87 protein-coding genes and 1 riboswitch are annotated in these 115,343 nt (G+C 54.4%); of the genes, 29 read left to right on the top strand and 58 right to left on the bottom strand.

The genetic code is table 11. From position 1 onward, the window contains the following. Positions 1-445: 445 nt before the first annotated feature. Positions 446-661 carry a hypothetical protein gene (locus HYD27_RS16845; protein WP_219217049.1) on the bottom strand — a complete coding sequence of 72 codons (216 nt, stop codon included), beginning with the start codon at positions 659-661 and terminating at the stop codon, positions 446-448. Positions 662-818: 157 nt separating this feature from the next. Between HYD27_RS16845 and HYD27_RS16840 the strand changes: the two genes are divergently transcribed. Together HYD27_RS16840 and HYD27_RS16835 are read left to right on the top strand one after the other, a co-directional pair. Beyond that, a complete protein-coding gene (locus HYD27_RS16840) occupies positions 819-2,156 on the top strand; it encodes an MFS transporter (RefSeq protein ID WP_219217048.1) in 1,338 nt (445 codons plus the stop codon). Positions 2,157-2,211: 55 nt separating this feature from the next. Further along, the gene (locus HYD27_RS16835; RefSeq protein WP_219217046.1) at positions 2,212-2,967 is read left to right on the top strand and encodes a PIG-L deacetylase family protein; all 756 of its coding nucleotides are present in this window, start codon (positions 2,212-2,214) and stop codon (positions 2,965-2,967) included. 489 nt (positions 2,968-3,456) lie between these two features. On the opposite strand, the gene HYD27_RS16830 is transcribed toward HYD27_RS16835, so the two are convergent. From HYD27_RS16830 to HYD27_RS16805, 6 genes are all read right to left on the bottom strand, one after another. Further along, complete coding sequence (locus HYD27_RS16830) at positions 3,457-4,329, bottom strand: tetratricopeptide repeat protein (protein ID WP_219217044.1); 873 nt, start codon at positions 4,327-4,329, stop codon at positions 3,457-3,459. Between the two features lie 26 nt (positions 4,330-4,355). Continuing rightward, the gene (locus tag HYD27_RS16825) at positions 4,356-5,315 is read right to left on the bottom strand and encodes an ATP-binding protein (RefSeq protein WP_219217042.1); all 960 of its coding nucleotides are present in this window, start codon (positions 5,313-5,315) and stop codon (positions 4,356-4,358) included. 417 nt (positions 5,316-5,732) lie between these two features. Beyond that, positions 5,733-6,470, bottom strand: a complete 738-nt coding sequence (locus HYD27_RS16820) for an alpha/beta hydrolase (RefSeq protein ID WP_228745180.1) — start codon at positions 6,468-6,470, stop codon at positions 5,733-5,735. A gap of 71 nt (positions 6,471-6,541) precedes the next feature. After that, positions 6,542-7,558 (bottom strand): ABC transporter substrate-binding protein, encoded by a 1,017-nt coding sequence (locus HYD27_RS16815; RefSeq protein ID WP_219217040.1) that lies wholly within the window; start codon positions 7,556-7,558, stop codon positions 6,542-6,544. A 44-nt stretch (positions 7,559-7,602) separates the two neighbouring features. Continuing rightward, positions 7,603-8,223, bottom strand: coding sequence for an ABC transporter substrate-binding protein (locus HYD27_RS16810; protein WP_309242080.1), 621 nt, complete (start codon positions 8,221-8,223; stop codon positions 7,603-7,605). 62 nt (positions 8,224-8,285) lie between these two features. Continuing rightward, entirely contained in the window at positions 8,286-9,233 is a 948-nt protein-coding gene (locus HYD27_RS16805) for an NAD(P)-dependent oxidoreductase (RefSeq protein WP_219217038.1), read from the bottom strand. Positions 9,234-10,073: 840 nt separating this feature from the next. On the opposite strand from HYD27_RS16805, the gene HYD27_RS16800 reads away from it, so the two are divergent. Continuing rightward, positions 10,074-11,111, top strand: a complete 1,038-nt coding sequence (locus HYD27_RS16800) for an asparaginase (protein ID WP_219217037.1) — start codon at positions 10,074-10,076, stop codon at positions 11,109-11,111. Positions 11,112-11,377: 266 nt separating this feature from the next. Here HYD27_RS16800 and HYD27_RS16795 read toward each other — a convergent pair whose 3' ends face one another. Next, entirely contained in the window at positions 11,378-12,487 is a 1,110-nt protein-coding gene (locus HYD27_RS16795; RefSeq protein ID WP_219217036.1) for an NADH:flavin oxidoreductase, read from the bottom strand. A 219-nt stretch (positions 12,488-12,706) separates the two neighbouring features. On the opposite strand from HYD27_RS16795, the gene HYD27_RS16790 reads away from it, so the two are divergent. Beyond that, the gene (locus HYD27_RS16790; RefSeq protein ID WP_219217035.1) at positions 12,707-13,309 is read left to right on the top strand and encodes a TetR/AcrR family transcriptional regulator; all 603 of its coding nucleotides are present in this window, start codon (positions 12,707-12,709) and stop codon (positions 13,307-13,309) included. A gap of 193 nt (positions 13,310-13,502) precedes the next feature. Here HYD27_RS16790 and HYD27_RS16785 read toward each other — a convergent pair whose 3' ends face one another. From HYD27_RS16785 to HYD27_RS16755, 7 genes are all read right to left on the bottom strand, one after another. Further along, positions 13,503-13,880, bottom strand: a complete 378-nt coding sequence (locus tag HYD27_RS16785) for a hypothetical protein (RefSeq protein WP_219217034.1) — start codon at positions 13,878-13,880, stop codon at positions 13,503-13,505. Positions 13,881-14,351: 471 nt separating this feature from the next. Next, positions 14,352-15,782 (bottom strand): amino acid permease, encoded by a 1,431-nt coding sequence (locus HYD27_RS16780; RefSeq protein ID WP_219217032.1) that lies wholly within the window; start codon positions 15,780-15,782, stop codon positions 14,352-14,354. A gap of 144 nt (positions 15,783-15,926) precedes the next feature. Further along, the gene (locus tag HYD27_RS16775; protein WP_219217030.1) at positions 15,927-16,547 is read right to left on the bottom strand and encodes a TetR/AcrR family transcriptional regulator; all 621 of its coding nucleotides are present in this window, start codon (positions 16,545-16,547) and stop codon (positions 15,927-15,929) included. 48 nt (positions 16,548-16,595) lie between these two features. Beyond that, positions 16,596-17,768 carry a pectin acetylesterase-family hydrolase gene (locus HYD27_RS16770; RefSeq protein ID WP_219217029.1) on the bottom strand — a complete coding sequence of 391 codons (1,173 nt, stop codon included), beginning with the start codon at positions 17,766-17,768 and terminating at the stop codon, positions 16,596-16,598. A 237-nt stretch (positions 17,769-18,005) separates the two neighbouring features. Next, positions 18,006-18,674 carry a cupin domain-containing protein gene (locus HYD27_RS16765; RefSeq protein ID WP_219217026.1) on the bottom strand — a complete coding sequence of 223 codons (669 nt, stop codon included), beginning with the start codon at positions 18,672-18,674 and terminating at the stop codon, positions 18,006-18,008. A gap of 123 nt (positions 18,675-18,797) precedes the next feature. Next, the gene (locus tag HYD27_RS16760) at positions 18,798-24,221 is read right to left on the bottom strand and encodes a diguanylate cyclase (RefSeq protein ID WP_219217024.1); all 5,424 of its coding nucleotides are present in this window, start codon (positions 24,219-24,221) and stop codon (positions 18,798-18,800) included. Positions 24,222-24,234: 13 nt separating this feature from the next. Then, the gene (locus tag HYD27_RS16755; protein WP_219217023.1) at positions 24,235-25,398 is read right to left on the bottom strand and encodes a small-conductance mechanosensitive channel; all 1,164 of its coding nucleotides are present in this window, start codon (positions 25,396-25,398) and stop codon (positions 24,235-24,237) included. 444 nt (positions 25,399-25,842) lie between these two features. Here HYD27_RS16755 and HYD27_RS16750 point away from each other — a divergent pair, with 444 nt between their 5' ends. Then, a complete protein-coding gene (locus HYD27_RS16750) occupies positions 25,843-28,968 on the top strand; it encodes a hybrid sensor histidine kinase/response regulator (RefSeq protein WP_219217021.1) in 3,126 nt (1,041 codons plus the stop codon). A gap of 75 nt (positions 28,969-29,043) precedes the next feature. After that, on the top strand, positions 29,044-29,448 hold the full coding sequence (locus HYD27_RS16745) for a CBS domain-containing protein (RefSeq protein ID WP_219217018.1): 405 nt from the start codon (positions 29,044-29,046) through the stop codon (positions 29,446-29,448). Positions 29,449-29,632: 184 nt separating this feature from the next. On the opposite strand, the gene map is transcribed toward HYD27_RS16745, so the two are convergent. The 4 genes from map to lspA all read right to left on the bottom strand — a co-directional run bounded on the left by map (position 29,633) and on the right by lspA (position 35,209). Next, on the bottom strand, positions 29,633-30,379 hold the full coding sequence (gene map / locus HYD27_RS16740) for a type I methionyl aminopeptidase (protein ID WP_219217016.1): 747 nt from the start codon (positions 30,377-30,379) through the stop codon (positions 29,633-29,635). Positions 30,380-30,561: 182 nt separating this feature from the next. Further along, positions 30,562-32,286 (bottom strand): assimilatory sulfite reductase (NADPH) hemoprotein subunit, encoded by a 1,725-nt coding sequence (gene cysI, locus HYD27_RS16735; protein ID WP_219217014.1) that lies wholly within the window; start codon positions 32,284-32,286, stop codon positions 30,562-30,564. 32 nt (positions 32,287-32,318) lie between these two features. Next, positions 32,319-34,181 carry an assimilatory sulfite reductase (NADPH) flavoprotein subunit gene (locus HYD27_RS16730; RefSeq protein WP_219217074.1) on the bottom strand — a complete coding sequence of 621 codons (1,863 nt, stop codon included), beginning with the start codon at positions 34,179-34,181 and terminating at the stop codon, positions 32,319-32,321. A 569-nt stretch (positions 34,182-34,750) separates the two neighbouring features. Continuing rightward, positions 34,751-35,209 carry a signal peptidase II gene (gene lspA / locus HYD27_RS16725; protein ID WP_219217013.1) on the bottom strand — a complete coding sequence of 153 codons (459 nt, stop codon included), beginning with the start codon at positions 35,207-35,209 and terminating at the stop codon, positions 34,751-34,753. A gap of 192 nt (positions 35,210-35,401) precedes the next feature. Between lspA and HYD27_RS16720 the strand changes: the two genes are divergently transcribed. Next, positions 35,402-36,106, top strand: coding sequence for a DUF421 domain-containing protein (locus HYD27_RS16720; RefSeq protein WP_219217011.1), 705 nt, complete (start codon positions 35,402-35,404; stop codon positions 36,104-36,106). Positions 36,107-37,421: 1,315 nt separating this feature from the next. On the opposite strand, the gene HYD27_RS16715 is transcribed toward HYD27_RS16720, so the two are convergent. The 5 genes from HYD27_RS16715 to HYD27_RS16695 all read right to left on the bottom strand — a co-directional run bounded on the left by HYD27_RS16715 (position 37,422) and on the right by HYD27_RS16695 (position 43,794). Continuing rightward, the gene (locus HYD27_RS16715; RefSeq protein WP_219217009.1) at positions 37,422-38,396 is read right to left on the bottom strand and encodes an aldo/keto reductase; all 975 of its coding nucleotides are present in this window, start codon (positions 38,394-38,396) and stop codon (positions 37,422-37,424) included. 100 nt (positions 38,397-38,496) lie between these two features. After that, positions 38,497-40,056, bottom strand: coding sequence for an ATP-binding response regulator (locus tag HYD27_RS16710; protein ID WP_219217007.1), 1,560 nt, complete (start codon positions 40,054-40,056; stop codon positions 38,497-38,499). An 89-nt stretch (positions 40,057-40,145) separates the two neighbouring features. Next, positions 40,146-41,750 (bottom strand): PAS domain-containing protein, encoded by a 1,605-nt coding sequence (locus HYD27_RS32710; RefSeq protein ID WP_219217005.1) that lies wholly within the window; start codon positions 41,748-41,750, stop codon positions 40,146-40,148. Beyond that, positions 41,728-42,108, bottom strand: a complete 381-nt coding sequence (locus tag HYD27_RS16700; RefSeq protein ID WP_219217072.1) for a response regulator transcription factor — start codon at positions 42,106-42,108, stop codon at positions 41,728-41,730. The genes HYD27_RS32710 and HYD27_RS16700 overlap by 23 nt, the downstream gene beginning before the upstream one ends. A gap of 48 nt (positions 42,109-42,156) precedes the next feature. Beyond that, positions 42,157-43,794 carry a GGDEF domain-containing response regulator gene (locus HYD27_RS16695; protein ID WP_219217003.1) on the bottom strand — a complete coding sequence of 546 codons (1,638 nt, stop codon included), beginning with the start codon at positions 43,792-43,794 and terminating at the stop codon, positions 42,157-42,159. 294 nt (positions 43,795-44,088) lie between these two features. On the opposite strand from HYD27_RS16695, the gene HYD27_RS16690 reads away from it, so the two are divergent. The 5 genes from HYD27_RS16690 to HYD27_RS16670 all read left to right on the top strand — a co-directional run bounded on the left by HYD27_RS16690 (position 44,089) and on the right by HYD27_RS16670 (position 47,626). Then, positions 44,089-44,358 carry an ACT domain-containing protein gene (locus tag HYD27_RS16690; RefSeq protein ID WP_219217001.1) on the top strand — a complete coding sequence of 90 codons (270 nt, stop codon included), beginning with the start codon at positions 44,089-44,091 and terminating at the stop codon, positions 44,356-44,358. Positions 44,359-44,404: 46 nt separating this feature from the next. After that, positions 44,405-45,763, top strand: coding sequence for a PFL family protein (locus HYD27_RS16685; RefSeq protein ID WP_219216999.1), 1,359 nt, complete (start codon positions 44,405-44,407; stop codon positions 45,761-45,763). Positions 45,764-45,929: 166 nt separating this feature from the next. Next, entirely contained in the window at positions 45,930-46,295 is a 366-nt protein-coding gene (locus tag HYD27_RS16680; RefSeq protein WP_219216997.1) for a hypothetical protein, read from the top strand. A 270-nt stretch (positions 46,296-46,565) separates the two neighbouring features. Then, on the top strand, positions 46,566-47,102 hold the full coding sequence (locus HYD27_RS16675) for a helix-turn-helix domain-containing protein (RefSeq protein WP_219216996.1): 537 nt from the start codon (positions 46,566-46,568) through the stop codon (positions 47,100-47,102). A 194-nt stretch (positions 47,103-47,296) separates the two neighbouring features. Further along, complete coding sequence (locus HYD27_RS16670; RefSeq protein ID WP_219216994.1) at positions 47,297-47,626, top strand: transposase; 330 nt, start codon at positions 47,297-47,299, stop codon at positions 47,624-47,626. A gap of 857 nt (positions 47,627-48,483) precedes the next feature. Here HYD27_RS16670 and HYD27_RS16665 read toward each other — a convergent pair. The 9 genes from HYD27_RS16665 to HYD27_RS16625 form a co-directional block, all read right to left on the bottom strand. Continuing rightward, positions 48,484-49,941 (bottom strand): DHA2 family efflux MFS transporter permease subunit, encoded by a 1,458-nt coding sequence (locus HYD27_RS16665; RefSeq protein WP_219217070.1) that lies wholly within the window; start codon positions 49,939-49,941, stop codon positions 48,484-48,486. Continuing rightward, a complete protein-coding gene (locus tag HYD27_RS16660) occupies positions 49,938-50,165 on the bottom strand; it encodes an MbtH family protein (protein WP_219216992.1) in 228 nt (75 codons plus the stop codon). The genes HYD27_RS16665 and HYD27_RS16660 overlap by 4 nt, the downstream gene beginning before the upstream one ends. Next, positions 50,162-57,355: an amino acid adenylation domain-containing protein gene (locus tag HYD27_RS16655; RefSeq protein WP_219216991.1), complete on the bottom strand. Its 7,194-nt coding sequence runs from the start codon at positions 57,353-57,355 to the stop codon at positions 50,162-50,164. Before HYD27_RS16655 ends, HYD27_RS16660 begins: the two co-directional genes overlap by 4 nt. 16 nt (positions 57,356-57,371) lie before the next feature. Then, positions 57,372-58,319 (bottom strand): isochorismatase family protein, encoded by a 948-nt coding sequence (locus tag HYD27_RS16650; RefSeq protein WP_219216990.1) that lies wholly within the window; start codon positions 58,317-58,319, stop codon positions 57,372-57,374. A 79-nt stretch (positions 58,320-58,398) separates the two neighbouring features. Beyond that, the gene (locus HYD27_RS16645; protein WP_219216989.1) at positions 58,399-60,030 is read right to left on the bottom strand and encodes a (2,3-dihydroxybenzoyl)adenylate synthase; all 1,632 of its coding nucleotides are present in this window, start codon (positions 60,028-60,030) and stop codon (positions 58,399-58,401) included. Continuing rightward, positions 60,027-61,280, bottom strand: coding sequence for an isochorismate synthase DhbC (gene dhbC / locus HYD27_RS16640; RefSeq protein ID WP_219217068.1), 1,254 nt, complete (start codon positions 61,278-61,280; stop codon positions 60,027-60,029). Before dhbC ends, HYD27_RS16645 begins: the two co-directional genes overlap by 4 nt. A gap of 23 nt (positions 61,281-61,303) precedes the next feature. Next, complete coding sequence (locus HYD27_RS16635; RefSeq protein ID WP_219216988.1) at positions 61,304-62,089, bottom strand: 2,3-dihydro-2,3-dihydroxybenzoate dehydrogenase; 786 nt, start codon at positions 62,087-62,089, stop codon at positions 61,304-61,306. A gap of 255 nt (positions 62,090-62,344) precedes the next feature. After that, complete coding sequence (locus tag HYD27_RS16630) at positions 62,345-63,946, bottom strand: AraC family transcriptional regulator (RefSeq protein WP_219216987.1); 1,602 nt, start codon at positions 63,944-63,946, stop codon at positions 62,345-62,347. A gap of 1,332 nt (positions 63,947-65,278) precedes the next feature. Then, positions 65,279-66,742 carry an MFS transporter gene (locus HYD27_RS16625; protein ID WP_220101649.1) on the bottom strand — a complete coding sequence of 488 codons (1,464 nt, stop codon included), beginning with the start codon at positions 66,740-66,742 and terminating at the stop codon, positions 65,279-65,281. A gap of 152 nt (positions 66,743-66,894) precedes the next feature. Between HYD27_RS16625 and HYD27_RS16620 the strand changes: the two genes are divergently transcribed. The 3 genes from HYD27_RS16620 (at position 66,895) to HYD27_RS16610 (ending at position 68,386) form a co-directional block, all read left to right on the top strand. After that, entirely contained in the window at positions 66,895-67,329 is a 435-nt protein-coding gene (locus HYD27_RS16620) for a MarR family winged helix-turn-helix transcriptional regulator (protein WP_219216985.1), read from the top strand. Positions 67,330-67,541: 212 nt separating this feature from the next. Continuing rightward, the gene (locus HYD27_RS16615) at positions 67,542-68,048 is read left to right on the top strand and encodes a YbaK/EbsC family protein (protein WP_219216983.1); all 507 of its coding nucleotides are present in this window, start codon (positions 67,542-67,544) and stop codon (positions 68,046-68,048) included. Further along, a complete protein-coding gene (locus HYD27_RS16610; protein ID WP_219216981.1) occupies positions 68,045-68,386 on the top strand; it encodes a hypothetical protein in 342 nt (113 codons plus the stop codon). Before HYD27_RS16615 ends, HYD27_RS16610 begins: the two co-directional genes overlap by 4 nt. Before the next feature lie 84 nt (positions 68,387-68,470). On the opposite strand, the gene HYD27_RS16605 is transcribed toward HYD27_RS16610, so the two are convergent. Next, a complete protein-coding gene (locus HYD27_RS16605; RefSeq protein ID WP_219216978.1) occupies positions 68,471-69,388 on the bottom strand; it encodes a fumarylacetoacetate hydrolase family protein in 918 nt (305 codons plus the stop codon). A gap of 397 nt (positions 69,389-69,785) precedes the next feature. Here HYD27_RS16605 and HYD27_RS16600 point away from each other — a divergent pair, with 397 nt between their 5' ends. The 7 genes from HYD27_RS16600 to HYD27_RS16570 all read left to right on the top strand — a co-directional run bounded on the left by HYD27_RS16600 (position 69,786) and on the right by HYD27_RS16570 (position 77,510). Then, on the top strand, positions 69,786-70,868 hold the full coding sequence (locus HYD27_RS16600; RefSeq protein ID WP_219216975.1) for an ABC transporter permease: 1,083 nt from the start codon (positions 69,786-69,788) through the stop codon (positions 70,866-70,868). An 18-nt stretch (positions 70,869-70,886) separates the two neighbouring features. Continuing rightward, positions 70,887-71,636: an ABC transporter permease gene (locus HYD27_RS16595; RefSeq protein ID WP_219216973.1), complete on the top strand. Its 750-nt coding sequence runs from the start codon at positions 70,887-70,889 to the stop codon at positions 71,634-71,636. Positions 71,637-71,920: 284 nt separating this feature from the next. Beyond that, positions 71,921-73,006: an ABC transporter substrate-binding protein gene (locus HYD27_RS16590; protein ID WP_219216971.1), complete on the top strand. Its 1,086-nt coding sequence runs from the start codon at positions 71,921-71,923 to the stop codon at positions 73,004-73,006. 88 nt (positions 73,007-73,094) lie between these two features. Beyond that, the gene (locus tag HYD27_RS16585; RefSeq protein ID WP_219216969.1) at positions 73,095-73,886 is read left to right on the top strand and encodes an ABC transporter permease; all 792 of its coding nucleotides are present in this window, start codon (positions 73,095-73,097) and stop codon (positions 73,884-73,886) included. Positions 73,887-73,923: 37 nt separating this feature from the next. Beyond that, on the top strand, positions 73,924-74,700 hold the full coding sequence (locus HYD27_RS16580) for an ABC transporter permease (RefSeq protein ID WP_219216968.1): 777 nt from the start codon (positions 73,924-73,926) through the stop codon (positions 74,698-74,700). A 19-nt stretch (positions 74,701-74,719) separates the two neighbouring features. Beyond that, the gene (locus HYD27_RS16575; RefSeq protein ID WP_219216966.1) at positions 74,720-76,210 is read left to right on the top strand and encodes a nitrogenase component 1; all 1,491 of its coding nucleotides are present in this window, start codon (positions 74,720-74,722) and stop codon (positions 76,208-76,210) included. Next, complete coding sequence (locus tag HYD27_RS16570; RefSeq protein WP_219216964.1) at positions 76,194-77,510, top strand: nitrogenase component 1; 1,317 nt, start codon at positions 76,194-76,196, stop codon at positions 77,508-77,510. The genes HYD27_RS16575 and HYD27_RS16570 overlap by 17 nt, the downstream gene beginning before the upstream one ends. 255 nt (positions 77,511-77,765) lie before the next feature. Here the strand turns inward: HYD27_RS16570 and HYD27_RS16565 are convergent, their stop codons facing one another. The 10 genes from HYD27_RS16565 to HYD27_RS16520 form a co-directional block, all read right to left on the bottom strand. Beyond that, the gene (locus tag HYD27_RS16565; protein ID WP_219216962.1) at positions 77,766-78,650 is read right to left on the bottom strand and encodes an SMP-30/gluconolactonase/LRE family protein; all 885 of its coding nucleotides are present in this window, start codon (positions 78,648-78,650) and stop codon (positions 77,766-77,768) included. 302 nt (positions 78,651-78,952) lie between these two features. Next, the gene (locus tag HYD27_RS32555) at positions 78,953-80,791 is read right to left on the bottom strand and encodes a fibronectin type III domain-containing protein (RefSeq protein WP_219216960.1); all 1,839 of its coding nucleotides are present in this window, start codon (positions 80,789-80,791) and stop codon (positions 78,953-78,955) included. Positions 80,792-81,685: 894 nt separating this feature from the next. Continuing rightward, positions 81,686-83,047: a vWA domain-containing protein gene (locus HYD27_RS16555; RefSeq protein ID WP_219216958.1), complete on the bottom strand. Its 1,362-nt coding sequence runs from the start codon at positions 83,045-83,047 to the stop codon at positions 81,686-81,688. Positions 83,048-83,323: 276 nt separating this feature from the next. After that, positions 83,324-83,938: a 50S ribosomal protein L25 gene (locus HYD27_RS16550; protein WP_219216955.1), complete on the bottom strand. Its 615-nt coding sequence runs from the start codon at positions 83,936-83,938 to the stop codon at positions 83,324-83,326. Positions 83,939-84,112: 174 nt separating this feature from the next. Next, positions 84,113-85,078, bottom strand: coding sequence for an ABC transporter ATP-binding protein (locus HYD27_RS16545; protein ID WP_219216952.1), 966 nt, complete (start codon positions 85,076-85,078; stop codon positions 84,113-84,115). Then, entirely contained in the window at positions 85,071-86,054 is a 984-nt protein-coding gene (locus HYD27_RS16540) for an ABC transporter ATP-binding protein (RefSeq protein WP_219216950.1), read from the bottom strand. Before HYD27_RS16540 ends, HYD27_RS16545 begins: the two co-directional genes overlap by 8 nt. A 14-nt stretch (positions 86,055-86,068) precedes the next feature. Further along, positions 86,069-86,995 (bottom strand): oligopeptide ABC transporter permease, encoded by a 927-nt coding sequence (gene opp4C / locus HYD27_RS16535; RefSeq protein ID WP_219216949.1) that lies wholly within the window; start codon positions 86,993-86,995, stop codon positions 86,069-86,071. A 13-nt stretch (positions 86,996-87,008) separates the two neighbouring features. Then, the gene (locus HYD27_RS16530) at positions 87,009-87,962 is read right to left on the bottom strand and encodes an ABC transporter permease (protein ID WP_219216947.1); all 954 of its coding nucleotides are present in this window, start codon (positions 87,960-87,962) and stop codon (positions 87,009-87,011) included. 69 nt (positions 87,963-88,031) lie between these two features. Next, positions 88,032-89,792: an ABC transporter substrate-binding protein gene (locus HYD27_RS16525; RefSeq protein WP_219216945.1), complete on the bottom strand. Its 1,761-nt coding sequence runs from the start codon at positions 89,790-89,792 to the stop codon at positions 88,032-88,034. 238 nt (positions 89,793-90,030) lie between these two features. After that, positions 90,031-90,939, bottom strand: coding sequence for an ArsR/SmtB family transcription factor (locus HYD27_RS16520; protein ID WP_220101647.1), 909 nt, complete (start codon positions 90,937-90,939; stop codon positions 90,031-90,033). Positions 90,940-91,148: 209 nt separating this feature from the next. Here HYD27_RS16520 and HYD27_RS16515 point away from each other — a divergent pair, with 209 nt between their 5' ends. The 3 genes from HYD27_RS16515 (at position 91,149) to HYD27_RS16505 (ending at position 93,656) form a co-directional block, all read left to right on the top strand. Further along, entirely contained in the window at positions 91,149-91,430 is a 282-nt protein-coding gene (locus HYD27_RS16515) for a GNAT family N-acetyltransferase (protein ID WP_219216941.1), read from the top strand. Positions 91,431-91,536: 106 nt separating this feature from the next. Continuing rightward, positions 91,537-92,388 (top strand): GNAT family N-acetyltransferase, encoded by an 852-nt coding sequence (locus HYD27_RS16510; RefSeq protein ID WP_219216940.1) that lies wholly within the window; start codon positions 91,537-91,539, stop codon positions 92,386-92,388. Positions 92,389-92,579: 191 nt separating this feature from the next. After that, positions 92,580-93,656, top strand: coding sequence for an SDR family oxidoreductase (locus tag HYD27_RS16505; RefSeq protein WP_219216938.1), 1,077 nt, complete (start codon positions 92,580-92,582; stop codon positions 93,654-93,656). Positions 93,657-93,772: 116 nt separating this feature from the next. On the opposite strand, the gene HYD27_RS16500 is transcribed toward HYD27_RS16505, so the two are convergent. The 6 genes from HYD27_RS16500 to HYD27_RS16475 form a co-directional block, all read right to left on the bottom strand. Then, a complete protein-coding gene (locus HYD27_RS16500) occupies positions 93,773-94,141 on the bottom strand; it encodes a winged helix-turn-helix transcriptional regulator (protein ID WP_219216936.1) in 369 nt (122 codons plus the stop codon). Between the two features lie 79 nt (positions 94,142-94,220). After that, positions 94,221-95,000, bottom strand: coding sequence for a hypothetical protein (locus HYD27_RS16495; protein WP_219216933.1), 780 nt, complete (start codon positions 94,998-95,000; stop codon positions 94,221-94,223). Positions 95,001-95,002: 2 nt separating this feature from the next. Beyond that, positions 95,003-95,455: a flavodoxin gene (locus HYD27_RS16490; RefSeq protein WP_219216931.1), complete on the bottom strand. Its 453-nt coding sequence runs from the start codon at positions 95,453-95,455 to the stop codon at positions 95,003-95,005. Positions 95,456-95,652: 197 nt separating this feature from the next. After that, positions 95,653-96,018: a VOC family protein gene (locus HYD27_RS16485; RefSeq protein ID WP_219216929.1), complete on the bottom strand. Its 366-nt coding sequence runs from the start codon at positions 96,016-96,018 to the stop codon at positions 95,653-95,655. Positions 96,019-96,117: 99 nt separating this feature from the next. After that, the gene (locus HYD27_RS16480; protein WP_219216927.1) at positions 96,118-97,059 is read right to left on the bottom strand and encodes a helix-turn-helix domain-containing protein; all 942 of its coding nucleotides are present in this window, start codon (positions 97,057-97,059) and stop codon (positions 96,118-96,120) included. Then, a complete protein-coding gene (locus HYD27_RS16475; RefSeq protein WP_219216924.1) occupies positions 97,040-97,252 on the bottom strand; it encodes a hypothetical protein in 213 nt (70 codons plus the stop codon). The genes HYD27_RS16480 and HYD27_RS16475 overlap by 20 nt, the downstream gene beginning before the upstream one ends. 157 nt (positions 97,253-97,409) lie before the next feature. Between HYD27_RS16475 and HYD27_RS16470 the strand changes: the two genes are divergently transcribed. Together HYD27_RS16470 and HYD27_RS16465 are read left to right on the top strand one after the other, a co-directional pair. Then, positions 97,410-98,273, top strand: coding sequence for a class I SAM-dependent methyltransferase (locus HYD27_RS16470; RefSeq protein WP_219216922.1), 864 nt, complete (start codon positions 97,410-97,412; stop codon positions 98,271-98,273). 3 nt (positions 98,274-98,276) lie between these two features. Continuing rightward, on the top strand, positions 98,277-99,023 hold the full coding sequence (locus HYD27_RS16465; protein ID WP_219216920.1) for an RluA family pseudouridine synthase: 747 nt from the start codon (positions 98,277-98,279) through the stop codon (positions 99,021-99,023). Between the two features lie 631 nt (positions 99,024-99,654). Here HYD27_RS16465 and HYD27_RS16460 read toward each other — a convergent pair. The 6 genes from HYD27_RS16460 to HYD27_RS16435 form a co-directional block, all read right to left on the bottom strand. Then, on the bottom strand, positions 99,655-100,092 hold the full coding sequence (locus HYD27_RS16460; protein ID WP_219216918.1) for a MarR family winged helix-turn-helix transcriptional regulator: 438 nt from the start codon (positions 100,090-100,092) through the stop codon (positions 99,655-99,657). A 247-nt stretch (positions 100,093-100,339) separates the two neighbouring features. Beyond that, a complete protein-coding gene (gene gyrA, locus HYD27_RS16455; protein WP_219216916.1) occupies positions 100,340-102,781 on the bottom strand; it encodes a DNA gyrase subunit A in 2,442 nt (813 codons plus the stop codon). 435 nt (positions 102,782-103,216) lie between these two features. Beyond that, entirely contained in the window at positions 103,217-105,199 is a 1,983-nt protein-coding gene (parE, locus tag HYD27_RS16450; protein ID WP_219216914.1) for a DNA topoisomerase IV subunit B, read from the bottom strand. Positions 105,200-105,265: 66 nt separating this feature from the next. Further along, entirely contained in the window at positions 105,266-106,243 is a 978-nt protein-coding gene (locus tag HYD27_RS16445) for an ABC transporter permease (protein ID WP_375373923.1), read from the bottom strand. Positions 106,244-106,247: 4 nt separating this feature from the next. Next, positions 106,248-107,228, bottom strand: a complete 981-nt coding sequence (locus HYD27_RS16440) for an ABC transporter ATP-binding protein (protein WP_219216912.1) — start codon at positions 107,226-107,228, stop codon at positions 106,248-106,250. A 59-nt stretch (positions 107,229-107,287) separates the two neighbouring features. Further along, positions 107,288-108,196 (bottom strand): GDSL-type esterase/lipase family protein, encoded by a 909-nt coding sequence (locus HYD27_RS16435; protein ID WP_228745179.1) that lies wholly within the window; start codon positions 108,194-108,196, stop codon positions 107,288-107,290. A gap of 1,023 nt (positions 108,197-109,219) precedes the next feature. Between HYD27_RS16435 and HYD27_RS16430 the strand changes: the two genes are divergently transcribed. Then, complete coding sequence (locus HYD27_RS16430; protein WP_219216910.1) at positions 109,220-109,558, top strand: hypothetical protein; 339 nt, start codon at positions 109,220-109,222, stop codon at positions 109,556-109,558. Positions 109,559-109,715: 157 nt separating this feature from the next. Here the strand turns inward: HYD27_RS16430 and HYD27_RS16425 are convergent, their stop codons facing one another. Together HYD27_RS16425 and HYD27_RS16420 are read right to left on the bottom strand one after the other, a co-directional pair. Beyond that, positions 109,716-110,453, bottom strand: coding sequence for a CAP domain-containing protein (locus tag HYD27_RS16425; RefSeq protein ID WP_219216909.1), 738 nt, complete (start codon positions 110,451-110,453; stop codon positions 109,716-109,718). Between the two features lie 413 nt (positions 110,454-110,866). After that, the gene (locus HYD27_RS16420) at positions 110,867-112,828 is read right to left on the bottom strand and encodes a WG repeat-containing protein (RefSeq protein WP_219216908.1); all 1,962 of its coding nucleotides are present in this window, start codon (positions 112,826-112,828) and stop codon (positions 110,867-110,869) included. Between the two features lie 124 nt (positions 112,829-112,952). Continuing rightward, a riboswitch (purine riboswitch) is annotated at positions 112,953-113,052 on the top strand. A gap of 55 nt (positions 113,053-113,107) precedes the next feature. Here HYD27_RS16420 and ade point away from each other — a divergent pair. Then, positions 113,108-114,859 (top strand): adenine deaminase, encoded by a 1,752-nt coding sequence (gene ade / locus HYD27_RS16415; RefSeq protein WP_219216907.1) that lies wholly within the window; start codon positions 113,108-113,110, stop codon positions 114,857-114,859. Positions 114,860-115,343 lie beyond the last annotated feature (484 nt).

Genomic DNA, 115,343 nt, shown 5'->3' with positions numbered 1-115,343 from the left:
CTCGTCTTAGTACGCTTCGCTAACCTTTTTTTGGTGGAATCACGCTCTTTCTTCCGCAGGATCACTCCTGCTTCAATGAACAGCTTTTTCCTTCAATAAAGATTTGCTTTGGTTTCCCGCATCCCCACGGTCTGCCGAAAGATGTTGTCACATCCATCCTTCTACCCGCAGCCGATTCCGGCATGCTTCGCTAACTCAGTACATTGGATTCTCTCCTTTCCCGAATTCATTGCTAAATTTAGGAATGAGACAGTCACCTGGGATAACCACTTCCGAGTGTTGCTGTGGTTCCTGTGGTGATGTCTACATTCTAATACATTATAGATAAAATTTAAAACTTCAAAGAATTGTATATTTCCGCCTATTTCCCGATATTCCTTGATTTTCACATTCTATCATGCCGAGTCTAAGAAATGCTGCGCTTTATGCGATTTTGTTTGCGTTTTCACTTCCAGCTTCTGTCCCGTTGCAGCAGCGAATGTGACATTGTCACAGTTCCCGGCGCCTGGATGTGATAGAATGCATCTGCCGCACTATCCTTCGCTGCAAGGAGCTGAATACTGGGCCGGAATACCTGCAATATCTGCTGATAAGGATTGCTATTCTGCCGCACATAGCTGCGGAACCATTTCTTGCGCATGGGCTTCGTGTTTTCCGGCATAATGATTCCCCCTTCTGCCCTCATTAATCTATTTTATATGAATAATCAAATTTTGGAAGTAAAAAGGGATAATCCGCTTGCAATAAAGTGATAAATAAACATAATTAAGAAGAATCGGATTCTATGAATCTGCTCACAGAAAAGAGGGCGGGGCCGTTTGACAATTAAAGTATCTTTGGCAGAAAAAGTGGTGTTCTCCGGCGGATTGCTGGGCCAAAATATGCTTTACAGCTTCATGTCGATGTACATACTCTTCTTCTACACGGATTTGCTGGGCATTCCCGCAACAACAGCCAGCGTCATATTGGTAGCCGCAAGTATTATTGATGCCTGCCTGGACCCGGTAATGGGGATGATTGCTGACAGAACCCGCTCCAGATGGGGGAAATTCAGACCTTACCTGCTGTTTGCCCCTTTTCTCATCGCAGCTGCCACCGTTCTCTGCTTCATGGACTTTGGCACTTCCTCCACGCTGACCGTGGTTATTGCAACGATGTCTTATCTGCTGTGGGGGATGCTGTACACAGTCTGTGACACTCCCCTCTGGGCGCTATCCTCCGTAATTTCCAAGAATCCGGCAGAACGGACCCTTGTCGTCACTTTGGGCAAAATCGGCGGAACCATCGGTGCGGTAATTGTCACCATCGGGGGGATTCAGCTCCTGCTCGCGTTCGGGGGCGAAAGAAGCACCGCCGCTTATCTGTATTCTGCGGTGACCGTAGCGGTCATTGCCGCGCTGTCCATTTTTCTGACCGGAATCGTCTCCAAAGAAAGAGTGGCTCCATCCACGGAGCGGATTTCTTTCCGCAACAATCTGCAAACTGTCTACAAAAACAAGCCGCTGCTCACCCTGCTCGCCTCCCTCCTGATTATCAACTTGGTTACCGGCATCAGACAGAGCGTTCAGCTTTACTATGTGATTTATGTCTGGGGAGATGCCGGCTATGGCACACAGGTCGGAATCAGCCTGGTTGCCGGCATGCTGCTCGGCATGATTGCAACGCCCAAGCTGCTTGCCCTTTTTTCCAAAAAAAGTGTGTTTGTCTCCTCCTGCATTCTCGGCAGCATTTCCTGCCTCGTACCCTATCTCTTCGGGGATCAGAATGTTTTGTTTACGCTGGTGTTCTTTGGAATCAGCTTCTTTTTCTCGGGGATGACAACCATTGTCAGCACATCGATGCTCCTGGATACGATTGATTATTCGGAGTGGAAGCTGGGTTTCCGGGGGGAAGGGATTGTATTCTCCACGAATACCTTTATTACTAAATTCAGCGGAGCGTTGTCCCGGTTGATAATCGGGGCCACTCTGGGGTACCTGAACTATGCGGAGAACCAGCCGGCTACCCCAAGGCTTCAGCAGGGTCTGAGCTTTGTAATGTTTTTGCTGCCCTCCATCTGTTTCCTTGCCGCCATTATCCCGATTCTGTTCTATACGATAAGCGGCAGGCAACGCTCACAAATATTGATAGACTTGGAGAACAGCCGGTCTATGTAGTTCATAATTTTAATAATTCCAAACCGATTACATTTAGCCAAAGGAGCGATTCAATATGGATTCATCCACACTGTACAGCCTGATGGCCCCTCCCGATCTCAAGGAATGCCGCAAAATATTGTGCGTGCAGCCGCACCCCGACGACAATGAGGTGGGGATGGGCGGAACGATTGCCGCTTTTGCGGAGATGGGCTGCGAGATTCATTATTTAACGGTGACGAATGGAGATTTGGGCAGTCTTGACGACCGGCTGCCGCCTGCGGAGATCGCGGCAATCCGTTCGCAGGAGCTGGAGGCGGCGGGACGCTCGCTCGGGGCCTCGGTGTTCCACCAACTGCCGCATGGAGACGGCACTTTGGAGCAGGTTCCGGCTCTGGCGGCGGAGATTGCCGGGATTATCCGCACCGTGCAGCCGGATGCGGTATTCTGCCCCGACCCCTGGCTCGCTTATGAAGCGCATTATGATCATATCGTTACCGGCCGCGCAGCTGCGCAGGCCTTCCTGTCCTCCGGACTGCCGTTGTATCCCCGCGGGACATGCACACAGGCCTGGCAGCCCAAGGCAATCGGGTTTTATTTCACCTCTGAACCGAATACCGTGATCGATATCACCGACTTCTTTGAAGGGAAATTCGCCGCCATGGCACTGCACAGCAGCCAGTTCAGCGAAGAAACGCTTGCGCTGTACCGCTTGTACTTCAAGGAGAAAGGGCGCCAGCTGGCTGAGGGGAAGGAGTTTGAAATCGGGGAGGGGCTCAAGGTGCTGTCATCCCTGCATCTGCACTGCTTCGTGGATGCAAGGCTAGTATAGCCTTGTCTTCTGCAAATGCTCAAAAGGCATATTAATCTGCCGATGCAGGCCGTCATTTAAAAGAACTGATCAGGAATTCTCCGCTTATTAATCCTTGCTCTATTCCCTGCATGCGTTTTTCCAAACCATATGAGCTAAATGTGCTAAGCTGAATGTTCATGAAACACAATGAGGGGATAGGGAAGGAAGCGAAGTGGAAAAAGTAAACCTAAACTCGCTGAAACCGGGGCTGCAAAGGAGGTTAGTGGGATTTTGTACACCTAATTTCAGCCCAATTGCCCATTACGGGTGTTTTCAGCAGAAATAGTGCTACTTTTTACCACTAACAGTCTCTTCTTCGCCAGATGAGTTTAATTAGTGCTACTTTTTACCACTAACGGTCTCTTCTTCGCCAAATGAGTCCAATTAGTGCTGCTTTTTCCCGCTAAAAGGATGGCTGCCCTTTGCACCAATTTTTCATATAGAAAGATTTATAGTTTTCATACACATTCAGGAGCCTCTTCGCCGCCAGCCGAACACCTGCACATGCACGATGCCTTTCGTTACCCAGTTTGCCAGCACGTACAGCACAATGAACAGCAGAACCAGCGGCCTGAACAATATCCAGGCGAACATCCAGGCCAGGATGATCTGCCAGCGCTTCATGCGGCGCACCAGCCGCGTCGGCCACAGAAAAATCCGGAACAGCTTCTGCCGCTGCTGCAGCGCCTCCAGAAATTCATCCTGAAGCTGCCTGTTATCCGGGCTGAGCCTGACGGCATTCTTCATGTAGACTTCCTTCAGCTTATAATCCCCGCGCTGCCCTGCCGCCCAGGCCAGATACAGCAGCACATAGGCATTCTCGGCATCGTACCCTGCGGCCACGGCATCCACTCTCGCAGATTCGGCCATATTGCCCAGCAGCGCCTCCGTATAGCTCAGCGCAGCCAGATATAGCGGATTCTCCGGCCTCAGCTCCAGCGCCTGCAGCAGAAGCCCGCGGGACTCCTTGTATTTCGCTTTTTTATTGAGCCGGTTCGCCTGCAGAAAATAATAATGGGCTTCGTAAGGATCGACGCGCATGGCCTCCCGCAGCGTCTCTTCCAGCGCCTTCTCATTGTCCGTTTCGTAGTAGACGCAGACACGCACGTACCAGGCCAGCTCATGCTGCGGCTCGCGGAGAAGGGCTTCCTTGGCCCAGTGCAGCGCCTTCTCATATTCATTCATCAAAGAGCAGATATGCGCCATAAGCGCAAAGGCATCCGGGTCCTCCGGCTCCTGCCGGAGCAGCTGCTCCGCTTCCGCCAGCGCTTCCTTATACCGTTTCCAGCCTATCAGCTGATGCACCGCCGCAAAAGCGGTCTGCCGCGAATCCTTCTCCACTGTCTGCACCTCCCTTTTCCGGGCCGCTATTTGATTCCGTGTTTCTTGGCATAATCCAGCACTATCTGATAGTCGCGGTTCACATCGCTGAAGGTGGCGTAATTCTTCGCCGTCGAGAACCACTCCAGCGTTGTCGCCTTGCGGGATTTCGCGGCCTTCTTCATATCGCCGTAGGTGATCGGCTGGATCTCCCCCGTTTCGAATGTGCGCTCCATCGCGGATTCTACCGCATCGCTGACAATCTGCTCCAGATCCGCCCCGGAAAAGAACCTCGTCTCTGCGGCAATCCTGGACAGATTTAAGGCTTCCGCGGGCTTCCCGGCCATTTTTAGGCCAAGGATGGTTTCGCGCTCCGCTTCCTCCGGCGGCGGTACAAATACGAGATGGTTGAAGCGGCCGGGTCTGCGCAGCGCTGAATCCAGATACCAGGGGGTATTGGTCGCGCCGATCACAAAAACGTTGTCGTTCTCCGCCTGCAGGCCGTCCAGCTCCAGCAGCAGCTGGTTGACCAGCATGCGGTCATGATGCTGGCGCATCTGATGGCGGCTGCCGCCCATGGCATCCAGCTCATCTATGAAGATAACGCACGGCTTGTTCTTACGGGCCTGCTCGAAGATATTATGCAGATTATTCTCGCTTTGTCCCACGTACATAGCCAGAATCGCCTGCAGCTCAATATGCATGAAATTGGCCTCTATTTCACCTGCCACAGCACGCGCGAGGAAGGTCTTGCCGCAGCCCGGGGGACCGAACAGCAGCAGACTGCCTCCCGCCTCCTTGCCATAGGCCTTGAACAGCTCCGGCTGTTTCAGGGGCAGGATGAAGTTCATCCGGATCTTCTTCTTCACATCCTCAAGTCCGCCCACATCGGCAAAGGTTTCCTTGGGCTTCTCCGACTCGATCAGCGACTGATCGTCTTTGCTGAATTGGATAAGCTTTAGATTTTTGCGTCTCTGTTCCGCTAGTTCATCATGATCATCGGCCATTGTCTCTCACCCCTACAGTTAATGTGTTAAGTCTAGCCTATTTTCATAGGCTTGTTAGCCGCTGATTGCTCCTGCCGTCCGGTGCTGCTCCAGACGGAGCTTCCACGCCTCCCTGGTATCTTGCAGGCGCTGTGCCTACCCGTTTCTCACCCGGGAATAATCTGAGAATGGTTTAAGAGATTATTAACCAGCATTGTCAGCCATTCAATCTTGAAGTCCCGCTCTGCAGGGACGGCATAATCACAGGCTCTGCCTCTTCTAAATGTAACACATCTTACTGCCGCAGGCCCATTTTGGATAAAAGAGCGCCAGGCAGTGCCTGTCTATAAGCCTATACAGCAACTCCCCCTGCCAGGTGACCGGCAGGGGGAGTTGCTGTCCGCTTGCATGTATATGGCATCAACCTACCGATCTCAGTCAGCCTCTTTCCAGCGTGAACCTCAGCAGACGGCTGAGTGTCGCAGGCAGCACAGTGAGATGGCTCTCCTCCGCGAATTTCACCAGCCGTGCCTGCAAGCCATGCTCCGCCAGCGGCTCCAGCCGGGGCAGCAGCTGCTCGGAATCCCTTACCATATGCTCCAGTTCGTCTGCACCTACCGTAATCATGAGTTGCCGCGGCAGCTGCATGTTCGGGTAAGCGGTCAGGAAGGCCTCCAGCTCTGTAAGCAGGGTGTAATCCCCCCACCAGATTGAAGGGCTTCCGGCGGCATAGTGGCTGAATAAAGACGGTCTGGTGAACAGGGCATGCAGGACGAACAGCCCTCCGAGTGAATGGCCAAACAAAGCCTGACGCCGGCGGTCTACAGGGAAAAGCCCGGATATCAGCGGCATAATATCATCCGCCAATACGGCAAGGAAGCTGTCAGCTCCGCCATATTCCGGCCATTCCCGCCCATCCGGCCGCTTCGGCAGCGTGCTCTGCCGGGCGGGCATTGTGAAATCGTTGCAGCGGCGGCTCATATCAAAGGCCTCTCCGGACGGATAGCCGATGCCCACAATAACCACAGGGTCAAAGCCATGCGGCCCGCGGGTCTGCACCCGTGCCGACTCTGCCAGGGTATGAAACACTGCGTGTCCATCCAGAGCGTAGATGACCGGATATCCTTCCGGGGGCGGCTCTCCGGTTGGATGGGACACAAGAATTCGATACTCCAATTGGCTCCCGCCGGCGTAAATTATATATTCCTCACAGCCCGGATGCGGAAAACTTATTTCCAGCGCCCTGCTCATGGCACGAGAATTTCCAGACAATCGTCGATAACCTTGCTGTAAGCAACCAGTCCGCCGCCCAGCCAATACCGGTCATCCACATCGTATACATGTCCGGCCTGCACAGCCGGAATGCTCTTCCAGATGGAACTTTCTGTAAGTTCCTTATAGAACGTCTCACCGGTGTTCGCTCTGTCATTGGCAAGGAAAATATAATCGGCATCGATCTGCGGCAAGAGCTCCAGCGACAATTCCACACTGTTTTCGGTGGCTACAAAATTGCTCTTGGCAATGCCCAGCTCTTCTGCAAGCACGAATCCTCCATACACGCCGCCCATCAGGAACATGCCTCTGGAATTAAAGCGGATAATGAGTGCCTTCTTCCCCTCCATATGGGGTGCGAGTGCAATTTTTGCCTCATCTGCCTTTTGGCGGTATTCTTCAAGACCCTTGGCTGCCGCCTGCGGCTTGCCGAGCAGCCCAGCGAGCGCAGGCACCGAGCTCTCCAGATTGCCGGCCGCGTTCTTGAACACATAGGTAGGCGCGATTTTGGAATACTTCTCATAGACACCGTTCTCCGCATAAAAAGCATTGTGCAGCACGATCAGATCAGGCTGCATTGCCATGACTACCTCCGGTGAAGGCAGGTTTCCTCCGGTAAAATCAACCAGCGGAACCCCGCTCAGCTGATCCTGCAGGTATTCCTGCGGCACGCCCTTGTTGGACCACTGGCCTACCGGCTTGACTCCCAGCACGACAAGGGAATCCTCCATATAAGGAGCAAATACTTTCGTCGGCGCTTCGTTTAGAATAACCCCATGCCCCATTTCATCCGTAAAAGTCTGCGGATATACCGCTTCTGGCGCTGGTTCTGCTTCCGTCTCCTTTACAGGCCCGGCTGGCTGAGCCGGTGGCGCTGCAGCGGCAATAGCAGCCTCGCTCTCTGCCCCCTGATCAGCCGAATCGGAGGCGCAGCCCGCAAGTACTGCGGCCAGCACCAAGGTAATCACTAACCCTAATTTCATTACTTTCATACACTTAATCTCCCCTTAATGATAACCATTCTCATTACTGGAGATTATAAAGGATATGCCGTGTGGCAACCATGGACTTTATCCTGCTCCGGGCTTGGACAAATTCCCGTAAACATCAGAACCGCCTCATCCATCATACGGTCCAGAGCAACTGCTGAATACTCGAACCAGGGATCTGAAAGCAGCAGGAAGATATGGCCTGTATGTACCGCCTTCAGCGAACGCCAGCCTTCGCTATGCTGCAGTGACAGCCAGTGCAGCCTGGTGGCCGCATCGGGGCAGATGACCAGCAGCAGCCGCTGCGGATTAAGCCTTTGAACCTCCTCCAGGGCAATTGGCTCGTTATATATCACTCCCGGATATGGATAGGCAGGTCTGAGCCCAAGTTCACCATACAGCAGCTCCCCAATTCCTCTGTTGCAGTATGCATGAAACTCCTTGCCGCTGAGCCGGAGCACCATGCAGGTGTCTTCCCCGACAACCGGCGCCACCAGCTCCTTCGCTTGGGCGGCTTTACGCTCAAAGCGCTCTATCCATTGTTCACATAGATCTTCCCTGCCGAGAAAAGCGGCCAACTCCCGAAGCTGGCTGTCCCAGCCCTGCGCTTGTGAGTGGCCCGCTGCAACTGCTGGCCTGGCGGCAGCATCACCCGTCCCCGTGCGGATTTATCGGGAAGCAACCAGTTGCACGGAACTGCGTCCGATAGCTCATTTTTATTGCACCAAAACTATAATAACTGATTGAGCTTGCTTTCAGGCTCTTCACCATTTTCTACACGTTTTATATTATTTATAAAAAAATCATATCTTTTTTTATGAAATTTTCGACCATTAGGCATTCCTGCTGTATGGGGAGTAAGTATCACATTACCCAGATTCCGGAGCTCACTGTCAATAGGAAGCGGTTCGGATTCAAACACATCCAGGCATGCACCTAAAATATCCCCGTTTTTTAATGCATCAATCAAGTCTCTTTCGTTGACAATCCCGCCGCGGGCTGTATTGATAAAAAGAGTGGTATTCTTCATTTTCTTGAATGCCGCTTGGTTGATCAGCTGTTTGGTTTGCTGATTCAAGGGTATATGTACACTGATTATGTCCGATGTGCTCACAAGAGTATCGAAATCCGCCATTTTAACAAAACCATCAGATTGTACAACAGCATTTCTCACATAAGCAAGCACATTCATATCAAAAGCCCTGCAAAACGCAGCTACTTTTTTTCCGGTAGCGCCCAACCCGATAATCCCAATTGTTTTTCCCTCTAATTCACTCCCTGTATAATCCAATTGATTTTCATCCATCCTGTTTTTCATGAAAGTATCAAGAAATGGTATGTTTTTATAATAAGACAATATCAGTGCCATTACGTGCTCAGCCACTGCCTGTGCATTCACTCCTGCAGCATTGGCCACCCAAATGCCGAGCTGTGTACAGGCAGGAACATCTACATTATCAAATCCTGCCCCCGTCTGTACCAATTTTAATTTTTTTGCGTTAGAAAGTAAGCTGTGATCCACTTTAATATGTTCAGGGATTATTACCTGGCAATCTTCAATATGATGCAGCATTTCTTGTCCGGGCGGGACAACTACAACGTACCAGTCTTGCGGAAAATACCTTGCAATAATTGATTTTGAGGTCTCGCTAAAATAGCCAACGATGAGAATCTTCATTGCTAAACCACCTTTCATAACCTACACTATTCTTTTTATTAATGATAATTTTAGACATAAAGAATAATGTTGTAAAACTCAAATATTTTGTGAACTATATTAATTATTTCTATATATTGAGGAGGTATTAGACTGAAGCTTGCACGTACATTATGACTCTGGTTTCATTATGACAAACGCCACTTGTGGTATTAGAATAGGCTTTTTAAGTTTCAGTCTCAAAACATTACTAACGAAAAGTAATTTTCAGACTTCTCAATCGGGCCGTCGTCGCCGGCGCGCCGAACGCAAAGTCGGCTTCATCCGGAAGCACCAGGAACGTGAGCTGCGGCTGCTCAGGTCCGTGGAGCTGCAGCAGTTTGTCATGCCGCCGACGCCTCTCGTTCAATTCCATACCGACTTGCTAGTCTATATCTTTATTCTCTCAGTCTAATACTTTAATTTCCGAGTCTAACACTTTATTTTCTTCTGACAATAAAAGAAGAAGCGCCCGAAAGCCCCCCTTCGCATCCATTCTCCCCGTGCTTCCTCATCCATGCGCGATACGGATTTTCCTGCTGTCCGCAAAGATCTTTCCGGGAATGGCCGCTCCAAGACAGCCCGTGCAAAGAGTGTGTTTATTTTCACCTGCTCCAGCGCGGCTAAAGCTCTGTAATACTCCTGGACCTCCAATTCAAGCATCCCCAGCTTCCTTCCATTCATTTAATTTTTTCCCTCATTATACTATATTGCAGTTCTCATGACGGGTCTAAAAAACACACTTTGCTCCGGAAAACGTATGTTATAATACATTCATCCAATTTTTATTCATTTATGATCTGATCTGAAAGGAATTAAACAATGATTATTCCAGCACCAGAAGTGAATTTTACAGCTTCCCCCTTTTATAACCCGGGCTTGAAAAATGTGGTCATTCTTGCCACCGGAGGCACAATCGCCGGAAGCGGGGAAGCACATAAAACCTTGAATTATGAGCCGGGCGCCCTGCCGGTCCAGGAGCTGCTGGACAGTGTCCCCCATCTTGAACGGGTAGCAAATTGCACGGGTGTGCAGGTCAGCAATCTGTGCAGCGCCGATATTACCAGCGAGCACTGGCTGACTCTGGCGACGCTGATCAACACCCTGGCAATCCGCGAGGATGTGCACGGGTTTGTCATTACGCACGGCACCGATACGCTGGATGAAACCTCGTACTTCCTGAACCTGGTGGTCAAAACCGACAAGCCGGTCGTGATAACCGGCTCCATGCGCCCGGCTACGGCGATCAGTGCGGATGGACCGCTTAATCTGTATCAATCGGTGGCTCTGGCGGCCAACCCGGAGGCTGCCGGCCAAGGGGTTATGGTTGTTTTTGCCGAAGGGATCTACAGCGGCCGGGATGTGCAGAAGGTCAACACCTTTAAGGCCAATGCCTTCGATGAGCGGGATTTCGGTTGTCTGGGCTATATGCGGGACAGCCAGGCCTTTTTCTATACAAGATCACTTAAAAAGCATACCACCGCCGCCGGATTCGATGTGTCTGCTCTGACCAATCTGCCTGACGTGTCCGTGGCCTACTTCCATGTGGATGCCAATCCCGGAATTCTGGATTATCTGGCAACGGTCTCCAAAGGCATTGTCATTGCCGGAGCAGGCGGGGGCATCTACAGCAAGCCCTGGATCGACAAAGTCGGCGAGCTTAAGAACAACAATATTCCGGTCGTCCGCTGCTCGCGGATTTCCAGCGGCATTACGCTGAAGGATTCCTATATCGACCTGTCGGCCAATTCGATTCCCTGCAACAGCCTGGTGCCGCAGAAAGCACGGATATTGCTGTCGCTGGCGCTGACCCAAACCACTGGCTATGATGAGATTGCCTCCATGTTCAACGAATACTAAACTTCCAATGACAAACCGCCCATGGATGTCCATGGGCGGTTTGTTGCAGGCTCAGGCAGAAGCTGCAGCCGGAAATTCCAGAGAGATTATGGCTCCTCCCCCCGTTACAGCTATCCGCTTCAATTCTTCCGGCTTGAAGTTCAACGGATTTGCCGGCATAGCGAAATTTCTCCGGTCAAGCAAGGGGTTGATGCCATGCCGCTGTCTTATAAGGAGGATGGCTTGGAGTAAGCCCTCAAATACCGCACGGCCTGCCCAGCCAGCAATCAATACAGTCTGGCTGCCGCCTCAGGCGTAAAAGCCACAATCTCATCCATCCGGCCCTCCCGGATTTTCCTCGCCCAGGCAGGATCACCCAGAAGCGCGCGGCCCACGGCTACCAGATCAAACTCATGGTTTTCCAACCGCTTCAGCAATTCCTCCAGTCCCGGGTGGCCGGCATCCCCGTCTTCTGCGGGATCACTGTCCATCCCTACCGAGCCTACGGCAAACGTTGTTTTTCCGCTGAGCTTCTTCACCCAGCCGGCAAGGCCAAGCTCCGAGCCTTCAAATTCCGGTTCCCAGAAGCGTCGCGTAGAGATATGGAAAATGTCCACGCCGGCCTCCACCAGCACATTCAGGAATTGCTCCAGCTGCTCGGGAGTATCCACCAGCTTCGCTGTGTAATCCCCCATTTTCCACTGGGACAGCCGCATGGAGACCGGATAATCCGGGCCGACCGCAGCCCGGACAGCCTGGACAACTTCCACGGCAAATCGGGTGCGCTTCAGGAAATCGCCGCCATAGCGGTCCGTCCGCTGATTGGTTTTTTCCCAGAAGAATTGGTCGATCAGCAAGCCGTGGCCGCCGGAAAGCTCAATTCCGTCGAAGCCAATCTGCTGTGCATTCACTGCCGCATCGGCATAGGCCTGAATGACCTTGGCAATTTCTTCTTCAGTCATCGCCCCGCTTACCTTGTTCCCCTGCAAATCAAGTCCCGACGGCCCAACCGACGCAGCGTCCGGGTAAGGCTGGGAACCCATGGGACGAATCATTCCCATATGGGACAACTGCGGAAAAATAATCCCGCCGGCCTCATGAACCTGTCTGACCACTTCGCTCCAGCCGTCCAGAGCGGCTTCGCCAAAGAGATTAGGGAGTGCCGGCTCACTTGTTGCAGCCGGGTGGTCAATCATAGCTACGGCGATGACAAGCCCCACCCCGTTCTCGGCACGGCGCCGGAAATAGGCGGCTGTATCCTCACCCGGAACGCCCTCCGGTGCAAACGCACGAGCCATCGGTGACAGCAGTATCCGGCTGGGAATAGTTAATTGGCGAACGGTATACGGCTCAAACAGTGCTTCCGGTGAATGAACCTGCTGCTGTTGTTTAGTCAAGAACAACGCCTCCTACTTGTTTCAAAAATAATTTTCCCGCGGGGTATGAGTGCAATAGTAACAAGCTCCTGTCCGTCCTTCAACCAACAATCCGCCGGATTTGTTGCTTAAGCAAAAGGCGAAAAAAACTGTCGGATTGGGAGATAATAATTGTTGTTTATTTAAGCACATGTTTATAATAAGAAGATCATTAGCATTGCGAAAAGGAGTGTTCAAAGGATGGCTGGTGTACTTCCTCCCAACCCAAACGACCCGCGCGTCATCCGGACACGTCAATTAATTCTGGACGCCTTCGTCCGGCAATTGAATATTATGGACTTCAATTCGATAACTGTCGGTGACATTACCAAAGCAGCCACGATCAACCGGACGACCTTCTACGCACATTTCCCGGATAAATATGCGCTGTTCGAAGCCTTTTTGCTTGACGCATTTACCAAGATGGTACTCCAAAAAATCGATATGGAAGCACCTTTGGCCGAGAAGACGCTTCAGGAGCTCATTGTGGCATTATGCAATTATCATAAAACAAGCCAGTATTGTTTCAAAAAATACGATTCCGTGGCCCTCTTGCTTGAAGAGAATATGAAGCTGCATCTTGAAAAGCTCATCCTTCAGCTGATTTCCGCAGCCGCCTCCGCCGCAGATTCGAAGTCGCTGGCAACCGCAGCAACCCTGTTAAGCTGGTCCCTGTATGGAGTAACCTACCGCTGGAACCTGGAGGGAAGAACCGAGCCCCCTTCCGAGCTGGCTGAGCGAATAATGCCGCTGATCACCAGCGGGTTCCCCATGTTCAATCCGCAGCTTTCCTGCTCCGAATGATGCTTCCGGCTGTCTTTGCAGTCAAATCCCCCAAGTGGAAACGGCTTCGCCGTCCTGATAAGGACGGTATCCGTTTCAGCGGGAAAGATAAGGCTAATGTATAGCGTGAAACATATAAGTTCTTATCTTTTAAGAAAGACGCCTATCGGCGTCCTATATAAGAATGCTGCCATTTCAGTGGGGAGAGGAAAAATCATTTCGCGCTGATTCCACCGTCCAGCCGGCTTCGGGCGAATTCAAAGGCACTTCTGCCTCTGATTCCACCGTCCAGCCGGCTTTCGGGCGAATTCAAAGGTACTTCTGCCTCTGATTCCACCGTCCAGCCGGCTTCGGGCGGATTCAAAGGTACTTCTGCCTCTGATTCCCTCGTCCAGCCGGCTTCGGGCGGATTCAAAGGTACTTCTGCCTCTGATTCCACCGTCCAGCCGGCTTCGGGCGGATTCAAAGGCACTTCTGCCTCTGATTCCCTCGTCCAGCCGGCTTCGGGCGGATTCAAAGGCACTTCTGCCTCTGATTCCCTCGTCCAGCCGGCTTCGGGCGGATTCAAAGGCACTTCTGCCTCTGATTCCACCGTCCAGCCGGCTTTCGGGCGGATTCAGAGGCACTTCTGCCTCTGATTCCCTCTACCTCCCCGCTGCGGCCAGCGCAATCGCGCAGTTTGCTTGGCCAACGTCCCGATCCATCTTTCATTTACAGCGCAGCCGTGAAATAACGGATAAGCTTCGCTTCCCCAAAACATATAAACCTGAATTTCGAAAGTAAGTATCGACAAATCATCTAAAAAGCTCTACACGGAGGGATTTTTTTGCTAAAAACAGCTTGCACCCAGTGGGTGAAGGAAAAAGAGGGTTTATCCCTTGTCCGATCTGGATTTGTTCAATTCTCTTTCGAAATTCAGGATAAATTCTTATCTTTCAAAAAAAACGAGTACCCAACGGAGATTATCCTGTTGGATACTCATTTTATTCCGGACAGGCAGTATGGCCGGATTGCTGTTTACGGACTGCCCTATTAGCAGCCTCGAATGGAAACCCCAGTATCTCTACTCCTGCTCCCGCTTCCCTTCCAGCTCCTCTGCCGCTTCTATTTGCGCCCTTGCCGCAGGCACCTGCAAAGGCCGCTTCCGCAGGCCGCCGGCTTCTCTGCCCTTCCGCAATGTCCCCGCGGCATATATTCCCGAAAACAGCACAACGAACATCGCCCCGGCAGCGAGCCCTCCGCCCTGTCCGGGAATCAGCGGCATGCTGAATATAATCGCCGTCAGGCCGCCGATGGCAATCCAGGACGTATACGGATAGCCGCGCAGCCCGTGCTGCCCGATAAGCGGGCCGCCATGACGCTTGCGCAGCCGGTAGTGGCTGGCCATGATTATGACATAGGAGAACAACAGCGCGAAGCCGCCTGAGCTGACCAGGAACAAATACACGCCTTGCGGCAGCAGCATGCCCAGCCAGAGACCGGCCAGCATCGCGCCACCGGAGATTAGAATTCCGCGATACGGAATATCTGTGCGGTCCCTCATCCATCCCGGCGTATGCCCTTCTTCAGCCAGGGAACGGAGCATCCGGCCCAGCCCGAATACCGAAGCCAGCATGGTGGAGAGAATTGCGGATACCAGCACAATGTTCATTACCGTCCCGGTCCACCCCAGGCCGTATAGGCTCAGCGCGGACACAAACGGACTAATCTGTTCGGATACCCGGGCCGGGGGCAGGAGGAGGAACAGCGCAACCATGGCCGCCAGATACAATCCGACCAGCAGCAGAATGGTAAACCGGATTGCCTTCGGAATCGTCACGCCGGGATTTCCCGTCTCCGATGCCGCCAGTCCAAGCACCTCGAAGCCTGCGTAAGTGAACATGACCATCAGCATGCTTCCGGCGATTCCGGCAACCCCTCCCGGCATAAAGCTCTGCCCGCGGACAACCCCAAAGCCTACCGGGCCGGCGCCTCTTGCGCCAATGCCCACGATCAAAGCCACAGCGATCAGCACAAATGCAGCAATAGCAAGCAGCTTAAAGGCAGCGAGACCGCTCTCCAGCTTGCTCAGCCGTTCGGCGCCCAGCAGGTTCAGCAGCGTCACGCCTGCGATAATCCCCGAACCTAGCAGAGCGAGCGGCAGGGCGGGGAACCATCCCCGCAGCAGAATGGACACCGCCGCAGCCTCGCTGGACATCGCCAGCACAAGGCCGGTCCAGTAGACCCAGCCCACCGTGAACCCTGCCCCCCGGCCAAAGGCCTGCTCGGTATACGTCCGGAAGGACCCCGCCACGGGATTCGCCACAGTCATTTCCGACAGGGCGGATAATATGAAATATACGAGTATCCCGCCGATTACATAGGATACCAGCACTGACGGGCCTGCCGCCCGGATCGCCACGGACGAGCCGAGAAAAAACGAGCCGCCCACTACCGTTCCCAACGCGAGCATCGTCAGCCCCCACACTGATAATCCTTTCTTTTCCCGCTCCATACTGCTGCCTCCCCGGTCTTTTTAAGGAGAGTATCTGCAATAAGCGGGGAAATTACCCATGGAAATCTTAACGAAGGATAATTGATATCGTGAAACATATAAAGGCTTATATTTTAAAAAAAACGGGCGTGAATTCAGCAACCGCTATTCCTGATTCCTCAAACCATTCATAATAAACTCCTTGAACCTCCGGTCCTCCTCCAGCTCCGCATCGGTGGCCGGGCCGCCCCTTTGGTGAGTGATGATGACAGCCTTCTGCAGATAACAGAACAGCAAATGTGTGGACCGGAACAGCTTATCCAGCCAGCTTGCCTTCACTTCCCCAGTCACCGGTACCGCCGGCTGCCGCAGCCCCCGGTTATAGCCCTCCTCCACAATCCGCTGGAACTCCGGCAAATCGGCCGGATTCTTGGAAAGATTGCTGTAGTACAGATTAAAGATCGCATCATAATAGAGCAGCGCCTCCGAGTGCTGCCGAAGCTCCAGGTACTGGTCCAGAATCCTCTCCAGGGATGCCAGCGGCTCGCCCAGATCGAAATCCGGCAGCAGTTGTCCGAACATCGCCTCCAGGTTTTCGATATAGATCTCCACGGACAATGCTTCCTTGTCCTTATAATGATGATACAGCGTTCTCCGGGCAATTCCCGCCTCTCCTGCGATCAGGGCCATGTCTGTCCCCGCTATGCCTTTGGCACAAAAAAGATCGAGGGCTGCCTGTTTAATGAGCCGCCGTGTCATTTCGGCCTGCTTTTCGCGCAATGTCATTGCCGGGTTCTCCCGCCTTCCCTGATTCATCTCCGGTTACCCGTTGTTCTACGATTCATCGAGAAATCTGCTGCCTACAGAATACCGGTTATTCTTGTTAATGGCATCATTCAGCCAATCCAGCAGTCTGATACCGTCCTCCTCCGCCTTATAGAACACATCCCGGGTAGCAAACGTATGCCCTGTCATTCCTGTCTTCTTATTCAGTCCGTAATCCGTCAGGTAGTAATAGTAGTTGGGCAATGTATCCGCGAGGCTCTTAACGGACCCCCTCATCTGCCGCGACCAGTCCGCTATAAGCTCTGCATTCAGCGGACCTTCCTGATCATTGATCCGGTTCTGGAAACTGATCAGCACTTCATCATACAGCGAATAGGATTGCAGCAGCACCGCATTGTCCGGCAGCCGGGAACCGTTCCCTTTATAAGCCGAACCAATCAAATCCGCTTCAGGAGCAAAGCCGAAGACTTGCGCGAAATCCGCCTGCCACTCCTTGCCGATAATCTCCGGCCACTTCCCGCTGTACAGAAAGGAGCTGTCGGAATATTGATAAATCTCCGCATCCTTATAGTGTTCGGCAATCTTCCCCGCCCAAAAGGCAGAGCCAAAGCCACCCGCGCTTTCCCCGGCAATCAGCAGCTTCTCCGGCTTGTCCGCCTGGGCATAAATCCAGTTCAGGCTGTCCTGCACATTGCTCTGCCCATTGTAATGCATAGTAAAAGTACTGCCGTCGTCCTTCGTATATTCAGCTGTACGCTTTCCCACATGGAAATCGCCGGTGGAGTACGGGATATAGGCCACATTCCAATCCTTAAAGGGATTCTCCGGGTTATCCGTTGCCGTCAGTCCGTCCAGCAGGTTCAGCAAATAAAACGGGATGTCGGCAAAATAATTCCCCGCCTCCCGGCCGGTCAAAAAATTCAAGATCTTAATCGGATGTGCCGCACTGCTCTCATCCCAGCTCGCCCCGCCGCCGGAGAAAAAGATAATCCAGTTGCGGCTTGTCCCTTTTTTGCTCAGCAAATGATATTCTGAACCGTCACTGGAAACGGCCTCTGGCCCAAGGCTGATTTTGTTCCATTTATAGGGCTTGGCATCCGCCATTTCTTGAACCGCAGCGGGTCTTTTAATAACAAAAGCATAGACAGCAATAAGGCTTAGGATCAGGAAACTTAACACCGTAATGACCGCAAATTTAATGAATTTACTTAACCTCTTCATTCGTATCACCCCAAACAAAAATATACTCCATGAGTATTGATTGCACAAGGTGTAACCATACTCCCGGGCCTCATTGGAACAAGCTTTGAACCGGCATAAGCAGCCGGACAGGCCCTTCTTGGGAATCCAAATTTGACTGCGGTCTTCAAGGAGGTCTGGCACAAACAGCAGCCGTCCCGGGAACGGACCCGGGACGGCTGCTGTTTCCTTAGGCAAAACCCTTTCCCGCCATCCTCCTTATCTCAGCCCCGCCGGATAAGGGGGGTACGCCCCGGGTTGCTGCCGGGCGGCAGCGCCGCTCCGGGGAGCAACCCGGGAATTCGGGGCCGCCGATTCGGCAAATGCTCCTTTATTGCCCGGTCCGGCATTGCTGCCGGCCAGATTGCAGCCCGGCGGCGGTCCGATAATGACGGATTCCTTCAGCGGCGCCACCGCTTTGGCGTAATCCTCTTCGCTGATGCAATAAGCGCGCTGGATCACTTCCTTCGGAACCGTACGCAGGAAGTCCGATCCATACACAATATCCGGTGTCGGCTGATCGAAGATTGTGAGGAAATGGACCTGGTCGCTCACGGCCACGATCCAGTGAAACCAGCCCTTCGGAAAGATGGAAACCTGACCGGGCTTCAGCTGATAGGTAACCAGCTTCTGCGTAAACGGGTCGAACACAGAGGTAATCAGTTCCCCGCTGATTACAAAAACCATCTCGGTCACATTCGTATGCCAGTGCGGCTGGATAATGAACCCCTTGCTCAAATGCGCATTAAAAAATCCGTTCCGGATGGCCGGAAGCTGGGCTCCGAACAACTGAGTAATATAGTTGTAGGAATTAGCCTGATAGTTAAGTACCTGATTCGAATCGGCAGCCAGCTTCACATCCGGCGACTGCAGAACAACATCCGTCATATGTGCTTTCCTCCTAGTAGGTACGCCTTCTGAATTGAACGCGCACTGGGTATTCGTCTAGTTACTCTATGCCAGGAAGCGAATTATTGACACATATCGCTCATTCTGCAGCCCCCGCGCGGGCTACTGAAACAGCGTAACGCAGTTTCTGCCTTCTGCTTTGGACTGATACAGCGCATCATCGCCGAGCTTGTAAATATCCTCTTCGCGGAGAAGGTCCACGCGCACCGCGGCAACGCCAATGGAAACGGTAATAATCCCATATTCCGGACTAAGCGCATGCTCTATCCGCAGCTCGGCAATGCTTCTCCGGATGGTTTCGGCATATTCGGATGACTGCCGGGGAGTGAACCCTCTGACGACGATACCGAACTCTTCTCCGCCAAGCCGGAATGCGAAGCCGTTGGCACGCGCCGCCAGCTCCCGCAGCAGGGTGCCCGCTCTGCGCAATACCGTATCGCCCTCATAATGCCCATAGGTATCATTGTATTTCTTGAAATAGTCAATATCGAGCATCAGATAGGTAAGGTACTGCTTATCCACTGCCGCCTTTTCCACTTCCTCCAGGAACAGCTTGTTGAAATATCTGCGGTTATACAGGCCTGTCAGCTCATCCGTGATGGAAATCTGTTCAATCAGCTGAATGTATTTATTCAGCTCCTCATTGTTCAGCTCCAGCTCCTTGGTGCGCTCCGCAACCAGCTCCTCCAGATGCTCCTTATGCCGCAGCAGCTCCTGCTCCGCCTTCTTCCGCTCCGTGATGTCCTTGACGGTTCCCTGGATGGCCGGCTGGTTCATGTAGTTGATCCGGGTAACTTTGTGGATCACGATTACTTCCCGGACCTGGTCCTTATGGAGCAGCCTCGTCTCATATTCAAAGGGAGCCTGCTTTCCTTCGACCCTTCTGTCATAATAATGCATTACCTTCTCCCGCTCCGGGCAGCTGATGAACTTCTCAAAAGGCTGCCCCAGCATCTCTTCGGTTTCATACCCAAGCATTTGCGCCAAAGCCTCATTGACATATTTGCATCTTTTGTCCTGGGTAATAAAAATGCCGTCCTGCAAATTGTTGACCAGCTCCCGGTACTTTTCCTCCGAGCGCTCCAGCTCGGAATACAGCGTCGCATTTTCCAGCGAAAAAACCATTTCCCGCGACAAGAGGTTGATAATTTTCATCCGTTCTTTGGTAAATACGCCTGCCGCCAGATTATTTTCCAGATAAATGACCGCAATGGTCTTGCTCTGGTTGATCAGCGGCATGCAAACCATCGATTTGGGCCGGTGTTTGACAATATAAGGGTCATTGACGAACGGGGTTTCTGAAAATGCATCATTGTAGATTACACTCTCCCGGCTCTCTTCCGCCTGCTCCAGAATGGAATAGGGCAAATGGTCGTACCTTGTCCGGTCATGCACGGCCACTGTAATCTTGTCCTCCACAGGCCGGTATTCGCCTTCCACAAGGAGGCTCGTCTTGGAGGTCATCAGAATGCAGCCTCTTTGCGCTCCGGCATTCTTGATGACGATTTCCATGAGCGCTTCCAGCAGGTTGTTCAGCTCAATTTCCTTGGAGATAGCCTGTGAAGCCAGAATCATGGAACCCAGGTCCAGACTTTCTGAATAATCCGTGACTGTACGGCCATGCAGGAACTCCTTGGTATTGATTCTCATGATGATGTCCGGGTACCGCTCATGAATAAAAGCTATTTTCCCTTTGGCACCCCAGACGGAATAATAATATGCTGACTGTCTCAGCAGATACGCGGCAAATTCCTTGAAATCCTTCCGGTAATAAAAGCGGGCAGCCAGCTCATTGGCCAGCGCCTTGTACCGCACGAAGCTGCCCTGCCCGCTGGTCTCGATCGCCAGATCGTAGAACTTCCCCGCTTCATCATCCCGTCCGGAGATTCTGGCCCATTCGGCTTTCATCAGCAGCTCATGCTGGCGGAAGGTTCCCGGAGCGTGTTTGGCCCATTTGCGCATCCGGCAGTATTCCTTGCGCATTCTGGCCTTGGCCTGTATTTTGCGCCCCGGACTTAAACCGTTATACGCATATGCCAAATTCAGGAACGTGTACAGGGCGAACTCTTCCATAAACGCGGAGCCGGCAAGCGTGCCGATAATCGGGTAGGCTTTGTCGATATAGGCCAGAGACTCGCTGTAGTTCTCATAGGTGAACAGCAGCTTCATTTTATAAATATAGTAAATGGCGATGCCCGAATAATATTTGGCGGCTTCCAGCTCACGGAGATAGGCCGCTTCACTGAACGCTTCGCTGTCAAAGGATATACGGTTCTCCAGCTCCCCCGCCAGATTCAGTAAATATTGCCGGGACAGCAGGGCAGTGCTCAGCGACTCTTTGTATCCGGTATTCTCGATCATGGCGATCATCCGGGTGCTCTCCTGCAGATTCGCAGCAATATCCATCACCGGATTCCAGAGATTCACATAAAAGCAGGAATGAGCCAGATAGAGCAAATCTCCCGTCCGGAGGCTGGCATCTATAGAGGCGGCGAACCACTCCTGCAGCGTGTCCCACGGTTCGGTCCATGTATGGCAAAACAATGTATATAATACATGCGCGGCCCCTTTCCATTGCAGGTCGTTAAATTGGTCATTGATGCGGATGCCAAGGCGTCCATAGTCAAAAGCCCCCTTGGAATCGCCAAAACCCGAGAGCAGCATCGCATAGCCGATGAATGCGAGAGCAGACTCGGGAGCATTTCCATGCTTCAGTGTAAGCCCCACCTTCTTCAGAACGGCCAGCCCAAACAATGGGGTTTCTCCGGAAATAAAAGCCGGAGGGATAAAGTTGATCAGCAGACGCATCACCAGCTTCATCTCCGGGTCTTTCATTTCAGGAGCTGCAAAAATGCTCTCGGCCGTTCTTCTCCGCAGCGCGGTTTTAATCTTCACAAGCTCCTTAAGGACTGCCCCCATCCCCACTTTGGCAGGAATTTGCACACCCAGTACGGATAACCCCAGCCTGCCCGAAGCTATAGACTCCTTCATCATTCCAAGATACATATAATGGTTGGCCTGCATTTCATAAATTCCGGCGAGGTCAAGCCTGTGCTTCGTATGCCTGACCAGAACCGCACAAGCTGAATCCGCCGCTTCCACCTCATGGGTCAAATACCCGCATTCCGCATACAGCTTGTAAATTTCCGCTGTTCGCGGTACGTTCTCATCCCAGGCTTCCTCTTGAAGCAGGCGGATATTCACTTCCAGCAGCTTGAAGGCCGAGTCATAGCCAAAGGCAGCCTTCGCTTTGCGGGCGGCTCTCAGATTGATCCCGACCACTTCATCGGTTTCCGTCTTGCCGGCAAGCCCGTCCAGCCCTTTGTTCAAATGCGCGGCAATGTCGACGATAATCTCTTCGGCTTCCTCCGGTGCCAGCCGCTCCAGCAGCAACCGGCCGATGGCCATATGCAGAGCACCGCTTTTCCCGCCGTCAAGCATCTGGTAAAAAGCCTGCTGAATCCGGTCATGCGCAAATTTGAACCGGATGTCCAGCCTCCGCAGCGCGTCCTCTTCCGGCTCTGCCAGGAAGCTGGAAACCAGTGCATACCGGTGGTCCTCGGGTACAATAAACTCCTCCTCGACTGCCGTGGCAATTGCCTGCGCAATCAGCTCAAGCGGTTCCCCCGCGATCAAGGCCAATATCCCCAGATCGAAGACATTGCCCACGGCGGCACTCATCATCAGAATTCTGCGCACGTTCTCCGGCAATTCCAATTGCTTCAGCATCAGAAAATCGACCACACTGTCACTGGCCGGCAAGCCGAGGATTTCCTGGAGCCTCCAGCTCCACATGTCCTGGGCCTCGTCAAAGTACACATAACCGTTCTTGTACAAATTCTTCAGTAATTCATTCACAAAAAAAGCATTGCCTTTCGTCCGCTTATAGATTACTTCCGTAAGCTCATCCACCTTGCCGGAGGCAGTGTAGAACGTATCGGCAATCAGGCTGCCTACCTTGTCGGCAGATAAGGAATTCAGAAAAATTCTTCCGACCTCCCCGCTTTTCTCCAAGGCTGCAATGGAACCGAAAAGCGGATGCCCCTCATGGATTTCATTCTGCCGGTAGGAGCAGACGATGAGCATCCGTTGCAGCTGAGATCTGCGCAACAGCTGCTCAACAAGCTGCAGGCTGGAATAATCCGCCCACTGCACATCATCCAGAAACAGGACCAGCGGCCGTTCATTATGGGTGATCCCTTCGATAAACCTGGCAAAGGTGAGATAGAAACGGTTGGTTTCTTCTGCCGGATTCAAATGCTCCATCTCCGGCTGAACGCCAATCCAGCCTTCAAGCTCCGGGATCAGACCCGCAATCAAACTGCCATTTCCGTCAAGCGCCTTGGCCAATGACCGCCGGATATACGATTTATGATCCTCATCAGGACTATCCGTCAGCTGGCTGAGCAACCGCCGAAAAGCCTGGATAAGGGCACTATAAGGAATGTTTTTGTTGTACTGGTCGAACTTGCCTTCCGCAAACAGCCCTTTCTCCTGGCTTATGTATTTGTGCAGCTCATGCACCAGTGCGGTTTTGCCGACACCGGCTTCTCCGGTAACCAGCAACAGCTGCGAGCTGCCCCTGACACTTCTGCGAAAAGCATCCGCGAGGCGCCCAAGCTCCTGCTCGCGGCCGTATAATTTCTGCGGAATCCGGAAGATATTCATCCGGTCTTCTGCGCCAACCGCAAAATCCTCCAGGCCGGCGAGGCATTTCTTCAGGTCTGCCTTTATGCCGTATGCGCTGCGGTACCGGTTCTCCGGGGACTTCTCCATCAGCTTCATAATCACTGCCGAAAGGCTGCTTGGGACCTTGCCCCCGGTTGCTTTATAGGGCGGTACCGCTTCTTTGGCAATAATGGAATAGATCTGTTCAAGCATCTCCTCCGCATCGTAAGGCTTCGTGCCGGTCATCATCTCATAGAGGACTACTCCCAGCGAGTAATAATCACTGCGGTAGTCGATGCTGCGGTTCATTCTGCCGGTCTGCTCAGGTGAAATGTACAGGAGGCTCCCCTCCAGCACACCGCTGTTCTGGAAATCCCGCTTCTCTCTGGACAGCTTCACGGCAAGATCGAAATCAATGATCTGCACTATATCCTGCTCTCTGTTCCAGATAATATTGGAGGGCTTGATATCCTTGTGAATGACGTTCCGTTCATGAATTGCTCCCAGTATATCAACAATCCTGACCGCCAGCTGCAGCAGCGTCTTACGGTCCGGCAGGTCCTCCGCCAGAATTTTCTTGAGCGATTGTCCCTGGATATCCTCCAGCACCATAATGCAGCAGCCATTCTGCTCGTCCAGCCTGAAGGGCCTAATAACGCCGCTTGTACTGCCGCTCAGCTCCCGGAGCAGCTTATATTCCTGCTTAAAGCGCATCACTGCTTCCGTTCCGGCAGCCCCCGGCTTGAGTATTTTCAGGATTACCTTTTCGCCGGTTACGGGATCGATGCATCTGTAAACAGCTTTTAAATATTGATCGGAAATGGTTTCCAGCCTCTCGTATTGATCAAACGCAATCATACCCACTCCACCTTTAGCTGTGATCTCCCGCCACTTCAATATCGGCATCAAATTTAAATATATAGGCGGCAATCAGCCATATAATCCAGCAGTTCAGCCCAAAGAAGAGATAGCCGAAATACCCCAGGACGGGCATCTCGGAGAAAATATGGAATTTGTCCAGATAAGGGACGGAGTATTTCCAGTAGTTGGGGTTGGTGGGCAGGGAATCATGGAACCACCCGCTGCCGAAATTCCAGAACTCCCAGAAGAATCCATTAAACAGCGTCGCGAGCCCGATCAGGATGACATTGGACCAATCCCCGTTCTTGACCGGAGTAAACGGCGTCCAGTAGCCCGCAAGCGCCATAGCGGCGGACAGCATCGGAACAAGCGCCACCCACAGCACCCAGAACAGCAGGTAAGGATAAAAGCCCATGCCAAATGCCAAAATCAGTCCGAGCACATAGTAAATGATCAGAAAAGTCCGGGACACGTTGAATTTCGGCCCGTTTTTATAGCGGTTCCTGAACGCACGGGAGGTCTTGAGCAGCAGGTACCACTCGAAGATTGCCGGGAGCACCGTCGTATACGACAGAGAGAACCAGAACACATTGCCAAAGTTCGAGAACACCTCATTGTTCGGATAATACCAGTTCTCAACCACAAAGAAATTGAGATATTCAAAAGCAAACCAGCTGAAGCAGGACACTACAGCCAGCAGCTGCATCACATGCGGCTTGCGCGAAATGATCGATGCGCCTTTGTTTCTTTTGTACACCAGACCGTCCAGAATTAAGATAAACGACCACCACAAAGGGACAAAGGTATATGATTCGAGCGAAAAGACCAGCTTGATCCGTGCCCACATCAGAAACCAGCTGATGGCAAGCACAGGCAGGCTCCACCAGAACCAGACCGGGAACGGGACAGCCCCCTCTTTCGGGGAGGACGCCGCTTTAGTCTTTTTGAAGCCGAACCACCCGGGGAAAACCAGAATCAGCGTAATCAGCAATGCAACAATGCATGCCAGGGAAAAATACAGCAGGCTGAAGCCCGGATCGGCCTCCGCCTTTTGTGCGGGAAAGTCACCATACCCCGGCGGCAGCCCCTTCCACTTGGCCAGACTGCCGATCAAGGGGAGAAGAAAGATCAAGCCAAACGTCACAATCAGGAACAATATCTTGTTTTTTTTCATTATGGCGGTTCCCCCTGTTATGTAGGAAAATGAAAAGTCGAATTTTGTTGATAACCGGAACTATTCGATATCTGCCCAGAATATTCCTGCTTGGTTTGCCCTTCATCCCCCCATTTTCAGGCCCCCCGGCAGATACAGCACTGTATATTTCTAAAAAGACAGGCACATGGTACAATGTGAAAATCAAGCGACTGCCATGAATCAACAACTTCAATTCGGGATTATTTGGCAGCTCAGCCAGGATAACGGACAGAACGGCGACAATGCTTAACTTCAAACCTTCATCCAAGTACAGCCAGGATATAGAGCCCTGAGCGATTCAGGAGATGCTGTATCCTTTTTTTATGCTGACAAGTCCCGTTTTCGCGGAACAGAAGCCTGCCGATGGCTTGTGATGCTTACACTGAAAGAGGAGAACACGAAATTCGTGCCCAATAAAAATTCATGATGAAGAAACCGGCATTTTTCCTGAAAAATATATCCCTTGTAATTTTGTATCTGGCCGTCCTGCTGGGAATCCGGTGGTTTTGGGTAAATGCCTATGCCACTCCCGAGCATCCGCAGGCCGTTCAAGGGGTGCTGGATTTGCGCAGCTTTGATATCGAAGGCTCCCGCTCGATTCCTCTGGACGGGGAGTGGGAATTCTACCCGGGCAAATTCCTGACACATCAAGACTTTGCACAGTCCGGCGCAGAGCGGCGCATTGCCATCGTTCCGGGCGACTGGAGCAGCGGGTTTCCGGACGAAGAGCGTTCCTCCTTCGGCTTCGGAACCTATAAGCTGCGGATACTCACCGGCCAGCCGCTCAGTGAACCTTACGGATTCTGGATGCAGCGTATCCAGGCAGCCTCGGAGGTTGAGATTAACGGGCAGAAGGAGCCTGCCTTCGGACGCCTGGCTGAAAGCAAGGAAAGATACATTCCTGACGCTGTGTCCTACACGGCAACTTATATTGCCGGTGACAGGCAGGAGATTGAGCTGCTCGTCCGCGTCGCCAACTTCGACCATCCTGTAAACGGAGGCATTGTCCGTTCCATCCGCTTCGGAGCACAAGCGGCGATAGACACAGAGCGTTGGTACTCGATTGGCTTTCAGCTGGCCGCATTCATCATCCTTCTGCTTCATGCTTTGTACGCAGGGATTCTGTATTGCTTCAATCCCCGGCAAAAAATTTTTTTAATCTTCTTTCTGCTCCTGGCTGCAGCCGGCATTTCCATCGCCTCTGACAATGATGCCCTGCTGCTGCTGTGGCTGCCGATTAATTATACCTGGGCGCTGAAGATCAAGCTTTTATCCTATATGTGGCTGTCCTTTCTTATGCTGCTGCTGGCCCAAAGCTTCACCGGAAGCTTGAAATTGGGCAAGCTCTTCAAGGGCTATGCAGCTGCACTGGGCCTTTATTCCGCTTTCCTGCTGATCATGCCTTCTGAATACGTTTTTTACTCTACTCCAATCTTTACTTTACTGTATTTGCTCCCGATAGCAGGCGTAATTTACAAAATTGTCCGAATGGTGCTGCAGGAACAAGAGGATGCCGTCTTTCTGCTCTTTGCCGCAGTCGCCATAGTTTCCAGTGTGCTGTGGGGTGTTTTTGAATCCAACGGAAGAACAAGCAGCTACTACTATCCGGTTGATATCATTGCGGCGATTGTCGGCTTCTCCGCTTATTGGTTCAAGCGGTATTTCCGCAATTCGGCGGAGAATGCCAGGCTCAACCGCCAGCTGCAGGAAAATGACCGGCTGAAGGACCAGTTTCTGGCTAATACCTCACATGAGCTCAGAACGCCTCTCCATGGCATAATCAGCATCGCCCAGACTATTGCGGCCAAGGAGCAACCGGTTATGGACCAGAAAAGTGTACAGGACATGAAGCTGCTCCTTACCATCAGCCGCCGGATGTCGCATTTGCTGAACGATTTGCTTGACATGACGCGGCTTCAGGATAAGCGGATTCTGCTGAAACAGGAGCCGCTGCAGCTTCAAGCCCTGGTCTCCGGCGTCATGGATATGCTTGAATTTATGACAGAAGGCCGTACGCTGGCAATGAAGAACAACATTGCGGACTCGCTGCCCCCCGTATGGGCAGATGAGCAGCGCCTGGTGCAGATTCTGTTCAACCTGCTGCACAATGCAGTCAAATATACGGCCGGAGGCCGCATTGCCGTCTCCGCCGAAATTACGGGCAAGCAAATGCTTATCCGTGTTGCCGATACGGGTGCAGGGATGGATACGGAGACGTTAGCCCGCATATTCAAACCCTATGAACAAGGACAACAGGGTATAAACGGCGGCGGCGGAATCGGTTTGGGGCTGAGTATCTGCAAACAGCTGGTGGAGCTTCATGAAGGAACCCTTACTGTACGCTCGGAACCTGGACAAGGCTCTGAGTTCAGCTTTACGCTTCCGCTCGCTGATACATTTGAATTGGCCACTCTGCCATCTTCCGGCATCTCCGGCGGTGAGCTGCCGGAGAATGCAAGCTCTGCCGTTCATTCCGGTCTCCGGCCAAGCCGTTATGCCCCGTTGTCCACAGTATGGAATGATCCGCAGGCTGGGAAATCCCAAACATCCGAGGACCGGATCAATATATTGGCAGTGGATGATGACTCCATCAACCTCAAGGTCCTGTCCAGTATCCTCGCTACCGGGAATTATAATATCAGGACCGCGCTGAGCGCCCATGAAGCCTTGAATCTGCTGGGTACGGAGCAATGGGATCTCCTGATTGCCGATGTGATGATGCCGCATATGTCCGGGTATGAGCTGACCCGGACCGTTCGTGAACGCTTTTCAATATCCGAGCTGCCCATTCTGCTTCTGACCGCGCGCAGCCAGCCCGAGGATATATATGCGGGCTTTCTGTCCGGTGCAAACGATTATCTGGCCAAGCCGGTTGACGGCCTGGAGCTGAAATACCGGGTGCGTTCATTAACAGGGCTCAAGCAATCCATTGATGAGAAGCTGCGCATGGAAGCCGCCTACCTGCAGGCGCAAATCCAGCCGCATTTCCTGTTCAACACCCTAAATTCAATTATGGCCTTAAGTGAAATGGATACCGCAAAAATGCGCGATCTCGGCGAGGCCTTTTCCTCCTATTTGCGCATCAGCTTTAATTATATGAACTCGCATCAGCAGGTTGCACTCTCTCATGAACTTGAATTGGTCCGGGCTTACCTGTATATCGAAAAAGCGCGGTTTGAGGAGCGGCTGTCGATTGAATGGGATGTTGAGGCCGGAATCAATCCCGCCCTCCCTCCGCTCACGCTGCAGCCGCTTGTAGAGAATGCGGTCAGACATGGTTTGCTGAGCCGTTCGCGCGGAGGCCTGCTGGGCATTCATATTCACAGCAGGGACGGCTTCACGGTCTACGAGGTAAGGGACAACGGAAAAGGCATGTCAGCGGAACAGGTCAGCCATCTGCTGGATAGTTCCCGCAAGCCGAGCGGAGGTATCGGCCTGCATAACACAAACCGGCGTCTGACACAGCTGTATGGCCGTGGACTGTCTATTCAGAGTAAGCCTGGCCAAGGCACAACTGTGTCTTTCATGATCCCGGTAAAGAATTTTTAAATGCGTTTACATAGCATTCTATGTTTTAATGAAGGTACTGCGATCTGCAAATTCTGCTGTAAAGGAGCCTAACCTATGGAAATATCCTCATTTTTACTGCCTAAAGATCAGGTATCGTTCATTACGTCCTCCTTAAGCATGCTGGAGGCCCTGGAGCAACTGGAGCATCATTATTACTCGGCCATTCCGATCATTGACGAAGAAGGCAAATATGTTGGAACCTTGTCCGAGGGCGACCTGCTGTGGAAGCTGAAGAATACGGCAGGCTTAAGCTTTGAGAATATGCGGGAGGTGACAGTAAGCGATATTCAGCGCCATGTGCACAACGAGAGTGTCGAGATTCACGCCCAGATGGAGGATATGCTGACACTTGCGGCGGATCAGAATTTCGTCCCGGTTATCGATGATAAAGGCGTCTTTCTGGGCATTATCCGCCGGAAGGACATTATTGAATATTACACCCGGAATATCACGGACTAGAAGGGATTGCCCCTAAGATACAGCTGCGGCTGCACAATCCTTCGTCGGGAAGGCGCAGCCGTCAGAAGCTCGATCCGTGTCACACAAACCGGCCTGAGTACTTCCGGCCGGCTGAAGCCGGGAAATGCAAATGCGCCCTCCAGGGCTTCTTCTCACGGAAGGGGCCCTGGAGGGCGCATGGTCGTTACAGCTCAGTAAGGATAATCGTACCCTGCGGGGTGATGGCCAGTGTATGCTCATACTGCGCCGACAGGCCGCCATCAATGGTGCGCGCGGTCCAACCGTCCGCATCCACCTTGGTTCGGTAGCTGCCGGTATTCAGCATCGGCTCAATGGTAAATACCATGCCCTCTTTGAGGCGCGGCCCCTTGCCTGCGGGTCCATAGTGCGGCACTTCCGGTGCTTCATGCATCTCCGAGCCGATGCCGTGCCCGATGAAATCGCGTACGACCGAGAAGCCGTTCGATTCGGCATATACCTGTATTGCATGGGCAACATCCCCGATCCTGTTGCCTGCCACGGCCTGCTCAATCCCCTTGAACAAAGACTCTTTGGTGGTATTCAGCAGCTTCTCCGCCTCTTCGCTGATGTTGCCGATGGCGTAGGACCAAGCGGAATCCGCCAGCCAGCCATTCAGATTCACCACCATATCAATGGTCACGATATCCCCGTCCTTGAGTTCCTCGTGCTTCGGAAATCCATGGCAGATCACATCATTTACAGATGCGCAGGTGGCATAAGGATAGCCGTGATAACCTTTTTGCTCCGGGGTTGCCCCTTGGGACAGGATGAATTTCTCGGCAAACTGGTCGATTTCCCAAGTTGTAATTCCCGGTTTGAGGATTTGAGCGATTTGCCGGTGGCATTCCGCAAGAATCCTGCCGGCTGCCCGCATTTTTCCGATCTCTTCCATCGTTTTCATGATGATCATTTGTTTCGCCTCTTCTGTACAGAACACATTACTTACTATAATGGCTCTTGGTAATGGTTTGGTGATGCTCCTCTATATTATGTAAGATAATCGCCAAAAATCCAAATTTAATCTTGAATCCGTTAAAAAAAGAAGAAACAAGCCCGTCCCCCTTATAACAGGAGAACAGGCCTGTTTGTGATTCAGTCGTGAAAATCAAGTCCGGAGGTGACCGCCTTAACATACCCGCTGCGGATCACAAAGTCCCCGAAGTGCTCGCCGCTCCGGCGTTCCTTGGCATACCGGTGGATAATCGGTTCAAGCGTCTCCAGAATTTCCTTCTCATCGATATTTTCCTTGTACAGCTTATTGAGCCGGTCTCCGGTAAAACCGGCACCCAGATACATATTATATCTGCCCGGAGCCTTCCCGATGAACGAGATTTCTCCCAGCGCCGGTCTGGCGCAGCCGTTCGGGCAGCCGGTCATGCGGATGACAATCTCTTCATCCCGAAGCCCCGCCTCATCAATGATCAGCTCGAGCTTATCCAGCAGCAGCGGAAGATAACGCTCCGCCTCGGCCATCGCCAGCCCGCAGGTCGGCAGCGCGACACAGGATAAAGAGCTCCGCCGCAGGGCCGAGTGATTTGCCCCGTCAGTCAATCCATACCGCTTGGCCAGCTCCGTAACCTTGCGTTTCTTCGCACTGCTGACATTGGCAATAATCAGGTTCTGGTTGGGGGTCAGCCGGAAATCCCCGGTGTGAATTCTGGCGATTTCCCGCAGGCCCGTCATTAGCTGACTGCCTTCCGTGTCGTGAATCCGTCCGCTTTGGATATACAGCGTGAGATTCCATTTGCCGTTCACGCCCTTCACCCAGCCATAACGGTCCCCGTTATGGTCAAAGTGATAAGGGCGCGCCGGTTCAAGCTCCCAGCCCAGACGGTTATGCAGCTCTCCGGTGAACCAATCCAGACCGTGGCGGTCGATGGTGTACTTGAAGCGGGCATTCTTGCGGACTGAGCGGTTGCCGAAGTCCCGCTGGATGGTCACCGTCTTCTCAGCCAGATCAATCAACTGCTCCGGCCGGCAGAAGCCGATCATCCGGCCAAGCTGCGGATAGGTGGCGGTATCGCCGTGGGTCATGCCCATGCCGCCGCCCACCGTGACATTGAATCCGGCCAGCTTGCCGTCTTCGAGAACAGCGATGAAACCAAGGTCCTGCGAGAAGACATCCACATCATTGGACGGCGGCACCGCCAGGCCGATTTTGAATTTGCGCGGCAGATAGACGGGACCGTAAATCGGTTCCACCTCCACCCCCGCCTTGCTGTCCACTACCTTTTCGCCATCCAGCCAGATTTCATGATAGGCAGGCGTGCGCGGCGACAGATGGTCGCTGATTCGGCGTGCCCACTCATAGACCTCGCCGTGAACCTCCGACTGGTACGGATTGGGACCGCTCATCACATTGCGGTTGACGTCACCGCAGGCTGCGAGAGTGGTCATCAGCGTATCGTTAATGCTCTTGATGGTCTTTTTCAGATTCCATTTGAGCACTCCATGCATTTGAAAGGCTTGTCTTGTAGTCAGCCGCAATGTGCCGTTGCCGTATTTATGGGCCAGCTCATCCATAACCAGCCACTGGGCCGGAGTCGCGACACCGCCCGGAGCCACCACGCGCAGCATGAACTGATAAGCCGGCTCCAGCTTCGAGCGCTCCCGCTCGCTGCGCAAATCACGGTCATCCTGCATATAGCTGCCGTGGAACTTGAGCAGGCGGTTGTCGTCTTCGGGCAGGCCGCCGGTGATCGGATTGCTTAGCGTCTCCACAAGGGCCCCCCGCAGGTAGTTGCTCTCCAGCTTGATATGTTCAACATCGCTTGGCGGGCCGCCGATGGGCTTCACCACTGGTTTATTATTCGCCATTGCTGCAAGTCTCCTCCCTGTTTGTTTATGCTTCAATACACATCGCGCTGGTAGCGCTGCTCTTGCTGCAGGCTGTCCAGATAGGCCGCCGCCGCTTCAGGGCTCAGCCCGCCTTCTTCTTGAATGACGCTGATCAGCGCGGAATGCACATCGTGGGCCATATGCTTCTCATCACCGCAGACATAGATATGGGCGCCTTCCTGCAGCCAGGCATACAGCTCGCTGCTGTGCTCCAGAATGCGGTGCTGCACGTATACCTTCTCTTCCGTATCCCGGGAGAAAGCCACATCCAGCTTATTCAGCACGCCGTCCTTCAGCATCCGCTGCCAATCCGTCTGGTACAGGAAGTCCGTCACGAAATGGCGGTCTCCGTAGAACAGCCATGTTTTGCCTTCTGCACCCTGCTCTTCCCGTTCCTCCAGGAACGAGCGGAACGGAGCGACTCCCGTACCCGGACCGATCATGATTACAGGCACATCCGGACTCGCCGGAAGCTTGAAATTCGGATTGTTCTGGATATATACCGGCAGCGTGTCTCCAGGCTGCACACGCTCTGCGCAGTGAACCGAGCAGACGCCGTAGCGTTGTCGTCCATGGGCTTCATACCGCACCGCACGCACGGTGAAATGAACCTCGTCGGGATTGGCGTTATAGCTGCTGGCAATGGAGTACAGCCTTGCCGGCAGCTTGCGCAGAATCGTGACGAAGCTGCGGGCCGGCACATTCCAAGGCGCAAAGTCTTGAATTAAATCCAGCAGATCGCGTCCCTGGATATACTCTTTCAGCTGCTGCGCCTTGTCCGGCAGCAGCAGGCCGTGCAGCGCGGCAGCTGTGGACAGCTTAGCTGCCTGCTCCAGCAGCGGCCTGGTCAGGACAGTAATTTCATAGTGGCGGAGAAGCGCCTCACGGAGCGGGCCTTCTTCCCCCTTCTTGTTCTGGGGGACGGATTCCCCGGCATCCCAGCCCATAGCGGCAATAATCTCATCTACCAGCCGGGGATGATTCTCGGGGTACACCCCCAGGGAGTCGCCGGGCTCGAACGTGATATTGGAGCCTGCGAGGGACAGCTCCAGGTGGCGGGTCTCACGGTCAGAGCCGCGTCCGTTCAGGTTCAGATTCTCCAGAACCTCGGCATGGTAAGGATTATTCCGCGAATACGCGGATTGCAGCGATTCCGCATGCTCCGCAGCGAGCACGGCCTCTTCAGCAGTACCAGGAGCACTCTCGGCACCGCTAAGAGCGGCAGTCACCTGCGCAATCCACCCGGCGACCGGCTCGTCATAGTCCAGATCGCAATCCACGCGCGGGCTCAGGCGCTGTCCGCCGAGCTCTTCCAGCTTCTGATCGAAGTCCTTGCCGGTCTGGCAGAAGAACTCATAGGAGGTATCGCCCAGCGCCAGCACCGAGAAGCGCAATTGATTCAACTGCGGCGCTCTTTTACTGTAGAGAAATTCATACAGGGAACGGGCGTTATCCGGCGGCTCGCCTTCGCCGTGGGTGCTGACCAGAATCAGCAGATTCTCCACTTTCTTCAGCGCGTTCGGCTTGAAGCTGTTCATTGCGGATACCGTGACCTTGAAGCCCTGCTCCTCCAGCCTGCGCGACAGGCTGGACGCGAGACGCTGGCAGTTCCCGGTCTGAGATCCGAAGAGCACGGTTACCTCGCGGGATATAACCGGCTGGGCCACCGCAGCAGCAGAAGAAGCTGCTTCAGCGGGTGCCGCAAGCACGGCGGCCGGGGCTGCAGCGGAGACAGCTGCAGCCCCCTGCAATGTCATTGCGGATATGTAGCCGCCCAGCCAAATCTGCTGCGTCTGCGTCAGCGACGGCAGAAGACGGTTCAGTAGCTCAACCTGTTCTTCATTAAAAGGACTGTTCGTAACTTGTAATTGCAACAATATCGACCTCTCCTCAGCATGAAATCTGCTTCCCTCTTAACATCATAAATTCAGGCTATCACAATTACTAGAAACGATCAACGAGACTCAAACCCCGCATATAATTGCTTATAATCCAATAAATTCAATAAAACGCACAAAAGCCGCTTAAATCAGAGTTTTTCACTCTGATTTAAGCGGCTTTATTACAATTTATGATAACTTCTATTAGATAAAATGATACTTGGCACCTGCAAAATCCGCGCAGGCTGAACACCGGAACTAAAGCTGCGGCATCAGGGGCCGCTGCTTGTCGCTGCTTGGTCCCGGTGCCCAATGTCATTCCTATCTTACGGCCAGTTCTCTTTACCCCAGCGGACCGGAGCTAGCTCATCAGCTCCCGAAATGCCCTTTTTCGGACAAATCTCCGGACAGAAGTCCACTGGAGTCCGTTCGCTTGGCAAAAGCATGCCTTCCCCGGAAACAAGAGCTTCCCGGTCCGCTGCATGGCGGCGGTGCTGAGGATAGTAGGGGATTCACCCGTTTTCCGCTAATTCTGAGCAAAGGGCAGCACTTCAGCGTCTTCTTTACCTTCTTGCAAGCACCCGTTTCAGCGGCTCCTTAAGCAGATGCAGCACAACCAGCAGCCCTCCGGCGTTGATCGCCAGATCCGCCAGGTTCATAATGCCTCCCCGGCTGCCGAAGACCAGAAAATCCGTCACCTGCCGGTAAATGACCCGGTCGATGGCATTGCCGACGGCCCCACCGACCAGCAGGCCGCTGGCCGCTTCCAGCAATGGCCCTCGAAGCTCTCCCTTGTGCCTGTAATAGAACACCGCCGCGACAAAGACCACGGCAACGATGGCGAAATACTGGCCAAAGCCCTGAAAGGAGCTGAATGCAGCGCCGCTGTTCTCGTAATATGTAAACTGCAGGCGCCCGCTCCACACGGGAATGGTCTCTCCCAGCAGCATGTTGGAGCGCACAAGCCACTTCGCTCCCTGGTCCGCGATAATAACCAATAGGGCTGTCAAATAAAAAAGCACTATGTCCGCCTCCTCTGCATACAAAAAAACTTACTGTTGTTCTCCATATCCAGCTTAACACAGTGCAGCCCCCGGATTCATCCCTGCCGCTCTTCCAAGCCATTCGTTAATCTACAGGCATTAGTTACATGTTACATCTGAAAATGTATTGGTTAAACACTCTTAGATTAACAATTGCGGAGGATGAGTGCCATGGAGGAGTACGGGTCCATTTTAATCAAGCTGCTGGCAGGCTTTACCGGTCTGTGGGCAATGACAAGAATGCTGGGCAAAAAAGAAATTTCCGCGCTGACGCCCTTTGACTTTATCTCGGCTGTGATCCTTGGCGATCTGGTAGGGAACACCATTTATGAGCCGGAAAAATCCGTACTGCTGCTGTTTACATTGGCCGTCTGGACTGTGCTCTCCATTATATTTGAAAAGGTTACGCAACGGGTCCGCAAGCTGCGCAAGCCGCTGGAGGGCGAACCGGAAATTCTTATCCGCGACGGAAAGATTGATCTCACCAGGCTGCGCAAAAACAATCTGGATTTCGAGCAGCTGCGGATGATGCTGCGGGCGAAGGATACTTTCTCCGTAAACGAGGTGGCGTATGCCATTTATGAAACCAACGGATCGCTCAGCATCCTTAAAAAGCCGCAATTCGAACCGGCCACACGGGAGGAGCTGGATATCGCACCGCCGCGCACCCGTCTCCCCCGCAGTCTGGTTGAATCCGGTACCGTGCAGAAGACAACGCTTGCCAGTATCGGGCAAGATGAAGCCTGGCTGCGGATGATGCTGCGGGAGCAGGGCCATCCGGATCTGAATTCCGTGGCATATGCGGAAATCAGCGAGGACGGGGAGCTTACGGTAATTCCCGCCACTGAGCAGAAGACAAGGCCCGGTGAATATTAACCCAGGCAGCCGCAAAAATCCCCCCATTCGAAAGCATAAGCTGCGTTATGTGTGATTAAATGGAAAAAGTAAAATAAACTCAACTACCCCTTCTCCCGCCCCCGACAAGCACTGCTGGGCAAAAGGATATTTAATCCGGCCGATTTGCATACTGACCAGTAAATTTGCTTAAATCAGGTCTGCTGATGCCCGCTAGTTCCCCCTCTGAACGCTCTTGAGCTACATTTAAGTGCACTAATTCCACTGTCCTGCAGCGCCCGCTCCCCTCAAGCATATGCTTCTTCCTTAATGCTCCGCTGTATCTGATACCTGCTCGTAACTAGAGGAACAGCCTTGTCCTGCGGACGATTCAACCCGAGAACAGCCTTATCCCCAACGCAGGAAATCATAAGTTAACATATAAATTCTTGTCTTTGGACAAAACGGCTATGCCGTCCTTCACTGGACAGCGTAGCTGCTGGGGATTACAGGTGGACGGCTGCCCGCTGAAACCCGGCGGTAAGCCAAGTGGAAAAAGTGAACTTAATTCTCCCCGCCCCCCCTCCTCCGCAAGCGTTAGTGGGAAAAAGGATACCTAATCCATCCGTTTGCCGCCTTTAGAGGGAAATACGCTTACAATAAGTTTACTTTTTCCCACTAATCCTTTTACCGTAAGCTTTTCCGTTCATTTTAAGTGTACTATTTCCACTTCACTTCTCTGCCCCGGGGTTGCATTCTTGCGTTGCGCTCTTGGGTTGCGCTCTTGGGGTGCATTCTTGCGTTGCGTTCTTGCGTTGCGTTCTTGCGTTGCATTCTTGCGTTGCGCTCTTGGGTTGCGTTCTTGCGTTGCGCTCTTGGGGTGCATTCTTGCGTTGCGTTCTTGCGTTGCGTTCTTGCGTTGCGTTCTTGCGTTGCGGTCCCGGTTAGTCCTCCCTGATTGCGCGCTTCCTCCTGCAAAACATCAAACCTGCAGGTTCAGCATGATGACCGCGCCTATTAACTGATCCCCAACTGCATGCCCCCTTCTCCACAATTGCAAAAAAAAATAAAACAAAATAACCCCACAAAGCGGGGCCTTGGCTTCGATGATGACTCAGGTACTTTGCGGGGACCCCAAAACATATACATTCTTATCTTTCAAGTGGAAACGGCTTCGCCGTCCTTATAAGGACGGTATCCGTTTCAGCGAGAAAGATAAGGCTAATGTATAGCGTGCAACATATACATTCTTATCTTTTAAAAACGCGAGAGCATCCACAGGGATGCTCTCGCGCAGGCCGGCTGCCGCAGGGACCCTGCAGCAGCCGGTATCTTATGTTCATTTCCGCCGGCATTCTTACCAGGCGTACGCTTCAGGTGCCGGACGTCCCGGTCCCGGGAAGATCTCGTCCAGCTTCTTCAGCGTATCCGCATCGAGCACGATTTCGGTTACCCGCAGCGAGTCCTCGAACTGTTCCATCGTCCGCGGTCCGATGATCGGCGCGGTCACTGCCGGATTGGCCAGCACCCAGGCCAGCGCCACTTGATCCTCGTGCTCCCCAAGCTCCTTGCAGAGCGCGGAGAACTGCTCCAGCTGGCTGCGGTGCCGCTCCAGCTTGTCCGAGCGTGCGCTGCGCACGCCGGTCTTGGACAGCGCATTGCGTCCCAGCAGGCCACCGGCCAGCGGACTCCATGGAATTACTCCCAGACCCAGCTCCTGTGAAGCCGGAAGGACCTCCAGCTCCGGCGTACGCTCCAGCAGATTGTACAGATGCTGCTCCGAGACAAGACCCAGGAAATGGCGTTCCTTCGCCTTCGCCTGGGCTGCGGCAATGTGCCAGCCCGCAAAGTTGCTGGAGCCGATATAATCGGCCTTGCCTTGGGAGACCAGGATTTCAAAGGCGCCCCACAGCTCGTCCCAGGAAACGTTGCGGTCGATATGATGCATTTGATACAGCTCAATATGATCCGTCTGCAGACGTTTCAGCGAACCTTCGAAATGACGTCTGATCTTGTAAGCCGACAAACCGGCACCTGAATTGGGGCCGTCCAGCTCGTCGAACATGTCATTGTATACCTTGGTCGCCAGCACGACCTTCTCGCGGCGGCCGCCCCCCTGCTGAAACCAGCGGCCGATAATTTCTTCCGTCCAGCCGCGCCGGTCCTGGCCGCCGTACACATTGGCCGTATCAAAAAAGTTAATGCCCGCGTCCAAAGCGGCATCCATAATTTTGAATGCTTCCTTTTCCTCTGTTTCCGGACCGAAATTCATGGTGCCGAGGCATAATTGGCTGACCTTCAAACCTGATTTTCCCAAATAACTGTACTTCATCCGCATTTCCTCCCTTTCATTCCTGATTGGTTGTTGTCTGCATCTATTTCACTATAAACCTTAGAGTCCACTGTAAGGCAAGCCTTACCGGCAGTCTTTTTTAACTGTCATGGTCCGGAAAAAGCACTTCTCCCGATTTCAGCCTGATCTCCACAATTTCCTGCAGTGTATTCGACAGCTCGCCTGGAGGGTAAGGCTTGGTCAGATATGTCTCCACGTTCTCCAGCAGCCCCTTTTCCGTTTGATCCAGCGCAGAGGAGATCACAATCGGAATCCTTTCGGTCCGGGAATCATTTTTGAGCATACGGATCAGATCCCACCCGTTCAGCTCCTCACCCAGCATCAGATCCACCACGATGGCTGCAAAAGGCGACTTCAGCGCCTGGTCGAATGCTTTTTGCGGATAATAATGATGGGTGACCCGGAAGCCCTTGCCCTTAAGCTCCTCCGAGAGCAGCAGCGACAGGCTGTAATCATCCTCCACAATCATCACATTCGGCTTCTGCTCCTTGCCTTCGCCCCGCCTGGACATTTCCTCCGCATGCCGGCCGTCTTCCGCCAGCAGTACAGGCAGGCTGAACCATACGGCAGTTCCTTCGCCCTCAACCGACTCAATGCCGATGGCACCCTTGTGCTTTTCAATAATTTCCTTGCAGATTGCCAGCCCCAGCCCGGTTCCGCCGATCCGCTTGGATGCGCTGTTGTCCACTCTTCTGAATTTCTGGAACAGCTGGCCGAGCTGATTCTTGGGAATGCCCAGCCCCTGATCCTTAATCCGCACAACAATGCGGTTCGGCTCGTTCTGGAGCTGCACTCTGACTTCACGGCTTCCCGGCGAGAATTTGATCGCATTGCTGAGCAGGTTGGTAAGCACCTGGACCATTTTGTCCTTGTCTACCGCCACTTCATCATGCAGCGCATCGTCTTCCAGCAGAATATGGTGGGTGCTGCTGAGCTTGTACTGATCAATGACGCCAAGAACAATTTCGCTGAGGTGTGCCTGCTCAACGCTGTATTGCTGCGTACCGGATTCCATTCTTTGCAGATCCAAAAAGTCATTGATCAGCTCGGTCAGGCGTTTGGCTTCCTTATGAATGGTCTCCAGATATTTCAGCTGCTTCTCCGGCTTCATCGTTTTGGACAGCAGCAGCTCCGTGAAGCCGAGAACACTTGACAGCGGTGTCCGCAGTTCATGGCTGACCGTGCTTACCAACTCGGACTTCATCAGGTCAAGCTCATATTCACGGGTAATATCGCGGTGTACAAAGAGCGTGCCGATCCGGTCTTCACGGCGAAGCACCGGAATCGCATAGACATCCACATGCTTGATCTCCTCCTTGCCGAGTGAATACTTGGTGCTGGAATCCGCGGCCAATTCGGACATCGCGTTCACGTAGAACTGCCGCAGCTCTGCCGATTCATTGGACCTTCCGCTGAACGCATCCAGCCAGTCCTCCGCCGGAACAAGCGTGCCTTCGGTCCATTCCCTGTATTCGAACAGCTGGCTGAGCGCTTTGTTGATGTGCTGCATCACACCGTCAGTATTGACGAACAGGATTCCCTCGTTGACATTGTTAATGATATCCCGGTTCAGCTTGCGCCCATGTTCGATTTCTTCATACATCATGAGCCGTTCAATCGCCAGCGCTGCCCGGCTCATCAGGCCCTGGATCTCACTGGTCTCCTCGTCGGTAAAGGTGCGCCCGATGCGGCTTCCGCAGAATACCGCCAGAATCTCATCACCGGCGTTTACAACCGAAGTGTAGTAATCGTAGCAATAGACCTCGTCCGGTGAAATGCCCTGCTCCCGGGGCGAGCCTGTTCTTTTGACAATGTAGGATTTCTCCGTACCCAGGCGTACAGCATGTCGGACTGGCTATGCTCGAGGTAACGCTCCACATTCTGCTGCGGCACACCCTTGACGATGGCAATCTTGTCCTTGACGAGCAGAAACAGACTCGCATCAAAGCCGTAAATCCGGTTCATGAACCCGCTGAATTTCTCGGCGAATTCCTGTTTGTCCAGCGTATACGTAAGCTCATGGTTCAATTGGTTATAACGCTCCAGCAGCAGGGAGGTCTGCTCCGTATTCTGCAGGGTAACCGCAAGCTGCTGCTGCACACTTTTCAGGGAGGTGATATTGTTCGCGATCAGGATATACTGGTAGATCTTGCCCTCGTCGTTCAAGTAAGGCATAACGGTCATATGCAGCCATACGGACGCTGTCCCCTCCTTCACCCGGGCTTCAATTTCCCCGCTCCAGATGCCGCCGGTCGATAATCTGGCAATGACCTGCTCCAGGTGGGAGGCGGTAATATTCAGCAGCTCGAATAAACGGTAGGGATAGCCGATAATTTCAGAATTGCCGTAGCCTGTGTAGCTGCTCAGATTGTCATTGGCGTAAGTGAATACCCCTTTGTCCGACAATATGCCGACGGCTGAGGTCTGATTGAGCGCCTTCATCATGCTCTCAATCTCGCTTAAGGACCGCTCCAGCCTGAACTGCTGTCCCTGAAGCTCCTCCTGCTGGGCGTGCAGCTCCTCGTTCTGCATCGTCAGCTCTTCTTCCTTGTCCTGAATGCTGCGGGCCATGTCCAGGAACGCCTCATACAACCGCCCGATCTCATCCTGCTTATGCAGGCTGCCGAGCAGAACCGCCTCACCCGCCGCAAGCGAATGGGTCGCCTCCTCCAGCCGGACAATCGGATCGATCAGAATCTTCAGCATCCGCCAGATCATCAGGGTGAAGAACAGCAGCAAAAAAGCGGTGATGCCAAAAGCAACCACAGTATAGCTGTCGGCCTTCCGAATGGAACGGTCCGCCATGTCAGTCAGCTCTTCATCCGACCCGGCCTTGAAGGCCTTGGTGTACAGGAGAAAATCATTCAGGGACTGCGTGCTGCCGCTCTGGGACAGTGTTCTGATCCCCTCATAATCATCGCTCTCGACCAGCTTTATAGCCTGCGGCAGAATTTGATTCTTATAACGGGTATAGAAAGCCGACAGATCGTCGCGGTACCTCGCCTCTTCCTCTGACAAGTCCAGACCGGTGTATTGATTCAAAATGCCGTCCAGATTCTCCAGCGCCGCATTAAGCAGCTCCAGCTCACTGCCGCTCTTCAGGGCAACATAGCCTCTGGCCCGAAAAAACACCTCATTCACCGCTCCGGCCAGCTCGTTTATGGTGTCCGTTTTGGCCTGCAGGACGTCCCGGTCCGCCTTCAGCTTGCTTTGCTGTGTATTTATGTAAAAGAAAAGGATGCACACAGTCAGGACAATGAGGAGGAACAACAAGGCTATAATACGGTAATATTTCGTTTTGATGCTGCTGTTAGCGGGCTTCGCTGTTCTCACTGAGTATGCCCTCCACAATCTGCAGAAGCTCCATGGGACTGAACGGCTTGGGCATGAAATAACGCGCCCCCGCCTCTCTGGCCCTGCTCCGGTCGTTCTCCTGCGCCTTGGCGGTCAGCATCATGATAGGCATGGCGCCGGTTTGTTCTTTTCCAAGAGACTCCAATACTTCAATTCCGGTCATCTCGGGCATCATATAATCCAGAATGACCAGATCATACAGCTCATCCGACAGCTTGGCCAGCGCCTCGGCACCGTTCTCAGCCGTATGGATGACCGCATGCTCCAAGTTCTCCAGCGTGTCTTCGATCAGCATGCGCAGAACCTCTTCATCATCCACTACAAGTACTTTTTGCATTTCAATTTTCACCTTTCTGTGACTCCTGATGCTGTATACGTTTCTGTGCTAGAACAGAAACCTGTGGGCCAGACGCTCCATTCTGGTCATCAGCTCCGGCAAATGGAACGGCTTCACCACATAATCATCCGCCCCCATCTGCAAAGCATGGATAATATCCCGCTGGTCATTCCGGCCCGTCAGCATAATCACCAGAACATTCTCTTCCGGGCAGCTGCTGCGGATCCGTTTCAGAACCTCCAGCCCATCCAGCTCCGGCATTGCACCATCCAGCAAAATAATATATTTGTTCCCTTGTGCATACCAGTCCGATTCCAGAAACAGCGGGCCGCTGGCGTAGCTGCTGGCCTTCACGCCGTCGATGCCCGCCGGTTCCCAGGCCGCGAAATGCCGGGTCACGATCCTGCGGATCAACGCGTCGTCGTCCACAACTATCACGTTCAGCAGCGATTCGGCTTTGCCAGTGTCCAGCTGCTCCGTATACAGGGTGGTCCGGTTTCTTCCGGAGTCCTTGCTGGCGTACAGAGCCTGGTCCGCTTCCCCGATCAGGCTGTCGGGTTCATTAAGCTCCTCCCGCACCACTGTAATGCCGCCTGAGAAGGTAACCTGAAACAGCTCTTTTTTGGCAGCAAAGCTTTTTGCCGCAAGCTGCTGCTGAATCCGCTCCACCCCCAGCAAGGCGGAATCCGCATCCGTGTTGGGCATGAACAGGGCAAATTCCTCCCCGCCGAAGCGGCAAAAGGTATCCTCCGCACGAATCGAATGGCGCACCACCTCCGAAAAGGTCTGCAGCACCTCATCCCCGATCAGATGGCCGTATGTGTCGTTCACCAGCTTGAAATGATCCAGATCCATAAGCGCCAGCGAAAAAATCCGGCCCGTCCGCCTGAAATCCGACACCAGCTGCTTCATGGTCTGATTGAAATATTTGCGGTTGAACGCCCCGGTCAGCTCATCCACGATAACCGATTCCTGCCATTCCCGCTTCAGCTCAAAGCGGTTCCTGATCAGCACCAAAAACAAATCGATATCCAGCGGCTTGGGCATGTAGTCCATAACCCCCAGCGAATAGGCATACATCTGAATATTCTTGGAGTGCTCGCCGCTGACGATAATGATGGGAATCCGCTCTTTTTTGGCCTTGCCGATAATTTGCTTCAGCACATCAATCCCGCTCTGGTCCGGAAGCAGAATATCAAGCAGAATCAGATCCGGCCTGCTCTCGTAAAACAGCTTCAAGCCGCGCTCGGCGGACAAGGCGATGCTGACATAATAGGACTGCTTCTCCATGGACTCGCGCAAAAAAGCTACCAGCTCCACATCGTCATCAATGATCAGAATTTCATGCTGCGACAGCATGCCGGGCTCCTTCGCCGCACCCGCCGGAAGCCGGGATTGCTGTGCTTCCAATGAACCCTGCTCCTCGCCAAACAGCTCAAGCAGCGGGTATAGGTAATCCCCCCATTCCGTTTCCGTCCAGCTCCGCTGGAAATCCTCGGAGAAATAGAGCTGCGTACGGTCTGCCTGCTTCTCAACCTTATCCAAGCCTACCGTCCCGGCTGTCCCCTTCAAATTATGCAAAAAGCGATAGATCTCCCTTTCACCGACAAACTCCTGCGACGACCATTGTTGAAGTGTTTGTCTGGTGCGCTGTTCGACCAGTTCTTTATATTTTCTCGTTGTCATCTTTGCTCCTTCAAGCCATTCTATAAACGAATCAGTTAATCATAGCTTTATAGCAATGTCAACTGTATTCTATGAAAAATGGGGGATAAGATCAAATCTCCGAACATATTGACGCAAAAACTTTGGTTGTAGAACAACCGTTCCTTTGCCATAATAATTGAAACAGTTCATTCCGTTAAAGCGGCGGATGGACAGAGCAGCAGATAGATAAACAAGCATAAGCTTCCGGAGCCGTTTGCTTAGGAACCGGCCAGGCTGCTTATGCCAACCAAAAAATTTTAGGAGGCTATTTCATTGAAGGGGATTATTACTGTACTGGGAAAAGACAAAGTAGGCATTATCGCAAAGGTCTGCACCTATCTCGCAGACCACAATCTGAACATCCTGGATATTTCGCAGACGATTGTGCAGGACTATTTCAACATGATGATGATCGTGGATATTTCCGCGCCAAGCAAGTCCTTTGAAGAGATTGTGGAGGATCTGCAGCATGTGGGCGAAGAGATCGGCGTCGAGATCAAGCTGCAGCATGAGGATATTTTCAATATTATGCACCGCATTTAAGGCTTGAAGATTGAATAGGGCCTAATAAATTTAAGGAGTTAAACCAATGATTTCAATTGTGGAAGTACAGGAAACGAATAAGATGATCCGGGAAATGAATCTGGATGTCCGTACCATTACGATGGGAATCAGCCTGATGGACTGCGCCCACACGGATATGCGGGTGTTCAATCAGAAGGTATACGACAAAATCACCCGCTCCGCCGAGAAGCTTGTCAAGACCGGCGAGGATCTGGAGCGGCAATTCGGTGTGCCTATTGTCAATAAGCGCATCTCGGTAACTCCAATCTCCATTGCCGCAGGCGCAGTGCACACCGACACTTATGTGCCGGTTGCCGAAATTCTGGACCAGGCAGCCAAGGAGGTTGGCGTGAACTTCATCGGCGGCTTCTCGGCGCTGGTGCAGAAGGGCTGCACCAAAGGGGACCGGATTCTCATTGACAGCATTCCCGAAGCGCTGGCAGTTACGGAAAGGGTCTGCTCCTCCGTCAATGTTGGCTCCTCGCGCAGCGGAATCAACATGGATGCCGTGAAGCTGATGGGCGATATTATCCTCATGACTGCTGAACGCACCAAGGACCGCGATTCCATCGGCTGCGCCAAGCTGGTGGTCTTCTGTAATGCGGTAGAGGACAATCCGTTTATGGCCGGCGCTTTTCACGGGGTCGGCGAGCGCGAATGCGTAATCAATGTCGGGGTCAGCGGGCCGGGTGTCATCAAGCGTGCGCTGGAGGAAGTGAAGGGCCAGGACTTTGAAACCCTCTGCGAGACAATCAAGCGGACTGCCTTCAAGGTTACCCGTGTGGGCCAGCTCGTTGCCCAGGAGGCCTCCAAGCGGCTGGATGTGCCTTTTGGCATTATCGATCTCTCCCTTGCGCCAACCCCCCTGATCGGAGATTCCATCGCCGAGATCTTCCAGGTCATGGGGCTGGAGGAAGCGGGTGCGCCCGGCACGACTGCCGCACTTGCCATCCTTAACGACAATGTCAAAAAAGGCGGCGTTATGGCTTCGTCCTACGTCGGAGGACTCAGCGGCGCATTTATTCCGGTCAGTGAAGACCACGGCATGATTCAGGCAGTGCAGCGCGGCGCGCTGACGCTGGAGAAGCTCGAGGCGATGACCTGCGTCTGTTCGGTCGGCCTGGATATGATCGCCATCCCCGGCAGCACCAGCAAAGAAACCATTGCAGGCATTATCGCCGACGAAGCCGCCATCGGCATGGTCAACAACAAGACCACAGCTGTACGCGTGATCCCGGTCATCGGCAAGGAAGTCGGTGAGATGGTGGAATTCGGCGGTCTGCTCGGCTATGCGCCGGTCATGGCCGTGAACAAGTTCGACTGCGCCGGATTCGTGAACCGGGGCGGACGCATTCCCGCTCCGATTCACAGCTTCAAGAACTAGCACAGCGCCGCAAAAGTTCCTCCCCAAGGAGCTTGCGGCGGAAGAACTTACGAGAGGTTGCACCAGGCCCGGAAACAACGGCAGAAATGCCGTTGTTAGAGCTCGTCCGGCCAGATCGCTCGGAAATAACGGCAGAAATGCCGTTGTTGGTGCTCGTCCGGCCAGATTGACCGGAATTAACGGCAGAAATGCCGTTGTTGGTGTCCGTCTGGCCAGATCGCTCGGAATTAACGGCAGAAATGCCGTTGTTGGTGCCCGTCTGGCCAGATCGCTCGGAAACAACGGCAGAAATGCCGTTGTTAGAGCTCGTCCGGCCAGATCGCTCGGAAATAACGGCAGAAATGCCGTTGTTGGTGTCCGTCCGGCCAGATCGCTCGGAAACAACGGCAGAAATGCCGTTGTTAGAGCTCGTCCGGCCAGATTGACCGGAATTAACGGCAGAAATGCCGTTGTTGGTGCTCGTCCGGCCAGATCGCTCGGAAACAACGGCAGAAATGCCGTTGTTAGAGCGGAGCAGTTGGCTAGTAGCTGAAGCGCTCAAGTTCCTCTTCCCTAGTCACCAACGGGCTTGCTTACACAGCAAAGGCACACACTCTTCCCCTGCAAGGGAGTTGCTTCCCATTAGCCTTTGTGATTCGCAAGGCAGTGCAAATAGACCGAAGCGCTTTGATTTGCTTTAGTTTCTTTTAGGACTCCAGCCGTGGGAAAGAACTTCTGAAACGTTGTACTAGTGCCCCATCCGAGATCGTAGTTGGTAAAACCGGGTAATTATCCGTAACAACCACTTTCTGGGGTGAGAATCATGACTCTATTTGTACGAGATTTGAGTAAGGAAGAAGGCAACCGCCTACTGCGAATCGCACGTAAAGGGTCGAATCCCGTTGAAGTCCGCCGTGCTCTTCTCATTCTGGCGTCAGCCCAAAAGATGAAAGTACCGGAGATCAGTCAGCTTTATCATATTTCGGGCGAACATATACGAAAAACAATACATCGTTTTAACACGGAAGGGATGGCCTCATTGAAACCAAATTACGGCGGCGGCCGACCTCCGACCTTTACCGAAGAGCAACGAGCCGACATCATCGAGCTTGCTCAAATTCCACCGAAAGTGCTAGGATACCCCTTCACGCATTGGTCGCTGGCCAAACTGAAGGAAGCGGCAGAGAAGAAAAAGATTGTACCTTCCATCTCTATCGAGACCATACGCGTCATTCTGGAGGAAGCCAAGATCACCTACCAGAACACCAAGACCTGGAAAGAATCAACCGATCCGGAATTTGAGAGTAAAAAAAACGAATCGAAGCCCTATACGACTGTCCTCCGGAAGACGGGCGGGTAATCTGTGTCGACGAGTTTGGCCCGTTATCGCTGCAGCCCTACCGCGGCAAAAGGCTGGTTTCAGCAGCGCCGGCCTAAACGGCTTCGCGCCACCTATACACGGCCGCATGGCGTGAAGCACCTGCTCGCCGCGCTGGATGTGAAGACCCATCAACTATACGGCCATTCTTCAAAGAATAAGAAGCATGCCGACATTTGCGTTTCTTCAACGTGTTGCGACGCCGGTATCCTCGTTCCGAGCGGCTGTATATTATCCTGGACAACTTTTCTCCCCACCACCATCGCAAGGTCAAGACGTGGGCCGAAGACAATAATGTAGAACTGGTCTACACGCCGACCTATGCTTCCTGGCTAAACCGTATTGAGTGCCATTTCGGGCCACTACGTAAGTTTGTACTGGAAGGCAGTGATTTCCGGCAGCATAAAGACCTGGCTTCAGCAATCCAGGCTTACCTACGCTGGCGAAACAAGAACAAGCGTCACGCTGCCATACTACGAGAACAAAACAAGATCAAGGTTGTCTGATGGGGCACTAGCACCATTGAAAGAAACTAATTTCACGAAGAAGCGCCGCCTGCCCTGGCAACGGGGGACGGCGCTTCTTCGTGCTGCCAAGCCATTGAGAGTAGCGGTCCCCCGCCGGGTCAGGCTTTCAAGTCATTAACCCTGCGGCACCGCGAATAGACATGGCTGACCTGGACGATTTCGGCGGATTCAGCGGCACTTTTACCCTTCCTTTCACCAATTGGCCCGCTGACGCCCGATTCAGCGGCACTTTTACTCAGCTTTACCTTTGATTTCCGACCTGGAGCTAATTTCGCCGAGCGGCACTTTTACCTTTGATTTTTCCCTGTTGACTTCTATAGCAAAGTCAAAACAAAATCGCCCCTTGCTCTAATGGGAGTACCATCAGTAGCAGACCAGGGCGACTTCTTGTGCATATTTGATGCGGAGCTATTACACCCGTGTACTGTCCGGCGCTTTAATACGGGCTGTTCGGTGTACTGTCCAGCGCTTTAATACAGGCTATTCGGTGTACTGTCCAGCGCTTTAATACAGGCTATTCGGTGTGCTGTCCGGCGCTTTAATACGGGCTATTCGGTGTACTGTCCGGCGCTTTAATACGGGCTATTCGGTGTGCTGTCCGGCGCTTTAATACGGGCTATTCGGTGTACTGTCCGGCGCTTTAATACAGGCTATTCGGTGTGCTGTCCGGCGCTTTAATACGGGCTATTCGGTGTGCTGTCCGGCGCTTTAATACGGGCTATTCGGTGTGCTGTCCCGCGCTTTAATACGGGCTGTTGCAATTGTTTGCTTCGGAGCTTTCTTATCGCTGATTGAGCGTCTCTCCGATTTTGCGTCCTCGGCGTCCGGCGTCCGGATTATTTGCCTGCGGCGGAAGCCGGCGCGGCTTCGGCATTTCGTCCCCGGGCTTGCTTGGGAAGGGTTGCCGCCTCGGTGTCCCCGCGCCGGAGGCTTAGAGCGGCGCACAGGCCAAGCAGCAGGAATGCCGCCGCCCCCAGCAGAGCGATACGGTAGGCTTCCGGATTGGGCTGCTCGATCCCGGAAGCACCGACTGTGCTTGTGCCGATCGCGGACATGATTGTTCCCAGCAGTGCCATGCCCAGGGCTGAGCCGAGCCTGTTCTGGACAGTGAACAGCGTCGAAGCTCTTCCCATCTGCGGCGGGGCAATATTGGCGAACGAGGTAATCTGCACGGCGCCCACCGCATGTCCCAGAGAAAAGCCGGCCAGGAACAGCAGGATACGCGGAATCCATGGGTCCGTCCCTTTGCCCGTCAGACTCAGCAGCACGAACAGCACGGAGGCAATGACCAGTGCCAGTGCAATCAATTTTTTGGGGCCAAGCCTGCGGTATGAAAAAGGCATAAGCTGTGAAGCAACCATCAGTCCAAGCGCTTCCGGGAAGGTCGTCAGCCCCGTATCCAGCGCTGAAGCATCCAGCACATGCTGATACATCAGCGGGAAGACGTACAGCATGCCGAGCAGACCTCCCGCCGAGAACATGGAGATCAATCCCATGGTGCGGAACAGCCGGTCCCGCAGCAGGCGAAGATCCAGCATCGGCTCCGGATTCCGAAGCTCCACGAAGACGAATGCCGTCAGCAGCAGCAGCCCGCACAAGCCCGGGACCATGATCCCGGGTGAGATCCAGCCCCGTGCCGCGCCTTGGGTAAGCGCAAAGACAGTCATGGCCAGGCCTGGTGCTGACAGGAGAAATCCTGCCCAATCCAGTCGTCCCGCTGCCGGTTCCCTATGCTCCCTGAGCAGCAGGAGGCCGAACAGCAGGACAAGAATGCCGACAGGAAGATTAATATAGAACACCCAGCGCCATGACAATTGATCCACGATGAAGCCGCCGATAATCGGTCCCAGGGCGGGCGCAAGCGCAATGGGGAGCACAAGCATCCGCGACAGCTTGGCCCTTTCCTGCGGCGGAAAGGTCCGGAACAGCAACGCCATGCCGACCGGAGTCAGCAGGCCGCCTGCCGCCCCCTGCAGGATGCGGGCGGTGTTCAGGAAGGCCAGGCTGTCCGCAAAGCCGCACAATGCCGAAGCCGCTGTGAATATAGCCAACGCCAATAACAGCACCCGTTTGGTTCCCCAGCGGTCGCCAAGCCAGCCTGCGACCGGCAGCACTACCGCCAGGCTGACCAGATAGCTGACGCTGACTGTGCCTACGGCAGATGGGGCCACCTGCAGATCACTGCCGATTGCGCGGAGCGCCACGTTTACGACAGTTGAATCCAAGGCAGCCATGAACATGGCTGCCACATATACCACACTGGCAACAATTTTTTGATCAAGCCTTTTCATCAGCTCTTTCCGCTCAAGGCAGTATTCAAGTCTGCAGGACGCAGGCTTGCAGGACGCATGTCGGTCCAGTTCCGGTTGATATAGTCCAGACAGGACCAGCGTTTGCCCTGGTATACATTCGTCCAGCCCGCAGGGACTGAGGCAAAGACAGGCCATAGTGAATACTGGCTTTCTTCATTCATCAATACAACATAATCAGCGCTGGTGTTCTCAAAAGGATTGCTCATTGCTGGTTAACCTCCCCTATTATAGTCCGCGTATTGTTCAAATCATGCAGCCTGTCAGCCAGTACTGCGCCTATCTCGGCAAGCGGTCCGGGCTGGCACAAGTCCTTGTGCCGGCAATGGATATCCAGTTGCTCTATGCGGCCTCCTATATAAGGCAGCCAGGTTTGCGGTTCAATCGGATCGAACCAGTCAGGAATAATGGTTGAGCGGAAAAAGAGCAGGTTGCCGTCAAAGCGTCCGGGCCTGAATCTGCCGAGCAGCCGCACTGAGTTAACGTAAGTCTCCTTCAAGCTCATGATCGTGGACTCCTCCAGACTGGCCAGCGCACTGCCGTCACTGCGGAGAATTTCTACGGCACCGGCGATATCCAGCGGCTTGTCCCCCATGCTGTCGGGATCGTAGCCTCCCAGGGCAAGCAGGGCGATGAGCGCCTCCTGTTCATCCACTTCGTTCTTCAGCGGCAGGAAATGGCTGGGATAGGCATCCAGCATCGCCAAGAGCGAAATCTCTTCACCCTCATTCTGGAGCTGTACGGCAATGGCATGCGCAACATTGCCGCCGAGTGACCAGCCGAGCAGATGATACGGCCCGCGAGGCTGAACCGAGCGGATATGGCTGATATAATCGCCAGCCATCTCTTCCAGAGTCCGGGGCAAATCCTCCTGCCGGCCAATGCCGCGGGCCTGAAGCCCATAGATCGGGTATTCAGTGCCAAGCGATTTCATCAGCCCGGCATAACACCAGCTGAGTCCGCCTGCCGGATGCACACAGAACAGCGGATACGAGGCCCCGCCTGTCCGAAGCGGCAATAGTACACCCAGTGCACTGCCGCTCTTGCCACTCTCCAGCCGTTCGGCAAGGCCGGCAACCGTGGGAGCCTCGAACAGATTGCCGATGCTGAGCTCGGCCCCAAGCGCCTCGCGAATCAGGCTCATCAGGCGGACGGCCAGCAGCGAGTGTCCTCCAAGGTCGAAGAATCCGTCATCAATTCCGACTCGGGCAAGGCCCAGAACCTCGGCGAACAGATCGCACAGGATCTCTTCCCGGGGAGTACGCGGGCCTCTTCCCGACAGCATCAGCTCCGTATCCGGTGCGGGCAGCGCCTTGCGGTCCAGCTTGCCGTTCGGCGTCAGCGGCAATGCCTGGAGCATGACCACTGACGCGGGGATCATGTACTCCGGCAGACTTGCAGCGGCAAAGCGCCGCAGCGCCGCAGCATCGGGAAGCATGCCTGCTGCCGGCACAATATAGGCACACAGCCTTTTATCGCCCGGACGGTCCTCGCGGACGATTACAGCAACCTGAGCGGCCTCGGGATGCTTGGCCAGAACAGCCTCAATCTCTCCGGGCTCGATGCGGAAGCCGCGGATTTTGACCTGCTGGTCGGAGCGGCCCAAATACTCCAGGGCTCCAGCTGCAGACCGCTTGGCCAGATCTCCCGTACGGTACATCCTTGTGCCAGGTGCGGCAAAAGGATCGGCAACAAAACGCTCCGAGGTCAGGTCCGGGCGGCCCCAATAGCCCCGGGCCAGCCCGGCACCGGCAACATACATCTCCCCGGTGACTCCCGGCGGCACCGGCTGCAGGGCCTCATCCAGCACATAGACGCTTAAGTCCCGAATGGCCTGGCCGATGTAGCTGCCTGCCCCCATGCTGGCGGAATCGCGGCCAAGCGCATTATACGTAACGTGAACCGTCGTTTCGGTAATGCCGTACATGTTGATCAGCTTAGGAGCATTGTCCGGGTGTCGCGCATACCAGCGCTCCAAGCGTGCTGGCTCCAGCGCCTCACCGCCAAAAATAACATAGCGCAGGGCAAGCGGCTTACCGGATGCCGCTCCTTGTTCATCGGCCTCCATCAGCTGGTAGAATGCCGACGGAGTCTGGTTAAGCACAGTTACGCCTTCATCCGCGAGCAGCCGCAAAAATTCGGCCGGGGAACGGCTCACGTTGTAGGGAACGATAACCAGCCGGCCGCCATGCAGGAGAGGCCCCCAGATTTCCCAGACCGAGAAGTCAAAGGCGTAGGAATGGAACAGTGTCCAGATATCCCCGGAGCCAAAATGAAATTGGTGCCGGGTTGCGCCGAACAGGCGCACGACATTCTGATGCGGAATTACTACTCCCTTCGGTTTGCCCGTAGAGCCTGAAGTGTAGATGATATAGGCCGGGCTGAGCGGAGTTAGAATCCCGTTCCGCTCGCTGTCTGCCGGATTGGCAGGCGAGTACTCCGCAATCCGCCGTACCGTATCCTCATCATCAAGGATAATCCGCTCCGCAGCTCCGCTATCCGGCAATGCAGAGGCCAGCTCGGCAGAGGTCAGAATGCAGGCAGGCAGTGTATCAGCCAGCATATAAGCCAGCCGTTCAAGCGGATATCCCGGATCGAGCGGAAGGTAAACCGCTCCGGCCTTCAGCACGGCCAGCAGCGCCACGATCATGTCCGGGGAACGCGGCAGCGCAAGCGCGACAATGCTCTCCGGGCCGATGCCCTGCGCCATCAGCAGCCGGGCAAGGCGGTTGGCGCGTTCATTCAGCTCGCCGTAGCTCAGCAGCAGCCCTTCATAGCTGGCGGCAGCTGCATCGGGATTGAGATCCGCCTGCGCCTCGAACAGCTCCGTTATCGTTGAGCAGGCTCCTTGCGGCGCAGCCTGCTGCCATTCCGCTGCAAGCGCCAGGCGCTCTTCCGGCAGCAGAATGTCCAGACGGGTGATTTCACAATCCGGTTCCGCAGCAGCCCCTTCCAGAAGCAGGAGCAGGCGTGCGGCCATGGCCTCGGCGGTCTCCCGTTTGAACAGATCGGTGCTGTATTCGATGAAGCCCTCAATGCCGGCGGGCCTGCCGTCCGCCGCATGCTGCTCGTGCAGCTCCACGGTCAGATCAAACTTCGCGGCACCCACACTTTTCACCTCAAGGCTGGAGTCTATGCCGGGCAGCTCCAGTACGGCATCCGCCGTGTTCTGAAGCACCAGCATAATTTGAAACAGGGGGTGCCGGGAGCGGGAGCGGACAGGATTAAGCACCTCGACCAGCAGCTCAAAGGGCAGGTCCTGGTGCTCGAAGGCCGCCAGATTCACCTCCCTTACCCGGCCAAGCAGCTCGCGGAAGCTGGGATCGCCGGAGGTGTCCGTGCGCAGGACCAGTGTGTTGATAAATAAACCGACCACATCATCCAGCGCTTCATCGCTTCTCCCCGCGACCGGGCTGCCGAGCGGAATATCGCTGCCGGCACCCAGACGGGTCAGCAGAGCGGAGAGTGCGGCGTGCAGCACCATGAACAAGCTGGCCTTTTCGCCCTGGGCGAGCTTCAGCAATTTCAGATGCAGGCCTTCAGGAACATGGAAGCGCACAAGCTCTCCCTCATAGCTGGCAGCTGCCGGACGGGGATAATCGGTCGGCAGCTCCAAATGATCAGGGAGGTTATCCAGCCGGCCGGTCCAGTATGCCAGTTGCCCCGCGATCAGGCTGCCCGGATTGCTGCTGCTGCCAAGAAGCTCCTGCTGCCACTGGGCATAATCCGCATATTGCACGGGCAACGGCGTCCAGGCCGGCCGCTCTCCCCGGCTGCGGGCAGCATAGGCGGCGGATAAATCGCGGGTCAGCGGATACAGCGACCAGCCGTCACCTGCGATATGATGCAGCAGCAGGAGCAGCTGATATTCATTCCCGCCCAGCACGAACAATTCCGCCCTGATGGAAGGCTCGGAGGCCAGCTTGAAGCTGTAGCGCATGGACTGCTCCAGCAGCACAGGCAGCTCCGTCTCCGTTGTCTCCGTAATGTGCAGCTCAGGCACTGCCTGTCCGGCAGCATGAATCAGCTGGTGCGCGGTCCCGGAGGATTCCGGGAAAAGGGTACGCAGACTTTCATGCCGCGCCGCCACATCGGCAAGCGCAGCCTGCAGCGCATCCAGATTCAATTCGCCGGACAGCCGCACCGCAAGGGGAATATTATAAGTTGGGCTCGGACCCTCAAGGCAATACAGAAACCACAGCCGGCGCTGGGCAAACGAAAGCGGAATTTCCGCCGCCCGTGCAGCGGGCAGCACGGCAGGACGCAGGGCGGTTGCCCGGTCCAGCCTTCTGGCAAGACCGTACACCGTCGGCGCGTCGAACAGGTTGCCGATGCCAAGCTCAATGCCCAGCGCATCACGGATACGCACCATAATCCGCCCAGCCAGCAGGGAATGGCCTCCCAGCTCGAAGAAGTCGTCATCAATTCCGACTTTTCCAAGCCCGAGCACCTCTGCGAACAAGCCGCACAGGATTTCCTCCTGCGGTGTGCGCGGGCCTCTGCCGGTTAAAGCCGCGGCAAGCTCGGGAACAGGCAGCGCCTTGCGGTCGATCTTCCGGTTCGGGGTGAGCGGCAGCTCGGCGAGCTCCACATACGCCGACGGAACCATATAGTCGGGCAGCACGGAGGCGGTGTGGCGCCGCAGCCCGGCCGCATTCACTCCGGCACCAGGAGCCGGTACAATGTAAGCAACCAGACGCTTGTCTCCGGGCTGGTCCTCCCGCACAATTACTGTCGTCTGGGCAACCTCGGGATGCAGAGCCAGCCGCGCCTCAATTTCCCCCGGCTCTATCCGGAAGCCGCGGATTTTGAGCTGCTGGTCGGCACGGCCGCCATAGCTGACGGAACCATCCGTGCGCCAGCTGGCCAAGTCGCCCGTACGGTACATCCGGCTGCCCGGAGGACCGTACGGATTGGCCACAAAGCGCTCCGCCGTCAGCTCCGGACGGTTCAAATATCCGCGCGCCAGTCCCTTCCCTGCGATATACATGTCGCCGTTTACCCCGGGAGGCACCGGCTGAAGCCCGGAATCCAGAATGTAGATTTCCGTATTCCAGATCGGAGCGCCGATAGGCGGAGCTTCGCCCTCTCCACCCTCCAGAGTGATTGCCGTGGACCAGATAGTGGTTTCCGTAGGCCCATAAAGGTTGTTCACCCGGCAGCCTAAAGCCTGCAGCTCCTGCAGCAGCAGGACCGGCAGGGCTTCACCTCCGACAAGGACATTCAGCCCGGGCAAGGGGCCGGGGCCGCTGGACACCAGCGCATGCCACAGCGTCGGCGTGGCCTGCATGTGGGTAGCCCCGCTCTCCTTCAGCTTCCTGGACAGGGCGGCGGGGTCCTGAATGGTCATTCTGGAAGCTATATGCACCGAGGCTCCCCGGAGCAGCGGGAGAAAAATTTCCAGAACCGAGATGTCGAAGGCAATCGTGGTTACAGCCAGCATGCGGTCCCGCGCCTCCAGAGGAAATCTCTCCTGCATCGCACAGAGAAAATTGGCCAGGCCGCCGAAGCTGATGACAACCCCCTTGGGATTGCCCGTAGAGCCTGAAGTATAAATAACATAAGCAGGGTTATGCGCCGACACCTGAACCGCAGCCTTAACCGCGGGGTCTGGCTGCTCCGCTTGTCCCGGCTTGTGATCGAACAGGGCCGGATCATCCAGCAAAAGGATTCCGGCTGCGGAATCGGGCAAGCCTGCGGCGCTTTCGGCCACAGTAAGAATACACGCAGGCCTCGCGTCAGCGAGCATATAGGCGATTCTGTCCGCCGGGTACTCGGGATCAAGAGGCAGATAAGCCGCACCCGCCATGTGAACAGCCAGCATGGCGACAACCATCTCAGCCGAGCGGGGAACCGCAAGCGCAACAATACTCTCCGGGCCTGCCCCGCCGGCACGCAGCAGGGATGCCAAACCGCCTGCTCTTCGGTTCAATTCGGCGTAGCTGAGCACAGTATCCTCGAAGACAACCGCAGCGGCATCAGGAGTGCGCACAGCCTGAGCCTGGAACATGGCCGGCACATTGTGATGCGGTACTTGGCGGGCCGTATCGTTCCAGCCCAGCAGCACCTGCTGCTTTTCTTCGGGCAGGAGCAGCTCGATTTCCCCGATCAGCCCCTCCCGGTCCGCAGCGGCTATCTCCGACAGAAAAGCAAGAAAACGCCGTTGATGAAGCTTAAGCTCGTCCGCAGCGTAAGCCGCCGGGTTGCCGTCGAAATCCACCCGCAGTCCGCCTCCGTCTGCCCGGTCATAAAGATTGATCGACAGATCGTCCACCGGACCGGCTGACAGGTTGCGCGTAATCCCCGGGTAACCGCCGAAGCTCAAATCATAGTCAAAAGGCATAATATTGACCTGCGGCCCGTAAAGCCTCCGGCTGTCTCCCAGCAGCTTAAGCTCCCGGCGCAGCTCCTGTTGCCGGTAGCCCTGATGGCGCCGGACTTCACGGACTTCACGCGATACCTGCAGCACAAGCTCCGACACAGTCATAACGGGACTCACCCGCAGCCGCAGCGGCATCAGATTCATGACCATCGCGGGAATCCGCAAGGCCACACTGCCCAGGCGGCACATCATCGGCAGACCGAGGATCACCTCCTCCGAGCCGGTCAGCCGGTGCATATACGCTGCCACGGCAGCGAGGACAGCATCAGCCCAGCCGGTGCCGGGTGCCGCAGCAGCCGACCGCAAGCGGCTTGCAGTCTCCGGCTGCACATAAGCCGTCTGGCGCAGAAAGCTCCGTGACGTTACCGGTGCTTTCTGCGTCAGGCTGACCGCCTCTGGCCCGTCCGCGAAGCGGTCCAGCCAGAAGCTCCGGTCCTCTTCCTTCCGCCCGGAACGGAGATACGCCGCATCCTCTTCCAGCAGCATGTGCAGCGGCTTGAAGACCTCCTGCTTCAGCGGCTTTCCGCCGGCAAGCGCCGTGTAGATATGGGCTGTCCGCCGGGCCAGCAGAGAGAAGCCGAACCCGTCAATTGCGATGTGGTGGATGCGCTGATACCAGAGATAGCGGTCTGACGACAACTTGAACAACGCTTCCGTAAATAACCCCCCGCCGCCAAGCTCCGCAGGGCAGTCCAAGTCGGCCTGCATCCAGCGGTCTGCAGCTTCCTGCGGGCAGGCTTCCCCGCTGACATCGAGGAAGTGCAGCGGCCATTCCGCCCGGTAAGCGAGCTTTTGCCAAGGCCCCTCCGCATCTTCTCCGAAGATTAAATGCAAAGTCTCCGCCTCTGCGACAGTCCGGCGCAGCGCCGCCTCAAAAAGACTGCGGTCTACCGGACCCTGAATTTCTATGGATTCTGCGGTATTAAACGCCGGATTCTCCGGATCAAGCTTTTGCGCGAACCAAATGCCGGACTGGGCGCCGGACAATGGCAAGCGGGTCTCCTGAAGCACAGGCATGGATTTCCCTCCTTACTCAAGCGTAATAGTCAATGTTGGGCAGCTCTTCACCGCCGGAAGGAATGGAGACAATGCTCCACCACTCCGCCAATGTAGGCCGTTCCGCCAAGTCGACAAAAGTAACCTCGTTCCCTCCGAGCCGCCACTTCTCCACGAGCATCATGATCCGCACCGAATCCAGACCCCAATGGTTGATCAGATCGTCATGGTCGGCAATCGCCGCTGCCGGCTCATCGAGCAGCTCTGCAACCTGCTCACGCATAACGGCAAGCGATAATACAGAATTTCCGCTCCCTGCCGCCGTTTCTTCCCCGGCCTGTTCAGCTGCACTATTCAGTTCATCAAGCAGCCGCTGGACGGGGAGGACCACCGCACAACGCTCAGCGGCGTAGGTCAGCGCCATCTTGTGATGCTCCAGAGAGAAGTCGGCAACGGCGTCGGCGATAAAAAAGGGCTGAATATCCCGCATGAACGCCTCGCAAGCGGTCATCAGACAGCCAATATGGGCATAAATCCCGCAGATGATCAGCTGGCCGCGGCCCTTACCCTGCATCAGCTCCGCAAGACCGGTCTTCTGAAAGGCGCTGTACCTCCATTTGGTAAGCAGGGTATCCTCCTCTGAAGGTGCCAGCGGTTCGATAATTTGCTTTTGCTCGGGACCATCGTCAATGCCCTTTCCCCAGAAATCCTGCTGCAGCCCCCGCTCGGCGGGAGTCTGTCCGCCGGGCTGGGCCGAGTAAACGACCGGGATGCCCAATTGGGCGCAATGCTTTTTCAGAAGCTGGATGTTGGACACAAGCTCCCGGGCCGGCGATTGACCGGGAGTAAAGGCGTTTACGAAATAATTCTGCATATCATGTATAAGTAAAACTGCGCGGTTCGGGTCGGGTCTCCAGGACACCCGGTTCTCCGGCAATGCGGAAGTGTCAGGCAAGGCATACGGCAATATCGACGGAAGTGCCACTGTATCTCCTCTTTTCTTGGGAATGTTTGAGCATGCTTACTATTGTGCCCGTGAGGTGCTGCATAAGAATATTCCAGCGCTACATTTGGCCGGCTGCGGCTTGCCGCTTGGCGGCGATCAGCTCGCGGAGGCTTTTTTTGCTTACTTTGCCTACACCGGTCAGCGGGAACGCATCCACAAATTCCACACGGTCGGGTATCTTGTAAAGGGCAATTCCTCTGCCTCTCAGGAAGGCCTTGAGCTCCGAAGCACTTGGAGCAGGCCCCCGGGCAATAATGAACGCGCAGGTGCGCTCTCCCAGAAATTCATCGGGCATGGAAACCACTGCGGCGTCATGCACTGCACTGTGGGCAAGCAGATGATTTTCAATTTCCTCGGCCGCTACCTTGTCTCCTCCGCGGTTAATCTGATCCTTGTCCCGGCCCTCTACAATGAGATATCCGCTCTCGGTTACCCGGGCCATATCTCCGGTGCGGTAAAAGCCTTCCGGCGTAAATGCCTTCTTGTTATGCTCTTCCGCCTTGTAATAGCCGCGGATCGTATATGGTCCCCGGGTCAGCAGATGCCCCGTCTGCCCCGGTTCCACCTCCATGTCCCCGTCATCCAGCACCAGGATCTCATCGTAAGGAGACATGGGCTTGCCCTGGGTACCCACGATAATATCTTCAGGATCATCCAGCCGGGTATAGTTGACCAATCCCTCAGCCATTCCGTACACCTGCTGCAGTATGCAGCCGAATACCGGACGGATACGCCGGGCCGCCGTCTCGCTGAGCTTGGCTCCGCCCACCTGCAGCACCTGGAGGCTGGACAGATCATATCTGCGCGAACCCGAGGCAGCGGCTTCAAGCCAGATCAGGGCCAGCGGCGGCACCAGCCCGGCAATGGTAACCCCTTCCCGTTCAATCAGCGGGAAGGCTTCATCCGGGCTGGGACCGGGCGACAGCACCACCCGGCCTCCGGCATACAGCGTACCGAGCACCCCCGGCGAGCTGAGCGGATAATTGTGGGCAGCGGGAAGCGCAGCCAGATAGACGCTGTGCTCATCCAAGCGGCAGATTTCCGCGCTCAGCCGCAGACTGTAAATGTAGTCATCGTGGGTGCGGGGAATCAGCTTCGGCAAGCCGGTGCTTCCCCCGGAGAGCTGCAGGAAGGCGATATCCGAAGATGAGGGGCCGGCCAGCTCCGCTGGTTCAGCATACAGCTCTGATAGAGCGAGATACGGTCCCGGATCTCCGGCAACAATCACATGCTTCAGGGCTGGAACCTTGTCCTTAACCTCACCGGCGAGCAGCCGGTAATCAAATCCCGAATGCAGCGCCGGAATAATATAGGCAACAGCTTCGGAAAATTCACAGAAATAGGAAATTTCATTGCTGCGGTGCACCGGCTGTGCAAATACAGGCAGAGCGCCCAACCGGAACAGGCCGAAGCAGACCTCAATAAATTCTGCTATGTTGGGCAGCTGGACAATCACCCGGTCCTTTGGCCGGATGCCCAGCGCTGCGAAGCCTGCCGCAAGCCGGTCGGCTCTGTTGTCCAGTTCGCCATAGGTCAGGCGGCTCTCCCTGCTGACCACGGCAGTTCGTTCCCCATGCTGCCGGGCCTTCCGCTTCAGCAATTCTCCGAACGTCTCTCCCGTCCAGCAGCCAAGCTCCCGGTAGCGCTCCGCCAGCGGAACCGGCCATGCAGGGCATCCAGGAAGCGTCATTCAGCATCCCCCTCTTCCGCGGAATCCTCATTCTCAATTCCCATAGCGCGCAGCATCGTCCGGAATTTGGCGCCGGTCTCGGCAAGCTCGCCCTCCGGGCTTGAGCCGGAGACAACGCCTGCGCCGGCATAAAGACGCAGTGAGCAGTCCTCTACCTCAGCGCAGCGGATGGTTACCACCCACTCCCCGTCTCCGCTAAGATCACACCAGCCGACCATGCCCGTAAAGAAACCGCGGTCAAACGGCTCAATCTTCCGGATGGCTTCTCTTGCCGCCTCCGTTGGCGTTCCGCACACAGCCGGTGTGGGATGCAGCGCACCCGCCAGCTCCAGCGAGGATACGTCGGGGCTGGACAACTCTCCCTCCAGCACAGTAGAGAGATGCCACATGGTCGCAGTCTGCAGCAAGGAAGGCGCCGGAGGGACAATCAGGAACTTGCAGTAAGGCCGGAGTGCCGCGGCGACCGCTTCAACCACAACCTGATGCTCATGCAAATCTTTGGCCGATTTCAGCAGTGCCTCCGCCCGCCGCCGGTCCTCTGCAGGATCGGAGCTGCGCGCAGCCGAACCGGCCAGGGGATTGGCCGTTACGGACAGCCCTTTGCGCTTAACCAGCAGCTCAGGACTCGCACCTATAAGAGTCCGCCGTTCCCGTCTTTGGGCAGCAGGCTGCCGGCCGTTCTTGCCCGAATCCGGCTCCGGAAGATTTACAGCGAAGGTATAGCCTTGAGGATTGCTTGAGGCCAAGGCGCTTAGCAGCTTAGCGGTGTCCACCGGCAGCGGTGATGTGAGCAGCAGTGTTCTCGACAGCACAATTTTGCGAAGCTCGCCTTTATGGAGCAGTGAAATCCCCTGTTCCACACCTCGGATATATTCCTTTGGCTCCGGATAAGGACGTACTTTGTACTTTATGGCACTTCGGTTGCCACTTGGCCCTGAGATGTCCATATGGAGCGTTCCTGCAGTGCGGACTGACATCGGCACCATCAGGTGCGCAGGCTGGGCCGGGTCAAAAGGCAGCGCACCGACCACAACAGGTGCGTCATGCCCCGCCTTAGCCGCGCTTTGCAGCAGCTCCGCCACACGCCGGGACAAAGCCCCCGCCTCTGTATCCCCTTCAGCGGGCGGCAGAACAGCGTAGGTTCCCTGCGCCAGCAAGGTCTGCTGCGGAGAGGATAAAAAGAACGCATCACCGGAACGATATTCTTCCAAAAGCCGTATGGCCTCCGATATCACATGATATTCCATGATTAACAATCAACCCCTTTCAATATTTAATTGCCCAGCGTGGCTCCACCGTCAATACACAGGTTATGCATTGTAATATGGCCTGCCTGGTCGGACACCAGGAATGCCACCGCCTCTGCAATGTCCGCAGGCTGGGCCAGCTTTCCCAAGGGAATCCCAAGGCGGAACATCTCAAGCGAACCGGCAATCACCTGCCCGGCACTGTGCTCATCGTTCCAGAGCACCTGCTGCATCGCCGTGTCGGTTGAACCGGGGGATACAATATTGCAGCGGATATTATGCTGAGCAGCCTCAAGCCCCAGGCATTTAGTGAACATGACTGCTGCGGCCTTGGAGGCTGCATAAGCTGACATATGCATTCTCGGAACAGTAGCAGCGTTCGAGCCTACCGTTACAACAGCGCCGGCTCTCCGGTCTATCATCTGTCTGACTACAGCCCTGGAGACGTTGAAAACTCCGCCGGTATTGACCGCAAAGCTCGTCCACCAGTCGTCGTCACTGAGCGCATGGGCAGCCCCGGTGCGCAGAATGCCGGCCACATTAACCAGAATCCCGATCGGGCCCATGTTCTGCTCGATGTCTGCAACCGCCGCCTTCACTTGGCCGCTGTCGCTTACATCCGCCGGATAAGCTTCCGCCCTGAGGCCGGAAGCTTTCATCTCTGTTATGGTCAGGTCAAGAAGCTCCGCATTCTTGTCCATGCCTGCCACCAGAGCGCCCTGCTCCGCCAGCTTTCTTCCAACCGCTTCACCGATGCCCTGTGCCGCCCCGGTTACCAGCGCAACCTTTCCCTTTATCCCTGATAGCTCCATGTCCATTTCCTTCCTGCCTAAATTTTTCCACTGCTCCTTGAATTAATTGATAATGATTATCATTACTAATTATAAATTTACCTTCATTTACAGACCATGGACGATTTCCAGAACCCTTTTTTAACGATATCCGGTTCTCGGCCCCTGCGGCACGGAATTTGAAGCCGGCAGCCGTCCAGCCTAATATTCATAACAAACGGCTGCGCCGTCCTTTTCAGGGACAACACAGCCGCTCGGCAGCATCTCAGCTTTCAATTATAAATCTCCTGCAAAAATGTTCAGCAAATCCTGCACCATCCTGTCAACCGCATATGCTGAATACTCTCTCCAGGGGTCCGAAGATATAGAGTACACGCGGTTCTGCCTGACTGCCTTCAAGTCCTTCCATGACGAAGCATTCTGCAGGAACTGCCAATGGGCCAGCGACTCAGGCTCCTGGCATACATTCACTAGAATCCGGTCCGCATCGATAAACGCCAGCTGATCCGCATCCAGAATCCGTCCCGCATTGGCTGCGTTTATCTCAACCGCCGGCGCAAGCCGCAGGTCCTCATAGATCAATTCTCTCATTCCCCGGGCCGGGCAGAGGCAGCAATGCTGCTTAAAGATACTGATGACCAGAATACGCTGTTCCCCAATCTGCCTCCGCAAGCGTTCTCTGGCCAGACTTATTTGCAGCTCATATTTCCGCAGCCAGGATGCAGCCTCCTGCGGAACCCCGATCACCTCCGCCGTCATTTCAAGCTGCTCCCTCCAGTTCCTCTCCTTGAGCGGGATAAAATGAACCGGCGCCACCGCACCCAGCCTCCTCCGTTCTTCAGGCTGAAGATCATCCCGGCTGATAATCAGATCCGGCTCCGCCCGGGTCAGCGCCTCAATATTGGATTCCCAGTCCAGGTCAAAGCGGTAGGCGCTGAGATGCAGCGGGATATCCTTCCCGTACATTTTATGATAATATCCAGTCCATTTCGGGTGGAGGGGCGCGGCGTACGGGAGCACCTTCAGAGAAAGCAGCTGTCCGAGAATGGGAGAGGAGTAGGCAACGATTTTGCGGCGCCGGTTCTTAATATAGCCTGTCGGAGACATGCCCACCTCCTGCTTGAACTTGCGGCTGAAATAGAATTCGTCCTGATACCCCACCCGGTGGGCGATATCCCGCAGGCGGGCATCCGAATGCAGCATCAGCTGCTTGGCATTATCCATCCGCAGCTCTGTAACATAATCGATTGCGCTCTTGCCGTAGTTCTTTTTGAACAGGTCCACATAGTATTTCGGGCTTAGATTGGCCATTCGGGCCAGCTGCTCGATGGACAGGCTTTCGTTGTAATGCTGTTCAATATACAGCTTGGTCCGTTCAAGCGCAGAACGCGAGTCACTGTCCGGCAGCAACCGGATATGGGTCAGAATTTCGTACAAAAGCTCCATAAAAACGCCTTGCGCACGGAAGCGTTCAACCGCCAGCCTGCTTGCACAGTAAGACAGCAGCAATTCGCAGTGAACAGCCGTTTGCGCATTGGAATGAACACAGACCTCACCCTTCAGCGGAAAAGCGGCTGCGCCGCTTACGGAGGATACATCGAAGTTGAGCATCCATAATTCCACGGAATCCCCTTCTGCTGCGGACACGCCCACTGTTTGACCGGGCGAGGCCATATATATGCCTCCCGGACTCAGCCGGCAGGTAAGCAAGTCTATCATCAGGCAGCCCATTCCGCTGCCGGCTATAATGAGCGCGTGCGATCCTATGAGCTGCGGTTCCATGGCCCCTGTCTGCAGCCGCCTGATTCCTTTGAATTTCAGCCATAATCCATCCAGGGAATCAAGGTCGGCTTCAGAATGAAGAAGTGTATCATACATACCGAATATCCCCCTCCAATAGATAATGATAATCATTATCAAACTATCACAGCCTGCGGATACGGTCAAGACTTTCATTGGAAACCTCAGGAAAGGCTAGCATTGTATAGCAAGTGGAAACGGCTTCGCCGTCCTAGACCGGGCAGCGCAGCTGTTGGCATTTCAGGTATAAGGCTGGCTGCTGAAGCCAGGCGGGAAGCCATGTGGAAAAGGTCACTTCATATTCCCCCAGCCGCTTTTTCGCAAGGGTTAGCGGGAAAAAGGCTCCCTAATCGTTCCATTTCTCCCCCTTGCAGAGGAATACGCCTGCATTAAGATGAACTTGAACCATTCATCCAAAGGGCAGCCATTTTAGTGGTAAAAAGGATAACTAATCCACCGCATTCGGATTCCGGATCATCCCTAGTGGGAAAAAGTACAACTAATCCGGCTGAAATCCCCCGTATGGGGGGAGCAGGCCTCTATGAAGTGTACAAAATCCCACTAAAGCCCGTTCAAGCCAGAATTCCAGCCCATTAGTGTTACTTTTTACACTTCGCTTCCGTTCCCTATGAACCTCCTTGCGTTCCATCCAGCTTGTTCAGGTTCGCCGGTTCCATTCATATAAACCTGAATTTCGAAAGTGAATTGAACCAATCCAGATAGGACAAGGGATAAATCCTCTTTTTCCTTCACCCATATGATGCAAGCTGTTTTTAGAGCAAGAAATCCCTTAGTGTAGAGCTTTTTAGATGATTTGTGGATACTTACTTTCGAAATTCAGGATACATTAAGTTTCTTTATTGTGTTTTTTAAAGACTACAGAACCACCTCCCGCTTAAACAGCGGAGCGGACGGACGGATTGTGGATCAGCAGAGCGGCCGTCTTGGTCTCCGGATTTTCACCGCTAAGAGACTGCGACGATATAAAGTACTGCTACATTGTTGACAAAGCTCCCAAAACCGTGGAGATTTTGTCAACAAAAGCGGGTACTCATTTCCTCGCAGCTCCTAAGGGGAATGAAATAAATCTGGAGAGCACAGCGACCCAGACAACGCTCCGTTTGCGGAGCGTCCACTCCAAAAGCTTATGTATATCCTGCGCAAGTGGAAACGGCTTCGCCGTCCTGATAAGGACGGTATCCGTTTCAGCGAGAAAGATCAGGCCAATGTATAGCGTGAATCATATAAAGTCTGCCCAGTAATCACGCGGCCGCAGCGATATTTTCATACCTCAGTGGTGCCGCGCAGCGGCACGGGTGTCTTATATTTGAAAAAGCCTCCCGGCCCGATCCCGGGCTGGAAGGCTTTCGCAAGTATACGGCTTAAGGAATGAGCAAGCTTATTGAGGTGTCAGACCGCAGCTTTCTTCGATCTCTTTGCTCTTTTGATCGTGACCATGCGCCAGCCTGTCAGCAGCGCCGATACAAGACAAATGGAGGATGAGGTCAGGAACACGACATGCATGCCGGACAGGAAGATATCCGGCCGGCCCGGAATCAGATCGGTTACCCGGTAACCCGCCCGGCTGCTCATCACATTAAACAGGATGGTTGTAGCAATGGTAATGCCGACAACCATACCCACATTCCTGACCAGTGAATTGACGCTGCCTGCGGAGCCGAGCTGGGTTCGCGGCACCGTAGACATTATCAGTGAGTTGTTGGGTGAGCCGAACAAGCCGCTGCCGATCCCCAGCATGGCAATCCACACGCCCACCAGTGCTACAGCGCTTCCTTCATGCAGACGGGCCAGGCCAAACTGTGCGATCACCATTACTATCAGACCGGCAAATGTCAGGAATTCAGAGCCGATTTTGTCGGACAGCGCTCCGCTCAGCGGAGCGACAATGACCATGGAAATCGGGAAGAGCATCAGCAGGAACCCCGCATAGAATGGCGACAGGTTCAGCATGTTCTGCGCATAGAACGGGGCAATAATGTTAAAGCAAAAGTTCGCCACAAATACCAGAAATGCGCACAGAATGCTCAGTGAAAATAATGGGTTCTTGAACAGCGACAGCTGAAGCAGCGGCTGCGAGCGGCGCAGCTCCACGACGAGAAACGCAATAAACGCCCCCACGGCAACCGCCAGTGCCGAGAGAATCCGGCTGTCCCCGTATCCCAGCTGCTGCCCGAGCAACAGACCGGCAAACAGGGTTACTATAAATACAGCGAACAGCATGCTGCCGGGAAGGTCAATTTTGGATTTCACCCGGATCAGGTCCTTGGGCAGAACCTTCCATCCAAGTCCAATGGCAACCAGCCCAACCGGAACATTCACCCAAAAAATATATTCCCATCCAAGCGTAGACACGATAATCCCGCCCAGGCTCGGTCCGGCGATGCTTCCCAGCGAGACGAAGGTGCCGATCAGCCCGAGCGCCTTGCCGCGTTCAGTGGAGGGAAAGATGTCCGTAACTATCCCCTGGCTGTTGGCCATGGTCATTGAAGCGCCGAGCGCCTGAACGACCCGTGAAGCGATTAGGAACGGCAGACCCGCACTCAGGCCGCAGAGCAGAGATCCGATGATAAAAATAATCGTGCCCAGCTTAAAAATCCTGATCTTGCCCGCGATATCCCCCAGCTTCCCGAAGAACAGCACCGCCGAGCAAATCGCCATCAAATAGCCTGTCGTAACCCACTCCACCTGCGCTACGGGCAGCCCCAGCTCCTTTACAAGCACGGGCAAGGCAATATTTACAATACTGCCGTCCAGCGTGGACATAAAGGTGAACAGATTCAGAACGATCAGAATGATCCACCGCTTCTTCTGGACCGCCGCATCCTCCTGATAGGTTGCACTGATTGTACTCATAGTTAGCACCTCTTAAAAATCATATTTCGCATATAGTTGCGTCCGCAACAAACTGATCTCAGTGTACCGCAATTTAGTTGCGTATGCAACCACTTTATTGTACTATTTTAGTTGAGCCTGTTGACCGCAGTAACTTAACCAAAGAGGTGTGCATGTTGAATCTAAAAAAAGAACCCATCGGCAAGCTGATCTCCCAGCTGCATCGGCAAAATCAAAAATTCCTTGCCAAAGAAATGTTGCCTTACGGCATCGGCAGCGGCGGACAGCACAGCTTTCTGAAGCTGATTCTGAACCAGCCCGGAATTACACAGGATCAAATGACCAATGAAATGAAATTCGATAAGGCAACAACCGCCCGCTCCGTAAAGCAGCTTGAGGAGTCAGGGTATATCGAGCGTAAAACCGACCCCAGCGACCGCCGCTCCTCCCTGCTCTATCCGACGCCCAAAGCACTTGAGTTCGCTCCGGTCCTTCAATCGGTTCTGGCGGAATTAAACCGCAAGCTTACCGTCGGCTTAACCGCAGAAGAAGCAGACCAGCTCGTTAATTTGCTCCAAAAGATTAATAGGAATTCCGCAAAGCTGTGACAATGAGGAAGGGGGTGTCCCAAAAGTGCCTATTTCATGGCTTTTGGGACACCCCCTGCTTGTTATTGCTTTTTGCGGATGAATTCATCCCCTTAATCTCAAGATATGGAAGAGAACTCTTGGATGCAGGATCAGATTTGCTTTGCCCAATACCCAAAAACCAGTTAAAATGTAAGGCAACATGAAATGCTTTCAGAAAGGAGCAAATCCATTTGTCTATTACAAATGTAAAGGAACACTTCCGCCGCGTGGGCCGGGAGCAGGATGTGCAGGAATTCTCTACCTCCAGCGCTACTGTAGAGATGGCGGCCGCAACCATCGGCGTCATTCCCGCCCGTATTGCCAAAACCCTCTCCTTCCGGGGTGCGGACAAGCCCGCCATTCTCATTGTAGCTGCCGGGGATGCCAAGATCGATAACAAGAAATTCAGGGAAGCCTTTGGCTTCAAAGCCAGAATGCTTGGCCCGGACGAGGTCCTGGAGCAGACCGGACACGAAATCGGCGGGGTCTGCCCTTTTGGGCTGGCTCATGAGCTGGAAGTTTATCTGGACATGTCCATGAAAAGGTTCGACACCCTGTACCCGGCCTGCGGCAGCACCAATTCCGCGATAGAGCTGAGCTGTGATGAGCTGTATATGTATGCCGGCGCCAAGGATTGGGTCGATGTCTGCAAAGGCTGGAATGAAGCGGAAGCCCTGGGGGAAGAACCAACCGCTTGAATACTGTCGTGGTCAAAAGCCAAACACCGCCGCCGACGCACAAAAAGCGTTTCCCGCTGTCATTGCTGTTCCCGACGCTGGGCTCTTTTGCCATCGGCAGGACCGAGTTTAACATCATGGTGCTTTTGCCCAATATTGCCGGCGGTCTTCTTTATCTCCGGAAACGCCGTGCCGGTGCCCGCACCGACGTATACGCTGCTGATTCCGCCCCGCATCCTCACCGCCTTCACACATGGAGCCTGTCCCGGAATGGGCACGATTGCCGCCGCCAGACTGGTACGGCCGGAGAGCAGGCATGCGCCCCTGTTCAATCCGGAGGAGCGCTTGGCGGTTACTAAAAGGCCGGAATCCCCATCTGCGGGGATTTCGGCCTTTGTTGTGCTTACAAGGTATAGATTTAACCTGCGTAATGGCGTCAATGCTCAGCCTGATTGTTCCGCAACCATGCGATTGGTCAGACGTCCCAGCTTCTCAAGCTCTACGGTAACCTCATCCCCCGGCTTCAGATAGCTCTGTTTCTCCGGCGGATATCCCATTATTACGCCCTCCGGCGTACCGGTTAGGATAATGTCACCCGGCAAGAGCGTCATGCACCGGGAGATATAACTGATAATCTGCCTGCAGTCAAAGATCATGTCCGAGGTATTGGAGTCTTGCCGCACTTCGCCGTTCACCCAGCATCTAATGCTCAGCTGGCCGGGATCGCCTACCTCGTCCTTGGTGACCACATAGGGGCCGACCGGCGCAAAGCGGTCGCAGGACTTGCCGGCAAGCCACTGGCTGGTGCGCGTCTGCAAATCGCGGGCGGACAAATCATTCGCGGCAAAATAGCCGAATACCTTATCCAGCGCTTCCTCCTCGCTGACATCTTTGGCTCTCTGACCGATTACTATGCCGAGCTCCGCTTCATAATCGACCTTCTGCGTAGAGCCTGGAAGCGGGACTGCAGTGCCGTGTCCGGCCAGGGTGTTCGGGAATTTGCTGAAAAGAATCGGATATTCCGGCAGCGGCATTCCCGTCTCTTCGGCATGTCTGCGGTAGTTCAGCCCGATGCAGATGATTTTGCCGGGATCAGCCACGCAGGGCGCGAATTCCAGCGAGGCCTCCTCTCTGTGCACAGCCTTGGCTCCTTCGCCAAGAAGCGGCAGGGCATCCACAAAATTACGCAGGCTGTGCAGCGCAGTCTCCCCGCCGTCCAGCACCGCTCTCAGCGTTGCCGGAACAGCTTCCCCCGATCGTTCCGGCACGGCATTCAACGCCGCCGCCACATCCAGAATCCCCGCTTCTCTCTTCACGCCAAGCCGCAGCGTTTCCAATCCCCAAAAATTCAACAACTGCATATCTGTTCCTCTCCTTGGCTCTGAATATATCCCCAGACGGCGGTATAGAGCTCTTCCAGTTGCCCTGCCGGAGGTGCATGGGGTCGCGAGCGGTACAGGCCCTTCGACTTTCCGATCTGCTCCCCGGAGTGCGGATTCCAGCCACGAGATTGCATCCGGCCAGGCCGTTGAAAATGGCCGATTTTAGCGTATTATAGAACGGGCTCTTAAGCCTGTCAACGGCGAAATTAACAATACAAAGCAAAACCGACAAATAACAGCAAGTTCGCAATGTTGCCAAATTCGCACTCTTATCCATGCAGGAAACTATTGACATATAAACAATAGCAACTCTAAACTGTACAAAACCTATAAGAAAAATATGATTTAAAAAATGGAAGCAGGAGGTTATAGTTCCATGGAAAACCGCATAATTCCGGGTATAATGCTTGCCGCTTTACGTGTATCCGGCATCGCCGCCGTCTGTATCCTGTGGGAGCTTGTGCCAAGGAGCGGCCTGGCCAATCCGGCGTTCTTCCCGCCGCTGTCCGCAGTGCTGCAGGAGCTGGCCGCTCTTGTGCGCAATCAGCATCTGTTCGGCCATACCGTCGCTACCCTGTGGCGTGTAACGGCGGGCATTCTGCTGGCGGCGCTGCTGGCCGTTCCGTCCGGAGCCTTTCTCGGATATTGGAAGCCCGGCTTGGCAGCGGGACTGAACCCGCTGTTCCGCATTTTGACCCAAGTCAATCCATTCTCGCTTATGACGGTATTCCTGCTCTTCTTCGGCATCGGAGAAAAAGCGAAGCTGATCATCGTCACATGGGTCGCCTTCTGGCCGCTTCTGAACCATGTCGTGAGCGGTGTGCAGAATCTGGATGCGGACATGCTGAAAGCAGCTCGGGGCATGGGGACTCCGCCGGGGCGGCTGCTCCTGAGGGTCCTTCTGCCGGGGGCGGCCCCCTCTGTTTTCCTGGGCATCCGCACGTCGGTTGTACTGCTGCTGGCCATCCTGGTCGCAGGTGAAATGCTGGGCGGCATGGCCGGACTCGGTTGGCTGCTCCACTGGTCCGGCAATTATTATTCCTCCCCGTATGCCACGACGCCTATCTTTGCAGTGGGGCTGTGTATTTCCTTGATTGGCGTCGCCCTTAGTGCCATACTCCGCAGGCTGGAGCGGGACCTGTTTTTCTGGAAGCCGCTCGAACCGGTATGGGATACAGCAGCCCCGCCGCAGCGGAGGCGGAGAAGAACAACCCGTGCGTTCCCTGTAGCCGTAATGTCTGCGGTGCTGGTTCTCCTGATAGCGGGCGGAGCCTCTACCAGCCATCTCAGCAAAACAAGGGGCAGCTTCTCGGGAGAAGGCGATGTGCCGTCCCCTTCCCTCGACCTGCAAGGCGGTACGAACACACATGAGCACCATGCCCCGGCCACCGGGAATTCGGAGCACAGCGGTTCTTCCGAAACCTCCGGACATAACGGTCACAGCGGAAGCTCGGAATAATATAGCGGGAGGTACGAAATGAATCTGATAATGCTTGGCAAACGATTTGCCGCTGTTTTAGCTTTTATCCTGCTGTGGGAGATCAGTGTCCGTCTCGAATGGGTCGACCCCCAATTCATCCCCCCTTTCACACAGGTGATTGCGTTTATCTTTGCGGAATCCGCCTCCGGAACGCTGGAGAAGAATCTGCTGGCCAGTCTGGGACGGGCCGCAGGAGGGCTAGCCGTCGCCGTTATAACCGCTGTACCGCTTGGGGTTGCCCTGGCCGGCTGGTCGCAGAAGCTGCGGATTGCGTTGGAGCCTGTACTGGAATGGCTCTCACACATCAACCCGTTTGTGGTGTTTCATGTTATCATCGTCTTCATGGGGGCCGGTGAGCTGACGAAGATTACGATCATCGCCTGGGCCTGCATATGGCCGATTATGTTCAGTACCCTGTCCGGCATTATCCATGCTGATACGGACACCGTAAAAGCCGCACGTTCATTCGGGCTGAACCGCTTCCGGCTTACCGTCAAAATCCTTCTGCCCTCCGCCCTGCCCTCAATTCTCACCGGCACACGGCTGGCTGCCGGCTACTCATTGCTGTTCCTGGTCGCCGCCGAAATGATGGGCGCCAGCTCCGGCCTTGGCTTCATGATCTATACAGCACAGGCCAATTACCAGATCGTGGAGATGTTTGCAGGGGTTGTTGTCATTGCGGCTTTGGCAATGATCCTGGATGGAATTATGTCTGCAGCAGGAAAAAAGCTCTCCTACCGGCGCTAAAGCTTTGCCTTGGATAAAAGTTACAATTTTTCGAACTAGCTGTTTTGTGTACGTTCATGCGTTGACAAAAAACAAAACACTAAGATAAGCTATGATTCATAAATCACATAAGATTTGTCGGATTAACCGAGTTGACCAGTCCGCTGGAGACTAGGCGCTTCCTTTCGGAAGAATGCCTAGTCTCTTTTTATATTATTACGAGGCAGGTGATGCGGCAGGGCGATTAGCTATAGCATATTTTGCTATATTTTAACTTAAAACCAAAATATCGGGAGGAATCAAAGATGGCAGGCGGTAAAAATAAACTGGTTATTTTATCTGTAGTCGCCGTACTCGCGGCAGGAGGCATCGGTGTAGGCAGCTACCTGGGCCAGACGAAAAAAGGGCTTGGCATTCAAGGGGCTGCCGGCTTACAGGATTTGAAGAGCGAAAGCTTTGATCCGGCCAAATCCGGCAAAAAGGTATATTCCATCAAAACCGACACCAAGGTGAACTGCTCCTCGACGCCATGGGTTATCGCCGAGAAAAAGGGCTTTTTCGCCGAGGAAGGCATCAACATTGAGTACACGGGCGAGCTGACAACCGCACAAGTGCTGCCATCCATCCTAAACGGCACGAACAATGTCTCCAGCGCTCATGTCAACAATGTTGCTACCTACATCGCAGGCGGGGCAAACATCAAGGGCGTAACGATCGGCGGTTCCGAACCGACACCCGAGGTCGACGACAAATACCATCACATGAAGTATTATGTCAGCCCGAAGCTGGGTGTGTCCTCCCTGGCAGAGCTGATCGGGAAGAAGAACGGTGAGAAGATCACAATTAATGGAACCGTCCCGAGCTGCGCCACTTTTATCGCCACCAATGCTTTTGACCACCTTGGCTTCGACCGGAATCAGATCAAATTCGTCTCTTTTGAGAGCGACACGGCCGCCTTGCAGGCCAACCAGCAGGGCAACATCGATATTGTCGGCGTTCACCCTCCCTTCTACAAGCTGGCCAAGGATTCCGGTCTGATTGAGCTGTTCGACACAGCGGACACCGGACTTGGCGAAGCGGCAGGAACGACCTTCTACTACTTCACAGAACAGTTCATCAAAGACAATCCGGAAGCGGTCCAAGGCTTTGTCAATGCGATTAAAAAGGCTCAGGCCTGGATCGTCGATCCGAAAAACGAAGAAGAAGCGATCAAGCTGACCGGCGACTACATCGGCCAACCGGTTAACGCCGTGCATTACTATTACACCGGCAAAGGCTTCCAGGACAAGCTGATCCAGCCGTGGATTGACGACCTCGTCGTATCGGGAGCGCTGAAAAAGAACCAGCTGCATGTCAGCGACCTGATCACTACCGAATTTGACAAGAGCTGAGCAGTTTTTGAGAAGCGGAACCGGCGACATTCCCGCCGCCCAAAAATGAGACGGAATTATTTTTATGGAAAAGGAGGCTCAATTAAGCATGAAATGGATCGGCTCGGTTCACCGGTCATTGCTAAGCTTTTACCTGTTTTTCTTGGTGCTGGTTATTTGGGAGACTGCTCCGCGGCTGGGTCTGGTCAGCGATGTCTTCGTCCCGCCTTTCTCGCGGATCGTGCAGGCCGGAGTCGATCTGGGGCTGACGAATATTCTGCTCTACATTTCCATCAGCCTGAAAAGAGTGTTCGTCGGTTTTTTCCTGGCAACGCTTCTCGCTCTGCCCGCAGGCTTTATTCTGGCCGGGGCGTTTCCCAAGCTGGCTGTATTCCTGCAGCCGCTGACCCGGTTTCTCGCCAGTATCCCGCCATTTATTCTGTTTCCGGTTTTCGTCATCATTATCGGTATCGGGGAAGGAGGCATCTATACCGTTATCTTCTGGTCGAGCTTCTGGCCGATCCTGTTTACGACCATCGCAGGCATTCAAAACGTCGATCCGCTGCTGATCCGGTCGGCGCAATCGATGAATGCAGGCAAGCTGAGAATTTTTGCCAAGGTCATCCTGCCCGGCGCGTCCCCGACACTTATCACCGGTCTGCGGACTGGTCTTACCATGAGCTTCTTCATGCTGATCGGGTCGGAAAGCATGGGCGCCGATTCCGGAATGGGCTGGATGATCCACAATGCCCAGAGCATGGGCTTTGTCGAACGGATTTACCTCGGTGCGATTATGGTTGCGGGCGTCGGCCTGGTGCTCAATTATGTTCTGGAGTATCTGGAGAGCTCCGTCCTCTACTGGCGGCAGGCGCCGGAAGCGGAGAGCAAGTCCGCAGCCTGAATGCCCATATTTACTAAGGAAAGGAGGAGGAGACGGATTGAACTTCAATACTGGCAGCTTGAAAAAAATCGGCATTGGCAGCATCCCGATACTGTTGTTCTTTATCTTCTGGGAGGTAGGCGCCCGGATTATTCCGGAAGGTGTGATCTCGCCTTCCAGCGATGCGGTCGCGGCCATCTATAAGTCGGCTGTATCAGGCGTACTCTGGGAGCAGACGCTGATCAGCCTTTATCGGGTACTGCTGGGATTCGGCCTGTCGCTTGTCGTTGGCATTCCGCTCGGATTTCTGCTGGGGACCTTCTTTGGCACGGTGGAAAAAGCGCTGCTGCCCTTCCTGCGCACCTGCGAGAAGCTGAATCCCTTCGCAATCATTCCGATCTTCATGATCTTCTTCGGCATCGGCACCGCCGAGAAGGTCGTCGTCATCTTCTGGTCGGCCCTCTGGCCGGTGCTGTTCAACACGATGGCCGGAGCCAAAGACGTCGATTTCAGCCTGCTGCGGGCGGCACGCTCCATGGGCGCGACACGCAGGGAGCTGTTCACCAAGGTGATTCTGCCTTACACCACGCCCAATATTTTTATCGGAATCGAATTCGCCGCCCAGCTCTCGTTCTTTATGATTATCGCCTCAGAAGTGATCGGCGCAAGCACAGGGCTCGGCTGGTATTACATCAACTCCACAGCCCGCTACGACCTGCCGCTTATGTACGGTATCGTTCTGTTCATCACCGTTCTCGGCATCATTATCAACCGGCTGTTCGCCAGACTGAAAAAACACTTTCTGGTGTGGAAGGAAGCAACACAGCTGCACTAAACAAAGGAGGAATGTAATCTTGCCCATTAATTTGAAAAGGTCGCAGGCCATTATCCGGGAGAAACGGCTGAAATCCATCGTCGGCTACCAGGGATCGATCAAGGATCTTGCGGAGAAATCCCGCAGCGGCTGTCTGAAGAACGCAAGGCGCGGTTTCAGCCAGGCTACCAATTGCAATTCCGGTTGCGCACAAGGATATCTGTCTTCCATCGTCGACGCTGCCATCGTCAATCACGGACCGGTCGGCTGCGCCGGAGATGTCGCAGGCTCCAATTCGGTCTATCAATGGGGCCAGCATATCCGCGGCTCGGACAATAAAAGAAATGTCAGAATCGTCAACACTAATATGTCGGAGAGCGTTGTCGTATTCGGCGGTGATAAAATCCTGCGTGATGCGGTGCATAAAGCCTATGAACGGTTTCGGCCGAAGGCGATATTCGTCACTACCTCCTGCGCCTCGGGGATTATCGGAGACGATGTGGAGCGCACGCTGAAGGACGCGGAAGCCGAGCTTGGCATTCCGGTGGTTCCTGTCTTCTGCGACGGCTTCCGTTCCCAGATTTGGGCATCCGGCTTTGACGCGGCCTTTCATGCTCTGCTGACACGGATCGTCCAGCCGCCGCAGCAGAAGCGCCCTGAGCTGGTCAACGTCATCAATTTCTATGCCAGCGGACGGGATGCGGTTAAGGAGATTTTTGGCCGTCTCGGGCTGGTGCCGCAGTTCGGCATTCCCTTCAGCTCGATCGAGCAGCTTGAAAAATGGTCGGAGGCCGCGGCCACCATCAGCATCTGCGGTACGCTGGGCGGCTATATGGGCAATGGCTTGGAGCAGAAATTCGGCGTGCCTTATGTGACGGCGCTGCAGCCGCACGGAATCGCCGGATTTGACGACTGGCTGCGCAAGCTTGGGGAGACTGTAGGCAAGCAGCAGGAAGCAGAGGCGTATCTCGCTGAACAAAAGGAGCTGGCCGCCCCCGAGCTGGCGGAAATTAAGCGCAGGCTGCAGGGTAAACGGGTTGTGGTCGGTATGGGACCCAGCTTCGCCCATAACTACATGCGTCTGCTGGAGGACTTCGGGATGGATGTCGTTTGGGGCTTCTCCTGGCACTACGACTCCAAGCATGATCACGGGGGCTGCCCTTCCTGCACACTTGACCTGGCGGAGAAGGAGAAGGATATTCCGGTCAGCGTAAGCGACCAGCAGAATCATGAAGTGATCAATCTGCTCCAAAAAGTCAAGCCCGATCTGTATGTCGGAAGACATCCCGGACTGTCGGTATGGGCGACCAAGCTCGGCATTCCTACGATCATGATCAGCGATGAATACAGCGCCTTCGGCTACCAGGGGACGCTCGATTTCGGTGAACGCATTATCGATGCCCTGACCAACAACAGTCTGGCCAACAACCTTGCGCAGCGCATCAAGCTTCCTTACACCGACTGGTGGTTCGAGCAGGACCCGTTTACCTTCCTGGAGAGCGAGATCGACGAACATGTCACAGTCGGTTGAGCAGATCCGGCATGTATGCGCCTTGGGAGCTTTCCAGTCGGTGCTGGCGATTAAGCGTGCCGTGCCGATTGTCCACTCCGGACCGGGCTGCGTAGCCAAATTGATGATAACGCTCGGAACCCAGAATGGCCATCAGGGTTCAGGTTATGTTGGCGGACATGCTATTCCGTGCACGAATGCCTCCGAGAAAGAGGTTGTATTCGGAGGCACTGATCAGTTGCATAAAGTCATTGCCAATACGTTCAACGTCATCGACGGCGATTTGTTCGTAGTCCTGACGGGCTGCACCTCTGATATTATCGGCGACGATATCGGCGAAGTGGCCCGAAAGTTCAAGCGAAGCGGCAAACCGATCGTATATGTCGAGACCGGCGGTTTCAAAGGGAGCAACCTGATCGGCCATGAGTTGGTTCTGGATGCCATTATCGAGCAGTTTCTGGAGCCGCAGGCGGAGATTGAGCCGGGTCTGGTTAATCTGTGGTCGGTCGTTCCTTACCAAAATACATTTTGGGCCGGGGACATTGAGCAGTTGAACAAGCTGCTCACCGCCATCGGCCTGAGGCCGAATACGATCTTTGGCCCGGACAGCAGCATCGAAGCCGTCCGCAATATCCCGAAGGCCCAGTTCAACCTTGTCGTCTCCCCCTGGGTCGGCTTGCGGGCCGCCGAGCATCTTCAGGAAAGGTTCGGCACGCCCTTTCTGCATTATCCGGTGCTGCCGATCGGCCCCTCGGAGACGTCCAATTTTCTCCGAACGGTCAGCGATTTCGCCGGCATTGATCCGGCCGTTGCCCGGAATGTCATTCAGCGGGAAGAGGACCGGTATTACTACTACCTGGAGCGGGCCGCCGACACCCTGCTGGAAACCAGGCTGTTGCCCAGACGCTTCGCCACGGTCGGAGACAGCCTGTATGCGCTCGGCATCTCACGCTTCCTGACCAACGACCTCGGGCTGATCCCTGAAAAGCAGTTCATTACGGAGGATACGCCGGTCCTCCATCAAGAGGGCGTTGCAGCCGAGTTCGCGAAATACTCGAACGGGATCACCGCCGAGACGCTGTTCTCCAATGATGGCGGGCATGTAGAAGGGGAACTGCGCAAGCTGAAGCTGAGAAGCCGCCCTCTCATCCTCGGCAGCTCCTGGGAGCGGGCCGTTGCCCGCGACCTGAACGCCTACCAGTTGTCCATCTCGGCACCGATCGCCAACCAGATGGTGATGAGCAAGTCATACGTCGGGTATGACGGAGCACTGCATCTGACTGAAGATATTTATTCAGTCGTGCTGAATGATTTCATGTAGCTCCAAGGGCTTATTCTTGTTCTTATGTTACGGCACTTTAGGGTGGATATTGTTTGCGATTGCTGATCCGATTCAAACGGGGCTGTCAGGAATGCCTTTGCCGGCTTCTCTCGTTTTGCAGCTTTTCACCTTTGAACAGCAATTACCAAAGCAGCCAAGCAGACAGTGCCTTAACGGTTCTGTCTGCTTGGCATTTCAAATAAACAACCAAGTGCGGACTAAGCTATGTCGCCCTCAGCAAGAAGCGCCTTCCCCTTATCCCCGAATTTGGCCGGCGGCGTTGCCCGGCAGACCGGTCACACCGGTCTTGGCCTTGAACAGTCCGCCAGCCAGCGGCCAGCGCTGCAATTCCTCTGAACTCATGCCGACACGGGCTGTAGTAATAAAGAGCTCGTCCAGCTGCCCCCCGCCGAAGGCGCAGGAAGTCACTAACGGTGCGGGCACTTCGATCTTTCCGGTCTGCTCCCCGGTGTGCGGATTCCAGCGCGAGACACAGCTGCCGTTCCAATGGGCCACCCAGATCATTCCCTCTCCGTCAATCGTCATTCCGTCCGGCCCGCCGGCGCCTTCCGGGAACTGCACCACGGTTCTGCGTCCGCTTACCGTACCGCTGTCCAGATCATAATCCATTGCATCCACGCCCCGGGTCAGGGTGTCAATGTAATACATCAGACCGCGGCTGTCATCCCAGGCCAGGCCATTGGAGATGCTGATACCGGACAGCACCTTCCGCACTTCTCCTTGAGACTCCATCACATATAAGCTTCCCGCTCCCCGTTTGTCCTCCATGCTCATAGAGCCGAACCATAATCTGCCTCTGCTGTCGCATTTGGCATCGTTCAGCCGGTTGCCGGAAATATCGGTCTCTACAAGGGCCAGCAATTTCAAAGGACGATCCTCCTGAAATATGTAAATCCCGTCCTGCAAAGCCACCACCCAGCCGCCGCCTGCGGCCGGAACGGCTGCACTGATCATTTGCTCGAAGGCGTATATCTTCTCGCTGCGCGTTCCGGGATCAAATATCCTCAGCTGCTTGCCCTCAATATTCACCCAATAGAGCCTGCCTGCCTCCGGGTCCCAGTGGGCACCCTCGCCAAGCAATGCCTGTGCGTCTACCACCAATTCTGCTTGTATGATCAACGGATAGCCTCCTAAGCTTACTCCAGAATAGTACTCTTCCCTCTACATTCTACCTTCGCAAAGTTTAATTATCCACCCTCAGTCAATATGACATACACCTGTCCAGTTTGGCATGGTACTTTTAAGATTGCGTTTCCTGGTTTCCGCAGAGAAATAACCAACCGGGACCGGCAGTGCATGCGGTCCTTGAAATCCAATCCACCGCCAGCGGAACTCCGCCCTCAGGAGGATTTCCGCTCATTCTTCAAATCTATTGCTTGCTTACAAGCAGCTTGTCGTTCTGCTGAAATTCTCCTTCATGCCTAGTGGACGTAGGCATAATGAGGAGAATCATATTGCGGGCCGGTTTTCTCGTAGGTGAACCAATATTCGAGGCTGCTGCCGGCGCTGAGGCTGCTTACCGTCTGCTGCCAGGTTCCCGAGCTGTTGGTCATGCGGTAATTCAGCTGTGCTCCCCCGTTCACTTTATAATGAACATCCACGTACAGGGCTGCAGTTGCCGGAGTAATATAGATGCTGGCTTCAGCGGCTGACAGCCTGACGGCGCCTGCGGTAAAATCGGCGGTCACATGCTCGCCGCCGCTGCCAGTGCTGTCTGTGGTTACCGTAACTGCGCTGCTGGCAGCGGACAGATTGCCTGCCGCATCTGTTGCTCTGACTGTAAAGGTGTAAGCCGTAGCCGCAGTCAGGCCGCTTACCGTTGCCGCAGTTCCTGTAACTGAAGCCGCCTGTGTACCGCCGCGATAGACATAGTACCCGGTAACGGCGGTGTTGTCCGCAGATGGAGACCAGCTCAGGCTGACTGTTGTATCTGTTTTGCCGGTTACTGTAAGGCCCGCCGGTGCAGTGGGAGCCGCCGTATCCCCAGGCGTGCTGCCTCCGGTCAGATATTGGCCGGTGAACGGATTAAACCGGTGCAGCGAGAGAATCAGCCAGCCGGTGCTGGAGACACAGTTCTGCTGGGCCATTACCCAGTAGCTGTTGCTCGTACCCTTGAGGGAGTACGGAATGCCGCCCAGGGAGGCGCCGCTTGTGCCTTGTTTTTTAATAATCTCCGCATTAATGGCATCCGCCTTGGCAGTGTTGCCCTGCAAATAATAGGCCAGCGACATAAAAGCAGTTCCCTCCAGCCAGACATCCGCGCCCGTGCTGCCAATCTGGTTGCCGTTGTCGTCATAGGCCGGCAGCACCTCATCCGTCCAGTCAAAGTCATAGCCGGTCAGCGTATTGCCGGCATCGTTATACGTAAGCGTCTGCTTGTAGCGCGGATTCGCCAGAGTTCCCGGAATACCGGAGGCGTTCTCTACGTAAGCCAGGCTCGCACCGTAATTACGGGTTCCGCTCAGCCCCAGCGCAAGCACGCCCCAGGGATTCACATCAAGCGGAATTTTCGGATCAATCAGGTTTGTATTATTTTTCCAGCCGCCCTTGAAGCGTTTGGCGCTGTCATCCCACACGACATTGTCGAGGAAGCTCTTAACACCCGTTGCCGCTGCCGTATACGCCGCAGTCCTGGCCGAGTCTACAGAAGCAAAGTACTGCAGCACGCGGTACAAATCAATATTATGCTCTGTCGAGCTCCACGGCTCATCCGAATTGCTCCAGGCGCTCCAGCCTCCGGCAATGCCGCCGTTCGCTTTTTTGTACGTGAGGCACCAATCCAGCGCCTTCAATGCCATCGGACGGTAACGCGTATCGTTGTACTGTTTCTCATAAGCCATTGCCGCCATCGCCATCCAGGATACCGGCCCCACATGCTTGCGGATTTCCTCGCCATAGCCGTTGTTATACCAGTATGAATTCAGCCAGTACCCCGAAGGGTCCTGAATATCGCGCATTTTGTTCAACACCTTCTCGGCCCGTGTGCGCTCCCCCTTGACAATGAATGCGATAGCCGCAACGGCCTGGTCATACGTATACACAATCTGCCTGGGATCGTTCGGACCCCAGAAATCCTCAAAGCTGTCAACCAATCCGTCAAAAGCATACCCGGCCGTGGCATCCTGCTGGACCTCCAGCCAGGTCAACGCCCGGTTCGAAGCATCGCTTGCTGCATCCGCATGGACATTTCCCGCCGCAGGCAGCACTGCTCCCAGAATCAGCATCGTTGTCATAATGAAGTGAAACAGCTTCTTCTTCATGCCTCTTTCCTCCTAAAAGTATTGTGGGCATCACATCCAGCTCCGGCTTCGTACAAAGCCTGCATCGGAAGCGTGGGCCATGTTCACTGAGCACTGGCATAAGTAACTATGCCTCCAGCCTAACGCGCTTCGTGGGCATACCTTCATTTTGTCAGCATTCTTTCAGTATTAAGCTCCGTACATAACACGCTTCGTAAGCATAAAGACGACATACGAAATAAACGCTTGCGGATCATTCCCCTTTCTGAACTAAAGCGTTTTCATTAGACGTCCATGCAGTTTTTTCTTGCCGATACCATGGTATTACCCTCATTCTCAGCCGTGGTAGCGCTTCCGTCAACCTTTTTTTGGAAATTTTCTACTAAATGAGGCGAAACTCCCTGTATTCTCTTTTATTCGACAGCCGAAACACTTGTTTGAGTTTCTGAACTTTCATATTCACGAAGCATCCTGATCAATTGTATATAGTGTGCAGCAGCTACAGAGCTTGCGATTTCAAGGGTACTTCACGTGAGTAAAGGGACATGAGGATTACGGTTATCTGAACGTCGTCGGTAAGCCCAAGCGGAAAAAGTAAACTTAAATCTTCCCCCAATCCCTTTTGCGCAAGCGTTAGCGGGAAAAAGGATAACTAATCCGTCCGATTCTCCTCCTTTCAGGGGAATACGCGTCGATTAAGTTTACTTTTTCCCACTATTCTCTCTGCCGCCAGCTTCTTCTGTCCAATTAAGTTCACTAATTAATTCCACTTCACCCCATGCCAGATTGCAGCGCTGCCGGTTAGCCCCCCTGGCGCTTCCTCCTGCAAGGCAGAACCCGCAGTTTGGGAATCTTTTTAAAAAAACAGGCGGCCGATTCCGGCACTCCTGAGCTTCAGCTTATCCTAAGTATACATCAGCTTCGGACAATTCCCTTTTCCCTGGCTTCGTGCAGCCATTTGGGGAACTCGTTGAACAAGCGGTCATACAAATCTTCGTCGCTGACCTCGTCCGGATCATCCAAGGCAAAAAAATCCGCGTTATCCACATAGCGCCCCCGCAGATCGTCCAATTCCCGCAGCACCCCGTAGTCCGCATTGCCAAGTCCGACAAATTGCCAGAAGATATTGTGCCTGGAGCTGTCAATCAGGAGCTTCGAAATCTTGGACGTTTCGTAAATTCCGCCGTCACTGAAGAATACGATATACGCCGGGAGGCCGCCCGGAGCTTCCTTCGTATATTTCTTGATAATGTCCGCCATGACCACAGGCTCATTGTTGCCGACCCCAAGGCCCCCGAACATACGCGGTCCGGGATAAGTTCGCTTCACATAGTTCGCATAGCCGGTTTCGCCCACGCTGGGCATCCGCTTGCTTTTGGTCGCAAAAAACCAGACATCCAGCATACAATCGTCATCCATGCTGGCCGCCACCGCAAGTATCCGTTCAAACGCACGCTGGACCACTCCCTTTTGATAAAGCGCTGTCATAGACCCGGAGGCGTCGAAGACAACGGCCACCCGTGCTTTTTCCCGGTCAATATTCTTTTTGCGCAGTGAAATATTGACCTTTTGCTTAAGCAGGTCGATTGGAGTCGGGTTAAGTGCAGGCGGCGTTGGCTGTGATGGCGGCGCAGGCGGTACAGCAACCGGGTCCGCCGCCGCTTCCGCGAAGCCCGGTGCCAGCCCGGCTTTTGCCGCAGCGCTGCCGGCGGCGGAAGTGCCCGGAGTGCCGGCGCAGGCGGCTTCCGCTGCATCCCCCACCTCCACGCCATGGGCTTCGGCCAGCGGCTTCAGTCCGCCGTGAAATCCGCGGCCGACGGCCCGCAGCTTGAAGCCCTGCCCGTAACGGTACAGCTCGGCGAGAACCAGCGAGGTTTCGGCGTTGCTCTCCGTAATCGTATATACCAGCTCGGTGTTTCCCGCCGCCGCACTGATCTTGCAGCTTCTGACATCGGCAAAGGTTCCCGGTCCGTCGAGAGTTGCCGCGAACACACATTTTTCAATGCCGGAAGACTGTAAGGCCTGCAGGTCAATTACAAACTCACCGCTGTATTTATCGATCGGCTCAAACCGCACGGCCCGCTTCGGATCGGCCGGCTGATTGTAGAATATGAAATAATCATCCGCAGGAACCCTGCCGTCCGCCCCCACCATAAAACAGCTGAGATCCAGCTCCGCCGGGGAGATGTTGCAGGATATTTTTATCCGGGTATTCGTTGAAGCCTCATCCAGTTTGGCATTCGAACCGCTGGTCAGATTCACTACTGTTCCATCCATATGCCAGTTCTCCTTTACTCTCCTAAATTAAGAGTTACCAATCTTTCCGTCCTGTTGCCTGCAAAAAAGCAGACAGCTCCTTGGCAAAAGGATGTGTCTGCTCCCGTTAGCTACGCATATGTGTACCTCTGTACAGAAATAACGCTGCCTGAACGGAGGACAATGTTATGAAAGCCTCAAGTTGGGCGAAGCCGGACCCAAGGAATTTCTCCAGAATTTCATTGCTTCAAGTGCCGCGTAAGAGCGGCATAGGTGTCCGCTGGAGATAGCCAAGGCTTATTCCTCAGTCTTGTCTCCTTCGGAGGCTTCGGCAGCTGCCGGTGCGTCCGTTTCAGTATCCGCCGGCTCTTCCAGTGTCACCGGAGGCGCAATCCGCACGATCAGCGTGTCCTCGGGGGTCAACACTTCCCAGCCTTCATGCTTCGGCAGATCCGAGACCAGCAGTTGGTCCCCGATGTCGAGGCCGCTGATATCCACTTCAAAGGTAGCAGTCAGCTTGTCCGGCAAAGTGCGGATATCCAGCTCATAGAGCTCAACCTGCTGAATCCCGCCGCTCTTCACGCCTACAGGGTCTCCAATGAAATGGAACGCAACCTTGGTGTCCAGTTCGGCCTTCATGTCAATCTGGTGAAGATCCACATGCAGCAGCTTGCGGGACAACGGCTGGCGCTGCACCTCTTGAATCACCACATTTTTGAAGCCTGAGCCGGGAAGCTCCACCTTGAGGATGGCCCGGGGGTTTTTGCCTAAGATTTCGTTCAATGTCTTCGCATCCGCTGTAAAGGACTGGCTATCTGAACCTGCACCGTAGACGACAACCGGTACAAAGCCTTTGCTCCGCTGTGAAGAAGTCGAGCCGGATCTTTCAGTCAAACGTACTGTGGTATTCATGATATTCCTCCTAAAAGTTTTTTGAGCGAACTGCATTGAAACAAGACCAATTAGAGTTGCAGGTCTAATTAGTCTCTTATTAACCATTTTTGCCTACAGTGAAATCAGTATAGCACTGCGGATAAAGTAAGTCAAAATAGGGTAATATTCAATTTTAATCCATATTTATATCAGCTAAACCAAATGGCAAGCGACAAAATGTCCGCCTCCGGCGTCCCGAAAAACGGGGATTTGCGCCTTGCAGGCCTCTACGGCAAACGGGCAGCGGGTATGAAATTTGCAGCCGGAGGGCGGATTCACCGGGCTTGGAATATCCCCCTTCAGCACAATCCGTTCCCGTTTCAGCTTCGGGATAGGTACAGGCACCGCAGAGAGCAGCGCCTTGGTATAGGGATGCAGCGGGCTGTGGAACAGCTCGTCCCGGGAAGCGGTCTCGACCATCGATCCGAGGTACATTACGCCGATCCGGGAGCATAAATGCTCAACTACGCTAAGATCATGGGAAATGAATAAATAGGCCAGTCCCTTGCTTTGCTGCAGCTTGCTGAACAGATTGATGATCTGGGCCTGAATTGACACATCCAGCGCCGAAACCGGCTCGTCGGCAATGATCAGATCCGGGTTCAGAATCAGTGCCCGGGCGATTCCGATCCGCTGGCGCTGCCCGCCGGAGAATTCATGCGGGAAGCGGTCAATGTGATAGGAGGACAAGCCGCAGGCTTCCAAAGAATCCATAACCAGCGCACGCACCTCCGCCTTGGTGCACAAGCCATGATCCAGCAGCGCTTCACCGATGGCATCCCCCACCCGCACACGCGGATTCAATGCACTGTAGGGGTCCTGGAAAATCAGCTGCAGCTGCGGCCGAATCCGGCGTAGCCCGGCAGCCGGGAGACTGTGGATATCCACCCCTTTGAACTTGACCTCACCGGCTGTTTTTTCGGTCAGGCGCAGAATTGTCCGGCCCACCGTGCTTTTGCCGCTGCCCGATTCTCCGACCAGCCCAAAGGTTTCGCCCGGCTGGAGCGTGAAGCTGATGTCGTCCACGGCCTTCACATGTCCGGTCGTGCGGTTTAGCAGCCCCTCCGTCACCGGGAAATATTTCTTTAGATGATTCACCTCAAGCAGCGCCTCAGGCATGGATTTCCGCCTCCTCGTACAGCCAGCAGGCCGCCTTTTGTCCACCGCCCAGCTCCTTAAGCTGCGGCTGGCGGCTGCGGCAGACCGGCATACAATGCCCGCAGCGGTCATGGAAATAACATGAGGGCGCAAGCGCAAGCGGATTCGGCACCTGGCCCGGAATGGAATACAGCTCCTCCAGGCGCTGGCCAGCCACCGGCTTGGATTTCAGCAGCCCCCTCGTATAGGGATGCCTGGGATTGTTGAACAGCTTCACGACTTCGCCCTCTTCCACGATTTTGCCGGAATACATCACAATCACGTAATCGGCCATCTCAGCCACAACGCCTAGATCATGGGTAATCAGCAAAATGGACATCCCCTTGCTCTCTTTGAAATCCCGCAGCATGTCGAGAATCTGCGCCTGGATGGTCACATCGAGCGCAGTGGTCGGCTCGTCTGCAATCAGCAGCTTCGGACTGCAGGAGATGGCAACGGCTATCATAATCCGCTGCAGCATCCCCCCGCTTAATTCATGGGGATAGCTCCCGGCGATCTGCTCAGGGCGTGAAATGCCCACCTGCCTGATCAATTCAATAGCCCGCAGCCGCGCTTCCTTCTTTTTCATTTTCAGATGCACCACCAGCGGCTCCATAATCTGCTCACCGATCTTCATTACGGGATTCAGCGACGACATCGGCTCCTGAAAAATCATGGCGATTTCATTGCCGCGGATACTCCGCAGCGTGTTTTTGTCCAGCTCCAGCAAATTCTCTCCCTGAAAGCCGATTTGTCCGCCGGCCACCCTTCCCCCAGGCTCCTCAACCAGTCCCATAATCGACATCGCGGTTACACTCTTGCCGCAGCCGGATTCTCCGACAATGCAGACCGTCTCGCCTTCACGGACCTGAAAGCTGACCTGATCTACAGCGGCCACTTTCCCTTCTTCTGTGTTGAAAACGGTGCTGAGACCTTCAATACTCATTAATGGCTTCATCAGCTGCTGGGCACCTACCTCTTCTGTTTGGGATCAAGCACATCTCTGAGGCCGTCACCGAATATATTGATGGCAATTACTGTGGCAAAAATGGACAAGCCCGGGGGGATCCACAGCCACGGATGATCCTGAAAATCAATCATATTGTTCGCCGCGTCGATCATATTGCCCCAGGTCGGCGTAGGCGGCATTACCCCCAGCCCGAAAAAGCTGAGCACCGATTCGCTGAGAATCGCTCCGCCGATGTTCAGCGTAGCCATCACAATCAGCAGCGGGACCACATTCGGCAGCAGATGATGGAACAGCTTCCGGCGGTCGCGCAGGCCCAGCACCGCCGCAGCCTGCATGAATTCCCGTTCGCGCAGGCTGAGCATCTGCCCCCGCACCATCCGCGCAAGTCCCGGCCAGTTCACAATGCTGAGCATCAGCATAACGAGATACATCCGGTAATCCGTCGGAACCTTCCATTCCGAGAGCAGCGCCCCGAAGATAAAGAGCAGCGGCAGGCTGGGGATCGTCATAAGCAGATCAGCGGTCCGCATAATCACCTGATCGGCAATCCCCCGGTAATAGCCCGCTGCCGCTCCGAGGAGAGCGCCGATAAATACGGACAGCAGCATCGAGGCAAGCCCTACGGTCAGCGAAATGCGTCCGGCCTGCATCACACGGGTCAGAATATCCCGGCCCAGCGCATCCGTGCCCAGAAAGTGGTGCAGACTTGGCGCTTTGTTCATAATTGCCATATTGATTTTGTTATCCGTATAAGGCGAAAAGAACGGGCCGATAAAACATAAAGCAAACATAAACACAACTACTCCAAAGCCTGCGACCGCCAGCTTGTTCCTCATCAGCTTCCTCAGAGATTGTCTGAACAGCGAGGATTTCGGCGGCCTTCCGGCTTCAAGCTTCCTGAGTCCGGTTAAGCTGCTGTTAGCTGCCACAACAGATCCCCTCCTACAACCGGACACGCGGATCGGCAACCCGGTACAAAATGTCCGAGAGCAGCGTTCCGATGACGGTCAGAATGGCAATAAACATCGTAAAGCCCATGAGCAGCGGATAATCCCGCAGCCCGAAGGACTTCATATACAGCTGTCCGATCCCCGGCCAGTTGAAGATTTGCTCGATAATCAGCGAGCCGCCGAACAGCGCCGGAAGCTCGAAGCCAACCAGCGTAATCGCCGGCAGCAGCGCATTCCGCAGCGCATGGGTGAACAGCACCTTCCGCTCCTTCAGGCCTTTGGCCCGCGCTGTGCGGATGTAATCCTGCTTCAGCACATCAATCATATTGCTGCGGAAATAACGGGTTAAGGAGCCCAGCCCGAGCAGGGTCATCACCACAACCGGAAGCGCCATATGCCGCACCACTTCCCTCAGATAGGCCAGCCCGGCGGCATTGCTGCCCGTTGTAATCATCCCGCCCGGCGGAAGCCACTTCAAATCGACAGCGAGAATCTTGATCAGAAATAAGCCGATAAAAAAGGACGGCAGCGACATGGCGGCAAAAATGGCCACCATAACCAGCGTATCGAACCAGGAGTACTGCCTATAGGCCGAGATTACGCCGGTGATGACCGCGATCACCCACGTCAGAAAGGTGGACACGGCGGCCAGCAAAAAAGAATTCCAGATATAATCGTTGAACAGCTGAAGCACCGGCTTCTGCTGGGCAAGCGAATACCCGAAATCCCCGTGAAAGGCATTGTTCATCCAGAGGCCGTAGCGCTCAAGCACCGGCTTGTTCAGGCCGTAGATTTCCCGCAGCTCCGCTTTGCGTTCTGCCGTGAGCTTGATATTGCCCGTTATAAAATCCCCGGGCGTCGATGCGTACAGGCAGAAGATCAGCAGCGAAGCGGCAAACAGAATGATGAGCATGTACAGCAGTCTTTTCGTCAGATAGGTACTCATGGCCCGCTCCTTATGGATCGTCCCCTGCCCGTGCAGCATAAGCAGGGGACGGTGTAATGGCTTAGCGAATTATTTCAGCGTCCACTCCGGCAAGCTTCCGGCAAGCCCGATGTACGGGCTGACCGTTACATTCTGGATACGGCCGTTGTAGGCGTACACGGTTTTTTTGTAGCTGGTGAACAGAATCGGGAGCTCATCATTGAAAAGCTGGTACAGCTCCTTATAAACTGCCTTGCGCTGATCAATATCGGTGGTGGCGAGCGCCTTGTTGTACAGCTCAAGGAATTCCGGATTGTCGTAATCATTGATTTCCCCGTTGAAGAATTGCATGAAACCTTCGGCCGGATCGGTCAGCATACTGGTGGAAAAGGATACGAGATCGTAATCCCCGCCTTCCACCTTGGAAACCAGCGAGTTAAAGTCTGCGAACACTTCGGGCTGGAAATCAATGCCGAGCGCTTCGAAATTCTCCTTGGCTACTGCAATGAAAATATCGGTGTTCTTGCTCTTGGAGCCAAGATAATGGATCGACAGCGGTTTGCCGTTCTTTTCGCGTATTCCACCCGCACCGGCGGTCCAGCCGGCTTCATCCAGGAGCTGCTTGGCTTTTTCCGGATCATATTTGTAAGGGTTGATGCCTTCTTCGGTATAGGCCCAGGAGATCGGCGAAGCCGGAATGTTGGCAACGGAGCCCGCCCCCTGCGCCGCATCCACATAAATGCTCTGGCGGTCCAGCCCGTACATGATTGCCTGTCTTACCAGCTTATCCTTAAGCTGCTCATGCTTCAGGTTAACCTGCATATAGCCGTAGGTGCTTGGGGTATAAGGAATAATGTTGACAAATCCGAGTGCTTTCAGCTTCTCGATATTTTCATCCGTCGCACTGAAGGAAGCGTAATCGACTTCTCCGGTTTCCACGAACTGCCACACGTCGCCTTCGGAGGTTTTGTAGATGAAATGCTCCGTTTTCGGCTTGCCCTTGAAATAATTCTCATTGGCAATGAGACGAACCTCCTGTCCCGGAAGGAATTTCTCCAGCTTGTAAGGCCCGTCACCCAGCGGTTTCTCATGCAGCTTTTTGATGTATTCCAGATTTCCGAACTTGTAGTCCCTGCCGTAGTAAGCCTTCGAGAGCACATTCGAGCCGAGTGTCACCAGTGCGGTCGCATTGGGCTTCTCCAGTGTCACTGAAATTGTCTGCGGATCGATGACCTTGATGCCTTCGACTGTTGCGGCCGTGCCTTCTTTGTAGGCCTTGCCCCCCGCCACATTCAGGGAAGGCAGTGAAGAGCCGCCGTCATAGGCTTTGTCGTATTGCAGCGTCCAGGTAAAAGCCACATCGTCCGCCGTAAGCGGCGAGCCGTCGCTGAACTTCAAATCTTTCCGCAAATGGAAGGTGTATGTAAGCTGATCCTCAGATACATCCCAGCTCTCGGCCAGCTCCGGCGTTGGAACGCCCTTGTCATCCACGGTTACCAGGGAAGCATACAGCAGGGAAGACACGTTGCCGTCATAGCCGCTCTCCTGGAAATAAGGCGTAAATGCGCCGCTCGGGTCCGTAAGTCCGACGATGATCGTATCCGTGCGGTTCCGGGCCACAGCCGGAAGCTTGGTCAAATCGGTTGCCGTAAAAGGTTCGCTCAGCGCGCCCGCTGGCACTGGTGCGGGGGATGACGGCGCTTCGGCTCCCGCCGCAGCATTTGCACCGGCTGATGCCGTTGCCGGATTATTCCCGGAGGCTGAAGGGGTGCCGCCATTGTCGGAGCAGGCCGCAAGCAGCATTGAACCGGCAAGCAGCAGTGTTGACCATGCAAGGGTGCTTTTTCTCATAAAAATCATCTCTCTTCTCTTCAAAATTATAATACTTATAATTCCTACCCACTAAGTGTGATTAAGACCGATAGTTCACATTATAGGAAAACATTATTGTTCTGTAAAGAGAGAACTTAAAAAAAATTCTCCATAAACAGAATTTAATCCCTGAATTCGCAAATCAAAAAGCCAAAGCCCTCTCTTAAAGAAGAGTAAGCTTTGGCTTAGATTTCTGCCGTCCGGAATAACATCGCTCTTATTTCAAATATTCAAACAGCTGCTCATTCATCCGGTGAATGCCTTCAAGGCGCAGGCTGTAGGAGGTAACGTTCTCCCCTTCGATGTAAGCATGAAGCAGGCCCGCACAGCGGAGATTGAAGATATGGTCATGCACAATCCCTTTGGATATCCCGGCCTGCCTGGCGATTTCGGTAAAGGTTTTGCGTCCGCCGCCAAGCGACTGCAGTATTTTCAGACGGCTTTTTTCCCCGAGGCTGCGGAGGGCTCTGTACATAAAAGGCGATATTTCTTCGTCCGTAACCGAAACTCTCGCCGCATAATGGCAAAGGGTCAGCGGACCGAAGCTGTAAATAATATTGGCAGGCTGAAAATGAAACTGCGGAATCAGCACCAGCTTGCGCAGTCCATCCACCGGCATGAAATAAAATCCGTTGGTTGTCCTGTTTACAAAATCGGAAACCGGACCCTTGCCCAGCTCAAGTCTCCGCTCGTCCGCATGCTGCCGCAGTCTGCTGTTGACCGCAGGATCGCTGGCACTGAAATATTGCCGGTTCCACTCGGACAGCAGAAAGTGCATCCGGCTGCGGAATTGTTCCATTTGCACCGGGAACACGCTGACGTATTCCGCAAGCGTCTCGTACATTTCTCCAACCTGCAAGTGCTCCAGCCAGTCCAGCACACTGTCTACACTGCCCTTTTCCGGACACTGGTAGATCAGCAGGTTCAGCAGCTTCCAGTCATTGCCGAGCTCCGTCTCCTCCAGAGCGGACAGCAGCTCCGGGCTAAGCGTGCCCGCCACTTCAGCGGACCAGGATGCGCCCAGGTCCATCTTCTTATTGGATTTTTTGCATATAAACGTATGTATGCTGCTCACTAATTCATAAACCGGCTCAAACTGAACCTCAACCTCATAATCCACGGCCATTCCCCCTGATGCGGCTTCTACTCAGCACAGCGTTAGTGTCTTAATCTTAGGGCATTTTACGGAGTATGCGCAAGTTAATAAAGGCCATCTTACTCATTGTGTAACAAGTATGGATCAATTTTGCCGGCAGGGGGCATTCTCCCCTTCTCGCTTTTTCCAGATCAGGGTAGTAAAATAAAGGCAATATAACTCGGATTGGAGTGAAGAATATGGGACAGATTGAACAGGGGGAAGGACGCTTTTATATTGCCGGTGACGGTAAGGACCTGGCCGAGATTACATACAGGACGGATGAGGCAACGGGAGCATGGGTGATTGACCATACCTTTGTCTCGGAAGATCTGCGCGGCCAGGGTGCAGGAGAGAGGCTGGTGAAGGCGGTTGTGGACAAGGCGCGTGCAGAGCAGGTAAAGCTTGTGCCCCAGTGTCCCTATGCCGCACATCAGTTCAAAAAGCATGCGGAATACGGGGATGTGCTCAGCGGCAGCTGAATCAGGTCTTCGGGGCCCTAACAGACTAAGCCCATGCTTCCACAGCCGCTGTGCGCGGAGATTATAGAGGAAGATGCGCTTTAGTAACTTTCAGGAGGCTATGCGTTTGACTACAGCGGAAACATTGAAGGATATAGAGGAATTGCAGCAGCGCTGCGAGCAATACGAAGGAATCAGCCTGAAGCTCAACTGGGACATGCTGCGCCTGCCACCGGCATCCGGCGGAGCCGAATGGCTGGTAACCTATGAGGAGGATATTCTGGTAGGTTTTATTGGGCTGTACGGATTTGGCAGCGATATGGAAGCCTGCGGAATGGTGCGTCCGGGCTACCGGCGCAGAGGCATATTCACCTCGCTGTGGCAGCGCGCGCAGAGCATTATCCGGCGCAACCCTGTCAGCACGCTGCTGCTGAATGCTCCTGCCAGCTCGGTCTCGGCAACAGGCTTTTTGAAGACCTTGCCGGTGGCATTCAACCATGCGGAATACCAGATGAAATGGGACGGCGCTTCTGCATCGCAAGGCTCGGTTGAAGCCAGCTCAGCCGCAGGAGCCGTAGTGCTGCGGCCCGCGCGCCAGGATGAGGCCGATATTCTTGTCGAGCTGGACCGCGGAGGGTTTGGCATGTCCCGGGAGGACGCCGCTGAGGTCTATGCGCAGCATTTGAACGATAATCAGCAGGAACAGATCATGATAGAGATGAACGGGCAGCCCGCCGGCAAGATGCGGCTGTGGACCGAGGATAACGAAACCTGGATCTACGGGTTTACGGTGGACAAGAAGCTGCGCGGCCTGGGCATCGGCAGAAGCGCGCTTTTGCAGGCGATTGAACGGGAGCGGCGCAATTACAACGGGGTGAACCTGGAGGTTGCGCTTGACAATCCCAACGCGCTGAAGCTGTATGAAAGCTGCGGGTTTGTTATTTTGAACAAGCAGGATTATTACCGCTATACCGGCTAGGCTGCCCTTGCACCTGTACAGCACTCTTTTTTTGGCCGTCAGCGCCTTATAAAGGGTGCTTTTTGGTATGGCCAGAGAAGCCAATGTTACCTCCAGGTGCCTATATAACCGCAAAGTGCGTACTGTTCACCTTCTGGCGCAGCAGACATAATGATGGCATACCTTACTAAGTCAAAGGAGAGAAGCTGCTGATGAATTCAAAGCCAAAGGATGCTGCACAGCGTAAAACCGCATTGGTTGTTGGAGCGAATGGGGTGATCGGGCGCAATCTGATCGAATACCTTGTTGCGCTGCCGGAATGGGACATTATCGGAATATCACGCCGGGGCGGTGAAAATACAAGCCGTGTCCGCTATATAGCCGCCGATCTGCTGAACCCTGGGGACCTAAGCCCGAAGCTGGGCAGCCTGGCACAGGTAACACATATCTTCTATGCCGCCTATCAGGACCGCCCTACCTGGGCGGAGCTGGTCCCTCCTAATCTGGCTATGCTTGTGAACGCCGTAGAAGCCGTTGAACCCATAGCCCACAATCTGCAGCATATCAGCCTGATGCAGGGCTATAAAGTCTACGGTGCTCATCTGGGGCCCTTCAAGACCCCTGCCCGGGAGACGGATGCCGATCATATGCCGCCGGAATTCAATATCGACCAGCAGAAATTTCTGGAGCAGCGGCAGCCGGGGAAATCCTGGACCTGGTCTGCGCTCCGCCCCTCAGTGGTTTGCGGCTTCGCCCTTGGCAATCCGATGAACCTCGCTATGGTCATTGCCGTCTATGCCTCTATTTCGAAGGAGCTGGAACTTCCGCTGCGTTTTCCGGGCAAGCCTGGGGCCTACCGCAGTCTGCTGGAAATGACGGATGCCGGCCTGCTGGCCCAGGCAACCGTATGGGCGGCAACCGACAGCCGCTGTGCCAATCAGGCGTTCAACATTACGAACGGCGATCTGTTCCGGTGGGACGAGCTCTGGCCGAAGCTAGCCGCTTTTTTCGGGCTGGAAGCAGCTCCGCCGCTGCCCATGTCACTATCGGCAGTCATGGAGGATAAGGAGCCGCTATGGAACCGGATGGTGGAAAAATACGGGCTGGAACGGAACAGCTACAAGGCTGTTTCCTCCTGGGGCTTCGGGGACTTTGTATTTTCCTGGGATTATGACTTTTTCGCCGACGGCAGCAAGGCCCGGAGGCTCGGATTCCATGAGTTCATCGATACGGAAGCGATGTTTATGCGCATCTTTGCAGACCTCCGCAGCCGCAAGGTAATCCCGTAATCTTCAAAATCAGCCCCATTTGATGAATGCCGGACCGGATTCCAATACTTCACCGGACCATTCTCCGGGCACGGGCTGCAGTAAAAGCCGGACCCTGAGCCCAGGGTCCGGCTTATTTATTCTTCCGTCTGCGGCTGGGCCAGCACGGCGGCTTGATTCCCATACACCCGCTCAATATGGGAGTCTCCCCATTTGCACATCAGATGCAGAATTTCTTTGAGGCTCCAGCCGTAATCGGTCAGCTCATATTCCACTTTGGGCGGAACTACATTGTACACTGTCCTTTTGACAACGCCGTCCTCTTCCAGCTCCCGAAGCTGCTCCGTCAGCACCTTCTGGGTGATGACAGGCATCAGGCTCATGAACTCGCCGTTTCGCTTCTTGCCAAAGGTAAGAAAGAACAGGATCACCGGCTTCCACTTGCCGCCGATTACCTCAAGTGTGGCTTCCACAGCGGTGTTATAGGTTTTGACTGGTTCCGGCATGGCTTCGAACACCCCCTGCCCTTAACCATATCGCCTTGGCAGCCTGTTTGCAAGCTCAGAAGTCCACGCAGACAGCCGCTCACATCAAGCCGTACCCCCGGTGAGCAAGCTCGTCCTGGTCGTTCCTGCGCTCTCCGTACTTCTGCAAGCGTGCAGACGACTCTTCCCGCCCCAGGAACACGGACAGCAGCCGCACATAATCCAGCGATTCGGTGAGCGGAATCCCCGCTCCGTCAAAAATGGCTTTGCGCCCGTCCAGAAGAGAGTAAACCTCCACCGTTTCCGCCGGCATTCCATATGCCTGATGGCAAAACACATTGGCCATATGCAGAAATCCTGTGATGACCTCTTCATTTCCATTCACCATAAATTTCTGTATGCTGAGGCAGCGTCCCGGAACCGCCGAATTCCAGGCCAGCTGAAAAATCATCGCCAGCTCGATATCAAGCACAGGCACCGGCACATGCCACTGCTCATAGAGCAGCACCGGAACCTCCTGCATATGATTGACGCTAACCATCCGCATCAGCTCATCGGCAATGGCCGTCTTGACCTCCCAATAGTGCATCAGCGAAGGAAAAGCATCCCCCTTGGGCGGCCAGCGGCGCTCCAGCAGGAACTGGACCGGCGTTTCCCGGCGCACCTCGGGCTGCAAACTGTAGAAGTCATTCAGCGTATGTCCTATTGCATACTGGACCTGCTGCCTCCAGCGCGGAAGCCCGGTGACAGGCGCTCCGCTGCCTGGAGACTCTGCGCCGCCCAGCATGATATGCTCCATGCGGAAATCATTCAGCCGGCTGTATTGCACCGCCGAGGCTTCCCTCTTCCCCGCTGTACGGCTTCCTGCCGTGCCGCCCATCCTTAAGAAACCGCCGCGCAGGTTTCGATAAATTGGCGGCCGAAGCTGCGGCAGGCATCTTTTTCCGCTGCATTCGGCCCGTATTCAATCTTCAGGCTTTCCTGTATAATCTCCGCTCCCCGCTCCTTCAGCTTCTCCTCGATCTGATTCACGGCACCGCAGTAAATTTCATATCCCGTATCCCCGCTGCCGAAGGCTGCGGCTTTGATGGAGGTTAAATCCAGCTCATCCAGCTCTTCATAGAAATCCAGGAATTCATCCGGCAGCTCGCCGTCTCCCCAGGTATACGCGCCCAGCAGCACGCCCTCATAGGCTTTTATCTCATCCGCGTTGCAGTCAGTGACCGATTTCAGTACAGCCTCGCCGCCTGCCTGGCGTATTCCTTCCACAATCAGTTCAGCGATCTCTTCCGTATTGCCAGTCAAGCTGGCATATGCCACAAGCACCTTAGCCATGTACCGGTTCCTCCCAAAGTAAGCATTAAATTTACACCAAAAATTCAAACCAAGTATTGCTAATCCCATTCTATTTGATAATGATTATCATTGTCAACATTTAAAACGCACAAAAACACGGACCCTCCGGTTTCCTTGCCGGATAGAGCCCGCGTTCAGCGCTGCTTGCCTTAAATTTGTTATCTTGGATAATCGCCTTAATAAGCGCCTTCCAGCAGTGTAATGCCATTGCCGTCCGGATCGCGGAAATTCATTTCTTTGCCCCCGTATTCCATGGTGACCGGCGGCTGGCAGTCCAGCCCTCCCGCCTTGAGCTGCTCATAGGTCTCATCCAGGCTGCTGCAGGAAAACACCAGATTGACCACTCCGGTTGTATGCCTGCCCCATTTGTTCTCATCCCAGATGATCAGCCCCGGCTGCCCCCGGTCAAAGCCGATCTTCGCCCCGTCATAATTGCCAAAGCCCTCAAACGGAACCGGAACCCCAAGCATCTCCGCATAAAACGCCGCCAGAGCCGCCGTATCCTTGGAGTACAGGTTAATGCCTTCAAAAGACGAAATCATCTGTTCTCACTCCTTCACAATTGTTTTCTTAGCTGCACATTCGCCCGCTGAAGACAGTATAACTGCCCCTGCAATTCTTGTATTGCAAAAAAACGACATTCACCTCCGCGCATAGGCCAAGGCCTCCAGCGGCGTCCTTCCGGCAAATTTCTTAAAGCTGTTGATCAGATGCGACTGGTGGCTGTAACGGTAACCGTACACCAGATCCTGCATAGCCTTCGCAGACAGCGGCAATTGATACAGCTCCAGCCATACATTCTGAAAACGCACCAGATCGGCCGTCTTTTTAGGAGAAATGCCGATATATTCACGGAAAAGCCTCTCAAGCTGGCGGCTGCTTACTCCCGCGCTGCTCTCAAGCTCTCCGGCGGTAACCGCACCTCTCCGCTTAAGAATACTGTAGACGGCGTTCATCATGCTGTCATTGCTGCGTCCTCCCTGCTCCAAACGCTTCAGCAAATAAGCCTCCGCCGCGGCGATGCGTTCTGCGAACGTATGTGCAGCACGCAGCCTCTGGCCTAATTCTCTGCGGAAAGCGGTGAAATAATGCTCCACCGGAGCATGAATATTCAGAACATCCCGGAGATGTTCATCCGCGAACAGATGCACGGCCCAGAAATGAAAGCGGATCGCGAAGCGCTGCCTGTCCGATGGCGGCAGGGCCTGTCCTGCTTCAAAGGGGCTATCATTGATTCCGCAAAAAATCCCGCCGGACCCGCCGGTTATCTCATCCCACTCCCAAATGATATCCATGCAGCTGTCCGGGATAATAATCTCCGGCTCCATGGGCAGCGGGGCCGTATGGCCCGGTGAGGCCTCCGGTTCAAATACAGGGGCTTGCGGCAGAGCTGCAGCTCCCCAGAAGCAGCGGATATAGGGGCGCAATGCCTTGCCGGGCAGGACCTCGCCGGCCTCCGCGGGTTTCGCCGTAATCGGATAATACAGCTCCGAGAGGTCAATCATCAGCTTCCGCCTCCAATTCTGTCTTTTCAAATACTGAGGCTTGGCATACCCGATGCCATCATCTCTGTCTAAGCTCATAAATTTTATAACCGCCGCTTACGGTCTCGCTATACGGCTTGCTTTTATCCCGCAGCACAATGTCCTCAACATGTTTTTTGGTCTTGCCGCCAATCGTACAGGCAACACTAATCTGATCATACACAACCACTGCCATAAGCGCCAGAATAACTGCCGTCCGTATCCCTCTGCGGATTCTTTTTAATGTGACCATAGCTCTCCCTGCCCTCTCCTTCATTTGGGAATATTATGCACTTCAATGGAATGGGCCAAAATGGGAACAGCCGCGCTTTGCAACCATTTTGTTTGTAGCTGTAAGGCTAAATGTTGTACAATAAAGGCTAAATGACTTTTTGAAGGATGGATTAATCATGTATACAGCAAGTGATTGGAAGGACTACGAAGTAATCGATACCGGAGGCGGAGAAAAGCTGGAGCGCTGGGGGGAGATCATCCTGCGCCGTCCGGACCCGCAGATCATCTGGCCGCTTGCCGGTGAGACGGCGAAGTGGCGTGATGTGCATGGACATTATCACCGCAGCTCAGCCGGAGGCGGACAATGGGAAATGAAGAAGACCATACCGGAAGATTGGAAGATCAGCTATGGCAAGCTGAAATTCCACCTGCGTCCGACCAATTTCAAGCATACGGGGCTATTCCCCGAGCAGGCCGCCAACTGGCGCTGGATGATGGACAAGATCGCTGCAGCGGGACGTCCCATTTCCGTGCTTAATCTCTTTGCCTATACGGGGGGCGCCACCGTTGCCGCTGCCAGCGCAGGAGCTTCCGTCGTTCACGTGGATGCCGCCAAAGGCATGGTCCAATGGGCGAAGGAAAATGTCCAGCTCTCCGGTCTCGCCGAGCGTCCGGTCCGCTTCATCACTGACGATGTATTCAAATTCGTGCAGCGCGAACAGCGCCGCGGCAGCAAATACGATGCCGTCATCATGGACCCGCCTTCCTATGGCAGAGGGCCCGGCGGAGAAATGTGGAAGCTGGAAGCGAGCCTGTACCCATTCCTGGAGAGCTGCATGGAGATTATGAGCGACAAACCGCTGTTCACGCTGATCAACTCCTACACAACAGGTATTTCGCCAACCGTTCTGCGCAACATGCTCTCTTTGACCATGGGCAGGCGCTACGGCGGCAAGCTGACCTCCGGTGAAATCGGCCTGCCAATTACAGCCTCCGGAATGAACCTGCCTTGCGGAATTCTGGGCCGCTGGGAGGCGTAAGACATGTCATCGAATGTACCCGGCACAGCCGGGGAATCATTTGGCGGAAGCTCCCGGTTCGAGGTCCTGTATGAAGACAATCATCTGCTGGGCATCGTGAAGCCCGTCAATATGCCGGTGCAGGAGGATGCTACAGGCGATCCCGATCTGCTCAGCCTGCTCAAGGAGGATGTAAGGGAGCGCTTCAACAAACCGGGCAACGTATTTATGGGACTGGTCCACCGGCTGGACCGTCCGGTTGGGGGAGCCATGATCTTCGCCAAGACCTCCAAAGCCGCATCACGGCTGTCGGAGAGCGTACGCTCCCACAGCTTCCATAAGGTTTATCTCACCGTGGTTCACGGCAAGCCTCCGGCTGCGCAGGGCCGCCTGGTCCATACTCTGCTCAAGGATGCGAAGACAAATACGGTGACGATTGTCCGCAAAGGCACACCCGGAGGCAAGGAGGCTGTTCTGGACTACACAGTGCTCGGCTGTGCCGAAGGCTACAGCCTGCTGAAGATCGATCTGCTCACCGGCCGTTCACATCAGATCCGTGTGCAGCTCAGCGGCATCCGCTGTCCCCTGTATGGCGACCAGAAATACGGAGCCGCTGTGAACAAGCCCGGCCAGCAGATTGCTCTGTGGTCGGCGCTTGTAGGCTTTCCTCATCCCGTCACCAAAGAGGACATCGAACTGATCTCCCTTCCGCCGCAGGCCCATCCATGGAGCCTCTGGGCACAGCACATACAAAAGCAGGCCATCCGGTAACGGGGGCCTGCTTTTGTATGTCATACAGGCTGCTTGGATAATTGCCGGCTCTTAGCATGTAGAAGGGGCTGTGAAGGTGATTACCGGGTCCATCTGAGAAAACGAGCTCCGGAAATGGCCCCCTTGGGGCAGCCTCTTCCAAATGTCTTAATCTTATTTCGGGACCGGAATCAGCTGATGAAACGTAAGGAGGTTCATAGGGAACTGAAGCGGAGTGGAAAAAGTAACACTATTGGGCTGGAATCCCGGCTTTAACGGGCCTTTAGTGGGATTTTGTACACTTCATGGAGGCCCATTCCCCCCAAGCGGCTGATTTCAGCCGGACCAGCTGTACTTTTTCCCACTAAGGGTGATCCGCTATCCGAATGCGCTACCTTAGTGTTCCTTTTTACTACTAAGGGGCTGCCCTTGTTTAAAATATAAGACACTTATGCCGCTGCGCGGCGCCACTGAGGAATGAAATATCGCTGCGGCCGCATTATTACAGGGCAGAACTTTATGCTCGGCACACTAAATTATCCTTCTATTTCCCGCTGAAACACGCCATCCTTTACAAGGACGGCGTAGCCGTTTCTGCTTGTTATTGTTTCAAGCTCAGCTTATGTAACATTCTTCCCGGCCGCGGCCGCCGTCAGGGCGTTGAGCCCTCCGGCGCCGGTGCCGGAGCCACCGCCATCTTCCCCATCAGGTACAGCAGCAGCTGCTGGTTGTGGGAGGAGATCGGGTCCAGGGCCTCTGCAAAAAAATCACTGCGGATCTGGAGTCCGCGCTCGGTCTCTTTCTTGCCCGTCTCTGTGATGCTTACCCATACAATCCGCCGGTCGGCAGCATCACGCTCACGGACAATCAGACCGTGCTTCTCCATCCGGTCCAGCAGCATCGTTACCGCTGCCGGGCTGGTCGCCAGATGCGGAGCCAGATCGGAAGGCTTCATCGCGTCACGTTCCTGCAGTAATTCCAGTACGGTGAGTTGGGCGTCTGTAAGCGTTGGGGCAAGCTTGCTGTCCATATGTAGCTTATAATCTTTCAATATTTTATGCCAGATCTTACTGAATTCAGTAGAGTGCACACTTATTCCTTCCTTTCTTGATCAATACGAATGATAGGTGCTCGGGTTCTATCCGCTATACCTAACCTTTTCGCGAGAGAAATTCCATTTCCTGCAAAAGAAAAAAATAAATAGCCCGAGCATTAGAGAAATGCATCCTTTGAACTATTATCAGATCAGGCCCAGACCAACTTTAAAACGGTGTCCCCATTCTCCGCGAGGGAGGCTACGGACACCGTTTATTTAGCCGGAATCGCGGATCAGACCGCTACTTTATCGCGGGGAACAGGCTGACAATCTCATCCTTCTTCTCAACCGCCACCAGCTGTTTGCCGATTGAGCGCCGTTCACTGAGCGGTGCCGCTTCGGAGGAGAAGGTATGGGTTGCCCCGTCGCGGGTAATCGCAACAAGCTCCAGAGGTTCACGGCAATAGAAGGCGCCGGACAGTCTGCTGCCGTTCGGGCGGACGCGCTTGCCCTCCTTGAACTCAAAGGTTGGCATGCCTTTGCCGCCGCGGCTCTGTGCAGGATAGTCCAGAAGCAGTGTCCGTTTGGCATAGCCGATTTCTGTTACCGCCAGAATTTCGCCTTCGTCTTCACCGGCCCAGAAGCAGGAGACGACTTCGTCGCCTTCGCGCAGCTGGATTCCCCTTACGCCACTGGCGACGCGGCCCATTGGATTCACTTCGCTCTCACGGAAGCGGATGCTCATGCCCTCCCGGGTCACCAGCACGATTTCTTTGTCTCCGCTGCTCAGCGCCACTGTCAGGATTTCATCGCCTTCAGCCACTTTGCAGGCCGCAACGGCTCCGGTACGGCTGGTAGAGTACTCCTTGAGCTCCGTACGCTTCACCTGGCCCTTGCGGGTGACAAAGACCAGACTCGCCTGCGGATCATCCATATTGCCAACAGGCAGAATGCTGGCAATTCCGTCGCCTTTGGCGAGGCCGATCACATTGACAATCGCCGTACCCGGCTCCTTCCACTTGAATTCCGGTATCTGATGCACCGGCAGCAGGAAGTATTGCCCTTTGCGGGTGAATACAAGCAGGCTGTCCCGGGTATTGAGGTCCATCAGCCTGATGATATGGTCGCCTTCCTTCACGCCTGAAGCCTGGCGCTCGCCGCCAGAGCGGGTGAAGGAGGGCATGCCGGTTCGCTTAATGTATCCGTCGGCCGAAAGAGCTACGAGAACATCCTCGGCGTTCACCAGCACTTCAAGGCTGACCTTGAGCTCCTCGACTTCGCCTTGAATGAGCGAACGCCGGTCAATGCCGTATTTGTCGCGGATTTCAACAAGCTCCTTGCGGATCACGGCGATCAATTTCTTGTCGCTGTCCAGAATGCCCTGCAGCACGGCGATCCGCGCGTGCATTTCGTCCAGCTCCTTCTGAAGCGAGTGTATCTCCAGGTTGGTCAATCTGTACAGCTGCAGGGTGAGGATGGAATCCGCCTGGCGTTCGCTGAAGCCGAACATCCAGACCAGATTGTTCTGGGCATCCTGGCGGTTCTTCGACGCCTTGATGGCGGCGATTACCTCATCCAGGATGTTCAGTGCCTTCACCAGTCCTTCCAGCACATGGGCGCGGTCCTCCGCTCTCTCCAGATCAAACCGGGTGCGGTGGGTAACTACCTCGCGCTGATGAGCGATATAGGCCTCCAGGATGGCCTTGAGGCCAAGCTGCTGTGGAGACTTGTTGACAATCGCCACCATATTGAAGTTATAGGTGATCTGCAGATCGGTTTTTTTGAGCAGATAAGCCAGGATGCCCTGGGCATCCGCTTCCTTCTTAAGCTCAACCACGATCCGCAGGCCGTCCCGTCCGCTCTCGTCGCGGACTTCGGCGATGCCTTCGATCTTTTTTTCCAGGCGGATATTCTCCATTGAGGTGACGAGCCGTGATTTGACGATCTGGAACGGCACCTCTGTGATGACAATCTGCTGCTTTCCGCCGCGCAGCGTCTCGATTTCCGTCTTGGAACGCAGGTAAATGCGTCCCTTGCCTGTGCGGTAGGCATCCATGATGCCTTCTCCGCCCATAATGGTGCCGCCTGTCGGGAAGTCGGGACCCTTGATAAAGGTCATGATGTCCTCAAGCGGTATATCCGGCTTCTGCATCACAGCGATACAGGCATCGATCACCTCGCGCAGATTATGCGGCGGTATTTCGGTGGCAAACCCGGCAGATATCCCGCTCGTTCCGTTGACCAGCAGATTCGGATAACGGGAAGGCACCACGACCGGCTCTTTGGCCGTATTGTCAAAGTTGTCCTTGAACAGCACGGTGCGCTTCTCGATATCGCGCATCATCTCCATCGCGATCGGCGACAGGCGCGCTTCCGTATAACGCATCGCTGCCGCCGGGTCATCGTCCATCGAGCCCCAGTTCCCGTGTCCGTCTATAAGCACATGGCCCAGCTTCCAGGGCTGCGCCATCCGCACCATGCCTTCGTAGATCGAAGAGTCTCCATGCGGATGATAATTCCCCATGACGTCGCCGACCGTCTTGGCGGACTTGCGGTATGGCTTGTCCGGGGTATTGCCCGAATCGTACATGGCATACAGAATCCGGCGCTGCACAGGCTTCAGCCCGTCACGGACATCAGGAATGGCCCGGTCCTGTATAATATATTTGGAATACCGGCCAAAGCGGTCACCGACGACCTCCTCCAGAAAAGCCGGCAAAAACTGTTCTGATAAACTGCTCATTCGCTCACCTTCTGTTCCTCAATCTGTCCGCGTTTTTAACGGATTGGCGATCAAACCTAGCTCCGCTGGTGGAATATTCAACATGGAGATGCGCCTAGTTGTTCATGAGAAAAAACTGTGCTGACTGGGTCCAGCGTAACTGCGGGGAATGTTTGGACTTCCGGACACTACGCTCCTAGAGTTCCAAACTTCCCCTACGTTACTTTCCACCCAAATAAGCTTCGCATTATTCTCAGGAACCAGGTAGGAAAATCACCAGAGAATATTCCTTTGACTTCGCAAAAGAATCACCAAAAAATTAAAAACAGGCGGAAGTAATCGTCACTTGCCGCTAAATATAATCTGTGCCGCTTTTACGCAGCACTTCTATGCTATCCTGCCGCTTGAGCAGCGGAACGGACAAATCATGGGAAATGACCGTTTCCGCCGGGGCTGCTACTCCTCAATCTCCGTGAAATCCACATTCTCGACAATCCAGCGCTTGCGCGGGTCGACCTTGTCGCCCATCAGCGTGGATACGCGGCGCTCCGCCTTGGCGGCGTCCTCGATCTGCACCTGCAGCAGATTGCGCGAGTCCGGATTCATCGTGGTTTCCCACAGCTGATCCGGGTTCATTTCGCCGAGTCCCTTGTAGCGCTGCAGCTCGAAATTCTTGCCGAATTCCTTCAGGTAATTGGCCAGCTCCTCGTCGCTCCAGGCATAGCGCACCGTCTCCAGCTTGCCCGATTTGCGCGTCAGCTTATACAGCGGCGGCTGGGCGATAAAAACCTTACCGGCATCGATCAGCGGCTTCATATACCGGTAGAAAAAGGTAAGCAGCAGCACCTGTATATGCGCACCGTCGGTATCGGCATCGGTCATGATAATTATCTTGGAATAATTGCTGTCTTCTACGGTGAAATCCGGCCCGATTCCCGCTCCGATCGTGGCAATAATCGCCTTGAATTCATCGTTCTTGAGCACGTCCAGCAGCTTGGCCTTCTCGGTATTCATCGGCTTGCCCTTCAAGGGCAGGATCGCCTGAATCTTCGAGTCACGGCCCTGCTTGGCCGAGCCTCCGGCGGAATCGCCCTCCACGATAAACAGCTCGGTACGCGTCACATCCTTGGACTGGGCAGGCGACAGCTTGCCTCCGAGGTTCGAGCTTTCACTGCGCTTCTTGCCGCTGCGGATTTCATCGCGTGCCTTGCGGGCAGCTTCCCTCGCCTTGGAGGCTTGGATAGACTTCCTCAGCAGGCTCTGAGCCACCTGCGGATTCTCCTCGAGGAACCGCGCCATATTCTCGGACACGATGTAATCCACGGCGCTGCGGGCAGACGCGCTGCCGAGCTGGTCCTTCGTCTGGCCGACGAACTCCACCTCGGACATCTTGACGCTGATCACCGCCATCATGCCTTCGCGCAGATCATTGCCCTCCAGGTTCTTGTCCTTTTCCTTCAGCAGCTGGGTACGGCGGGCGTAATCATTCAGCACCCGGGTATAGGCAGTCTTGAAGCCGGTCTCATGCGTGCCGCCGCTGCGGGTGGGAATCGAGTTCACGAAGGAAGCCAGCGTTTCCGTATATCCGGCATTGTACTGCAGCGCTACCTCGACCTCAATATCATCCTTCTCCGAGCTGAAATGAATCACATCATGCAGGACGTCCTTGCCTTCATTGAGGAACTGCACGAACTGGCTGGCTCCGCCTTCATAAAAATATTCATCCTGGCGGCCGCTGCGCTCATCATTCAAAAGAATGCGCAGTCCGGAGTTCAGAAAAGCAATCTCCTGCACCCGCTCCGCCAGCGTATCATAGTTCAGGGCAATACTGTTAGGAAAGACGCGGATATCCGGCTTGAAGGTGATCTTCGATCCGGTCTTATTGGTATTTCCCAGCACCTCAAGTCCCGTCACGGGCTCACCGACATGCTCCTTGCCGTTTTTGTCCACCCAATATTCGAAGCGCTGCCGATGGATTTTGCCGTCCCGGTATATTTCCACTTCCAGCCACTCGGACAAGGCGTTGGTCACTGAAGCGCCCACGCCGTGCAGACCGCCCGATTTCTTGTAGCCGGAGCCTCCAAATTTACCGCCCGCATGCAGAATGGTAAACACCACCTGCGGCGTAGGCACTCCTGTCTTGTGCATTCCGGTCGGAATTCCCCGTCCATTGTCGAGCACGGTCACCGAGCCGTCCTTGCGCAGTGTGATATCAATCTTCGAGCAAAATTTGGCCAAATGCTCATCTACGGCGTTATCTACGATTTCCCATACCAGATGGTGCAGTCCCGAGGAACTCGTACTGCCGATATACATGCCGGGCCGTTTGCGTACTGCAACCAGACCCTCGAGCACCTGAATGTCGTCAGCATCGTATCCAGTCCGGGCAGCGTCGCCGTTCTTGGAGACTTTTGCAAACATATCGATCTGTTCGAGCATTCATGCTCCTCCTTCTTCTCTCTATCTGCGAAATGCAAACAAACGTTTTCGTTCACTTTGTACATTCTAATTCAAAATATCCCTTTTCGTAAAGACGGCGAATGAAATGATTACCGAAAGAATCCCCCAAACGGCCAGTACACCCATGGAAAAAGACAGCGTCATCCCCTCAATGGGGGCGGGCGATCCGGCCAAATATCCGGTCAGCCCCAGGTTGACCATAAATAAATATTTGGCTGTAGTCCACGCGGAGGCCATATTGGTCAGAATGGTGCCGGCAATCAGCGCAGCCATCATCACCACGATGCTTGCAGCCGTGCTGCGCACGAGTACCGATACCATGAAGGCCAGGAGCGCAACAATTACGCTCACGAACCAGATCAGCCCGCCCTGCATCAGCAGATACTTCCACTGCGGCACCGCATGAACGGCAGACATGTCGACTGTATCCCCGTTCAGCTGGAAGCCCGTAAAGACCGGAACATTAAAGCCTTTATAGCCAAAAGCAAGACCGGAGATAAGGTAGCTGATCACAAAGGCCGAGAGCACGATCAGCGAGACGAACATCAGCAGCGCCGCCAGCTTGCTAAGCAGCACCTTCCAGCGCTTCACCGGACGGGTCAGCAGCATTTTGATGGTTCCCGTGGTCCGTTCACCCGATACCAGGTCTGAAGCCACGGCCATGATCAGCAGCGGAATGAACAGGTTTACCGAATTATCCAGAAACTCGCGCGTAAAGGTTACTCCGCTGGGCTCATTCGGGTTCACATCATGGTCGAGATAATATTGCAGCTGCTGGACAAATATCTTCCGGTATGACTTCCATTCCTCGGGAATCCGGTCGCTGCCCAGTGAATTCTGGTTGTCCGTAATCTGCTGCTGAATCTCCAGCCTCCAGTCCGAGTTGAACTTGTCCCGGCTGCGTTCGGCAATCCGCATCTGCGCGTAGGTGAACATAGGCACGAGAACAACCAGAATGAGCAGAATGATATAGAAACGCTTCTTTTTTATAATCTTCAGGCACTCATTGCGGATGAGCGGCATCAGGCTAATCAATAGTTTCACCCTCCGTTAGCTTCAAGAATAGCTGTTCCAGTGTAGGGTTGATTTTATGCACGGCTCTTACTTCAACCTCATCTGCAACCAGTACGGCTACAATCTCCGGGATCAAATCCTCCTCCATTACCGTGATCAGGGAATTCGCCCCCATCCCGGCAATAATGGAATCATCCAGGGTAACCTCATCCAGCTCCAGCAGTGAAATATCCGGACGGCCGCCAAGAATCTTCCTGGCCCAGCTTAGAGGCTCCAGTTCCCAGAGTACATAAGGAGAGTTGCGCGCGACCAGATCGCTCACTCCCCCCACTGCCAGCACCCGTCCCTTGCTGATGATCGCCACCCGGTCGCACAGCAGCTGAATTTCACTCAGCAGATGGCTGGAGACAAATACAGCAAGGCCTTCGTCGGCGAGCCGGCGGATAAATTCACGCAGCTCCTTGATCCCTTTGGGGTCCAGCCCGTTCGTCGGCTCATCCAGAATCAGAAGCCGGGGCCGTCCGAGAAGCGCCTGCGCAATGCCCAGACGCTGGCGCATGCCGAGTGAATAAGTGCTTACCTTGTCGTGAATCCGCTGATCCAGCCGGACAATATCCACGACCTCGGCGATGCGGGCCTTGTCCACTCCGGGCTGCATCCGGGCAAAATGCTGCAGATTCTCCCAGCCGGTCAGATAGGTGTACACCTCAGGGTTCTCAACAATGGAGCCGACGTATTGCAGCGCTTTTTCAGGCTCGCGGTTAACGTTGTATCCGCAGACGGTAATCTTCCCTTCACTGGGACGGATCAGATCCACCAGCATGCGGATGGTCGTCGTTTTGCCGGCACCGTTCGGACCAAGAAAGCCAAAAATCTCGCCTTCCCTCACATCAAAGGTTACATCGTCGATAATCCATTTGCGGCCGATCCTTTTGCGGACACCGTCGACAGACAGCACTACCGTCCCGGAGCCGCCGCTTTTGTCTGTTGTCATCTTCCTCACAGCTCCCCTGCCGTTAATTTCTGCTGCCCTGTTCACAGATGAGGACCAGCTCATTGCACAGCCTGCACGATCCGCTCGCTTATCCGCTGGTAGCCGTCGCCGTTCGGATGAAAATGATCGCTTGACAGATACTTGTCCAGATGGCGGTTGAACAAGTCAAAGGTCGGAACAAGCGTCATGTTGCTGTGTGTATTGATAATATCCATCGCCGCATTATTCCAGGCGGTTACCGCCTGGTTGCCGGGCACCAGCAGTTCAGAAACATCTCCGAACGGGTTATACAGCCCCATGTAAAAAATCTGCGCCTCAGAATTAATCTCCGAAATACGCTCCAGAATGAGATTCAGCCGTTCGGCCGCTTCAGGCAGCGCTGCCAGCAGGGACTCGGGGGTTATATCTTCAGCGCTTTCAGGCAGCCCTGCGCCTGTACTCAAGCCGGCACCCGCACCAGTCCCGCTGCTTCCCTCTGCAGGAATTTCCAGATCCGGGGATGCAATTTGCTGGCCTTCGCTGCCCTCACCCAGAAGGTCAGAGCCCCTGAAAAGATCGTTTCCGCCTATTGAAACCAGAATCACGTTGGACTGGCGAAGGGCATATCTCACGCCTTCCTGCTGCAGCTTGCTCTGCAGACCCGCTGTCGTCAAGCCGTTGATCCCCATGTTGCCGATCAGCTCCGCCTTGCTGCCTTCGGCAGTCAAACCTTCAACCGTCCGCTTCACAAACCCGCTGCCCGTGTCGTCGCCCGTCCCTTTGGCCAGCGAGTCGCCCAGAGCCATGATTTTGAGCCCTTCCCCGGCAGAGACCGGAGCTGCGGTCTGCTGCGGCAAAGAGGTCAGCAGTGCTTCGCCTCTCGGATACAAAATATCTTTCACCGCATAGACAAAGCCGCCAAGCAAAATGATTGTAGCCGCTATGGAAATCAGGCTGACTGCACGCCAGGTCCATTTGGAATCGTTCAAAGCTATCCCCCCGTATGCCGTTCTATTCTGTATTGTTCCACATTTTACAAACTTCTTAACTATGTAGATAAACATAATTCTTCTATGTGCAATTTGCAAATGACAAAAATGCATTGTTCAGCAGGCTGCATTAACATATACAAGGAATAATGAATAGCGCAAAGCCTGTAAATTCTTATATTTTACAAGTGGAAACGGCTTCGCCGTCCTTGACCGGGCAGCGCAGCTGTTTGCATTTCAGGTGTAAGGCTGGCTGTTGGAAGCCAGGCGGGAAGCCAAGCGGAAAAGGTCACTTCATATTCCCCCAGCCGCTTTTTCGCAAGGGTTAGCGGGAAAAAGGATCCCTAATCGTTCCGTTTCTCTCCCCTGCAGAGGAATACGCCTACATTAAGATGAACTTGAACCATTCATCCAAAGGGAAACCATTTTAGCGGGAAAAAGGATAACTAATTCACCGCATTCGGAGACTGGATCATCCCTAGTGGGAAAAAGGATAACTAATTCGGCTGAAATCAGCCATATGGGGGGAGATGGCCTCTATGAAGTGTACAAAATCCCACTAAAGCCCGTTAAATCCAAAATTCCAGCCCATTAGTGTTACTTTTTACACTTCGCTTTAGTTCCCTTATGAATCTCTTCCTTGCGTTCCATCAGCTTGTTCAGGTTCTCCGGTTCATTTCATATAAGCCTATTGTGTTTTTTAAAGATTACAGAACCTCCTCCCGCTTAAACAGAGGAGCGGACGGACCCGCGGAACAGCGGCAGCGGCCGCCCGGGTCTCCGGATTTTCACCGCTAAGAGACTGCGACGAAATAAAGTACCGCTAAATTGTTGACAAAACTCCCAAAACCGTGGAGATTTTGTCAACAAAAGAGGGTACTCATTTCCTCGCGGCTCCTGAGGGGAATGAAATAAATCTGGAGAGCACTGCGACCCGGACAATGGTCCGTTCGCGGAGGGTCCACTCCAAAAGCCTGCGTATATCCTACGGAAGAAAGACGCCTATCGGCGTCCTATATAAGAATGCTGCCATTTCAGTGGGGAGGAGAAGAATCATTTCGCGCTGATTCCACCGTCCAGCCAGCTTCGGGCGAATTCAAAGGCACTTCTGCCTCTGATTTCACCGTCCAGCCGGCTTCGGGCGAAATCAAAGGTACTTCTGCCTTTGATTCCAACGTCCAGCCGGCTTCGGGCGAAATCAAAGGTACTTCTGCCTCTGATTTCACCGTCCAGCCGGCTTCGGGTGAATTCAAAGGTACTTCTGCCTCTGATTCCCTCTGCCTGCCCGCTGCGGACAACGCAATCGCGCAGTTTGCTTGGCCGAAATCCCGATCCATTCTTTCATTTACAGCGCAGCCGTGAAATAACGGATAAGCTTCGCTTCCCCCAAACTATATAAATTCTTATCTTTCCAGAAAAAACCGCCCCCCGGCTATGCCGGGAAGCGGTCTCTTGCTGAAACGGCTGCAGTGCTCCTGAAACCGGCCGGAAAGCCGTATCTGCCTGCAGCGGTCTATGATTACTTGCCGATGAATTCCTGGACCCAGTAATTATTGTCAAAACCCACGCCGATATAATTGAAATTCGCACTTAAGATGTTGGCGCGGTGCCCCGCACTGTTCATCCAGGCTGTCATGACTTCCTGAGGGGTTTTCTGTCCCATGGCGATGTTCTCGCCCGCATACTGGTAAGTAACCCCGAATGCAGCCATCATGTCAAACGGTGAGCCATATGTCGGCGACGTGTGGGAGAAATAATTGTTCGAACGCATGTCAGTGGCTTTGGCTGCCGCCACCTTGTTCAGGCTGTCCAATGCGGCTACGGGCGAAAGTCCGGCTGCAGCGCGTTCCTTGTTGACCAGCGTTACAATCTGCTGGGTGAATGAGGCCGTTCCGGTTGTATCCGATACTGCCGGCGCAGCTGTCGCTGCCGGAGTCGCCGCAGGCTTCGCTGTCGCCGCCGGAGTTGCCGCAGGCTTCGCTGTCGCCGCCGGAGTTGCTGTTGGAGCCGCAGCTGTCGGCTGGCCGGTAATGATAATTGGCTGAAGCTTGGTAATGGTTACCGTTGAGCCGTCAATGGAAAAACCGTTTGTGCTATATTGTTTTAGATATTCTAAGAGCTGTGTAAGGTTGGTAGTCTTTAGGGTCACCGTCTGAGTTTCCGATGCCGCATCTGCTTGTAATGGAAGAGAAATGCTAAGCGCCATAACAGCCGCTACGCTTCCACCTATTACTGCTCTTAAAGTCTTGCTCTTCATTCTGCCATCTCCTTGTTCATGTTGTATGGATCTGAGCTGCCCAGAGCCTCCGGCTCAAATATTACAAAGTTGTAATTTGTTCCTCAGTCATTGTATCACAAATCTTTCAGCCGTGCGCTTCTAAATTCTGGAGTTTAATAGAGTTGCAAACAGCCTGTCCCGCTCTGGAGCAGCAGGCAGACCTCATCCATCCCTGCAAGTAGAAACGGCTTCGCCGTCCTTATAAAGACGGTATCCGTTTCAGCGGGAAAGATAAGGCTAATTTTTAGCGTGAAACATATAAATTCTCTTTCAAAAAGAACCGGCTCTGCATTCCCGGCAAAAGAGGCATCGGCTCCCCTTGGGAACAGATGCCGTATATTTAAAATTTAAGTTTCTTTCATTAAATATATCGGCAAAAGCCGCCCCGCTTCTTAATGAAAAGACTGCCAAAACTCGCCTTCGGTTGAAATCAGGCCCATGATCTCCGCATACGGAATACGGAAGGTCGGGAAGCCGGCGGCATATGGCGCAATTTCGTAAGGGGCAAAATACAGATATAGCGCGTCTTCATCCACATAAAACGGCTGGTCCGCGGTGATGCCCTTGTAGGTATCAGGAAATACGTATGAGTACTGGGGATCATTCGCAATCTGCTTGCCGACAATCTCACCGAGCTTCTGCACATACTTGCTGCCCGGCTTGAATAAATCGCTTAGGCGGTAAAATCTGCCGTTCCGCAGATTGATATGCTCATAGAGCTTGGTGGGCATCCCATGTGCCGCCCCAAAAGGAAAGCGGTACCCGCTAAGCTCCAGAACCAGCAGATTCTTGCGGAAAAAGGCTACGGCAAAATCGCCGGTATAGCTGAAATCCTGGGCGGTCCCGCCCATTCCGGCACCTTCGGCCAGAGACAGGCTGCGCAGCTTATCGTTCACCTCTCTGGATACATCCGTAATGGCGATGCCTTCCACCACCGGATAATAGACCAGATAGTCTTTGTTCGGCTTGTATTTCTTCTCCAGCACGGAATAGGGCGGCCGGAGCGGAACCACCCCATTTTGCCTCCATACCTGCTTGCCTGTGCGGTCATAATAAGAAGTACGCAAATCCACATCCGCCCGGATCAGACTGCCGCTGAAGGACAGGGTGCCTGAGCCCGGAATCACCGGGGGCTGGGCGGCTCTTTTGCCGCTTTTATCGATAAAATAGGTATTCTGGGCATCGTATACGGACGCCAGGCCGTTCTGGTAATTGTTCACGCCGAGCAGCGGATGGCTGCTGAGGATTCTTCCCGTCACCGCATCTGCAATGGCATAGCGGGAACCCCGGTAAGGCTGGGCAGGGTCCAGCGGAGTGCCGAGCGCAACCCGGTCCTCGCCAAGCTGCAGCACTTCATAATAAGTGGCCGGGATGATCTGTTTCCCCTGCTTGTCGATAAGCCCGTAGGCATTGCCGTAGTCCGGCGCTGTATTAATGACCGCCCTCCCCCCCGAAAAGGGCAGCGCAGCCGTGAATTGCGGCTGTATGGCTATAGTGCCGTCGGTGCGGAGATAGCCGTATTTGCCGTTCTCCTCCGCCTGGAAGGCGAGCAGGCCGTCTCCCGGATAGCCGACGAAAGGATAGTTGTACGTATGCACTACCGCTCCTAGCGGATCGATGAGCGCGAACTCGCCGTCTTTGATTTTGACCAGTGCCTTACCATCCTGGAAATCACCGGCATCCTCGTAGACCGCGGGCAGCGCCTCTTTGCCCTGCGCATCCCAATAGCCGTAACGGGAACTCCCGGAGGTCCCCTGTTTGGAGAAAAGCGCCCGACCTTCATGCAGCGAGTTCAAATAATCCACCCGCGCCGGAGTGACCTCTTTGCCTTTCTCATCAATCAGAGTGTATCCCTTCGCATCGGAGACGACGGCCCGGCCCTCAGAAAAAGGGCCAATAAAGGAATAGACGGGCTTCACCTTTTCCCTGCCGGTGCTGTCAATCAGCCCGCTGCTGTCTTTGCGCTGTACGACAGCCAGCCCGTTCGGCTGAAAATCCTCGGCATAATCGTATCTTGGCTCAATGGCCGTGCGGCCTTCGTTGCTGATATAACCCCACCGCGTGCCTTCTTTCAGCTTGAAAGGAGCCGGATGCAGCAGTTCGGCTCTCAGCCCGCCTTCCTCCGCTTCCGGGAGCACAAACAGCGGCTCCAGAGGTTTTTTGGAGTAATCCACCCGGTACAGGCCTGCCTCTGCAGGGATCGTTACGAACAGATCTTCATCTGCGCGGATGAAATCCTCTTCCTGCTGGGGGATGCATTCGTTCCAGCCGATTCCGTCCCAACGCCACACCTCGGTCTGCACGAGGCCGCTATCCAATCCTTTGCCCAGCTCATTCAATTTGATCCTCAGCATCCATTCGCTCCCCTTTACCAAAGCCTTATATTTACAGGATATGGGCAAGGGCGGAGTTATGTGCCTAATCGGGCACGCTTCTACATAACATCTGGTGTGATCTTGAAATTCAGTGCGTCCTCGCATAATATAGACATAACATTTTTGTATAATTTCGGCGATAAGGGCCGAGGGTCTCTACCAGGAACCGTAAAATCCTGATTACAAAAAAATGCCGATGTGCATTTTTTTGCGGTCAGGATTTTTGGCATACCCTATCAAAAAAAGGATGTGGAACCTATGGGCAACAGTAAATCCCTGCTCTCCAGACGGATTCAAGCCGCCGGCAAGCAAATTCCGGCTGACCTCGTCATCAAGGGCGGCAAGATCGTCAATGTATTTACCGGCGAGCTGATGGAGGGGGATATCGCCATCGTCGACGGTTATATTGCGGGCATCGGCTCCTATGAAGGCACGCGTACGGTTGACGCCGCCGGAAAGTGGATTATTCCCGGCCTGATCGACGGGCATGTGCATATCGAAAGCTCGATGCTGACCCCGCAGGAATTCGCCAAAGTGGTGCTGCAGCATGGAGTGACAGCCGTTGTCACCGATCCGCATGAAATCGGCAGTGTAGCCGGCGCGGAGGGCATTGTATACATGCTGGAACGCTCCAGAGACCTGCCCGTGGACATTTACGTCATGCTTCCCTCCTGTGTGCCGGCAACGAAGTTTGAGAGCTGCGCCGCACAGCTGGAGGCCGCTGATCTTAAACCTCTCTATGCCGATCCCATGGTGCTCGGGCTGGCAGAGGTGATGGATTTCCCCGCGCTGGCCGGCCCTGACTCGGGGATGCTGGACAAAATCGCCGGAGCGCTGGCCGAAGGGAAGCGGATCGACGGACATGCTGCCGGGATTGCGCGGGAGGACCTGAATATTTTCCGTGCTGCGGGCATCCGGACGGACCACGAGTGTATCAATGCGGAGGAAGCCAAACAGCGCCTCGACCTGGGCCTGTACCTTATGATCCGCGAAGGAACGGCCGCCAAGGACCTCGAAGCGCTGCTGCCCGCCGTTAACGCGAGGAATGCCAGACGCTGCCTCTTCGTCACCGACGACAAATTAATCGATGATCTGCTGGAGGAAGGAAGCGTGGACCATAACATCCGGCTTGCCGTCAGCAAAGGCCTTGACCCCGTCACAGCTATCCAGATGGCAACGCTGAACGCTGCCGAATGCTTTGGGCTTCATGACAGAGGGGCCATCGGGCCGGGATACCGGGCGGACCTCGTGCTGCTTGACGACCTGAATTCTCTCTCCATCGCCCAGGTCTATAAACAGGGGAAATGCGTTGTCGATCAGGGAGTGCCGGTTCCCGGCGCTTTTCCGGAGCAGGCAGCGGCAGGCACCCGGCATTCGATTGCCGAGAGCTGCCGCCTGGCCGAGCTGCAGGCCGGCGATCTGGCTATCCCTCTGCAATCGGACTATTGCAACATCATTGAGATCATCCCAAATTCCATCGTAACCCGGCATATCAGGGAACAGGTGCAGCTGGAAGGCGGCCTCTTTGCTCCTTCGGTCCAGCATGACCAGCTGAAGCTGGCTGTAGCGGAAAGACACACCCGCACCGGGAACATCGGGCTTGGCATAGTCAAGGGCTTCCGGTTTGCCAAAGGAGCCATCGCTTCAAGCGTCGCCCACGATTCGCATAACATCATCGCCGCCGGTGTCTCCGATCAGGAGCTGATCACCGCCATTCATCACATCACCGCCATGAACGGCGGGCTGACTGTAGTATCCGGCGGCAAAATTCTCGCCTCCCTGCCGCTTCCGGTAGCCGGACTGCTGTCGGAGCAGGGCTATGAGCAGGTCTACGCCGAGATGAAGCAGCTGTACGCAGCCCTGCGCGAGATCGGAGCCCCGGACAACTTCAACCCTTTTCTGACCTTATCCTTCCTTGCCCTGCCGGTCATTCCGGCGCTGAAGCTGACAGACCGCGGCCTGTTCGATTTCGCTTCTTATTCGCATATAGGGATTGAAGCAAGCGTGTAGAAGCATGACTGTAACCCTATAATTTAAAAGCACTGCTCCTAAGCCGCTTCTTTGGCTTGGGGCAGTGCTTTTTTGGGGTTCGCATCACCGGCTGCAGGCGGTTCAATCCCCTGCGTGACGCAGATGCAGATCTATAATACCCATTATCAATTTGCATAACTATTCATTGAAATTAAATTCAAGAGCTTTTTTCAAAACAGGATCAGCACCATTTCAGACGCCGTCCTTCACTGGAACATGTAGCCGGTTTGGTTTAGGGTTGAAGGGCTGCCTGTGGCTCACCATTTCGCCCTAGTCGGATAAAACTGTGCTTCTCCGGTCCCCCAGACCTTCCTGCTGATGCCCGGCGGTAAGCCTAAGTTATGATGAACGAAAGGCAGCCCCTGTTCGCACACCGTAGGTTAAAATGGAAGTGGAAACCACCATTTCAGAGCTACATGCGAAAGGAGCTGTTACTATGAAGAATACCATAAAATACGTCGGT

Origin of the sequence: Paenibacillus sp. S150, from assembly GCF_019352175.1 — a bacterium.
Classification (GTDB): domain Bacteria; phylum Bacillota; class Bacilli; order Paenibacillales; family Paenibacillaceae; genus Paenibacillus_AQ.
The sequence above is the reverse complement of the archived record's forward strand: the minus strand, read 5'-3'. Positions and strand labels throughout refer to the sequence as shown.

Coding starts and splice junctions, on each gene's coding strand:
- HYD27_RS16775 (WP_219217030.1), bottom strand. CDS start 16,547: ATGACATTGCGCGAAAAGCAGGCCGAAATGACACGGCGGCTCATTAAA.
- HYD27_RS16800 (WP_219217037.1), top strand. CDS start 10,074: ATGATTATTCCAGCACCAGAAGTGAATTTTACAGCTTCCCCCTTTTAT.
- HYD27_RS16815 (WP_219217040.1), bottom strand. CDS start 7,558: ATGAAAGTAATGAAATTAGGGTTAGTGATTACCTTGGTGCTGGCCGCA.
- HYD27_RS16440 (WP_219216912.1), bottom strand. CDS start 107,228: ATGACAACAGACAAAAGCGGCGGCTCCGGGACGGTAGTGCTGTCTGTC.
- HYD27_RS16420 (WP_219216908.1), bottom strand. CDS start 112,828: ATGCTGAGGATCAAATTGAATGAGCTGGGCAAAGGATTGGATAGCGGC.
- HYD27_RS16635 (WP_219216988.1), bottom strand. CDS start 62,089: ATGGAGCTATCAGGGATAAAGGGAAAGGTTGCGCTGGTAACCGGGGCG.
- HYD27_RS16470 (WP_219216922.1), top strand. CDS start 97,410: ATGTATACAGCAAGTGATTGGAAGGACTACGAAGTAATCGATACCGGA.
- HYD27_RS16445 (WP_375373923.1), bottom strand. CDS start 106,243: ATGCCGCTCATCCGCAATGAGTGCCTGAAGATTATAAAAAAGAAGCGT.
- HYD27_RS16550 (WP_219216955.1), bottom strand. CDS start 83,938: ATGAATACCACAGTACGTTTGACTGAAAGATCCGGCTCGACTTCTTCA.
- HYD27_RS16845 (WP_219217049.1), bottom strand. CDS start 661: ATGCCGGAAAACACGAAGCCCATGCGCAAGAAATGGTTCCGCAGCTAT.
- HYD27_RS16720 (WP_219217011.1), top strand. CDS start 35,402: ATGGAGGAGTACGGGTCCATTTTAATCAAGCTGCTGGCAGGCTTTACC.
- HYD27_RS16750 (WP_219217021.1), top strand. CDS start 25,843: ATGATGAAGAAACCGGCATTTTTCCTGAAAAATATATCCCTTGTAATT.
- parE (WP_219216914.1), bottom strand. CDS start 105,199: ATGCTCGAACAGATCGATATGTTTGCAAAAGTCTCCAAGAACGGCGAC.
- gyrA (WP_219216916.1), bottom strand. CDS start 102,781: ATGAGCAGTTTATCAGAACAGTTTTTGCCGGCTTTTCTGGAGGAGGTC.
- HYD27_RS16505 (WP_219216938.1), top strand. CDS start 92,580: ATGAATTCAAAGCCAAAGGATGCTGCACAGCGTAAAACCGCATTGGTT.
- HYD27_RS16530 (WP_219216947.1), bottom strand. CDS start 87,962: ATGAGTACCTATCTGACGAAAAGACTGCTGTACATGCTCATCATTCTG.
- HYD27_RS16805 (WP_219217038.1), bottom strand. CDS start 9,233: ATGAAGATTCTCATCGTTGGCTATTTTAGCGAGACCTCAAAATCAATT.
- HYD27_RS16525 (WP_219216945.1), bottom strand. CDS start 89,792: ATGAGAAAAAGCACCCTTGCATGGTCAACACTGCTGCTTGCCGGTTCA.
- HYD27_RS16540 (WP_219216950.1), bottom strand. CDS start 86,054: ATGAAGCCATTAATGAGTATTGAAGGTCTCAGCACCGTTTTCAACACA.
- HYD27_RS16825 (WP_219217042.1), bottom strand. CDS start 5,315: ATGGCCGATGATCATGATGAACTAGCGGAACAGAGACGCAAAAATCTA.
- HYD27_RS16710 (WP_219217007.1), bottom strand. CDS start 40,056: ATGAGCCGGGCAGCGCTGGCGATTGAACGGCTCATGATGTATGAAGAA.
- HYD27_RS16700 (WP_219217072.1), bottom strand. CDS start 42,108: ATGCAAAAAGTACTTGTAGTGGATGATGAAGAGGTTCTGCGCATGCTG.
- map (WP_219217016.1), bottom strand. CDS start 30,379: ATGATCATCATGAAAACGATGGAAGAGATCGGAAAAATGCGGGCAGCC.
- HYD27_RS16835 (WP_219217046.1), top strand. CDS start 2,212: ATGGATTCATCCACACTGTACAGCCTGATGGCCCCTCCCGATCTCAAG.
- HYD27_RS16480 (WP_219216927.1), bottom strand. CDS start 97,059: ATGAGCTTAGACAGAGATGATGGCATCGGGTATGCCAAGCCTCAGTAT.
- ade (WP_219216907.1), top strand. CDS start 113,108: ATGGGCAACAGTAAATCCCTGCTCTCCAGACGGATTCAAGCCGCCGGC.
- HYD27_RS16570 (WP_219216964.1), top strand. CDS start 76,194: ATGTCACAGTCGGTTGAGCAGATCCGGCATGTATGCGCCTTGGGAGCT.
- HYD27_RS16790 (WP_219217035.1), top strand. CDS start 12,707: ATGGCTGGTGTACTTCCTCCCAACCCAAACGACCCGCGCGTCATCCGG.
- HYD27_RS16495 (WP_219216933.1), bottom strand. CDS start 95,000: ATGGGCGGCACGGCAGGAAGCCGTACAGCGGGGAAGAGGGAAGCCTCG.
- HYD27_RS16715 (WP_219217009.1), bottom strand. CDS start 38,396: ATGAAGTACAGTTATTTGGGAAAATCAGGTTTGAAGGTCAGCCAATTA.
- HYD27_RS16555 (WP_219216958.1), bottom strand. CDS start 83,047: ATGGATGGAACAGTAGTGAATCTGACCAGCGGTTCGAATGCCAAACTG.
- HYD27_RS16545 (WP_219216952.1), bottom strand. CDS start 85,078: ATGCCTGAGGCGCTGCTTGAGGTGAATCATCTAAAGAAATATTTCCCG.
- HYD27_RS16695 (WP_219217003.1), bottom strand. CDS start 43,794: ATGACAACGAGAAAATATAAAGAACTGGTCGAACAGCGCACCAGACAA.
- HYD27_RS16655 (WP_219216991.1), bottom strand. CDS start 57,355: ATGCCTGTGCTTCAGGAGACCCGCTTGCCATTGTCCGGCGCCCAGTCC.
- HYD27_RS16630 (WP_219216987.1), bottom strand. CDS start 63,946: ATGTATGATACACTTCTTCATTCTGAAGCCGACCTTGATTCCCTGGAT.
- HYD27_RS16490 (WP_219216931.1), bottom strand. CDS start 95,455: ATGGCTAAGGTGCTTGTGGCATATGCCAGCTTGACTGGCAATACGGAA.
- HYD27_RS16515 (WP_219216941.1), top strand. CDS start 91,149: ATGGGACAGATTGAACAGGGGGAAGGACGCTTTTATATTGCCGGTGAC.
- HYD27_RS16595 (WP_219216973.1), top strand. CDS start 70,887: ATGAATCTGATAATGCTTGGCAAACGATTTGCCGCTGTTTTAGCTTTT.
- HYD27_RS16605 (WP_219216978.1), bottom strand. CDS start 69,388: ATGCAGTTGTTGAATTTTTGGGGATTGGAAACGCTGCGGCTTGGCGTG.
- HYD27_RS16760 (WP_219217024.1), bottom strand. CDS start 24,221: ATGATTGCGTTTGATCAATACGAGAGGCTGGAAACCATTTCCGATCAA.
- HYD27_RS16590 (WP_219216971.1), top strand. CDS start 71,921: ATGGCAGGCGGTAAAAATAAACTGGTTATTTTATCTGTAGTCGCCGTA.
- HYD27_RS16585 (WP_219216969.1), top strand. CDS start 73,095: ATGAAATGGATCGGCTCGGTTCACCGGTCATTGCTAAGCTTTTACCTG.
- HYD27_RS16430 (WP_219216910.1), top strand. CDS start 109,220: ATGCTGCCATTTCAGTGGGGAGGAGAAGAATCATTTCGCGCTGATTCC.
- cysI (WP_219217014.1), bottom strand. CDS start 32,286: ATGGCGAATAATAAACCAGTGGTGAAGCCCATCGGCGGCCCGCCAAGC.
- HYD27_RS16465 (WP_219216920.1), top strand. CDS start 98,277: ATGTCATCGAATGTACCCGGCACAGCCGGGGAATCATTTGGCGGAAGC.
- HYD27_RS16625 (WP_220101649.1), bottom strand. CDS start 66,742: ATGAGTACAATCAGTGCAACCTATCAGGAGGATGCGGCGGTCCAGAAG.
- HYD27_RS16770 (WP_219217029.1), bottom strand. CDS start 17,768: ATGAAGAGGTTAAGTAAATTCATTAAATTTGCGGTCATTACGGTGTTA.
- HYD27_RS16600 (WP_219216975.1), top strand. CDS start 69,786: ATGGAAAACCGCATAATTCCGGGTATAATGCTTGCCGCTTTACGTGTA.
- HYD27_RS16685 (WP_219216999.1), top strand. CDS start 44,405: ATGATTTCAATTGTGGAAGTACAGGAAACGAATAAGATGATCCGGGAA.
- HYD27_RS32555 (WP_219216960.1), bottom strand. CDS start 80,791: ATGAAGAAGAAGCTGTTTCACTTCATTATGACAACGATGCTGATTCTG.
- HYD27_RS16675 (WP_219216996.1), top strand. CDS start 46,566: ATGACTCTATTTGTACGAGATTTGAGTAAGGAAGAAGGCAACCGCCTA.
- HYD27_RS16765 (WP_219217026.1), bottom strand. CDS start 18,674: ATGACGGATGTTGTTCTGCAGTCGCCGGATGTGAAGCTGGCTGCCGAT.
- HYD27_RS16500 (WP_219216936.1), bottom strand. CDS start 94,141: ATGCCGGAACCAGTCAAAACCTATAACACCGCTGTGGAAGCCACACTT.
- HYD27_RS16780 (WP_219217032.1), bottom strand. CDS start 15,782: ATGGAGCGGGAAAAGAAAGGATTATCAGTGTGGGGGCTGACGATGCTC.
- HYD27_RS16745 (WP_219217018.1), top strand. CDS start 29,044: ATGGAAATATCCTCATTTTTACTGCCTAAAGATCAGGTATCGTTCATT.
- HYD27_RS16755 (WP_219217023.1), bottom strand. CDS start 25,398: ATGAAAAAAAACAAGATATTGTTCCTGATTGTGACGTTTGGCTTGATC.
- HYD27_RS16645 (WP_219216989.1), bottom strand. CDS start 60,030: ATGACGCTTCCTGGATGCCCTGCATGGCCGGTTCCGCTGGCGGAGCGC.
- HYD27_RS16660 (WP_219216992.1), bottom strand. CDS start 50,165: ATGAGCAATCCTTTTGAGAACACCAGCGCTGATTATGTTGTATTGATG.
- HYD27_RS16620 (WP_219216985.1), top strand. CDS start 66,895: ATGTTGAATCTAAAAAAAGAACCCATCGGCAAGCTGATCTCCCAGCTG.
- HYD27_RS16425 (WP_219216909.1), bottom strand. CDS start 110,453: ATGAAGAGCAAGACTTTAAGAGCAGTAATAGGTGGAAGCGTAGCGGCT.
- HYD27_RS16520 (WP_220101647.1), bottom strand. CDS start 90,939: ATGGCCGTGGATTATGAGGTTGAGGTTCAGTTTGAGCCGGTTTATGAA.
- HYD27_RS16485 (WP_219216929.1), bottom strand. CDS start 96,018: ATGATTTCGTCTTTTGAAGGCATTAACCTGTACTCCAAGGATACGGCG.
- HYD27_RS16475 (WP_219216924.1), bottom strand. CDS start 97,252: ATGGTCACATTAAAAAGAATCCGCAGAGGGATACGGACGGCAGTTATT.